A 110,677-nucleotide genomic window follows, 5' to 3' on the forward strand; every position below is an offset into this window, starting at 1 on the left:
CGCGGATCGGTCACGTCCGGCGGCCGCGTCCGGCCGGGGTGCGGTGTTCGCTTTCGAGCTGCCGGGCGAGTTGGCGGCCCTTATCGCGGACATCGCACGTGACCAGGGTGTTTCTACCTTCATGCTGATGCATGCCGCACTGGCCGCGCTGCTGTCGCGGCTGTCGGGCAGCGACGATATCGTGATCGGCACGCCGGTCGCGGGCCGGGGCGAGCGCGCGCTCGACGACGTGATCGGCATGTTCGTCAATACCTTGGCGCTGCGCACCCGCATCGATGCCTCCGCGCCGTTCACGGCATTGCTCGCCCATGTGCGCGAGCGGGACCTGGCTGCCTTCGAACATGCCGAGCTGCCGTTCGAGCAGGTGGTCGAGGCGCTCAATCCACCGCGTTCACAGGCTCGGCACCCACTGTTCCAGGTGCTGCTCGCTTTCGACAATGCCGAGGCAATAGCCTTCCGGCTCCCAGACCTCTCGGTCGATACCAGTACCGTGGACACCGGAGTGACCAAGCTCGATCTGCAGCTCACGGTCACCGAGAACTCCGCTGGTGCCGGACACGAGGAAGGTTCGGCATCAGCGGGGATTCGAGCCGAGTTCACCTACGCCACGGATCTCTTCGACGAGCCGACCATCGCGGGATACGCGCGGCAACTGATCGGCTTCTTGCGCGCATGCGTCGCCGACCCCGATATCGCGGTGCTCGATCTGCCTTTGCTCGATGCCGATGAGCAGCGGCGGGTGATCGCGGCGGGGCAGGCCGCCGCCACCGAGGTGAACTCGGCGGATACGCTGCTCACCGCCTTCGAAGCGCAGGTGCGGCGCAGCCAGGACGCACCTGCGGTACTCGATGGTGAGCGCCTGCTCACATATGCGGAGTTCGCCGATGCGGTCAATCGGCTGGCGCGTCTGCTGATCGACGCGGGCGTCGGCCCGGAGCAGCTGGTCGTGCTCGGTATGCGGCGTTCGATCGATTTCGTCATCGCCGCCTATGCGGTGCTGACCGCGGGTGGCGCTTACGTGCCGGTGGATCCGGATCAGCCTGCGGCCCGGATCGCGCAGGTGATCGCCGCGGCGCGTCCGGTCTGCGTGCTGACCCGCTCCCGTGATCACCTGACCGAGGAACTGGCCGACCGGTGTGCTCGCGCGGCACGTCCGGAAACACCGATCATCGCGGTCGATCCGCCCGGCTTGGTGGAGTACTCCGCCGCCCCGGTGGTCGACGCGCATCGCCGTGCTCCGCTGCACGCGGCGGGCACCGCTTATGTCATCTTCACCTCCGGTTCCACTGGAACTCCTAAAGGTGTTGCAGTGCAACATAATTCAGTGGTCAATCAAATCGACTGGATTGCCGGCGAATACCGGATCGACGCGCGGGATGTGGTGCTTTTCAAGACTCCGGCGGCTTTCGACGTCTCGGTATGGGAGTTGTTCGCACCGCTGGCTCGAGGGGCGCGGATCGTTGTCGCCGAGCATGACGGACACCGTGATCCCGGCTACCTCGCGGCAACTATCGCCACGCACCGGGTCACCATGACCTCCTTCGTCCCTTCCATGCTCACTGTGTTCGCCGACGCGGTCACGCCGGAGGCCATCGCGTCGCTGCGCACCGTACTTGTCGCGGGAGAGGCGATGACCGGTGAGGCCGCTGCCGCGTTCGCCACGGTGAGCCCGGCGGTGCTGCACAATCTCTATGGTCCGACCGAATTCACTGTGCATGCCACGTACGCCCCGGTGGATCCGGCGACCAGTGGTCCGGCCCCGATCGGCCATCCGGTACAAGCAGGCCGGGCCATGGTGCTCGATACCAGGCTGCGGCCGGTACCGGACACCGTGGCCGGCGAGCTGTACTTATCCGGTGTCCAGGTGGCGCGTGGTTATCATGGCCGCGCCGAGCTGACTGCCGAGCGTTTTATCGCCGACCCCTTCGGGCAGGCGGGTGCCAGGATGTACCGGACCGGAGACCTGGTGCGTCGCCGCCGCGATGGTGCGCTCGAGTATCTGGGGCGCGGCGATTTCCAGGTAAAACTGCGCGGTCAGCGGATCGAGCTCGGCGAAATCGAAGCGGCGTTGCTCGCGATGGATGATGTGCGCGCGGCAGCGGTGCGGGTCTGTGCGCAGCCGGCGGGCCAGGCGCTGGTCGCCTATATCGTCGGCGATATCGCGCCCGATCGGATCGGTGCGGAGCTGGAGCAGCGGCTGCGCCTGGTGCTGCCGTCGTATATGGTGCCTTCGCTGTATGTCGAGTTGCCCGCGATGCCGTTGACCGCCTCGGGCAAGCTGGATCGTAAGGCGTTGCCGGATCCGGTGCCGGTCAGCACGGTGTTCCGGGAGCCGGGCACGGCAGCGGAGCGGACGGTCGCCGAGGTATTCGGGCAGGTGCTGCGGGCAGAGCGCGTCGGCCTCGATGACGACTTCTTCGCATTGGGTGGAAACTCGCTGGTAGCGACGCAGATCGTGGCGCGGCTGGCGGCCGCGCTCGATACCGATGTCCCGGTGCGTACGTTGTTCGAGTATCCGACCGTCGCGGCGCTCGCCGCGCGGCTCGGTGATGGTGGCCGGGCGCGGAGCAGGCTCCCCTTGGTCGCCGGGCCTCGTCCCGAACTGGTTCCCCTGTCGTACGCACAGCAGCGGATCTGGTTCCTCGCCCAGTTCGATACGGCATCGGTGGCGAATAATCTGGTCGCGGCGATCCGGTTACGAGGGATGCTGGAGCATACCGCTCTCGCGGACGCGGTCACCGACCTGATCACCCGGCACGAATCGCTGCGTACCACGTACCCGGCGGTGGCGGGTATCCCGTATCAGCGGGTGCTTCCGGTCGACGCGGCACGGATCGCATTACATACCGAAGCGGTCGACGCGGAACGGGTGACCGAACGGATTCGCGAACTGGTGGCCACCCCTTTCCTGGTCGATCGTGAGCCGCCGGTCCGGCTCACCTTGCTGCGGCTGGGCGACGACCAGCATGTTCTCGTCGTCGCACTGCACCACATCAGCGCCGACGGATGGTCTCTCGCGCCGCTGACCAGGGATCTGCTGCAGGCTTATGCCGCCCGTTGCACCGGTAGCGTCCCGGACTGGACACCGCTACCGGTGCAGTACGCCGATTACACGTTGTGGCAGCGCGCGGCGCTCGGATCCGAAGACGATCCGGAATCGGTGCTGGCCGAACAGATCCGGTATTGGCGCGATGAGCTGGCTGATCTGCCGGATGTGCTGGCGTTGCCCGCTGATCGTCAACGGCAGGCCGAGGCATCGGGACGCGGCGCACGTCACGAATTCACCATCGATGCGCAGACGCTGCAGCGGTTGCGGGAGATCGCACAGGAGGCGAACGCCTCGCTGTTCATGGTTTTACATGCCGCGTTCGCCACAGTGTTGGCCAAACTCTCCGGCCAGCAAGATATTTCGATCGGAACTCCGGTGGCAGGCCGGGGCGAATCGGCGCTGGACGACGTGGTCGGCATGTTCGTCAACACCGTGGTACTGCGTACCGATGTCAGGGCCGAGCTGTCGTTCATCGATCTGCTCGCGGCCGTGCGCGACCGTGACCTCGCCGCTTTCGCACACGCCGAGGCGCCGTTCGAGCGGCTGGTCGAGGTACTCAGCCCGGAGCGGTCGGCGGCGCGGCATCCGCTGTTCCAGGTGATGCTCGACTTCCAGAACACCACGCGGGTCGAACTCGCGCCGGCCGGATTGACCGCTACCTGGCTCGATATCGATACGCGGACAGCGAAATTCGATCTGCAGCTGTCCCTGGCCGAGGCGCGGGACACCGCAGGCCTCGCCGCGGTCTTCGAATACGCGACCGATCTGTTCGACTCGGCCACGATCGCGTCCTTCGCGCTGCGCCTGGGCCGGGTGCTCGACGCGGTGGTGGCCGACCCGCACGTTCCGGTCGGGGCGATCGATGTGCTGACCGCAGGGGAACACGCCCTGGTGCTGGATACCTGGAATGCCACCACATATCCGGTGGACGCGACCGCGACGCTGGCCGGGCTGTTCGCGGCGCAGGCGGCCCGTACGCCGGAGGCCATCGCGGTGACCTGCGCGGGCGAATCGCTCACCTACGCGGAGTTCGCGAGCCGGGTGCACCGGTTGGCCAGACTGCTGGTTTCGCTCGGGGTGCGGCCGGAAACGCCGGTGGCGGTGGGCATACCACGGTCGGTGGACCTGGTTGTCGCACTCTATGCGGTGCTCGCGGCAGGCGGCGCGTATGTGCCGCTCGACCCGGAGCATCCGGCCGAGCGTATCGCCCAGGTGCTGGATACCGCGCGCCCGGTCTGCGTGCTGACCCGTTCCTCGGACGCACTCGAGCTACCCGGCCGGGGCACGCCGCTGTGGCAGGTGCTCGAGGTCGATCGGTGCGATACCGGGGACTACTCGGATGCGCCGCTGACGGATGCCGATCGGCATAAGCCGTTGCGTCCGGCGAATACCGCGTATGTGATCTTCACGTCGGGTTCGACGGGTCGGCCGAAGGGTGTGGCGGTATCGCATGCGGCGATCGTGAACCGTCTTGTGTGGATGCACGCCGAGTACGGTTTGGCGGCTGATGATGTGGTGTTGCAGAAGACGCCTGCGACGTTCGATGTGTCGGTGTGGGAGTTCTTCTGGCCGTTGCAGGTGGGTGCGCGGTTGGTGGTGGCGAAGCCGGACGGTCATCGTGATCCTGCGTATCTGGCCGGGTTGATTGTCGCCGAGCGGGTGACCACGGTGCATTTCGTGCCGTCGATGTTGTCGGTGTTCGTGGCCGAGGAGCGGGCGGTGGAGTGCACCGGTTTGCGGCATGTGTTCGCTTCGGGTGAGGCGTTGCCCGCGGTGACCGCGCGGCGGTTGCGGGAGTTGACCGGGGCGCGGTTGCACAATTTGTATGGTCCGACCGAGGCCGCGGTGGATGTGACTTTCCATGAGGTGACCGACGAGGACGTGGTGTCGGTGCCGATCGGTGCGCCGGTGTTCAACACGCGGGTGTATGTGTTGGATGGGCGGTTGCGTCCGGTGCCAGTGGGGGTTGCGGGTGAGTTGTATTTGGCGGGTGCGCAGCTGGCGCGTGGCTATGTCGCGCGTCCGGATCTGACCGGGGACCGGTTTGTTGCTGATCCGTTCGGTGTGTCCGGTAGTCGGATGTATCGCACGGGTGACCTTGTCGCGTGGACGGTTGCCGGTGAGTTGGAGTATCTGGGTCGTACTGATTTCCAGGTGAAGGTGCGTGGTCTGCGTATCGAGTTGGGGGAGATCGAGTCGGCGCTCACGGCGCTGGAACCGATCGCCCAGGCGGTGGTCGTGGTGCGTTCGGATGCGCGGCTCGGCGACCAGTTGGTGGCCTATGTGATCGCGACCGCGGGCCATTCGGTGGATATCGACAACGTGCGCACGCGACTCGCCGCTGAGCTGCCCGCGTATATGGTGCCCGCGGCGTACCTCGTGCTCGAGGAGTTCCCGTTGAATGCCTCGGGCAAGCTGGATCGGAAGGCGTTGCCCGCACCGGTGTTCGAGGCGGCGGTGTTCCGTGCGCCGACCACGCCGGTGGAGGAGATCGTGGCGGGTGTCTTCGCCGAGGTGCTCGGTGTGGACCGGGTGGGTCTGGATGACGATTTCTTCGCCCTCGGTGGTAACTCGCTGGTCGCGACGCAGGTAGTGGCGCGGTTGGGTGAGGCGTTGGACACCCGGATCCCGGTACGGGCACTGTTCGATACGCCGACCGTCGCCGCGCTGGCCGCTTATGCGGAGACACACCGCGGCGCCGGTGGCCGCGCACCGTTGCACCCGCAGCCGCGCCCGGACCGGATTCCGTTGTCCCCGGCGCAGCAGCGCATCTGGTTCCTGAACCGGTTCCATGCCGATGCGCAGTACGGCCCCGCGGACGCGATCGACAACATCCCCATCGCCTTGCGGATGTCGGGTGACCTCGATATCGCGGCACTGACCGCAGCCCTCGCCGATGTGGCGGCTCGGCACGAAACCCTGCGCACGATATATCCGGACGGTCCCGACGGCCCGGAACAAGTGGTGCTGGCCGAGGCGTCCCCCGACCTCTCGGTCGAACGAGTGCCCGACACCGCGCTGGCCGACCGGCTGCGCGAGATCGCGGCTCCCGGTTTCGATCTGGCCGCGGAAACACCGCTTCGCGCCGTACTTTTCGAAATCACCGGGGAACCGCGGCCGCAGCATGTGCTCGCCCTGGTGCTGCACCATATCGCCGCGGACGGGTTCTCGCTCGGGCCGTTGGCCGAAGACCTGATGACCGCCTACACCGCCCGCAGGGCGGGGACGGCGCCCGCTTGGACGGCATTGCCGGTGCAGTACATCGACTACACGCTCTGGCAGGCAGGCCTCAGCGACGCCGAGCGGCAACTCGACTACTGGCGTCGCACACTCGACCGGCTTCCGGAACAACTGGAATTGCCTACCGACCGTCCGCGTCCACCGGTGTCGTCCTACCGTGGCGCGACCCATCGCCTGCGGATCGACTCCGACCTGCACAGCGAACTGCGTGAGCTGGCCCGCAAGCGGGAGACCACACTGTTCAGCACGGTACACGCGGCACTGGCTATCCTGCTGGCCCGGTTGTCCGGCAGCTCGGATATCGCGATCGGCACCCCGGTCGCAGGCCGCGGTGAGGCGGCGCTGGATCGGCTCATCGGTATGTTCGTCAACACCCTGGTGCTGCGCAGTGCCGTCGACTCCAGGAGCAGATTCGAGACCGTGCTCGACGCGGTGCGCGATCAGGACATCGATGCGCTCTCGCACGCCGATGTGCCGTTCGAACGGCTCGTCGAGGTACTCGCACCCGCTCGTGCGCGTAACCGGCATCCGCTGTTCCAGGTGGCGCTGACTTTCCAGAACTTCGCGCTACCCGATATCGAGCTGCCGGGACTGCGCGTATCGATGCATGATTTCGATTCGCCTGCCGCCGAATTCGATATCCAGTTCACCGTGTTGGAGTCGAACGACAAAGACGGTCGCGCGGACGGTATGCAGATCGAGATCCGCTACGCCACCGATTTGTTCGACGCGGCGACCATCGCGGTCCTCGGCAGGCGGTTCACCCAGGTCCTCGCCGCCATTGCCGCGGACCCCACCGTGGTTGTCGGCGATATCCAGTTGCTCAGCGCCGAGGAGCAGCGGCGAGCGCTGTACGAATGGGCGGTCAGCAGTCCCGGTGTCGTGGAGGTCACCGGTAGCCTGGCCGATCGGTTCACCAGGGTCGCCGCGCTCGATCCGGGCGCGGTAGCGGTCCGCGACGGGGTGCGGTCGCTGACCTACGCCGAACTCGCCGACTGGTCCAACCGGCTGGCGCGGCGGCTGATCGCCGCAGGCGTCGGGCCGGAAACACTGGTGGCCGTCGCGTTGCCTCGGTCGGTGGAGCTGGTGGTCGCCCTGCTCGCGGTGCTGGAGGCAGGTGGCGGGTATCTACCGATCGATCCGGCCTATCCGGCCGACCGCATCGAGTACGTCCTCGACGATGCCCGCCCGATCTGCGCGGTCGCAGGCACCGCAACCGATTTGCCGCCCGGCTGGTTCACCGGACCGGTACTGGATGTCGATGCGAGCGAGCTCGCCGCGTACAGCGCGGCGCCGGTCACCGACGCGGACCGGCGCGCGCCATTGCACTGCGCGCATACCGCGTACGTCATCTACACCTCCGGATCGACCGGAAGGCCCAAAGGCGTGGTGGTGCCGCACCGCAATGTGCTGCGGCTGTTGGACAACACCCACCGGCACTTCGCCTTCGGCCCCGCGGATGTGTGGACGCTGTTCCACTCCTATGCCTTCGATTTCTCGGTATGGGAGCTGTGGGGTGCGCTGCTGACCGGTGGCACGCTCGTGGTGGTCGACTACTACACCGCCCGCTCACCACAGCAGTTCCTGGAACTGCTGCGCACCGAACGGGTCACCGTGCTCAATCAGACACCGTCGGCGTTCTACCAGCTCGTCGCCGCCGACGCGGCCGAGCCCGAGCCCGCTGAGCTCGCCCTGCGCACCGTGATCTTCGGTGGCGAAGCGCTGGAGCCGCAACGGTTGACCGGGTGGTTCGCGCGCTACCGGGACACTCCGCGGCTGGTGAACATGTATGGCATCACCGAGACCACGGTGCATGTCTCCTACCGGGAAATCGATGCGGAAACCGGTTCCGCCAGTGTGATCGGCGCGGCGCTGCCAGGGTTGACCGTTCGCCTGCTCGACGACCGATTGCGGCCCGTTCCGGTCGGGGTCCCCGGCGAGATCTACGTCTCCGGCGGTCAGTTGGCGCGCGGTTACCTGCGGCGGCCCGAGCTGACCGCGGGCCGGTTCGTCGCCGATCCCTACGCAAGCGATGGCTCCCGCGCCTACCGCTCCGGTGATCTGGCCCGCTGGACTGCCGATGGCGATTTGGAATATCTCGGCCGGGCCGACCAGCAGGTGAACCTGCGCGGGTTCCGGATCGAACTGGGCGAGATCGAGGCCGCGCTGCTCGCGGTATCCGCGGTGGTGCGTGAGGTGGCCGTCGTGGTCCGCACCGATCTGGTGGACGAACCGCGCATTGTCGGATACGTGGTGGCAGGTGAGGACGCGCTCGATACCACCGCGCTGCGCCAGGCGGTCGGCCATCGGCTGCCCGAACATATGGTGCCCGCCGCCATCGTGGTGGTGGACCACATCCCGTTGACGGTCAACGGGAAACTCGACCGGGCCGCACTGCCTGCCCCGCTGTTCGAATCGACCGCCTATCGGGCGCCGAGCACGGCGAGCGAGCGCGTGGTGGCCGAGGTGTTCGCCGAGGTGCTCGGATCGGAGCGTCGGGTAGGCGCCGACGACGATTTCTTCGCGCTCGGCGGAAGTTCTCTGCTGGCCGCGAAGGCGGTCACCAGGATCGGCGCGGCGCTCGGCCGGACGGTCGGCGTGCGCGCGCTGTTCGAGGCGCCGCGGGTCGCCGATCTCGCCGCGGCGGTCGGCGCGGTCCCGATGGGGGATACGCGCCCGGCGTTGGTGGCAGGGCCGCGTCCGGAGCGGATTCCGCTTTCGCCCGCGCAGCAGCGGATGTGGTTCTTGAACCAGTACGACCGCTCCTCCTCCGCGTACAACATTCCCGTCGCCCTGCGGCTGTCCGGTGTTTTGGATGTGCCCGCATTGCAGGCGGCGATCGGTGATGTGGTCGCAAGGCACGAAGCGCTGCGCACCCGTTACCCGCAGCTCGACGGCGCCCCGGTACAACTGATCGAGCCTGCCGCGCGGGTGACTCCGGCACTGGAACCGATCGATGTTCCCGAAGCGCAGCTGCCGGAGCGGATCAGGCAGCTGGCCGAGACCAGCTTCGATGTCACCGTCGCGGTGCCGGTGCGGATGTGGCTGCTGCGGGTGGATCGAACCGAGCCACAATCGGATCCCGCGCACGGGGAGTTCGTGCTCGCCGCGGTGCTGCACCATATCGCCGCCGATGGTTCGTCGATCGTGCCGTTCGTCCGCGATCTGATGATCGCCTACGCCGCCCGATGCGATGGTGCCGCGCCTGCTTGGGCGCCGCTCGTGGTGCAGTACGCCGATTACGCACTGTGGCAACGAGATCTGCTCGGCGCCGAGGACGATATCGAATCGGTGGCGGCCGGTGAGATCGCGTTCTGGACCGAGACGCTGGCCGGGCTGCCCGATCAGCTCGCGCTGCCTACCGATCATCCGCGCCAGGCCACCCAGAGCCTGCGCGGCGCGAAAGTGCCCTCGGCGATCGACGCGCGACTGCACGCGGAGCTCGTCGCATTGGGCCGCGGCCACGGTGCCACGCTGTTCATGGTGGTGCACGCGGCGTTCGCGGCGCTGCTCGCTCGCTGGTCCGGTACCGGTGATATCGCGGTCGGCACACCGGTGGCAGGTCGTGGCGCCGCCGAACTCGACGATGTGATCGGCATGTTCGTCAACACTCTGGTACTGCGCGTCGGGGTGGACGGTGCCGAGTCCTTCGCCGAGCTGCTGACCCACGCGCGTGCGGCCGATCTCGCGGCGCTGGAGCACACCACGGTGCCGTTCGAACGGCTGGTGGAAGTGCTCAACCCGGTGCGGTCGACCGCACGGCACCCGCTGTTCCAGATCGGCTACTCGTTCCAGAACCACGAGCGCGGACAGCTGCGGCTACCGGGGCTAGAGGTGCGGGAGATCGAATTCGACAGCGGAGTAGCACAATTCGATATGCACCTGTTCGCCGTCGACCACTACACCGACGATGGCGAACCCGACGGCATCGATCTGACCCTCGGCTATGCCACCGATCTGTTCGAGCAGCCGACCGCGCTCCGTTTCGTCACCCAGCTGCGCCAGGTACTCGAAACGGTGGTGGCCCGGCCGGAGCTGCCGGTCGGTGATATCGATCTGCTCGGCGCCGATCGGTCGTTGGTACTCGCCGACTGGAACCGGACGCGGCACCCGCTGCCGCGAACGACCATGGCGGATCTATTCAGCGCACAGTGCGCGCGCAGCCCGCATGTCATCGCACTGGTGGACGCGATAAGCGGAATCGAGCTCAGCTACGCCGAGTTCGACGCACAGGTGAACCGGTTGGCGCATAGGCTCATCACGGCAGGCGTCGGTCCGGAGACAACCGTGGTGCTGGCGATGCGCCGCTCGCTGGAACTGGTCGTCGCGATGTACGCCGTGGTACGGGCGGGCGGCGCGTATGTGCCGATCGATCCAGATCATCCGGCCGAACGGATCGGCCACATCATGGCGGTCGCCGCACCCGAGGTCGTACTGACCACCTCGCGTGACGGGCTGCCGATCGACACCGAGTGCACCGTGCTGGAGGTCGATCGGCTCGACCGGACCGAGTTCGATACGACGCCGATCACGGACGCGCAGCGGATTCGCCCGCTGCGGCCGGAGCATCCGGCCTACGTGATCTTCACCTCCGGTTCCACCGGCCTGCCCAAGGGGGTCGCGGTCCCGCATGCGGCGGTGATGAACCAGCTTGCCTGGCTCGCCGATGAGTTCACGCTCGGCGCCGATGACCGGGTGCTGCTGAAGACCCCGGCGACCTTCGATCTGTCGGTGTGGGAGTTCTGGTCCCCGCTGGTCACCGGCGGCAGGCTGATCGTCACCGCACCCGGCGCCGAACGCGATCCGGACCAGCTGCGTCTGCTGCTGCGGCAACACCGTGTGACGGTGCTGCACGCGGTGCCTTCGTTGATCGGCATGTTGCTCGCGGTCGAGCCCGAGCTGCCACTGCCGGAATCGTTGCGGCATGTGCTTGCCATCGGCGAGGCCCTGCCCCCTGCCACCGCTGCGGACTTCCTGCGCAGGCATCAGGGCACGACCGTGCTGCACAACCTGTACGGCCCCACCGAGGCGGCGGTATCGATCACCTCGTTCGAGGTCAGCGCGCAGCAGGAGCATGTTGTTCCGATCGGTGCGCCCGCCTGGAACAGCCGGGTCTACGTATTGGACGCGCGGCTGCGGCCGGTGCCGATCGGGGTGCCCGGCGAGCTGTACCTGGCCGGTGCCCAGCTCGCGCGCGGCTATCAGCGCCGCTACGCGCTGACCGCGGATCGGTTCGTGGCCGACCCGTTCGCGACCGGTGATGCTGCCGTGGGCGAGCGGATGTACCGGACCGGCGATATCGTGCGCTGGCGGCAGGACGGGACGCTGGAATATCTGGAACGCGCTGACTTCCAGGTGCAGATCGGCGGATTCCGGATCGAGCTCGGCGAGGTGGAGGCCGCATTGCGGCAGCAGCCCGGTGTCACCGCGGCGGTCGCGGTGGCCAGGGCGGATGAGCGGGCCGGAGCCAGGCTCATCGCGTATGCCGCCGTGCCGGAGGCGGATACGGACACTCATGCCGAACTGGCGGTAGCGCTGCGTACGGCGCTGGCGGCGCGGCTGCCCGGCTATATGACCCCCGCCGTGGTAGTCGTGCTGGCGGCGCTGCCGCTCACCGCCAATGGCAAGATCGACCGCGCCGCGCTCCCCGAACCGGTCTTCACCGAAGCGAGTTTCCACGCACCGGCCAGTGAGCTGGAGCGTCTGGTCGCGGCTGCTTTCGCCGAGGTCATCGGCCTGGATTCGGCGGGAACAGCCGCCGTCGGCACCGCCGACGACTTCTTCGCCAGAGGCGGCAATTCGCTGATGGCCACCAGGCTGGCCGCCCGGCTCGGCGCGGCACTCGGCGGACACGTCCCGGTGGCCACGGTGTTCGAGGCGCCGACGGTGGGCGCGCTTGCCGAACGGCTCGCGCATATCGATCACGATGCGGCCCGGCCCGCCTTGGTCCGGCGCACGGACGAGGGGCCGGTGCCGCTCGCACCTGCCCAACAGCGTATGTGGGTGGTCAACCGGCTCGCGCCGGACTCATCGGCTTATCACGTCCCTGTGGGTCTGCGGCTGCGCGGCGCACTGGATGTCGCGGTGTTGACTCTGGCTGTCCTGGATGTGCTGGACCGGCACGAAACATTGCGCACCAGATACCCGGATACCGAGCAGGGGCCGGTCCAAGAGGTGGTGGCCGCGCCAGAGGTGGACCTGACGCCGATCGCGGTGCCGCACGACGAACTCGACACCAGGATCGCCGCATTCGTTTCCCCCGGCTTCGATCTCACCGCCGCGCCACCGGTGCGTGCCGCGCTGTTCGCGACCGCGGCCGATGACTACGTCCTCGTCGTGGTGCTGCACCATATCGTCGCGGACGGGTACTCGGTCGCTCCGTTGACCAGAGACCTGGTGCGCGCCTATCTCGATCGGGCGGCAGGACACGCACCGGAGTGGACCCCGCTGCCGATCGGATATCGGGATTACAGCGTGTGGCATTCGGAACTGCTCGGCGCCGCCGCCGATCCGGATAGTGTGCTCGCCCGTCAGCTCGCCTTCTGGCAGCGTGAACTGGCCGGTGCGCCGGAACTGCTCGCCCTGCCAACCGATCGCCAGCGCCCGGCCCGCAGGGACGGCCGCGGCGCTACCGTCGTGGTCGAGGTCGACGGTGCGCGCGTCGATCGGCTCGACCGGCTCGCCCGTACCCACGGCGGCACCCTGTTCACCCTGGTGCACAGCGCGCTCGCGGTACTGCTCGCGAAACTGTCCGGCACCGGGGACATCACGGTCGGCGCCCCGGTCGCCGGGCGTGGTGTCCGCGAACTGGACGAGCTGGTCGGCATGTTCGTCAATACGGTGGCATTGCGGACCGAGGTCGATCCGCGTGCGAGCTTCGCGGAACTGCTGCGGCAGGCCACACAGCGCGATCTGGCCGCGCTCTCCCATGCCGATGTGCCGTTCGAGCAGGTGGTCGAGGCATTGGCGGTGCCACGCTCCGGCTCCTACGCACCGCTGTTCCAGGTGCTGCTCACCTTCCAGAACATGCCGGGCGGCTCGGTCGAACTGCCAGGGCTCGCGGTCGAACCGCTCGACCTCACCCTGACCGAGGCGAAGTTCGACCTACAGCTCACGGTGCTCGAACGTTTCGGCGCCGACGGTGCTCGTACCGGTCTGGATCTGCATATCGGTTATGCGACAGACATTTTCGACGAGACGTCCGCACACGAATTCGGCGACCGATTGGTGCGGGTGCTGGATACGGTGACCGCCGATCCTGAGGTGGCGGTCCGCGCCATCGACATCAGGTCCGCCACCGAACGTAGCCCGAAGCCAACCGCGACGGTGGCCGACCTGCCCGCACTGGTGGCGCGGGCAGCGGCTAGCGCACCCGAGGCCAACGCTTTCGAACACGGTGATCGGGTGGTCTGTTTCGGTGAGCTGCACACCAAGCTCACCGCGGTGACCAAAGCCATGGGCGCGGCCGCCACCCCGGAAACCCTGATCAATGTTTCGCTCGCCGGACTGGTGCCTGGCATTCTCGCTGCCCTCGGCGGTAGCGGCCTGGCAGCTCTCCTCCAGACCCTGCTCGCCACCGCGCAAGCGGTACTCGCCGATTCGGAGTCGGCGCTCGATTCGGAAGGAAACCGTTGATGACCCACGCAGATTCGGTTGCGTCCAGCTCGATCGGCGCGCAGTCCACCCTGGGGGATCGCGCCGCGCCGCGGCGCGGCTACGGTATCGATGATCTGCCCGTCCTCGTCGCGGCCGTCGCCGAACGGGAACCGCTGCGGGTGGCCCTGCGCCACGGCGAGATCACCGTCGGCTACGCGGAGCTCGCGGAAGAGCTCGCGATGCTCTCCGAAGCCATGGGCGACGGACTCACCGCGGACGCGCTGATCTCGGTGGTGATCTCCGGCAGGCTCCCCGAACTGCTGGAAACCGATGCAGGCGCGCTCGGTACGGTCCTCGACGCACTGCTCGACGACGCGCTGACCGCGGCGCATGACGTCCTGACCGGCGCAGTGGCGCCGACCGAGACACTGGTGAGCCTGTTCGAGGAACAGGTCGAGCGCACCCCGGACGCGGTCGCGCTGGAATACGCGGGCGAAACCCTGACCTATGCCGAGTTCGACGGCCGGGTCAACGCGCTGGCCGCGCACCTGATCGACTGCGGCGTCGGGCCGGACACCTTGGTCGGTTTGGCCGTTCGACGGTCTTTCGACCTGCTGGTCGGCATGTACGCCATCCTCAAGGCTGGTGGTGCGTATCTGCCGATCGATCCCGATCACCCGGCCGACCGCATCGCCTATGTGCTCGAGGTCGCCGAACCGGTGCTCGTGCTCACCACCACGTCGGATGAGCCCGAGCTCGGCACCGAGATCCCGACCCTGCGGATTGACCGGTTCGCCGGTCTGCCGACGCCGGACGCCCCCGCGTTCACCCGCTCGGCCGACGAGATCGCCTACGTGATCTTCACCTCCGGCTCGACCGGCCGACCCAAAGGGGTGGCGGTATCGCACCGGTCGATCGTGGCGAATCTGCGCTGGCGGCAACGGCTGTACCGGTTGCAGGCCGATGACGTGGTATTGCAGAAGACCCCGTTCACCTTCGATGTATCGGTGTGGGAGTTCTTCTGGCCGTTGCAGATCGGGGCACGGTTGGTCATCGCGGCACCGGAAGGGCACCGGGACCCGGCCTATCTGACCGGGGTGATCGACGAATGTGGCGTTACTGTGGCACATTTCGTGCCGTCCATGCTCGCGGTATTCGCCGCTGAGGCGCAGGCCGCGGCAGTGGATTCGCTGCGGCTGGTCTTCGCCTCCGGCGAAGCGTTGCCCGCCGCGACAGCGGCGGCCTTCCGCGACCTCAGCGGCGCGACGCTGCACAATCTGTACGGGCCGACCGAGGCCGCGGTCGATGTGACCGCGCACGAGGTGACCGGTGCTGATGCCACCCAGGTTCCGATCGGTATCGCCGCCGACGATACCGAGCTGCTTGTCCTCGACGACAGCTTGCGGCCGGTGGCGCGTGGTGTGGTCGGCGAGCTGTATCTGGCCGGTGTGCAGCTGGCCCGCGGCTATATCGCCAGGCCGGGTCTGACCGCGGAGCGATTCGTAGCCAATCCGGAGGGACCGGCGGGGGAGCGGATGTACCGCACCGGCGATCTGGTGCGCTGGGCGCCAGGCACCGATGGTATGCCGGACGAACTGGAATACCTCGGCCGCACCGATTTCCAGGTGAAGCTGCGTGGGCTGCGGATCGAGCTGGGCGAAGTAGAGGCCGCGCTGCTGCGGCATCAAGGGGTACGGCAGGCCGCGGTGGTGCTGTACCGGCACACCAGCGGAGATCATCTGGTCGGTTATGTGGTCGGCGAGGTGGCCGACACTGCCGATGTGCTCGACTCCGTTCAGCGCGAGCTGCCCGAATACATGGTGCCAACAGTGCTGGTTCCGCTGGACGAGATGCCGGTGAACGCCAACGGCAAGCTGGACCGCCGGGCGCTGCCCGAGCCGGAATTCGGTGCGGGCGCGACGGTATACCGCGCACCGGAAACCGAGGCGGAGCAGACGGTCGCCGCGATCTTCGCCGAACTGCTCGGCGCGGCGCGGGTGGGGGCCGACGACAATTTCTTCGCCCTCGGCGGTAATTCCCTGCTGGCGACTCGCGCTATCGCCAGGGTCGCTGCGGCTCTCGGCGTCGCGTTGGACGTACGCGACTTCTTCGATCGGCCGACCGTGGCCGCGGTGGCCAGGCACGCCACCTCGTCGGCCCCGACTACACCGCGGCCCGCGCTGGTCGCAGGCCCGCGCCCGGAGCATGTTCCGCTCTCGCCCGCGCAGCGGCGGATGTGGTTCCTCAATCGGTTCGGCGCCGATCCCGAGACGGATCGCGATCTGGGGACCGCGGCCGTGGACAATATTCCGGTAGCGCTGCGCGTACGTGGGCCGCTGGAGATCTCCGCGTTGTCTGCCGCGATCACCGATCTGGTGGCCAGGCACGAGGTACTGCGCACGGTGTATCCGCATACGCTGGCCGGGCCCGCGCAACTGGTGCGGCGGGTACACGCGGTATTCGACCTGACGCCGACGGAGGTGCCGCCGCAGCGGCTCGCCGAGGCGATCGGCCGCGTGGCCGGGCAGGGATTCGACGTCGCCGAGGAGATCCCGGTGCGGGTGCGGCTGCTGCGGTGCGGGCCGCAGGACCACACCCTGGTGCTCGTCGTCCACCACATCGCCGCCGACGGGGTTTCGCTCGGCCCATTGATGCGCGATCTGGCCACCGCCTACGCCGCACGGCATGACGGTAAGGCACCGGAGTGGACGCCGCTGCCAGTGCAGTACGCCGACTACGCGCTATGGCAGCAGCAGGTGCTCGGAGTGGAATCCGATGCCGATTCCCTTGCCGCGCGGCAACTCGCTTTCTGGCGTGCCGAATTGGCTGGGCTGCCTGCCCAACTCGAGCTGCCCGCCGACCGCCCGCGTCCGGCCGCCGCCTCGTATCGTGGCGCGACCTTCGAGTTCGCTGTCGACGCGGCCTTGCGTACCGACCTGGAAGCTCTCGCGGCCCGCTGCCGCGTCACCCCGTTCATGGTGTGGCATACGGCGTTGGCGACCTTGCTCGCCCGGTTATCCGGCACCGCCGATATCGCGATCGGCACACCGATCGCCGGCCGTGGCGAGGCCGCGCTCGACGATCTGGTCGGCATGTTCGTCAACACCCTGGTGCTGCGCGCACATGTGGATGGTGCCCGCGGCTTCGCCGAGCTGCTCGCCAAGACCGCCGACCGTGATCTGCGTGCCTTCGCGCACGCCGATATCCCGTTCGAACAGCTGGTGGAGGCGCTGAATCCGGTGCGCTCCTCGGCGCGGCATCCGCTGTTCCAGGTCGCGTTGTTCATGCAGAATATCGGGCCGGTCGCACTGACCATGCCCGGTCTGGAGACCGAGCTGGTCGACTTCGATCCCGGTTTCGCGAAGTTCGATCTCCAGCTCACCGTCTCGGATACCGCATCCGGGTATCGTGCCGAATTCACCTACGCCACCGATCTGTTCGATGCCGCGACCGTGCGGGAATTCGCGGCCAAGTTCATCCGGTTGCTGAGCGCGGCTGTACGGACACCGGACGCGCCGGTCGGCGATATCCCCCTGCTCGACGCCGGGGAGCTGGATTATGTCCTCTCCAGCTGGAATGCCAGCGGCCACAAGGTGGCTGACCGGTTCCTGCACGAGGGCTTCGACGCACAGGTGCGTCGCACTCCGGATGCCATCGCCCTGCGCACCGATACCGAGCAGTGGAGTTACACCGAATTGTCCGACCGGGCCAACCGGCTGGCCCGCATGCTCATCGAATGTGGTGTCGGCCCGGAGGCACTGGTGGTGCTGGCCATGCCGCGTACCGTCGAGCTGGTCGTGGCCATGTACGCCGTGGCGCGAGCGGGCGGCGCGTATGTTCCGGTCGACCCGGCGCACCCGGCCGAGCGGATCGGGCACATCCTCGATACCGCTCGTCCGCACGCGATCCTCACCACGACGACGGCCGGGTTCGACGCGGCGGCCACTACGTCCGAAGCACCCCCTGCCACCGTGTACTACCTGGACGAGCTCGATCTCTCGGGATACTCAGCAGGCAAGGTCGGTGACGGGGAACGCCGTGCCGTACTGCATCCGCAGCATCCGGCCTATGTGATCTTCACGTCCGGGTCGACCGGGAAGCCGAAAGGCGTCGCGGTCAGCCACCAGGCCATCGCCAATCAGTTGGCCTGGATGCACGCCGAATACGGCATCCGCGCCGGCGATATCTACTTGCAGAAAACCGCGAGCACCTTCGATGTGTCGCTGTGGGGCTACTTCCTGCCGCTGCGCGCGGGCGCGACGCTGTTGCTGGCCGCGCCGGACGGACATCGCGATCCGCGCTACCTCGCCGAGACCATCGCTCGCCACGGTGTCACGCTCACCGACTTCGTTCCGTCGATGCTCGCGGTATTCGCCGCGCACGCGGAGCCAGGCGAACTCGACACGCTGCGTGCGGTATTCGTCATCGGCGAGGCGTTGCCACCGGAGACGGTGGCGGCATTCGGTCGTGTATCCGCCGCGGGGCTGCACAACCTGTACGGTCCGACCGAGGCGGCGGTGTCCATCACTTACCGCGAGGTCACCGAGGCGGACGCACCGCTGGTGCCGATCGGTGAGCCGGAATGGAATTCGCAGGCTTATGTGCTGGACGCACGCTTGCAGCCGGTGCCGATCGGGGTGCCTGGCGAACTGTATCTGGCGGGCGCGCAACTGGCCCGTGGCTACCACGGCCGCGTCGATCTCACCGCCGACCGTTTTGTCGCAGGCCCGTTCGGTGAACCGGGCGCGCGCATGTACCGTACCGGCGATCTGGTGCGCTGGAGCTCCGACGGTGAGCTGATCTACCTGGGCCGCACCGACTTCCAAGTGAAGTTCCGCGGGCAGCGGATCGAACTCGCCGAGATCGAGACCGCGCTGCTGGCCTCGCCAGAGGTGAGCCAGGCGGCTGCCCGGTTGATCAGCGGCCCCACCGGTGATTTCCTGGCCGGTTATGTAATCGCCGCGCCGGGTGCGAGCCTCGATCCCGAGGCGCTGAAAGCCGGACTCGCCCACCGTCTGCCCGCCTATATGGTGCCTGCGGCCGTACTGGAGCTGGACGAATTCCCGCTGAATACCAGCGGCAAACTCGATCGTGCCGCACTACCGGTTCCGGTAGTCGCGGTCGAGCGGTTCCGCGCACCGGTGACCGCGCCGCAACGGCTGGTCGCCTCGGTATTCGCGGAGGTGCTGCAGCTCGAACGAGTCGGTGTGGACGACGATTTCTTCGCCCTCGGCGGCAGTTCACTCGACGCCACCCAGGTCACCGCACGTACCGGCGAAGCTATCGGGGTGCGGATTCCGGTGCGCACGCTGTTCGACGCGACCACAGTGCTGGATTTCGCCGCCGCGATCACCCGGCTGAGCGCCGATAGCGCACCCCGGCGTGCGCTGGTCCGTCAAGAGCGCCCCGAACGGGTGCCGCTCTCGCCTGCCCAGCAGCGCCTGTGGTTCCTCAACCGGATCGAGAGCCAGGACGGCACCGACAGCGTCTACAACCTCCCGATCGTGCTTCGGCTGAGCGGGCAGCTCGACGTCCCGGCGCTGGAACACGCTGTGCTCGATGTTCTGACCAGGCACGAGACCTTGCGCACGGTCTACCCCGATACCGAAAGTGGTCCCTATCAGTCCGTGCTGGATACCGTCGATATCGGCCGCGCGTTGCGACCGGTGCCGGTCGCTTCCGCCGCGGTGGCGGATGCCGTGGCCGGGATCGTCCGTACCGGGTTCGATGTGACCACCGAGCCGCCTGTCCGGATCGCGCTGCTGGCCATCGACCAAGCGGATACGCGGCCCGACGGCACCGGCGAGGAATACGTATTGGTGTTCGTTGTGCACCATATCGCCGCCGACGCTTTGTCGATGGTCCCGCTGAGCACCGATCTGATTCAGGCCTACGCCGCTCGGCGGGCCGGTACGCGACCGGATTGGGTCGAGCTGCCGGTGCAGTACGCGGACTACAGCCTGTGGCATCGGGAGGTGCTCGGCGCCGAGGACACTCCAGGCGATCTTGCCTACCAGCAGCTGCGCTTCTGGCGCGCGGTGCTCGACGGCGCACCGCCACAGCTGCCGCTGCCGACCGATCGCCCGAGGCCCGCTGTGGCATCGCAGCACGGTGCCGCTGTGGATTTCGTACTGGAGCCCGAGGTGGTGGCCGGGCTGCGCGATGTGGCGCACCGCGGTGGCGCGACCCTGTTCATGACACTGCACGCGGCATTCGCCGCGACCTTGGCCCGGCTGAGCGGTAGCACCGATATCGTGATCGGCACCCCGGTCGGCGGGCGCGGCGAGCGGGCACTGGACGCGCTTGTCGGCATGTTCGTCAACACGCTGGCACTGCGCACGCAGGTCAGCGGTGCCGCGCCGTTCGCAGCGCTGCTCGCCGAGGTGCGCGACAGCGATCTGGCCGCGTTCGCCAATGCCGACTTGCCGTTCGAGCGCTTGGTCGATGTGATGACGGTGGATCGTTCCTCCGGCGCGCATCCACTGTTCCAGGTGATGTTCAGCTTCGCGACCGCGACGCCCACATTGGGTAGTGCGGAGCTGCGGGTGCCGGGGCTGACGGTGCGTCCGGTCGAAATCGCCGATACCGGAGCGAAATTCGATCTCCACCTGGTCATCGAGGAGGAGACCGGGTCGGCGGGATTGTCCGGCAGCCTGCGGTATGCGACCGATCTGTTCGACGCGCGGACCGTCGAGTCGTACCTCGCCCGCTTCCGGCGGATCCTCGCCGCTGTCGCCATCGACCCGGATATGCCGATCGGCGATATCGAGCTGCTCTCGGACACCGAACGCGCACGGGTGTTGCGCGAGTGGAACGCCACCGGCCACCAGGTCGAGGAATCGGACACGCTCGCCACACTGTTCACCGCACAAGCGGCAAGGACACCCGATGCGCCCGCGATCACCTTCGAGGTGTCGAGTAGCTCCGTGACGCTCGCCCACCCGTCGCCCGACCACCACCCCTCATCGAGTAGCTCCGCGACCATTACTTATGGGGAGTTCGCCGGTCGGGTCAATCGGTTGGCCCGCTGGCTCGTCGACCAGGGAGTCGGTCCGGAGACGCTGGTGGCGCTGGGGATCCGGCGTTCGCTCGACTTGGTGGTCGGTATGTACGCGATCACGGTCGCGGGCGGCGGCTATGTACCACTGGACCCGGATCACCCCACCGAGCGCACCGCGCACATCCTCGACACCGCCGAACCGGTATTCGTGCTCACCGCAGGGGCCGAGCTGAACTGCGGCATCACCGAGATACGGATCGATCGGCTCGAGCTGTCCGGCTATTCGGACGCTCCGCTCACCGATGCCGACCGGCGAGCGCCGCTGCGCCGGGCACATACCGCGTACGTACTGTTCACCTCCGGTTCGACCGGTAGGCCGAAGGGCGTGGTGATGAGCCATGGCGGCATCGTGAACCGGCTGCGCTGGATGCAGTCGGAGTATGTCGCGCTCGGCTCGCACGATGTGCTGTTGCAGAAGACTCCTGCCACTTTCGATGTGTCGGTGCCGGAATTCTTCTGGCCGTTGCAGGTGGGGGCCAGGATGGTGCTGGCGCGGCCGGACGGGCATCGTGATCCGGCTTATCTGGCCGAGCTCATCCGCCGTGAGGGCGTTACCGCCGCGCATTTCGTACCGTCCATGCTCGCTCTTTTCGTGGCCGATCCGGTCGAGGTGCCGTCGCTGCGTGAGGTGTTCTGCTCCGGCGAGGCCTTGCCCGCGGGTACGGCCCAGCGGATGCGTGAACTCACCGGGGCGCGGGTGCACAATGGCTACGGTCCGACCGAAACCGCGGTAGAGGTGAGCTTCCACGAGGTATCCGATACCGATGTCGAGACCATGTCGATGGGTAAGCCGATCTGGAATACCAGGGCTTATGTGCTCGACGCACGGTTACGGCCGGTGCCGGTCGGGGTGCCGGGTGAGCTGTATCTCGCCGGCGTCCAGCTGGCGCGCGGCTATCTGGATCGCGCCGATCTGACCGGTGACCGATTCGTCGCCGACCCGTTCGGTCCGGCGGGGGAACGGATGTACCGCACCGGCGATCTGGTGGTGTGGAACCAGGCAGGGGAGCTGGAATTCCTCGGCCGCACCGATTTCCAGGTGAAGCTGCGCGGCCTGCGCATCGAACTCGGTGAGATCGAGTCGGTCCTGCTCGCGACGCCGGATATCGCCCAGGCGGCTGTCCTGGTGCGGGACGATCGGGGTACCGGACAGCAGCTGGTCGCTTATCTGGTTGCCGAACAGCCGGTCGATATCGCCGTTGTGCGGGACGCGGTGGCCGAGCGACTGCCGAGTTATATGGTGCCGCAGGCCTTCGTGCTGCTGGAGCGGTTCCCGGTGAACGCATCAGGGAAGCTGGACCGCGCGGCGCTGCCCGAGCCCGCGCCGACGGCTACAGAATTCCATGCGCCGAGCGGACCGGCGGAAACACTTGTCGCGCAGACGTTCACAGTGTTGCTCGGGGTGGACGAGGTCGGCGCGGACGACGATTTCTTCGCCCTCGGCGGCAATTCGCTCAGCGCGACCCAGCTCGCCGCACGACTCGGCAAGGCCACCGGCGCCGAGGTGGCGGTACGTACGATCTTCGACGCGCCGACGGTGCGCGCGTTGGCTCGCCGGATCACCACAGCGCGGCCGGAGGAAAGCGAATCCGTCGCCGTGCCGCCACTCACACCGCAGCAGCGCGGTGCGGCTATCCCATTGTCGATCGCCCAGCAGCGCATGTGGTTCCTGAACCGGTTCGACAATGCCGGTGGCGGATACAACATCCCATTCGCTTTGCGGCTGACCGGGGCGCTCGACGTGCCTGCCCTGGCGGCGGCTGTCGCCGATGTGCTCGCCCGGCACGAGACCCTGCGCACGATCTATCCCGAACACGACGGCGTGGCGGCACAGGTGGTGCTCCCGGCCGAGGCGACGCTGGTCGACCTGGCGGCGCAGCCGGTAACCGCGGCTGCGGTACCGGAACTCGTCGCCGCTGCGGCGCAGACCGGTTTCGATGTGACCACCGAGGTCCCGCTGCTGGTGCGGCTGCTGCGCGTGCAGGCAGAGGCCACCGAGGAGACCGCTGCGGAACAGGTGCATATCCTGCTGTTCGTCGTGCACCACATCGCGGCCGACGGCTGGTCTTTCGCGCCGTTGACCCGCGATCTGGCCAATGCCTATATCGCGCGCTGCGCGGGTGCCGCTCCGGAGTGGCAGCCGCTGCGGGTGCAGTACGCCGATTTCGCGATCTGGCAGCGGGCCGCGCTCGGTTCCGCCGACGATCCGGCCGCGCTGCTCTCCCGCCAGCTGGCTTACTGGACCGACCGGCTGGCCGGGGTGCCAGAGGTGCTGACTCTGCCGTCGGACCGGCCCCGCCCCGCGGTCGCCACCAACCGGGGCGGCGCGCTCACCGGACGCCTCGACGCCGCCATGCACCAGCAGATCCAGGATCTCGCCGCGGCGCATCGGGTGACCCCGTTCATGGTGTTGCATGCCGCGTTGGCCGTACTGTTGAGCCGCTACGGTGCCGACGCCGATGTGGTGATCGGCGCACCGGTCGCCGGACGCGGCGAGGAGGCGCTGGACGACCTGGTCGGCATGTTCGTCAACACGCTGGTGCTGCGCACCGAGGTCCGTCCGGACGCGACTCTGGCCGAACTGCTCGCCACCGTGCGCGCCGCCGATCTGGCGGCTTACGATCATGCCGCGGTGCCGTTCGAGCAGCTGGTCGAGGTGGTGAACCCGGTCCGCTCCCAGGCGCACGCCCCGCTGTACCAGGTCGCGCTGACCCTGCAGAACCACGCCGCGCCGGAATTCCGGCTGGATCAGCTGGCCATCGCCGCACTGGAAGTCGGTCCGGCGCCGATCCAGCTGGATCTGGACTGGACGCTGACCGAGCGCTACACCACCGAGGGCGCCCCTGACGGCATCGACGTCCACCTGCATTACGCGCTCGATCTGTTCGACGAACCGACCGTCGCCGGTTTCCTGGCCACGTTCGAGCGGGTGCTGCGCACCGTGCTGCACGACACCAGCACCCTGGTCGGTGATGTCGAACTGATGTCGGTGGCCGAACGCGATCTGATCCTTGTCGACCGCAACGCCACCGCGCGCACCTTGCCCGGTGAGACACTGGACGATCTGCTCACCACCAGGGTCGCGGCCACGCCCGGCGAGATCTGCGTGCGCTATGAAGGCGCCGAACTCACCTACGCGGAGTTCGCCGCTCGGGTGAACCGGCTGGCCCGCGTGCTCATCGCGGCGGGCGTCGGTCCTGAGGCCATTGTCGGCCTTGTCGCATTGCGCAGTATCGACATGCTCGTGGCGATGTACGCGATCGTGCGCGCGGGCGGGGCCTATCTGCCGATCGACCCGGCGCATCCGGCCGATCGAGTGGCGCAGGTGCTGGAGACCGCGGCCCCGCGACTGGTGCTTACCGTCGGTGGTGCGACGCTGTCCGGCCAGGACGGGGTGCGCGTACTCGACCTCGCCGAACTCGATCTCGACGGCATCGCCGATGGGCCGGTGTCCGATGCCGAGCGGATCGGCGCGCTGCGCCAGGACAACACGGCCTATGTGCTGTTCACATCCGGTTCCACCGGACGTCCGAAGGGTGTCGCGGTCACCCACCGCGCGATCATGAATCAGCTGCGCTGGCTGGAATTCCGTTACCAGGTCACCGCGGCCGATCGCATCCTGCAGCGCGCGCCGCTGACCTTCGACGTATCGGTCTGGGAGTGTTTCCTGCCGATCGCGGTCGGTGCGCCGCTGGTGATCGCGAGGCCGGGCGGGCATCTGGATCTCGCGTACTTCGCGGATCTGCTGCGCGAGCACCGGATCACCATCGCCGAGTACGTACCGTCGGTGCTGGCCGCTCTGATCGGTGAGGGGATGGGCGACGCGCTCGGCTCGTTCCGGCATTTGCACTGCGGTGGTGAGGCGCTCACCCCGGATCTGCTCGCGGCGCTGCACGGCAGTTTCGACGGGGCGGTGCACAATGCCTACGGTCCGACCGAGGCGGCGATTTCGGCGATCTACCACGAGTTCACCGCGGCCGATGTCGAATCGGGCCGGGACGTCGCTATCGGCAGACCGTGCTGGAACACCAGGGCCTATGTACTGGACGCACGGCTGCGCCCGGTGCCGGTCGGGGTCATCGGCGAGTTGTATCTGGCGGGCGAGCAGTTGGCCCGCGGTTATCACGCCCGTGCCGGGCTCACCGCCGAACGGTTCGTCGCCGATCCGCTCGGGGGGCAGGGCCAGGTGATGTACCGCACCGGCGACCTGGTGCGCTGGAATCGCGATGGCGATCTGGTGTACTTGGGCCGCAACGATTTCCAGATCAAACTGCGGGGCCAGCGGATCGAGCTCGGCGAGATCGAGGCCGTACTCGCCGCCGCGACCGGAGTGACCAATGCCGCGGTGCTCGTTGCCGCCGACAGCGCGGGCTACGAATCCCTGATCGGCTATGTCACCGGCGCGGGCCTGTCCGCCGAGGCGGTACTCACCGAAGTGCGTGCGCACCTGCCTGCCTATATGGTGCCCGCCCAGGTGGTTGTGCTCGACGAGATGCCATTGACCACGGTCGGCAAACTGGACCGCTCGGCGCTGCCCGCTGTCGAATTCACCGGCACCGAGGTGCGGTTCCGCCCACCGAGGGAAGGAACAGAGGCGGTACTGGCCACGTTGGTCGCCGATCTGGTCGGTGCGGCGCGGATCGGCGCGGACGACGACTTCTTCGCCCGTGGCGGTAATTCGCTGCTGGCCATGCGGCTGATCGCCAGGGCGAATGCCGCTTTCGGCTGTGCGCTGACCGTGCGCGATGTGTTCGAGGCGCCGACCGTGGCCGAGCTCGCGGTGCTGGTCACGCGATCGACACGGCCAAATGCGGCCGCCGGGCCGGTGCTCGCGCCGCGTGAGCGGCCCGCCCGTATTCCGCTGTCCATGGCGCAGAACAGGATGTGGCTGCTGCATCAGCTCGATCCGGATTCGGCTGTGTACCACATCCCCATCACCATCCGGCTCACCGGCGCCCTCGATCACGTGGCGTTGGGTGCGGCGGTGCGCGATGTGATCGGCAGGCACGAATCGCTGCGCACCGTCTTCCCCGCCGACGCCGAGGGGCCGGTCCAGGTGGTGCTCGCCGACGCGGAGGTGCCAGAGCTGCCGCTGCATCCGGTCGAGGTGACCGAGCCGCAAGTGCATGACGCGGTGCTCGAGGTGGCCGCGGAAGCCTTCGACCTGCGTACCCGGATTCCGGTGCGGGCAGTCCTGCTGCGCACCGCGCCCGATGACCATGTGCTCGTCGTTGTGGTCCACCACATCGCCGCCGACGGTGTGTCCACCGCACCGCTGGCCCGCGATCTGATGACGGCCTACACCGCGCGGATCGCCGGGCAGGCGCCAGGATGGCAACCGCTGCCGGTGCAGTACCCGGATTTCACGCTGTGGCAGCACGAGGCACTCGGTTCGGCGGCCGATCCGGATTCCGTGCTGTCGAGCCAGATCGGCTATTGGCGAGACGAACTCACCGGACTGGCTCCGGTGCTGGAGCTGCCGACGGACCGTCCGCGTCCACCGGTGGCCTCCGGTCGCGGCGCCACTGTCGAGTTCGCGATTCCCGCCGAGCTGACCGGAGCGCTCGCCGAACTCGGGCACCGGCACGGTGTTTCGACCTTCATGGTGCTGCACGCCGCCTTCGCCACGCTGCTCGCCCGGCTGGCGGGCACCGACGATATCGCCGTCGGCACCCCGGTCGCGGGCCGTGGCGAGGAAGCGCTGGACGAGTTGGTCGGCATGTTCGTCAACACCCTGGTGTTGCGTACTCCGGTCGCGGCGGGCACATCCTTCGCTGAGCTGCTCGGCCGAGTGCGTGAGGTGGATGTGCGTGCCTTCGCGCACGCCGATCTGCCCTTCGAACGGTTGGTCGAAGAGCTGAACCCGGTGCGTTCGCAGGCCCATTCGCCGATCGTGCAGACCCTGCTGACCTTCGAGCACCGTGATGACACCGTGCTGCGCCTACCTGGCCTAACGGTCTCGGCCTACCCGCTGGACAACCGGGTCGCGCAGTTCGATCTGGCGGTGGAACTCGCCGAATACCAGGCCGAGGAGAACGGCACCGCGATGCGCGGTGTGCTGCGGTACGCGACCGACCTGTTCGACCGCGGCACGATCGAATCGTTCGGGGCTCGTTTCGTTCGCGTGCTGCGGACCGTGGTGGCCGACGCTTCGGTCCGCGTCGGCGATATCGAGTTGCTCGACGCCGCGGAGCGCGCACTGGTACTCGACCGCTGGAACGACACCGATACGCCGGTGGATTCCACGGCCACTCTGCTTTCCCTGTTCGAGACGCAGGTGGCGAGGACACCGCATGCGCAGGCGGTGACCATCGAGGTGCTCGGCCAGGATCATCCGTCCGCCGAGCACAACTACGCGACACTGACGTATGCCGAATTCGCGGGCCGGGCCAGGCAGCTGGCACGCTGGCTGGTCGAGCAGGGGGTCGGTCCGGATACGCCGGTGGCGCTCGGTATGCGGCGCTCGCTGGATCTGGTGCTCGGTATCTACGCGGTGACCCTCGCTGGCGGTGCGTACGTTCCGCTCGATCCCGATCATCCGGTCGATCGGCTGGACTATGTGCTGACCACGGCTCGGCCGGTGTGCGTGCTCACCTCGGGTCTCGACCTGGAGACAGGCGCGGTGCGGCAGGTCAGGATAGATCGACTGGAGCTGACCGGATATTCCACCGAGCCGTTGACCGCGCTCGACCGGCTCGGTATGCCGCAGCCAGGCCACACCGCGTACGTGATCTTCACCTCGGGCTCGACCGGTCGTCCCAAGGGGGTGGCGGTCTCGCACGCGGCGATCGTGAACCGTCTGAGCTGGATGCAATCGATGTATCCCTTGGCCGAGGACGACGCGGTGTTGCAGAAAACACCCGCCACCTTCGACGTATCGGTCTGGGAGTTCTTCTGGCCCTTGGCCTTCGGTGCGCGCTTGGTGGTGGCGCGGCCGGACGGTCACCGCGATCCCGCCTATCTGGCGCGGGTGATCGGCGAACAGCGCGTTACCACGGTGCACTTCGTCCCCGCCATGCTCGGGGCGTTCCTGGCCGAGGCGCGCGCCGCGGAGTGCACCACGCTGCGCACGGTCTTCGCCTCCGGCGAGGCATTGCCCGCGGTGGCCGCGCAACGGGCGCGCGAGCTGATCGGTGCGCGGGTGCACAATCTGTACGGGCCGACCGAGGCCGCTGTCGACGTCACCTATCACGAGGTGACCGACGCCGATCTGGTTTCGGTGCCGATCGGGCGGCCGGTGGCCAACACCAGGGTGCTGGTGCTGGACGCGCGGATGCGGCCGGTGCCGGTCGGTGTGCCGGGTGAGTTGTATCTGGCGGGTATCCAGCTGGCTCAGGGATATGTGACGCGGCCGGAGCTGACCGCGGAGCGGTTCGTGGCCGACCCGTTCGGACCGGCAGGGTCGCGGATGTACCGCACCGGGGACCTGGTGGTATGGCGCCCCGATGGTGAGCTGGCATACCTCGGCCGCACCGATTTCCAGGTGAAGCTGCGTGGTCTGCGTATCGAGCTCGGAGAAATCGAGTCGGCGCTCACCGCGCTGGATGCCATTGCCCAGGCGGTGGTGTCGGTGCGCGCGGACGAGCGGCTCGGTGACCAGCTCGTCGCCTATCTGATCGCAGCGCAGGGGCATTCGATCGATATCGAGGAGGTGCGCGCGGCAGTGCGCGCCGAGCTGCCCGCGTATATGGTGCCCGCGGCGTGGGTGGTGCTGGAGGAATTCCCGGTCAACGCTTCCGGCAAGCTGGACCGCAAGGCCCTGCCCGCGCCGGTGTTCGAGACCGCGGAATATCGTGCTCCGGTCACCCGCGCCGAGGTGGCTGCCGCGCAGATCATCGCGCAGCTGCTCGGTATCGAGCGGGTCGGTGCCGACGACGACTTCTTCGCCCTCGGTGGTAATTCGCTGATCGCGACCAGGGTCGCGGCCCGGCTCGGGGCCGAGCTGGATGCCGAGATTCCGGTCCGCCTGCTCTTCGAGGCGCCGACGGTGGCCGCGCTGGCCGCCAGGGCCGAACGGCTCATCGGCACCGGTGGTAAGCCCACCCTGGTGGCCCGACCACGTCCCGAGCGGATCCCGCTCTCACCCGCGCAGCAGCGACTGTGGTTCCTCAATCGCTTCGATCCCGCCGAGACCGTGTACAACATCGCGGTAGTAGTACGGCTCACCGGCGCCCTCGACCTGGACACGCTCGCCGCGGCTCTCGGTGCTGTGGTCGGCAGGCACGAAACCCTGCGGACGGTGTATCCGGATCTCGACGGCACCGGCTACCAGCGCATTCTCCCGCCTGCTCCGGTGCAGGAAATCCAGCGGCTGGAGGGGGCGCACGCGGTCGCCGAGTTCATCGCGACCCCATTCGATCTGACCACCGAGGTACCGCTGCGCGTCGGCCTGGTCACCGGCTCCGATCAGGACCACCTGCTCGCCCTTGTGGTGCATCACATCGCGGCCGATGGCTTCTCCATGGGACCGTTGGCCCGTGATCTCGCCGCCGCGTACGCGGCGCACGCGACCGGCACTACACCGGTCTGGTCCGAGCTCGCGGTGCAGTACGCCGACTACGCGCTCTGGCAGCGTGAGGTGCTCGGCGCCGAGGCTGACCCGGATTCGGTGGCCGCGCGCCAGCTGCGGTACTGGCGTGAGACATTGCGCGCCTTGCCCGCTCAGCTGGATCTACCCGCCGACAGGCCGCGCCCCGCGGTCGCCTCACACGCGGCGGCGAGCCTGACCATGGCACTGCCGGACGAGGTCAGCGCTGGCATCGCGGAGGTGGCCGCGCGCTATGCGGCCACCCCGTTCATGGTGGTGCACGCCGCGTTGGCCACGATGCTCGCCCGGCTGTCCGGTACCTCCGATATCGCCATCGGCGCACCGGTCGCGGGCCGTGGCGACGCGGCGCTGGATGATCTGGTCGGTATGTTCGTCAACACCCTGGTGCTGCGCACCGAGGTGCCGGGCACCGATACCTTCGCCGCGATACTGCGCCGGGTGCGCGCGGACGATCTGGATGCCTTCGCACACGCCGACGTCCCGTTCGAGCGATTGGTCGAGGCGCTCGACCCACCGCGCTCCCAGGCGCGACACCCGCTGTTCCAGATCGCGCTGTTCTATCAGAACCTCGCGCCGATCACCGCGGAGATGGCGGGCATCACCGTCACCGAGCAGGAGTACGACTATGCGACAACTCCGTTCGATCTCCAGCTGACCGTCAGCGGCGACGAGCTGCATTTCACCTACGCCACCGATCTGTTCGACACCACCACGGTCGAGACCTTCGGCACCAGGCTGACCCGCTTGCTCGCCGCCGTTACCACTGATCCGGATCAGGTGGTCGGCGATATCGATCTGTTCGGCACCGATGAGCTGCACCGCGTAGTCGTGGAGTGGAACAATTCCACGCACACCGCGTTCGTCGCCGAAATGCTGCTCGACGAATTCGAGGCGCAGGCTGTCGCGACCCCCGATGAGCCCGCGCTGGTGTTCGTCCCCGATACCGCATCGGGCCTGCAGGATCAGCGCATCGTGAGCTACGGCGAACTGGATCAGCGCGCCAATCAGCTGGCCCGCCATCTGATCGCAGCGGGTATCGGCCCGGAATCGCTTGTCGCGCTGGCGATTCGGCGTTCACCCGAGCTGGTGGTCGCGATGTACGCTGTGCTCAAGGCTGGTGCCGCGTACGTACCGATCGATCCGGATCATCCGGCGCAGCGCATCGCGCATATCCTCGATTCCGCCCGACCGGCCGCCCTGCTCACCACCACGACCGATCGGATCGATGCGGGTGATACCCCCGTGACCGTCCTGGTCGACCGAGCGGTGCTGGACGGTTACTCCGCCGAGCCGATCGTGGCCGAGGAGCGCATCGCGCCGATCCATCCACAGCATCCGGCCTATGTGATCTTCACCAGCGGATCCACCGGTAAACCCAAGGGTGTGAGCGTTTCGCATGCCGCGATCGTCAATCAGATGACCTGGATGCAGTCGCAATACCAGCTCACCGCCGAGGACGTCTATCTGCAGAAGACCGCGACCACCTTCGATGTATCGCTGTGGGGTTACTTCCTTCCGCTGCGGATCGGCGCGACCCTGGTGCTCGCCGCACCGGACGGTCACCGCGACCCCGGTTATCTCACCGAGGTGATCGCCGGGAAACAGGTGACAGTCACCGATTTCGTGCCCTCGATGCTCAGTGTCTTCGCCGGACATGTCGCCGCCGCCGAGCAGCGGGCGCGGCTCGACTCGTTGCGCATGGTGTTCGTGATCGGTGAAGCACTACCCGCCGAAGCCGTACGGGCCTTCGGTGCGGTGAGCGCCGCCCGGTTACACAACCTGTACGGGCCGACCGAGGCGGCGGTGAGTATCACCTATCGCGATGTCACCGGCGAATATGAGCGCACCGTCTTGCCGATCGGCATTCCGGAGTGGAACAGCCGGGTCTACGTCTTGGATTCGCGGTTGCGTCCGACCCTGCCAGGGGTGGCCGGTGAGCTCTATCTCGCGGGTATTCAGCTGGCCCGCGGCTACCACGGCAGACCGGATCTGACCGCGGACCGCTTCGTGGCCAACCCGTTCGGTGCGCCAGGCGAGCGGATGTACCGCACCGGCGACCTGGTGCGCTGGGAATGCGGCGGCGACACCGCCGAGCTGGTGTATCTGGGCCGGACCGACTTCCAGGTGAAGTTCCGCGGCCAGCGCATCGAACTCGGCGAGATCGAGGCCGCGCTCGCCGCGGCGCCCGGTGTGGCGCAAGCCGCCGCACGGGTGGTCACCACCGCTACCGGCGACGATCACCTGGTCGGTTACCTCACCGCCGTACCTGGCGGCACGGTATCCGATGCCGAGGTGCTGCGCTCCGCCGCGGCCACGCTGCCGTCGTACATGCTCCCCTCGGCACTGGTCACCATGGCCGAGTTCCCGCTCAACGCCTCCGGCAAGCTGGACCGTAAGGCACTGCCGGACCCCGTATTCGATCGGGTGGCCTACCGTGCCCCGGTGACCCCCGCCGAGCGGCTGGTGGCCGAAGCCTTCGAGATGGTTCTCGGGGCGGGGCCGGTCGGCACCGAGGACCATTTCTTCACTCTCGGCGGTAATTCGCTCAGCGCCACCAGAGTGCTGGCCCGGCTCGGTGATCGGCTCGGCCGCCGGGTTCCGGTGCGGTTGTTGTTCGAGGCGCCCACCGTGCGTGCGCTCGCCGCGATGCTCACCACGGAGGCCACCGCGACCGAGCAGGTGCTGCCATTGGTCGCTGGGGTACGGCCGGAACGGATTCCGCTGGCGCCGGTGCAGCGCGGTATGTGGTTCCTCAACCGGCTCGACCCGGCTTCGCCCGCGCACAATATCCCGGTCGCGCTGCGGATCGCGGGTGTGATCGACACGGCGGCCCTCGGCGCCGCGTTCGACGATGTTGTCGCCCGGCACGAGACATTGCGCACGATATACCCGGTCGACGCGGCTGGGATCGGTCATCAGGTGATCCTGCCTCCGGCAGCCGCTGGGGTGCGTTTGGCGGTGGAGGAACTCGACGGTCGTCCGGTGGCCGACCGGATCGCCGAATTCCTCGGCGCGGGTTTCGATGTCACCGCCGAAGTCCCGGTGCGCGCGATACTGCTGCGCGAACACGACACCAGTCATGTCCTGGTCGCGGTCGTGCACCACATCGCGGCGGATGGCTACTCGATGGGCCCGCTGCTGCGGGATCTGCTGGCGGCCTATCTCGCGCGCACGCTCGGCACCGAGCCACAGTGGCCCGCGCTCCAGGCGCAATACGCCGATTACGCGCTGTGGCAGACCGCGGAGCTGGAGACCGCGAGCGCACCGCAGCTCGCGTACTGGACCGAAACGCTGCGTGACCTGCCCGACGACCTCGAACTGCCCACCGACCGTCCGCGTCCTGCCGTCGCGAGCAAACGCGGCGCGAGCGTACGGGCCAGGATCGGTAGTCAGGTCGCGCTCCGGGTGCGTGAGCTCGCGGCGCGGCACGATGCGACGCCGTTCATGGTGGTGCACGCGGCGCTCACGGTGTTGCTGGCGCGGCTGACCGGCTCCGATGACATCCCGATCGGTACGCCGGTGGCCGGGCGCGGTGCGGCGGCGCTGGATGAGCTGGTCGGTATGTTCGTCAACACCGTGGTATTGCGTACCCGGCCGGACCAGGACCGCTCTTTCCTCGACCTGCTGGAGCAGACCAGGACGGCCGACCTCGCCGCGTTCGGGCACGCGAGCGTGCCGTTCGATCGGGTGGCCGATGAACTCGGTGTCGAACGTTCGCAAGCCAGGCATCCCCTGTTCACAGTGGCGCTGAGCTACCTGAACACCGGTGCGGGCACCATCAGCGTGCCCGGTCTCGCGCTCACCCCGGTCGAATTCGACGAGCCGGTGGCCCGGTTCGATCTGCAATTCACCGTTGCGGCCGAACCGGACGCCGATGGTCACCTCGCGATCGAACTGGATTACGCCACCGATCTGTTCGACGCGGACACCGCCGCGGCGTTGTTGCGCCGCTTCAGCAGACTGCTCGGCTCCCTCACCGCGGCGCCCGAATCGCCGATCGCGGCGGCCGATCTGCTGTCGCCTGCCGAACGCGCCGAGGTACTCGGCCGCAGGGGCGGTACCCCGGTGCCGCAGTACACGCTGGCCGAGTCGATGGCCACGGCGGTGGCCTTCGATCCCGGTGCGGTCGCGCTCATCGAGGGAGAACGGCAGCTGAGCTACCAGGAGCTGGACGAACAGTCGTCCCGGTTGGCGCGCATGCTCATCGGCTACGGCCTCGGCGCAGAAGATGTCGTGGCGGTGGCGGTGCCACGGTCGATCGAATCCATGGTCGCGGTCTGGGCGGTGGCCAAGACCGGCGCCGTGTTCGTTCCGGTCGATCCGACCTACCCGGCCGAGCGCATCACACATATGCTCTCGGACTCCGGCGCTGCGCTCGGCGTGACCATCGCCGCCTGCCGGGACGCGCTGCCCGGTGCGGTCGACTGGCTGGTGCTGGACGCGTCGGCATGCGTCGAACGGATGCGCAGGCACAGCGCGGCAGCGCTGAGCGCCGCCGAACTGATCCGACCGGTACGGGTGGAGAATCCGGCATGGATGATCTACACCTCCGGCTCGACCGGAACCCCGAAGGGAGTTCTCGCCACCCACGGTGGCCTCGCCGGAGTGGCTCGCGCCCAGCGGGATCGGTACCAGGTCACCGCGGATGCTCGTGTCCTGCATGTGGCCTCACCCAGTTTCGATGCCTCCATGTTGGAACTGCTGCTCGCTCTGTCCGCTGGCGCGGCGCTGGTGATCGCACCGGCTGGTGTCTACGGCGGCGCCGAGCTCACCGCGCTCATCCGCGATCAGCGGGTGACGCATTCGTTCCTCACCCCCTCGGTGCTGTCGACGCTCGATCCGGCCGAACTGGGCGGGCTGCGTCAGCTCACCGTCGGCGGCGAGTCCTATGGCCAGGACACCGTGCGGCGCTGGGCGAGCGGGCGCTCGTTCTACAACACCTACGGTCCGACCGAGACCACCATCATCACCACGATCAGCGCGGCGCTGCGGCCGGAGGATCCGCTAGAGCTGGGTACGCCGATCCACGGTATGTCGGCGGTGGTGCTCGATAGCAGGCTGCGGCCGGTGCCGGTCGGTGTCACCGGCGAGCTGTACCTGCGTGGCCCAGGTCTGGCCAGGGGATACCATGCGCGAGCCGGGCTTTCGGCTTCCCGCTTCGTCGCCGATCCCTATGGTCCTGCGGGCGGGCGGCTGTACCGGACCGGCGATCTGGTGCGCTGGACCCGCTCCGGCGCCATGCGGTACGTGGGGCGCTCCGATCATCAGGTGAAGGTGCGTGGGCTGCGCATCGAGCTCGGTGAGATCGATGCCGTGCTCGCGGCGCACGAGGCGGTGGATACCGCGGTCACCGTGGGCCATACCGATTCCTCCGGCACGGTCTCCCTGGTCGCCTATGTCGTCGCGGCGGCGGGCCGGACGATCGACACCGCCGATCTGCTCGCCCATGCCGCCCGCTCGCTCGCGGCGTATATGGTGCCGAGCAGTGTGCTTGTCCTCGACGAGCTGCCCCTGACGCCGGTCGGGAAACTGGATCGCAAGGCGTTGCCGCGGCCCGAGCTGAGTGCCGCGCCATTCCGCGCACCACGCACCCCGGTCGAACAGGCGGTGGCGCAGACCATCGCCGAGGTGCTCGGCCTCGACGGGGCGGTGGGCTTGGACGACGACTTCTTCGCCCGCGGCGGCAACTCACTGACCGCGACCCAGCTGTCCGCCAGGCTCGCGGACCGGCTCGGCGTCGGCGTCGGCGTCCGGCTGGTGTTCGAGCACCCCTCGGTCGCCGCCTTGGCCCAAGCCCTGGCGACCGCATCCGGGGAAGGTGCGCGTCCCGCGCTCAGCAGGCGGACGGGCACCGGTCCGGCGCCACTCTCCCTCGCCCAGCAGCGCATGTGGTTCCTCAACCGGCTCGATCGGCAGTCCACCGCCTACAACATCCCGCTGGCGGTGCGGCTGACCGGCGAACTGGACGTGGCCGCGCTCAACGCCGCGATCGGGGATGTCGTCACCCGCCACGATGTCTTGCGCACGGTGTACCCGCAGCACGAGACCGGTCCGGTGCAGGTGGTGCTGCCCGCCGAGACGAACACACCGGTCCTGGTGCCCATCACGGTTCCCGTCGATGATCTCGGCGCGGCGGTCGCAGACTTCGTCGGCGGCGGTTTCGATGTCACCGAGACCATCCCGGTGCGCGCCAGGCTGTTCGCCCCGGTCGACGACCACGCCGATGCCGAGCGGGCGACCAGGACTACCGAACATGTGCTCGTGGTGGTCGTGCACCATATCGCCGCGGACGGCTCATCGTTGGTGCCGCTGGCCCGCGATGTCATGGTCGCCTACGCCGCGCGCAAACAGCACACCGCGCCGGATTGGGCGCCGCTGCCGGTGCAGTACACCGACTTCAGCCTGTGGCAGCGCGAACTACTCGGCGCCGAGGACGATCCGGATTCGCTGTTGTCGCGCCAGATCCAGTTCTGGACCGAGGCGTTGGCGGATCTGCCGGCACAGCTGACCGTGCCGACCGATCGCCCGCGCCCGGCCATCGTCTCCACCAGGGGCAAGCATGTCGATTTCACGATCGATGCGGCGGTCCAAACCCAGCTGATCGAACTCGGCCGGGCATCGGGGGCGACCCTGTTCATGGTGATGCATGCCGCGTTCGCGTTGTTGCTGGCCCGCTTGTCCGGTACAGGGGATGTCGCGGTCGGCACCCCGGTCGCCGGGCGCGGAGCCCCCGAACTCGACGAAGTGGTCGGCATGTTCGTCAACACCCTGGTGCTACGCGCACAGGTCGATGCGGGCGACGGATTCGCCGATCTGCTCGGACAGGTCCGCAATACCGACGTCGCGGCCTTCGCCCATGCCGATGTGCCCTTCGAGCGGTTGGTCGAGGTGCTCAACCCGGAGCGTTCCACCGCGCGGCATCCGTTGTTCCAGATCGGCTTCTCCTTCCACAATCAGGCGGAGGCCGATTTCGTACTGGACGGCTTGACCGCCACCGCCGCCGATTTCGAGTCCGAGATCTCCCAGTTCGACTTGCACCTGGTCATCACCGACCGCTACGGCGCGGACGGGACCCCCGCGGGCATGGCCGCCTCGATCACCTACGCCACAGCCCTGTTCGACGAGGCCACCGTCGCGGGCTTCGCCACTCGTCTGCAGCGGTTGCTGCTCGCGGTCTGCGCGGCTCCCGAGCGGCCGGTCGGCGATCTCAGCTGGCTGGATCCGGCGGAGACCGAGCGCATGGTGGTCACCTGGAACCGGGCCGAGCGCAGCTTCGCCCCGGCCACACTGCTGTCGGCCTTCGAGGCGCAGGTCGCCAGGACACCGGAGGCGATCATGATCGTCGACGGTACAAGGACGGTGACGTACCGGGAGTTCGGTGCGCGAGTCAACCGCCTGGCCCGGGTACTCATCGGGCGCGGTATCGGCCCGGAGACCAGGGTGGCGCTGGCTATGGCGCGTAGCGTCGATCTGCTCGTCGCGATGTACGCGGTAGTGACAGCGGGTGGCGCCTACGTACCGCTGGATCCGGCGCATCCGCGGGAGCGCACCGCGAGCGTACTGGCCGCGGCGCGCCCGCAGCTGGTACTCACATCGGCGCGCGCGCCGATGTTGTCGATGTCGGCGGAACACGGTGTGGTGCTTGATATTTCAACTGTCGCCGACACTCGCGCCGATCGTCCGATCCGAGACGAGGAGCGGATCGCACCGCTGTCGCAGGCGAATACCGCGTACATCATCTTCACCTCCGGATCGACCGGCATCCCCAAAGGCGTGGCGGTGCCGCACGCCGCGATCGCGCATCAGCTGGACTGGATGCAAGCGGAATACACGCTCGGCTCCGATGACGCGATCACACTGATGACCTCCGCTGCCTTCGACTTGTCGGTGTGGGAGTACTGGTTGGCACCACGTACCGGAGCCAGGATCGTGCTCGCGCCCCAGGACGCGCAGCGCGATCCGGAGGGGCTGCTCGATCTGGTGCGCCGAGCGTCGGTGACCACACTGACTCTGGTGCCGTCGCTGCTGGCGATGTTGGCCGAAGCGTCAGGTGCGCGACCGCTGCCGACCTCGTTGCGCAGGGTGCTGGTCATCGGCGAGGCGTTGCCCGCCGCGACAGTACGGCGAATCGAGGCGCTCACCTCGGCTCGGATCGACAACCTCTACGGGCCGACCGAGGCCGCGGTATCGGTGACCCGGTTCCGGACCAGTGCGGGCAGTAAGCACACGGTGACGCCGATCGGCACACCGGAATCCGGCAACCAGGTCTACGTACTCGACGACCGGCTGCACCCCGTTCCCACCGGAGTGACCGGTGAGCTGTATCTGGGCGGTGCGCAGCTGGCCCGCGGCTATCACGGCCGCGTCGACCTCACCGCGGAGCGGTTCATCGCGAATCCGTTCGGTGCCACTGGCACGCGCCTGTACCGGACCGGCGATATGGTGCGCTGGGGTGTCGACGGCAACCTCGAATACGTCGAGCGACGCGACTTCCAGGTGAAGGTGCGTGGTTACCGCATCGAACTCGCCGAGATCGAGCACGCGTTGCGCGCCCGTCCCGAAGTGGCCGAGGCAATCGTCATCGCGTACGACACCGGCGGCGACAACGCGGTACTCGCAGGTTATTTCACCGCGGCGCGGCGACTCGATCCGGGCGAACTGCGTACCGCACTGGCGGATACCTTGCCGAGCTATATGGTTCCCGCGGTACTGCGGCAACTGGAATCGCTGCCGCTCACCGCGAACGGCAAGGTCGATCGGGCCGCGCTGCCACGACCCGATCTCGGCGTAACCGAATTCCGCGCCCCCGATACCGAGCTGGAACATCAGGTGTGCGCGGTCTTCGCCGAGGTGCTCAACACTGAGCGGATCGGTTTGGACGACAACTTCTTCGAACGCGGCGGTAATTCGTTGCTGGCCACCCGGCTGGCAAACGGACTGAGTACCGCGCTCGGCGAACAGATCCCGGTGCTCTGGCTGTTCACCGCGCCGACACCGGCCCGCTTACTCGCCCACCTGGAGCAACACCGGTCCGGCCGCGGCCGGGTCGATGCGGCCGCCGCGTTCGATGTGATGCTGCCGCTGCGTACCGGTGGTACACGCGAGCCATTGTTCTGCATCCATCCTGCCAGTGGCGTGGCTTGGTCGTTCGCGGGTCTCGCGGCCCACCTCGACCCCGATCGGGATGTGTACGGCATCCAATCGCCGGTATTGAATGCCGAGGTGGCCCTGCCCGAGTCCATCGACGCCTGGGCACGTCGGTATGTCCAGGAGATTCGCGCTGTGCAGCCGGAGGGTCCGTATCACCTGCTCGGGTGGTCACTCGGTGGCGTGCTCGCCCACGCTGTCGCCGTACAACTGCAAGAGCAGGGACAGCGGGTAGCGGTACTGGCGATGATGGACAGCAGGCGTCGTATCACCGTGGACGAGGATGCGGTGGTCCCGGTCGCCGATCTGCTCGGTGGATTGCTCGGCGAAGCGGCCGACGATGATGATGCCGAGCTGGACCTGCCCCAGCTCGCGCGCCGGATCGCGGAGCTGCCGGAGCCGTTCGCCTCCTTCGGCGCCGATCGCCTCGATCGGGTCTTGGCCGCGGGGGCCGGATCACTGGAGTTGATCACGCGGTACCGTCCGCGCCCGTACAAGGGCAATCTCGTGTATTTCACCGCCACGCTCGACGATCCCACCGGCGCCACCGGCGCGGCGAGCTGGGCGGATGTGGTGGACGGCACCGTGCACAATCACGCGGTGCACGCCTCGCACTGGCGGATGACCTCGCAGGACGCGCTGGCCAGGATCGGTCATGTCCTCGCCGAGGCATTGTCCGATGCCGACCGGTCCTAGATCTCCCGGCCTGATTCTCCGGGACTCGATTCCCAGAACACTGACTCGACCAGGAAAGAGGAGCTCGAATGAACAACCCGTTCGATGACGATGACGCCCAGTTCTACGTTCTGATCAACGAGGAGGGCGAACATTCGCTGTGGCCGATCTTCGCCGCCGTTCCCGGTGGTTGGACCATCGCTCATGGCGCCGCCGATCGCGCGTCGTGTCTGCAGTATGTGCAGGATCATTGGGTGGATATGCGTCCGAAGTCGCTTATCGACGCCGTGCCGGACACGGTGAACTGATCACCCGCGTCCGATGCGTGCACTCTTCGTGTCGCACTGACTCGAAGCGATGGCCGGTGGTGCTGTTGTGCGGAGGAATGGTGTTGGGGTACATGCAGGCCCAGTAAGTGTCTGTCGATCTTCGGCGTAGCGGCCTGCCTTTACTGTCGAGATCCGGGTTCGTGTCGCGGGTGTGGATACGGTCGGTATGGGCTCGGCGAGTGCTGGTGCCCAACATGACCGTGTCCGGCACCGTGACTACGCCGGGCTGCCATTCTCGTTGTCTCGGCTGTGGTCCCGCCGGGTTGTGTGGCGACGGTCCGAGGGGATCTCGGCCGTGCCACACAGTTCAGCGGTCGTGGCCGCCGCTCAGATCGTGATCCCGAATGCGCCGGTGGCGCTGGTGGCGATCACGGTGGGGGTGGCGGTGCCGGTGATCGGCGCCGAAACCACCTGAGCGAGACCCGTGTTGGCGATGAACAGGGTGCTGCCGGAGGCGGTGATACCCGCAGGGCTCAACAGGCCGGTCACCAGGGGGGTCGGGGTGCCGCCGGTGACCGGTACCGTCACCACCTGAGCGGCCCCGCGCTCGCAGATATAGAGGAGGTTGCCGACCCGGACGAGACCTTCGGGATCGTCCAGGCCGGTCGCCAGCAGGGTCGGTGTGCCCCCGGCCTGCGGCACCGAATACACGTTGCCGGTGACTGCGATGCCGTCGGTGAAGAACAGCAGGCCGCCGTAGGTGTAGGGCAGCGCGTTGCTGGTGCCGTCCACGGAGGTGACGGTGACGCCGACGGTGCCGGTGCCGGGTGGGGCGATGGCGTTGATCTGGGTGTCGGAGACGATGGTGAACGTGGTTGCCGTCGCGCCGAACCGCACGGTCAACGGGCCTGCGCCGGTGAATCCGCTGCCGAAGATCTCCACGGTGTTGCCGCCGGATTCGGGACCGGAGATCGGGTTGAGCGCGGTGAGCACGGGTGTGGCCAGCAGGGCCGCCGCGAACGGCGCGAACCCCGATTGGGTCGCCGCTCCGTCGGTGATCCCGAAGACGCTGGTGGGGCTGGTGGCGATCGTGGTGGGGGTGGTGGTGCCGGTGATCGGCGCCGACACCACCTGATTGGTACCTTGGTTGGCGATGAACAGGGTGCTACCGGCGACGGTGATATCCGTGGTGAGCGACAGGCCGGTCACCAGGGGGGTCGGGGTGCCGCCAGTGGTCGGCACCGTCGACACCCGGGCGGCCGTGAAATCACAGATGTAGAGGAGGCTGCCGACCCGGACGAGACCTGTGGGAACAACCAGCCCGGTTGCCAGCAGGGTCGGTATGCCCCCGGTTTGCGGTACCGAATACACATTGGTGACGCCATCGGTGAAGAACAGTAGACCGGCGCCGCCGTAGGTGTAGGGCAGTGGGTTGCTGGTGCCATTGAGCAGTGCCTGGACGGTGACCTCGATGGTGCCGGTGCCGGGTGGGGCGATGGCGTCGATCTGGGTGTCGGAGACGATGGTGAAGGAGGCGGCCGTCGCGCCGAACCGCACGGTCAACGGCCCGGCCCCGGCGAACCCGCTGCCGAAGATCTGCACGGTGTCGAAGCCGGCCGGGGGACCGGAGCTGGGGTTGAGTGAGGTGAGCACGGGCGCCATCGGGGGCCTCCCAACGGGGAGAAGAGGATTGTCTTGCAATAGATGTCGAGGTGGTCTCGGCATCGCTGCATCCAGTAACCCACTGGTGGTGGTGGTTTCGCAACGAATCCCGGTAGCGGTTGCGCATCAATCCCGGTTCACTGTCCGTCTCGGATCCAGCTCTCGGAACGACTGGTCACTCGGGGTGACAGTGGTTGCTCGGCAGTGGGTATCGGGGCCCGGATGGTGTGCAGTCGGAATCCTGGTGCCGAGAGTTGGTGCACCGGAGCAGATCCGAGATCAGGGGTCCTGGTGTGGTGTTTTGCCGGAAGTCTCCTCGGATCAGGAATCGAGGGTGGCCATCAACATGGCGGCCGCTGCCCTCAGGTCCTGTTCCCATTGCTTCGGTGGGTTCAGCGGCATGAACCCGTCCATGGACATGTACATTGCGGCGAGGCCTTGGGAAACAGCGCGGATTCTCTGGGCGGGGATACGTGGATAGTAGCGCTGGAGAGTGTTTTCGATGGCGTCGAGGAACTGCTGGAAGCAGTCCACGAGCGGCTCGCGCATGCCTGGATTGGAATCCGCCGCGACGATCAAGGCTTGATATGCGAGGAAAAGATCTGCTTCGCTTGCTCCTTGGGATAGGAAGATCATGTCGATGAGGTCTGTCGGCGTGGTTGTGGAGGCGAGTTCGGCTTCGAGTTCGCGTGTTTCCCTGGTGAAGCGCTCTGTGACGTAGCGGGTCAGCGACGCGATCATCTGCTCGCGGTTGCCCAGATAATGCCGCAGCATGGGGCGTTTGACTCCCGCTTCATCGGCGATGCGCTCTTGAGTCGCGCCTTCCAGGCCGAATCGCGCTATACATCTGACGTACGCTGCGAGAATCTCTTCGGAACGCTGTGCTTGCATGCTCGGTCGCGGCATAACCGGTGTGCTTAGCAGGCTTCCTGTTTCCTGTCAATTGCTGTTCTGCGCCGAACCCATACAGCCGGTGAGTGTGCTGCCTATGGGTGAGCCGCGCTCATGAGCGGCGGTCGGCGAGGGTTACGAGTGGTCACCGCACGGGGCTGGTCCCGTGGGCGGTGTCGCGGCCCTGTCTGTGTCTCATGCTGTGCAGGCCTGTTCCGTTGTACTACCGCAGCAGCTCTAGGTTTATTGTCAATATTGACAATAAACCTTTGTGTGGCTACCGTGGTGTCAACGGGCGGCACGAATGCCACCCACGATCGACGGAGGGATGAATGCATGACGACGCATCCTGGTTCGCCGGACGCATCGGCGGCGCGGGGGCCTGGCTGTCGTAGTTCGCTGCCTATGTGGTGCCGGTCATATTCGCTGTAGCAATCTGGATAGGTGCCCAGTTTCCATGGCCCCGCTCTTCATGTGATGGGTCATACCCACATTGTGGAACGGTAGATTTTTCTCTTCACAGAAATCTATCGCTCTGAACGCACTCTTTCATTCTTTTTGCGTTTCGCTGTTTTCGATGCCGTGACGGTCGGTGTCGATATATTTCTTGTGCTCAGAAATTACGTATGAGCTGCGAGCGTACGCAAAATTATCTGTTATTCCCATTGTGAACGACTCGGGCTGCCGCTCGGGTCGAGTCGATGATAAAAGTAAGGATTGATCCATGGTGGATCGGATGTACCACGAATTGCCGGTTGCTGCCTACACGTCTCAGGAGTGGTTCGACCGCGAGCAGGATCGGATCTTCTCTCGTGTATGGCATTATGCGGGGTTCGCGGAGGAGGTCTCGAAGCCCGGTCAGTATCTGCCGGTGCAGGCCGGTAAGAGCAATATCCTGATCGTGATGGGGCGGGATCATCGCCTGCGTGCTTTCCACAATATCTGCCGTCATCGTGGTGCGCAGTTGCTTCGTACCACGGGAAAGGTGCAGCAGGCTATTACGTGTCCTTATCATGACTGGACTTATGATCTCGAGGGTTGTCTTCTCACGGTTCCGGATGCCGAGACGGAGTATCCGTCGGGTATCGATAAGTCGGGATTGGGTTTGAAGCCTGCGTCGGTCGGTATCTGGCGGGGGATGTTGTTCGTGCACCCGGAACCGCCGGATCAGGCGCCTGCACTGGAGGAATGGTTCGGTGCTGTCGATTCGCAGATAGGGTCGGCGCAGCCCACGGAAATGACCGAGATACCTTTTATGCGGAAATCCTATGAGGTGAAGGCCAACTGGAAAGTACTCGTCGAGAACTTCGTGGATGTATACCATCTGGCACATCTGCACTCCGCGACGCTCGACATGTTCGACCACGCGAAAGCGGAATACGGGTGGCACGGTCCACATTTTTTGATCCAGGAACCCATGAGCGCGATGCGCGGAGGCCGCCGTAGTAGCGGTGAGCCGGGCGACTCGAGCAGTCTTGCCGGATCGTCTCCATGTTTTTTCCCTGGTATCGCATTCGTGGTGTCCGATTACTTTTGGTCGACCTTCATCATGACTCCGCTCGCACCCGATATCTCGCACGTCGAAACCCGCACCAAGATTTCCCCCAAATCGGCCTGGAAATTTCTGCGGGAAGAACGGATGTCCCCTCTGGCCCTGCTCGGAGGGCGGAAGGCCAAGGTAAGCCGAGCGGAGGCGGCCGGTCGCAATGATCCGTTGGCGTCCGGCGACGTGATCCTCGAGGACATCTATGCGTGTGAACAGCAACAGAAGTCGTTCGCCAGTCCTTTCTTCGAGGTCGGTCCACCGGCTCGGGGGGAGAGCCCCGTGATCGAACACCAGCGCGTGGTACTCGACTACCTCCGATAGTCGAGTATCCATATCGCATAAGCATGGCCATTCGTATGAACTGTACGCGTGCGAATTTCGAAGTGCCCTGGTCGACGGTGATCATATGAGCACGTATCCAACGATATGCTCTCAGTGCAGAGCAGGAGGGGTCCTTCAGTGTTGCTGACGCCGCACAGATTGACAGTCGCCGCTGTGCGCCCGGTAATCGGCGGCGAGGCCGGGGCCATCGAATTCTATATTCCACCGCCCCTCCGCGAGGAGTTCACGTGGAAAGCCGGGCAGCATGTGTCGCTTTCGGTCTGTATCGATGGGCGTGAGTACCGGCGGAGCTATTCGATCACGAATCCTCCCGGTGAGACATTGGCCGTGGTCGTCAAACGCGTTCGGCGCGGCACGGTGTCGAACTATCTGGTCGACCACCTTCGGGTCGATGACAGTATCGACGTGCTCGGACCCTACGGCAGCTTCGTGCTCGAGCCCGCACCGCGCAGCAAGCGCACGCATTACTTCATCGGAGCCGGAAGCGGTGTGACACCGCTCTATGCCATGGCGCGGACAGTGCTGCGCGATGAACATTTTTCATCCGCGCACATGATCCTGGGAAATACCGATGGACGGAGGATTATTTTCGATAAAGAACTTCAGCGGTTGCGTAGCGACTATTCACGCCGCTGCACCGTACGTCATGTTCTGTCGTCTCCGCGTTTTCGTGATATAACAATCGCGTGGCGTAGTGGTCGAATAGATCTCGACGCTCTGAAAGCGCTGTTTTCCGAAACGCCACCAGCTGCTCAGGATGTGCACTACTGGATCTGTGGCCCGGATTCCATGAACTACGACATCGCCGATGCGCTCGGTGCTCTCGATGTCCCGAGTTCCCGAATCCACAGTGAGAGTTATGGACACACCACAGGGAGTACGACCGATGTGTCCAGTGTGGATTCCACCGGCGCTATTACGCTCGATGGCCGCCGCACCGATGTAGTAGTGGCAGCACAACAGACCTTTCTCGATGCCGCCCGAAAATCGGGTGTACAGCCGCCGTACAGCTGTGAATCGGGAGTCTGCGGAGCCTGTAAGGCGCACCTGCGCAGTGGGGAGATCCGTCATCGGCGCCAGATGGCGCTCGATGAGCGCGAGGTAGCAAATGGATACGTCCTCACATGCCAAGCCGTACCAGCCGCTACGACGTTCGACCTGACCTACGACATCTGAAACAGCCGGACGAACCGGCTTATACCCCTACGCATCCATATACCTCGGTAACAGACAGGGCCGATCTCGCATGACAGGACTCCACAGTGAATACCGGCTCCACCACGCATTCCTCGACCGCACAAGGTTTCACCTACGAACACCGTCACCTGAATATTTCCCGTTGTGGACGGTTCGGGGCGGGTCGAATCGATGACGAAAGTAAGGATTGATCCATGGTAGATCGGATGTACCACGAATTGCCGGTTGCTGCCTACACGTCTCAGGAGTGGTTCGACCGCGAGCAGGATCGGATCTTCTCTCGTGTATGGCATTATGCGGGGTTCGCGGAGGAGGTCTCGAAGCCTGGTCAGTATCTGCCGGTGCAGGCGGGTAAGAGCAATATCTTGATCGTGATGGGGCGTGATCATCGCCTGCGTGCTTTCCACAATATCTGCCGTCATCGTGGCGCTCAGTTGCTTCGTACCACGGGAAAGGTGCAGCAGGCTATTACGTGTCCTTATCATGACTGGACCTATGATCTCGAGGGTTGTCTTCTCACGGTTCCGGATGCCGAGACGGAGTATCCGTCGGGTATCGACAAGTCGGGATTGGGTTTGAAGCCTGCGTCGGTCGGTATCTGGCGGGGGATGTTGTTCGTGCACCCGGAACCGCCGGATCAGGCGCCTGCGCTGGAGGAATGGTTCGGTGCTGTGGATCCGCACGTGGGGCCTACACAGCCCGCGGAAATGACCGAGATCTCCATGCTGAAGAAATCCTTCGAGATCAAGGCCAACTGGAAAATTGTCGTCGAGAACTTCGTGGATGTATACCATCTGTCGCATCTGCACTCCGCGACGCTCGATATGTTCGACCACGCGAAAGCGGAATACGGGTGGCATGGTCCACATCATGCGTTTCGGGAACCCATGATCACGGCGCGCGGAGATCGTCATAGCAGTGGCGATCCCGGCGATTCGAGTGATCGATTCGCTTGGGCTCCCATGCTTTTCCCTGGTATCGGATTAGGGGTGACCGATTACACGTGGTCGACCTATATCATCACTCCACTCGCACCCGATCTCACGCGCGTCGAAACCCGCACCAAGATTGCCTCCGAGTCGACCTGGAAATTTCTGCGGGAAGAATTTCTGTCCCCTCGGGCCTGGCTCGGAGGGCGGAAGGCCAAGGTAAGCAGAGCGGAATCGGCCGGTCGCAAGGATCCATTGACGTCCGGCGATTTCAACATCGAAGACATCTATGCGTGTGAACAGCAACAGAAGTCGTTCGCCAGTCCTTTCTTCGAGGTCGGTCCACCGGCTCGGGGAGAGAGCCCCGTGATCGAACATCAGCGCGTGGTACTCGACTACCTCCGATAGCCGAGTATCCACATCGCACAAGCGCGACCAATTGACAGTCGCTGCTGCGCGCCCGGTAATCGGCGGTGAAGCTGAGGGGATGTAGTCCGTGCCACACAGTTCAGCGGTCGGGGCCGAGGTTCACGTCGTGATATCGAATACGCCGAGGGGGATGGTGGCGAGCACGGTGGGGGTCGCGGTGCCGGTGATCGGTGCCGACACCACCTGAAGGGTGCCCACATTGGTGATGAACAGGGTGTCACCGGAGGCGGTAATACCCTGAGGGCCGAGTAGGCCGGTCACCAGAGGGGTCGGTGTCCCGCCGGTGACTGGCACCGTCGACACCTGAGTGGTAAAGAACTCGCATATATAGAGAAGATCGCCGACTCGGACGAGACCTCCGGGACGGTTCAGGCCGGACCCGAGCAGGGTCGGTGCGCCACCGGTCTGCGGCACCGAATACACACTGCCGGAGATAGCGTTATCGGTGAAGAACAGCAGGCCGCCGTAGGTATAGGGCAGTGGATTGCTGGTGCCGTGCAGCAGGGCGGTGACCGTGACGTCGACGGTGCCGGTGCCTGGTGGGGCGATGGCGTTGATCTGGGTGTCGGAGACGATGGTGAACGTCGTTGCCGTCGCCCCGAATCGCACGGACAACGGACCGGCGCCGGTGAATCCGCTGCCGATGATCTGTACCGTGTTACCACCGGAGGTGGGGCCGAAGTTGGGGTCGAGCGAGGTGAGCACGGGTGCGGCCAGGAGGGCAGCTGCGAACGGTGCGATCACCGATTGTGTCGGCACCCCGTCGGTGATCCCGACGACACCGGTGGGGTTGGTGGTGATCACGGTGGGAGTTGTGGTGCCGGTGATCGGCGCCGACACCACCTGATCGGTGTCTCGGTTGGCGATGAACAGGGTGTCACCGGAGGCGGTGATATGCGCAGGGTTCGACAGTCCGGTCACCAGGGTGCTCGGTGTCCCGCCGGTGACCGGCACCGTTACCACCTGAGCGGACACGGCCTCACAGATGTAGAGGAGATTACCGACCCGGACGATACCCGTGGGGCCGCTCAGGCCAGATGCCAGCACGGTTGGTGCGCCACCGGTTCGCGGTACCGAATACACATTGCCAGGGACGGCGCCATCGGTGACGTACAGCAGGCCTGCGCCGTCGTAGGTGTAGGGCAGCGCATTGCTCGTGCCGTTCAGCAGGGCGGCGACGGTGACATCGACGGTGCCGGTGCCTGGTGGGGCGATGGCGTCGATCTGGGTGTCGGAGACGATGGTGAACGTGGTTGCCGTCGCCCCGAATCGCACGGACAGTGGGCCGGCTCCGGCGAATCCGCTGCCGGTGATCTGCACTGTGTTGCCGCCGGAGGTAGGGCCGAAGCTGGGGTCGAGTGAGGTGAGCACCGGTGCCATCGGGAGTCTCCGAACGGGAAAGGTTGTTCTGCAATCGATGTCGGTTTGTTCGCAACATCGCTGTATTCAGTAACTCACTGGCAGTGGTGTTTTCGCAACGAATCCTTAGTGGCTGTTTCGCAACAATTCCTGGTCCGGCGCAACAGCGCCGGCCAGCCGGTGTCCATCCTGGTTGTATCGGCTGTGGTTCCGCCGGAATCGTGTGGCACGGTTCGAGGGGATGTCGACCGTGCCACACAGTTCAGCGATAGGGGCCGCCGCTCAGGTCGTGATCCCGAATGTGTCGGTGGGGCTGGTGGCGATGACGGTGGGGGTGGCTGTGCCGGTGATCGGCGCCGATACCACCTGATCGGTGCCTCCATTGGTGATGAACAGGGTGCTAGCGGAGGCGGTAATGCCCTGCGGTCCCGATAGACCGGTCACCAAGGGGGTCGACGTGCCGCCGGTTGTCGGCACCGTCGATACCTGAGTGGCCAAGGGCTCGCAGATGTAGAGGAGGCCACCGACCCGGACGAGACCTCGGGGAGTGCCGAGGCCGGTCGCCAGTGGGGTCGGTGTGCCCCCGGTCTGCGGCACCGAATACACAGTGCCGGAGACGAGGGCATCGGTGAAGAACAGCAGGCCGCCGTAGGTGTAGGGCAGCGGATTGCTGGTGCCGTGCAGGAGGGCGGTGACGGTGACGTCGACGGTGCCGGTGCCTGGTGGGGCGATGGCGTTGATCTGGGTGTCGGAGATGATGGTGAAGGTGGTCGCTGTCGTGCCGAATGTCACGGTCAACGGACCTGCGCCGGTGAATCCGCTGCCGGTGATCTGTACCGTGTTGCCGCCGGAGGTGGGACCAGAGATGGGGTCGAGCGAGGTGAGCACCGGTGCGGCCAGGAATGCATTCACCAGCGGTGTGATCACCGATTGCATCGGTACCCCGTCCGTGATCCCGAATGCACCGGTGGGGCTGGTGGCGATGACGGTGGGGGTCGCGGTGCCGGTGATCGGCGCCGACATCACCTGACTGGTACCCCGGTTGGTGATGAACAGGGTGCTCCCGGAGACGGTGATGTCCGCAGGGCCGAGCAGACCGGTTACCAGGGGGGTCGGCGTGCCGCCGGTTGTCGGTACCGTCGACACCTGCCCGGCGCCGGACTCGCAGATGTAGAGGAGGTCACCTACCCGGACGAGACCTTGGGGACGGTCAAGGCCGGTCGCCAGCAGGGCTGGTGTACCCCCGGTTTGCGGTACCGAATACACGGTGCCGGAGATGAGACCATCGGTGAAGAACAGCAGGCCGCTGCCGTAGGTGTAGGGCAGCGGGTTGCTTGTGCCGTCCAGTAGAGCGGTGACGGTGACATCGACGGTGCCGGTGCCTGGTGGGGCGATGGCGTCGATTTGGGTGTCGGAGATGATGGTGAAGGTGGTTGCCGTCGCACCGAATGTCACGGATACCGGGCCGACGTCGGCGAATCCGCTGCCGAGGATCTGTACCGTGTTGCCGCCGGAGGCGGGGCCGAAACTGGGGTCGAGTGAGGTGAGTACAGGCGCCATCGGGGACTCCGAACGGGAAAGGTTGTTCTGCAACGGATATCGTTGTGGTTTTGACACCGCTGTATCCAGTAGCCCACTGGCGGTGGTGTTTTCGCAACGAATCCTTAGTGGCGGTTTCGCAACAATTCCTGGTCCGGCGCAACCGCGCCGGGCCCGGCGGTGTCCAACCTTGTTGTATCGGCTGTGGCTCTTCCGGAATTGTGTGGCGACGGTCCGAGGGGATGTCGGTTGTGCCACACAGTCCATCGGCAGGGGTTGCTGCTCAGGTCGTGATCCCGAATACTTCGGTGGGACTGTTGGCGATGACGGTGGGGGTGGCTGTGCCGGTGATCGGCGCCGATACCACCTGATTGGTGCCTCGGTCGGTGATGAACAAGGTGCCACCGGAGACGGTGATATCCGTAGGGGCCACCACGCCGGTCACCAGGGTGGTCGGTGTACCGCCGGTGATCGGCACCGTCACCACCTCATTGTCCCCGTTATCGCAGATGTAGAGGAGGTTGCCGACCCGGACCAGACCTCGGGGAGAACCCAGACCGGCTGCCAGTACGGTTGGTATGCCGCCGGTTTGCGGGACCGAATACACACTACCGATGTCATCGGTGAAGAACAGCAGGCCGGTGCCGCCGTAGGTGTAGGGCAGTGGGTTGCTGGTGCCGTTCAGCAGGGCGGTGACGGTGACATCGACGGTGCCGGTGCCTGGTGGGGCGATGGCGTTGATCTGGGTGTCGGAGATGATGGTGAAGGTGGTCGCTGTCGCACCGAATTGCACGGACAGTGGGCCTGCGCCGGTGAATCCGCTGCCGGTGATCTGTACTGTGTTGCCGCCGGAGGTGGGACCGAAGCTGGGGTCGAGCGAGGTGAGCACCGGTGCCGACAGGGCAGGTGCGATCGGTCCTACCACCTGTTGTATCGGTGATCCATCGGTGATCCCGAATACGGCGGTGGGGCTGGTGGCGATCACGGTGGGGGTGGCGGTGCCGGTGATCGGCGCCGTCACCACCTGATCGGTACCCGAGTTGGTGATGAACAGGGTGCCACCGGAGACGGTGATATCCGTAGGGAGCGACAGACCGGTCACCAGGGTGGTCGGTGTGCCACCGGTGATCGGCACCGTCACCACCTCATTGGCTCCGTTATCGCAGATGTAGAGGAGGTTGCCGACCCGGATGAGACCGGCGGCAGCGCTCAGGACGGAGGACAGCACGGTTGGTATGCCACCGGTTTGCGGCACCGAGTACACATTGTTGGCGATATCGGTGAAGAACAATAGGCCGGTGCCGCCGTAGGTGTAGGGCAGTGGGTTGCTTGGGCCATCCAACAGGGCGGTGACGGTGACATCGACGGTGCCGGTGCCTGGTGGGGCGATGGCGTTGATCTGGGTGTCGGAGATGATGGTGAAGGTGGTCGCTGTCGCCCCGAACGTCACGGACAACGGGCCGGCGCCGGCGAATCCACTGCCGAGGATCTGTACCGTGTTGCCGCCGGAGGTGGGGCCGGAACTGGGGTCGAGTGAGGTGAGTACGGGCGCCATCGGGAGCCTCCGAACGGGAGAGGTTGTTCTGCAACGGATATCGTTGTGGTTTTGACACCGCTGTATCCAGTAAGCCTCCAGTGGTGGTGATTTCGCAATAAATACCTGGTAGCGGTTGCACAACGAATCCCTGGCCGCCCCTTCATCTCGGCCCCGAATCTGCGACCGGCCGGTCTCGGGAGGGACAGTGGCTGTCCGGCAAGAGGTATCGGGGTTCGGATGCATTCGTCTCGACATGTGCAACCGTCTGTATCCAGCGCCTGCCGGGAAGCGTTTCAGGGCCTGCCCGTGAGATCGAATGAACCCATCGTTTCACCGAAAATCTATGTTGAGCAATGAGTTTCGTATTTCGATTCTTGGTTTCCCTTTCAGGGCGAGCGTTGGTCGATTTTATTGTGGTGGTTGATGCTTGGTGGAGGGTGATGTCGTGGCACCGCTGTATCCAGTAACCCGCCAGCGGTGGCGGTTCCACAACAAATCCCCGGTGGCGGTTCCGCAACGATCGCATTCCACTCGACGTGACAATGCCTGCCCGACAACGGGTATCGGAGCCTGGACGGGGTGCGATCAGATATCCGACGCCGAGAACGGTAAGACGGCCTCGCCATAGCGTGCGATGCGTTGTTCGATGTTCTGCGCGGTGCGACGCACCTGCTCACCCAGCATGCGGATGGCGGGGCCGTCGAGAGTGGCGAAGACGGTGGCCATCACCGTCATGGTCACTGTGCCGTCGGGGTTGTGGATCGGTGCGGATATCGTGGCGATGCTGTAGGCGGAGCCGTCGGCCAATTCGTCTTCCAGGACGTCGATGACGGAGAGCTCGGCGTAGGCGCGGGCCAGCTGGGTGGTGATCTCATCGACCTCGCCGTCGGCGCTGAGCGCGCGTAGTGCGGTATAGACGCGTACGTACTGCGGGGTGAGTCGTTCCACGATGAAGCCGCGGTGGCGGATCTCGGTGAGTACGGCTGTCATGCGCTGCTGGAACTGCCGGCTCGGCGTTCCGATTGCCTGCAGCCACTCGTGCTGCGCGTCGGCACTCGACCATGCGACATAATCGCGTCCGATCGGGGCTACGAACGGGGTGCGCATACCACGCTTGATTCTCGGACCGCGTTGGCATTCGCCGACGGTATCGATGACCACCAAGGTCGCGCCCTCCTGGCGGGCCAGCGAAACCTGGGTGTCGGCCGCGGTGGCCAGCTGCTGCAGATCGGCCCGATGTAGCCGGGTGCTGTCCGGCCTGGCCAGCCTGGTAATGGCGGGTCCCCAGGTGTAGCGGGCTGTCGCGGGGTCCCTGATCACCCACTCCCTGACTGTCAGCGTGGTCAGGATGGCGTGCCCCGTGGCCCGGCTGATGTCCAGACTGCGGCAGATCTCGGCCAGGGAGAACTGCTTGGCGGGCTCGCGGCCGAGCAGTTCCAGCACCGCGATCACTCGTTCGGTTGGCGCTGACAAGCCTTGACTCGAGGTCGGGGACGGGGCTACTTTCTGTGTCACATTATCGAACTATATGTCGATATTTCGACATGAGCAAGAAATCGGTGGAGGCACTGATGAGCGAGGCAATGACGGTGCACAGCAGGTACCGGCTGCTGGGGGATCGCATGACTGTCGAGATGATTGCGAGCTGCGCATGAGCACACTGACCAAATCCGGCCGCGACGTAACCCCGCCTGGCCTCGCGGAAGAGCGCCGGGTCTCCTCGCGGACTTGGCGAGCCTTCGGCATCTGGACGGCGGTCTTCTGGGGTACGACCGCGGTCTTCGCGGTGCTCTTCTATGTAGGGGCGGTCGACTTCACCACGAGCACCAAGGTCTCCCTCTACGCGATCAGTATCTGGCTCAACGGGCTGTTCATCCCGTTCCTACTGCCCGGCGCGAGGAAGCGGTCTCGTAGGGTGCTCATACACGAGGCCCTGGTGTTGTGGATTGTCTCCTATGTGGTGACGAATCTGCTCTGGGAGATCCCGTGGGTGATCTTCTCACCCTTTGTCTTCAACGATCTGAACACGTTGAGCGATATCGTCGCGCAGACCGGCTGGATGCGGGAGAACGTCCTGCACATGTACTGGTGGGATCTCGCCTCGTTCGGCTCGGTCGACCTCAGGACGGTCAACCACAATTCGACGTTCTTCGCGCTGGAGATTCTCGCCTTCCTCAATCTCGCCGAGTCCCTGATCTTCTGGCGCCTGAACAAGAAACGTTCTCCGATGCGCTATCTGGTTCCGGTGCTCGGTGCGGCCATGCCTGCCGCGGCAACCTTCATCTTCTCGTTCAGTGAGGTGTTCGCCGGCTTCGAGAACATGCCCGGCGGTGTTGCCGACACCCTGCTCGCGCTGGTATGGACGCAGTACCAGTACGTGGTCTTCCCGCTCCTGTTCGGGTACCTGGGTGCCAAACTTCTGCTAGAGGATTGGCGCCACAGCAAGGCAGTGGCGGCCGGGCTACCGGAGTCCGACCGGGCAACCGCGTAGCACGAAGATGGTTGCCTGCGCTGCTGTGGCTGCCGCGTCTTCCGGATTTGCGGCAACAGCAACGCAGGCAACCTTTACTGCGTCGTGGACGGGCGCGGGTTCGGTCGCGCGGTGACTGCCGGGCACCCGGCCGCGACACGCGCAACATGCACCGGAGTGGCGTTGATGCACCGCTCCGGCGGGCATGACCTCGGACAATCTCCGATGAGTCCGAATCCACTCCGAGCGCATGAAGGGGCCGCGCATGTCGTACAACACCGTGCTCACCCGGGATGGCTGCGAGCTGGCCTATCGCGATACCGGGGGACATGACATCCCTGTGGTGCTCCTGCACGGCTGGTCCCAATCCCAAGCCGTCTTCGATCGGCTGATCGACCAGCTGCGCCCCGGCCGCCGGATCATCAGCTACGACATGCGTAACCACGGCCGTTCCGGCCGCACCGACAACGGCGCCAGGATCAGCGCGCTCGCGGCAGACCTCGACCATCTGCTGCGCCACCTCGGCATCGACCACGCCCATCTGCTCGGGCACTCCATGGGCGCCTCGGTGCTCTGGTCCTATCTGGAACTGTTCGGCCCCGACCGGGTACGCAGCCTGACCCTCGTCGACCAGCCCATCGCTTGTATCGCCCAACCCTGGCTGCGGCAGGCCGAAGCCGAACAGGTAGGCGTCCTCTTCGACTTCCCCGGTGCGGGTGAGTTCGCCGCCTCCCTGCTCACCGATACCGCGCCGAGCACCCGCCGTGAGTTCCTCGCCGACATGCTCACCGACCACATCCACCCCGATGATTTCGAATGGCTCTACCAGCAGAACCTGCTGTTGCCGATGCCGTGGGGCGCCCGCCTGCTCATCGAACACCTTATGCAGGACTGGCGAGACCTCGTGCCTCGGATCACCATGCCCACCCTGCTCATCGGCGCCACGGCAGGCAATACCGCCTCCGGTTCACAAACCTGGCTCGCATCGCACATCCCCGATGCCGAACTGCGCATCATCGCCGAAAGCGACGGCGGAGCCCATTTCGCTTTCTATGAATCACCCCACCACTTCGCCACGATTCTCGGCGACTTTCTCGGCCGTGTGCCCACGTAGCCTGCTCCACCGCCGTTGTTCGCACGCGCGGTATCGGCTGGGTTGGAAGCCGTCGCAGGCCGTGACAGGCGCTCGGCGCGACACCGAGTACTCCGGGCGGGAAGGAGGCGGTGCGGTCCGCTGATCGCACCGCCGTCGCTCGTCCCGGTCGGCCTCACGCGAAGTCGGTCGCGATGATCTGTTCGATATTGCGTTCGGCGAGGGCTGTGATCGCCAGGAGGGGATTGACACCGATGTTCCCTGGTATCAAGGAGCCGTCCATCACGTAGAGGCCGGCGTATCCGTGCAGCCGGCCGTAATCATCGGTGGCCTGCCCGAGCGCGCAGCCACCCAAGGGGTGATAGACGAAGTCGTCGCCCCAGATCTTGTAGACACCGAACAGATCGGTGCGGTAGATCGTGCCTGCTTTGGAATTGATGGCGTCGAAGACCCGTTTGGCCGCTGTGATCGACGGCTGGGTGTAGGACGACTGCCAGGAGAGATCGACTTTCCCGGTGGACGAGTTATAGGTGAACTGGGCGCGATTGGGGTTGTCGGTGATTGCCAGATAGAGATTGACACCGTTCTCGGTACTTGTGGGGAACGGTGCGATTTCGGCGAACACAGGTCCTTCGGCATCGGCCCAGTTGTCGATGCCCATGCACGGAATCGTCGACTGTAACGCGCCGGTCAGATCCCATCCGGCCCTGGCGACCATCACATTGCCGTTATTGCCCCAGCCGGTGCCGACCGCGTCGGCCAGGTTCGGTAGTTCGCCCTGCGCCTTCATCGTGACCAGCAGCTTGCTGGTACCGACGCTACCCGCGGCGAAGATCACGGTCTCGGCGGTGACGGTTTTGTTCGCCAGGGTATTGCCGAGTGCATCGCTCTGGGTGATGGCCACGCTGTAGCCGTTCGCGGCGGGTGTCACACTGGTGACCTCGTGCAGTGGTGAGATGCTGAGCCTGCCGGTCGCCGCCGCTGCCGCGAGATATGTCTTGTCCAGGGAGCGCTTACCGTAGTTGTTGCCGTAGATCACCTCCCCGTTCAGCGCCGATCGGGGGACCTCCTCCGCCTGTTCGCGCCGCATATAATCGAAGTCGTAGACGTTGGGTACGAATGTGGTTGCGAAACCTGCTTTTTCGGCGGTTCTACGGCTGGCCCTTGCGTATTTATAGCATTTCGCGGATTCGAACCAGCCTTCGTCGACGTTGTTGACGCCGAGCGCGGCCTGTGCTCTGGGAAAATAGGTGGAGTACATCGTGGTGGCGTCGACCGACGGCAAGACTTGCTGGAAGTAATCCTGTTTCGGCAGTGGCGCCATGCCGCCGTTGACCAGCGAGCCGCCACCGACACCGCGGCCCTGATATATCCGTGTTGCCGCGAATTCCTCCGAGTCGAGCACGCCGGCGCTGCGCGGGCTGATGGACTTGTTGGCATTGACCCCGAGAAAGTGGCTTACCGGTTGATCGGTCTTGTTCCGGAACCAATACGAGCGCTGATCCGGCTTCAGCATGGTGCAGAATATCTTCCCGTCCGAACCAGCCGTGGTCCAACTCTGCCCCATCTCGATCATCGCCACCTGCTTACCGGCCTGACACAGCCGCAGTGCGGCGACCGATCCGCCGTAACCACTGCCGATGATCAGGATCGGCACATGGTCACCATCGCCGATCTCCGCGGCCATCGCTTTCGCGGTCCACAGTGCCGGGCCGAGCGCGATCGCGCCCCCCGCTATGGCGGTGCCCGCTAGAAAAGTGCGCCGCGTCATTCCTCGTCGAACGACGGTGTTTGTCGAGGGATGTCGGTTGTACATACTCAAAACCTTCCGATACGGAGGCGCGGAGGCCTCGAATCGGAAGGAATGTAACAGGTTCTAGTTTTGCTTCGAGGTGGAATCGATTGTGGATATGTATAATTCGCTCTCAGTAAATCGCCGGGTATTTTGGTCGGAAGCTCGAGTCGAATTCGATGCGGCAGATCGTTACCGCGAGGGGCGTCCGAAGAGCACCAGTTGCATCAACAGCTGCACCCGATCGGGTGCAGCCAGTGGTTTGTTGCCGAAAGCGCGGCCGAGATCGATGACTATCGCGAAGGCCGCGTGGACCAGGACACGTGACTCGGCGGGGGTGAGCTCGGGGCGTACCTCGCGTAGGAGCCGAGCCCACTCTTCGACGCTGAGCCGCTGGATATTGCGCAGCGCGGTGCGCTCATCGGCCGGAACATGTTGGAACTCGGTGTAATACACGAAGGTGAGGGCACGTTCGGCGAAGGAGCCGGTGACGTACTGCTCGATCAACGCGGTGAGCGCGGTTTCGGAGTCGGGCGCTGCCGCGACAGCTGGGCCGATCGCCCCGGAAACCCGTTCGGCGGCGCGACGGAACGCGGCGGCGAGAATATCGCTCTTGCCGCGATAGAACCGGTACACCGCGGAGGCGGCCGAAAGGCCTGCCGCGGTGGCGATGTCCTCCACACTCACATTCGGATATCCACGCTCATGGAACAGCTCTACCGCTTTGCGGAGTAGGAGTTCGTGTTTGAACGAGTCCGGGATCTCCACCGCGGGCACCGGCTCGACCGTATGTGCCGCGGGCAGCTCCGCGTCGGTGATCGACAAGCATGCCGAAAGTAGTATCTGGGAAAGGGATTTCACGGGAATAGCGGCATGATGGTCGGCAATGCTTGTGATGGTGCTCAGCAGCGCGGCCCGTAGTACGCGCAGGTCGTCAGCGGTCGTTTCCCGGCGCAGCCCGGCCAGCCTGCTGCCGAGGACGCTGAGGACCACGGACTGCTGTTCGGCGAGTGTGGCCTGGTCCTCGGGTTCGAGGTATCTGCCCTCCCAGCGCACCAGGGTCACTGTGGGACGGTTCTCGATGGTTACCGCGATCAGCGCCTCTAGCACCTGCCGGAGCCGCTGTTCGGCTGACTGCTCCGCATCTTGATCAGACCGCTCGACCGCTTCGGTCATCGCTCGGCCCACACGCAGCAGTTCCTCCTGGAACAGCGCGTATTTGCTCGGATAGTGCCGATACAGAGCCGCGGAGCTGATCCCGAGCTCGGAAGCGATATCGTCCATGCTCACGCCGTGGTATCCGAGCGCGCCGAATGCCGACGCCGATGCCGCCGCGATCTGGGCCCGGCGATTCTTCGGCCTGCGCCGGATCTCCCGAGATGCCGAGTCGCCGCTGCTCGCCTTCCGCGCCGTACGGCGATTGTCGACATTCATGACCGACATGGTATCGACCTGATCGGAGGATGGTCCTCGCCATATGGGGTGATACTGCTCCCACGGATGGTCCGGGAGGTTCGCCCGCTACCGCGGGTAAGCGGGAATCGCGGGGTCATTTCTTCCGCGCGCGATAGGCCGCGACAGCATTGCGGTTTCCGCATACGGTGCTGCAATAGCGGCGCGATCGGTTACGTGATAAATCGAAAACGATGCCGGAGCAGGTGCTGTCGGCGCAGATGGACAGCCTGCTCAGCTCATCGGAGCGGATCAGATCGATCAGCGCCATCGCGGTCTCGACGGCGATGCGGACGGGTAGCGGAGCCTCTGCGGATACGGCGTGAATGTGGTAGTCGAAGCCGCCGTGCCGGACCAGTTGCGGCATGGCCTGATATGTCGCCAAGGTCTCATTCACCAGCTGTGCTGTCGTATCGCGGTCGCTGGTGAGCATCCGGCGCAGCGGCATGCGCAGGGCGCGCACCGCCGCGAGCTCAGCGGCATCGCCGGAGTGCGCGCCGGTATAGAAGTGCTTGACGAAAAACTCGTCCAGCTGGGTGATCTCGGTCAGCGTATCCGGCGGTTCGGCCGAATTCACCAGTTCGACCGCGGCGATCATGGTCACTTCTGTGTCATGAGCGAAAGCCATTTTGACAGATTACCAACCCGGCCATACTGTCATGAGCAATGTTGACTATCACTCATGACAGTGCCGTGCGGCGGTGGCGAGCCGGACTGCTCTGCGCACTGGCGTCCGCATCCTCGTTCGGGTTATCCGGTCCGCTGGCCCGCGGTTTGATGAATGCGGGCTGGAGCTCGGTGGCTGTGGTCGCGGTGCGCGTGTTACTGGCCGCCGCGGTACTCGTGCCGATCGCAGTGGTGCAACTGCGTGGCGACTGGCAGTTACTGCGCCGCAACGCCACTCTGCTCACGATGTATGGGCTTATCGCCATCGCGGGCACACAGGTGGCGTTTTTCAACGCGGTCGCCCATATGCAGGTCGGGGTGGCCCTCATGATCGAACTCACCGCGCCGATCGCTGTGGTGGGCTGGCTGTGGTTGCGCCATCGCCAACCTCCCGCGGCGGCGACCGTCGCCGGCGCTGCGCTCGGGATCGGCGGCTTGGCCATGGTCATCGACATACGCACAGGTCAGACCACCAGCTGGGTCGGCATTGCGTGGGCCTTCGCCGCCATGGTCGGAGCGGCCTGCTACTTCGTGCTGTCCGCGCAGGGCAATGGCGTGCTGCCTGGCACCGTCCTCGCCGCGGGTGGGCTCCTTATCGGTGGATTCGCCCTGCTGGCGCTGGGGGTGATCGGCATCCTCCCGCTGCGCGCCACTACGAATCCGATCGTCTTCGACGACTTCACCGTCTCCTGGTGGGTTCCGCTCCTGTTACTCGGCACGGTCACCGCCGCCATCGCCTATGTCGCCGGTATCGCCGCTACCCGGCTGCTCGGCTCCCGACTGGCCTCCTTCGTCGCCCTCTTCGAAGTCTTGGCCGCACTGGTCTTCGCCTGGGCGCTGCTCGGTGAAGCGCCCCGCCCGATCCAACTGCTCGGCGGTGTGTTGATCGTCATCGGTGTCATCGTCGTCCGGCGCGGGGAGTGACCACCTCGGCTTTCGCGCTTACCCGCTGTTCATCAGCGATATCTCGCTCTGCTCCGGCCGGATACGGCTATGTACGAAAAACTCGATGAAATAGGTGATCTCGGTCAGCGTATCCGGTGGCATCGAGCCGCTTCCTGCCGATGCGGGTCATCGATATTGCTACTCATACATCGTCGACTTGGAAGCAGGTTACTCCGGGCGAAACCTCACTGATGTGCAGAACATCGCCCAGCGGCGCCGCTCGCTGTATGTCAATCTACCGATCAACGAGACAATCGCCGAGCGTGCGCGAGAAGTTCAGCAGTTGCTGGCGCGGAAGGGCCATCATCGAGCCGCGGGAATCGTGGATCTACTGACCGCGGCGGCCGCCGAGTTCCACGGCGCGGTGCTGGTGCATTACGGCGCGGACTTCGACCATATCGCCGAGGTGACCCGGCAGCCCCATGTCTGGGTTGCGCCGCGGGGCAGCCTCAGCTGAGCCGCGCCGAAACCACTGCGCCGGTAATGCGTGCGATCCGCGAAAGAAGTCCGGTGGCCCGTAAATGACTCGGTCACCGCACGTGGATCAGGAGAGCTGGGTATCTTCGCTGGAGAGAGCCGCACATAGGTTCTGTGATTGACTGCCCGCATGCGAATTGGTGACGTGAAAGCCTCTCTTATGGCCGGGTTTGCCAGGCAGCTTGCGCTCCCCACCGGTGCAACGGGCCGGGCAGTAACCAGGCTGCTCAATGTGACGAACCGGGCTCTGATGGACGGCACAGCAGCAGCGATCCATGCCAGCCCCGGTGATGCGGTCGCCGACATCGGTTTCGGTGGTGGTCATGGGCTGCGGTATTTACTCGAGGCCGTAGGTAACAACGGCACCGTCTACGGCATCGACCTGTCCGAAACGGTGATTGCGCAGGCCCGGAAGATGTTTCATGACCCGATCGCCAATGATCGGCTGAAGCTGCATCACGGGTCGATGGATGCCCTGCCCCTGCCTGATGCCGGCCTCGCCGGTGTAGTCACCGCGAACACGGTCTACTACATCGACGACGAAGCACTGGCGGCTTCGCTGAAAGAGGTTGCGCGCGTCCTCGCCCCAGGTGGCCGCCTGGCGATCGGCGCGGCCGATCCGGCCTATCATGCCGCGCTGCCGTTCCGCGACGGCATGATCAGCCGCTCGGAGCAGGAGATCACGAAGTTCCTCGAGGACGCCGGATTCACCGTCACCGATCACCGCCGCGTCGGCGAGAGCGAAAGGGCCTTTCACGTCTACGTGGGTACCCGCTAACCGCGACGAGATCCGAATCGTCACAACCGAAACGTGCCGCGCTGCCATCGAGCACACACTGTCACCTCAGGTTGCGTGTGGCGCTCGGTTCAGGGAGTGGTCGTGGTGTCGCACAAGGCCGCGCCGACGATTTCGACGATGATCTCGGAAACCGCCGCATCCCACTCGACGGCGGCCTCGAGATCCTCGGGAGATAGCGTCGGACCGCTCGTGACCGACACGACGACGGTCTTGCGGCCGTCGTCGGTCCCGGCCAATTCGGTGGTGTACCCAGGGACGCCGCCATCGTGACCGACGCTTGTGCAGCCGGGTGCGACTTCTCGATACAGCAGGCCGAGCCCATACTGTGCACTCCCCGAGGCGAACGAGCGTCGGTCGCGCATCTCGGCGAGTAATGGTGGGGGCAACAGCCTGTCTTCGAGTAGGGCAGTCAGGAAGATGTCGAGGTCCGCAGCGGAGGAGATGATTTCGCCGGCGGCGCCTGCCCAGGTCACTGGTAATTCGGTGACATCGGCGGATTTCGGGTCGCCGGTGCCGAGGTAATCGGCGTATCCGTGGGCGTGCGGGCCGGGGATCTTGCGGATGGTGCCCGGCACGAAGGTGCTCCACAATCCCAGTGGCACGATGATGCGGGTGTAGATCTGCACGGCATACGGCAAGCCGGTCAGCTTTTCTATCAACAGACCGGCCAGAATGTAGTTGGTGTTGGAATACGACCAACCCTCACCGGGCGCGAACCGCGCTGGTTTGCTCAGCGCGAACCCCACCAGCTCATCGGGATGAAAGGAGCGGTTGACTGCCTCCAGTGCTTCGGGACCGGTGATCGGCAGGATGCCGGGCTCGATCCCGTCCGGCCCGAATTCTCCGGTATAGTTGAACAGGCCGCTGGTGTGTTGCAGGATCATCCGCACTGTGATTCGCGGGTCCAGCCCGAACTGCGGCAGGTATGCGGCGACCGAATCCCCGAGCCCGACGCGACCCTCATCGACCAGTTGCAATACAACGGTAGCCACGAATGTCTTGGTGATACTCCCGATCCGGAATCGACCGTCCAGCGGCACTGGATCCGCTCGACCCACCTCGGCGACCCCCGCCGAGTGGGTCCACACCTGCTGCCCGTCTCGCACCCGGACCAGCACTCCAGCCGCACCGCCGGCGACCAGCTCGTCTATGGCTTGCCGCACCTCGGCGTAGTCCCCAGCGCGATCCGGGGAGGCCACCGCCACACTCGAACTCGCCGATCCGGTAGCCACCACCATTGCCGAGAGGGCCGCAATTCCCAACCGCCGCAACAGCATGTCGGATTCTCCCAGATCATCGATTCGGCTGTTCCCGGCCAACCATACTCGCTGGACCGAGCCTTTTCAGCCTGTCCACCGAGCTTTTTCATCCCGTCCGAGTGATGGTGTTCAAAGCTGTTGAATGACTCGAAGGCTCAGTTGTGTCCTGTCTGGGGGAGGGCGCTATACCAGTCGAGTAGGTCGGGGTCGTCGACGGCGCTGCGTTCGACGACGCGGGCCGCGTCGGCGCCCTGGAACAGTTTTTTGATCGGCACTTCCAGTTTCTTACCGGTGCGGGTGTGCGGGATGCCGGGGGCAGGGATGATCTCGTCGGGTACGTGGCGTGGTGAGACTTCGGTGCGGATGGTGTTGTTGATGCGTGCTTTCAGTTCGTCGGTGAGTTCGGTGCCGGGGGCCAGGACCACGAACAGCGGCATCCAGTAGCCGCCGTCGGGTTGTTCGGCGCCGATCACCAGGGCTTCGGCGATCTCCGGAAGCCGTTCGACGGATTGGTAGATGTCCGCGCTGCCCATCCGTATGCCGTGCCGGTTGAGGGTGGAGTCGGAGCGGCCGTGCACGATCACGCTGTGGTGGTCGGTGATGGTGATCCAGTCGCCGTGTCGCCAGATACCGGGGAACATATCGAAATAGGCGTCGTGATAACGCTTTCCGTCGTCGTCGTGCCAGAATCGCACCGGCATGGACGGCATCGGCGCGGTGATCACGAGTTCACCGACTTCGCCGCGCACCGGCTGTCCCGCCGGGTCGTAGGCGTCGAGTGCGACGCCGAGGTAGGGCGCGGACAGTTCGCCCGGCCATACCGGCACGGTGCGTACGCCGCCGATGAATGCCGAGACCACGTCGGTGCCGCCGCTGATCGAGCAGACCTGGACGTGTTCGCCGATGTGCTCACTCAGCCACAGCGCCGAGGAGGTGGGCAGGGTGGAACCGGTGATACCGACCGTGCGCAGCGCCGAAAGATCGTGTTCCGTGCTGGGCTCGGCGCCTGCTTTACTGCAGGCCAGGACGTAGCCGGGGCTGGTGCCGAGCACGGTGGCGCGTACTTCGGCGGCGAGGCGCCATAAGGCGTCGGGGGAGGGGTGGGTGGGGCTGCCGTCGTAGCAGACGATGGTTGCTCCGGCGAGCAGGCCCGCGATCTGGAAGTTCCACATCATCCAGCTCGGGCTGGTGTACCAGAAAAAGGTGTCGTCGGGGCCGATATCGGATTGCAGGGCAACGGCTTTGAGGTGTTCGAGCAGTACGCCGCCGTGGCCGTGCATGATGCCCTTGGGCAGCCCGGTGGTGCCGGAGGAGAACACGATCCACAGCGGATGGTCGAATTCGACGGGCTCGGTGGTGATCACTTGCGACTCCGCCTCGGCCATGGCGATCGCATCGTGCCACGGCAGCGCATCCGGTACGTCGAGCCCGAGCCGGGATACCGCGACCGTGGCCCGCAATGAAGGTATGCCCGCGCACAGCGTCGCGATATCGTCCCGCTTGTCGTAGGTCTTGCCGCCGAATCGGTAGCCGTCGGCGGTGATCAGCACGGTGGGCTCGAGCTGCCCGAGCCGATCCAGCGCCGCCTTCGGCGAGTAGTCCTGCCCGCAGGCGCTCCAGACCGCCCCGATGCTCGCGGTGGCCAGGAACGCGACGACGGCTTCGGGAACATTCGGCAGATACCCCGCCACCCGGTCGCCGCGGCGCACCCCGAGCTCACGCAGTGTGCGGGCGAAAGCCGCGGTATGGTCGATCAACTCGGCCCAGGACACCTCGCGGATCGGGCCGTTCTCGCTGAGCGCTCTGATCGCGGGCCGGTCGCTGCGGGCCTGGCGGATCACCTGGTCGACGTAGTTGAGCCTGGTGCCGGGGAACCACTGCGCGCCGGGCATATCGGTGCTCGTCAGCACATCACCCGCGATCTCGCCGAGTGCGAAGTAGTCCCACAGCGCATGCCAGAACCCGGCGAGATCGGTGACCGACCACTGCCACAGGTCGTGGTAATCAGCCGCGCGCACCCCGGTGCGTTCGGCGACGAATCGCGCGAAGTCGGTGATCCTGGCCTCGGCGATATCTCGTTCGGTCGGCACCCATTGTGGTTGCATCGCGGTTCTCCTGGCAGTGGACGGGGTGATCAGGCGCGGTCTGCGCGGCGGACGATCTGCTCGGCGTGCCGGAACACGGGACCATCGACCATCTTGCCCTCGAAGGTGAAGACCCCGCGGTGGTTCGGTGCTTCGGTCAGCAAACGCCGGGCCCAGGCGGCCTCCTGCTCCGTCGGGGTGTAGGCCGCGCGCAGCACCGGCACCTGGCTCGGATGGATCGCGACTTTGGCATCGAAGCCGACGGCGACCGCGTCCTCGGCTTCCGCGCGCAGCCCGTCCAGATCACGAATATCCAGATACACCGAATCCAGCGCGAACTTTCCGGATGCCTTCGCGGCCAGAAGTGCGGTGGACCGCACATGCCTGACCACCTCCCGGTAGCTGCCGTCGGCATGTCTGCTCGACGTGCCGCCCATCGCCGCCACCAGATCCTCGGCACCCCACATAACGCCGATGGTGTTGCGCGCCATCGCCGCCCTGCCGACCGCGAGTGCACCGAGCGGGGATTCGATCAGTGCGATCACCTCGTAGTCCGGCAGTGCCGTGATCTGTTCGGCCGATTCGCATTTCGGCAGCATGATCCGGCGATAGCGGGTCTGGGCCAGCGTCTCCAGGTCGAGAGTGTGCTCCTCGGTGCCTGCCACATTCACGCGCACCACCGTGGTCTGCGGGTCGAGCGGGGTATCCAGGAGCGCGGCCCGAGCCGCGGCCTTATCGTTCGCGGCGACCCCGTCCTCGAGATCGAGGATCACCACATCGGCTGCCGCCGCGGCCTTCGCATAACGCTCTGGGCGATCGGCCGGGCAGAACAGCCAGGCCGGGCCCGCCATCTGCCAGCTCATGACACGTCCTGCCGCGGGGCCTTACGGACCAGGGTCTTGCGGACCGCGGTGGCCACGATATCGCCGTGCTGGTTGCGCGCGGTATGCGCGAAGGTCACGATGCCTTCGCCGGGACGGCTCTTGGACTCGCGCTTATCGGTGACCACGGTCTCCGCGTACATGGTGTCCCCGTGGAACAGCGGTTTGGGGAAGGCGATCTCCGAGAAGCCGAGATTGGCCACGATGGTGCCCTGGGTCAACTGCGCCACCGACAGCCCGACCAGGGTGGACAGCGTGAACATCGAGTTCACCAGCCGCTGGTTGAACGGGGGCAGCTGCTCGCTGAACGCGGCATCCAAGTGCAGCGCCTGTGTGTTCATGGTCAGCGTGGTGAACAGGACATTGTCCGCTTCGGTGATGGTGCGGCCTGGCCGGTGTTCGTAGACCACCTCGGTGTCGAACTCCTCGAACCACAGGCCGCGCTGTACGACCGCGCGCCGGGTCACAGCCCTAGCTCCCGCCCGATCAGCATCAGCTGCACCTCCGTTGTGCCTTCGCCGATTTCCAGGATCTTGCTATCGCGATAATGCCTGGCGACCGCGTATTCGTTCATGAAGCCGTAGCCGCCGAAGATCTGGGTCGCGTCGCGGGCATTGTCCATGGCGGCCTCGCTGGCCACCAGCTTCGCGATGGACGCCTGCTTCTTGAACGGCTTGCCCGCCAGCATCAGCGCCGCGGCGTCATAGTAAGCGGTGCGGGCGGTGTGTGCCCGCGCTTCCATCCTTGCGATCTTGAAGGCGATGGCCTGGTTGCGTCCGATCGCCTGCCCGAACGCTTCGCGCTCCTTGGCATAGCGCACACTCTCGTCCACACAACCCTGCGCGGCGCCGACCGAGAGCGCGGCGATGGCGATACGGCCCTCATCGAGGATCCGCAGGAAGTTCGCGTAGCCGCGCCCGCGCTCGCCGAGCAGGTTCTCCTCCGGCACCCTGACGTCGGTGAAGCTGAGCGGATGGGTGTCGGAGGCGTTCCAACCCACCTTGTTGTACGCGGGCTCGGCGATGAAACCGGGGGTGTCGGCAGGGACAAGGATGGTCGAGATCTCCTTCTTGCCGCCGCTCTGCCCGGTCACTGCGGTCACCGTGACGAGCGCGGTGATATCGGTGCCGGAATTGGTGATGAACTGCTTACTGCCGTTGATGATCCACTCGCCGCCGTCGGCGACCGCGGTGGTCCTGGTGCCGCCGGCGTCACTGCCCGCACCCGGCTCGGTGAGCCCGAAGGCGGCGAGATTGCGACCGCTGGTCAGTCGCGGCAGCCATTCCTGCTTCTGTTTGTCGTTGCCGAATCGGTAGATCGGCATCGCGCCGAGCGAGACACCAGCCTCCAGCGTGATCGCCACGCTCTGGTCGACCTTGCCCAGCTCTTCGAGCGCGAGGCACAACGCGAAGTAGTCACCGCCCATACCGCCGTACTCCTCGGGGAACGGCAGGCCGAACAGCCCCATATCGGCCATTCCCTCGACCACCTTGTACGGGAAGGTGTGGTTCGCATCGTGCTCGGCGGCCACCGGTGCGACCACCGACTGCGCGAAGTCGCGCACCGTCAGCGCGAGATCGCGGTACTCCTCCGGCAGCGTGCCGGTGGACAGGAAGTCGGTCATGCTGTGTCCTTTCTCGCCTGAGCGGGCCCTTGTGTGGTGATGCTGCGCTGCCGTCTCCGGGCCTGACCGCTCATGCTGTGTGGCTTTCAGCATGAGCGGGGCTCTGTGTGGTGATGCTGCGCTGCCGTCTCCGGGCCTGACCGCTCATGTTGGGCACTTCTTCTTATTCGGTCGGCTCGGCGTGGTTCAGCGGGTTCGGTGTGGCGACGACACGCGCGAGCACTTGATCGAGGCGCACTTGGGCGCCGGGCTCGACCAGCAGTTCGACGGTTCCGGCGATAGGGGCGGTGAGCGAGTGTTCCATCTTCATCGCCTCCACGATGACCACAGGGTCACCCGCGGCGACGGTACTGCCCGCGGTGACCGGCACGGTGATCACCGACCCAGGCATAGGGCTGCGGATTTCGGCATCACCGATATGGTCGTCGGCGCCGCGCACATTGACCTCGGCGACTTCGCGCAGTGTGGCGATGCCGGAGGCCCCGGCCACCCAGAGCAGGCCGTCGTGTTCGGCGACCCGGTAGGTGTGCCGCAGGCCCGCTGTGGTGATGGTGAGCACCCCGGACTCGGCATTACCGGCGAATGTCGCGGTGAGCGTGTGGGTTTCGCCGTCACCGATTCGGACCAGTCCGTCGGTGGGGGTGCCGGAGAGATAGACGTGTTCGATGCGGTCGCCGCCCGCGAGCCGGATCGCTGTCGGCGCGTGGGCACCGATTCGCCACCCGGACGGGACCGACCACGGCTCGGCAGGCGGCGCGGGCCAACGGCGCAGCCAGTGGCAGACCGCGGCAGCGATGAACTCGGCATCGCCGACCGGAGTGGGCTGGAAGTCGGCCACCCGTCGGTCCAGCAGGGCGGTATCCAGCCGTCCTTCGGCCACGTCCGGGTCGGCCAGCAGAAAACGCAGGAATTCGATATTGCTGGTCACACCGAGCAGCACGGTCTCGGCCAGCGCCTGATCGAGTTTCGCAAGCGCGGCGGTGCGATCGGTGGCGTGCGCGATGACCTTGGACAGCATCGGGTCGTAGTCGCTGCCGACGCGCGTGCCGATCCGCAGCCCCGAATCGACCCGCACTCCTCGGCCTTCCGGTTCGTCGAGATCGAGCACCGTGCCACCGGTGGGCAGGAACCCACGCGCCGGGTCTTCGGCGTACACCCTGGCCTCGATCGCGTGCCCGGCCATCCGGATATCGTCCTGGGTCACCGCGAGCTTCTGTCCTGCCGCGACCCGGACCTGGCATTCCACCAGGTCGACACCGGTGATCAGCTCGGTCACCGGATGTTCGACCTGCAGGCGGGTGTTCATCTCCATGAAAAAAAACTCATCGGGCCGGTCGGCGGAGACGATGAACTCCACGGTGCCCGCGCCGACGTAATCCACGCTGCGCGCGGTATTGCAGGCCGCGGCGCCGATCCTGGCTCTGGTCGCCGCGTCGAGCAGCGGTGAGGGCGCCTCCTCGATCACCTTCTGGTGGCGGCGCTGCAGGCTGCATTCGCGCTCGCCAAGATGCAGCACATTGCCGAACTGGTCGGCGAGAATCTGCACCTCGATATGCCTTGGCCTGGTGACGAAGCGTTCCAGGAACAGTGTGTCGTCGCCGAACGCGGCGGCGGCCTCCCGCCGTGCGCTGCGCAGCGCCTCTGGCAGCTCGGCCGGATCGTCCACCCTGCGCATACCTTTGCCTCCGCCACCTGCGGATGGCTTGACCAGCACCGGATACCCGACCTCGGTGGCCGCGGTGATCAGCTCGTCATCGGTAAGGCCTGGCGTGGCGATGCCGGGCACCACCGGGACGCCGAACGCGGCGACGGTGTTCTTCGCGGTGATCTTGTCGCCCATCACCTCGATCGCGCGGGCGGGCGGGCCGAGGAAGACGATGCCCGCTTCGGCCAGCGCGGCGGCGAACGCGGCGTTCTCCGAGAGGAAGCCGTAGCCGGGGTGCACGGCCTGCGCGCCGGTGCGCACGGCGGCGGCCACCACCGCGTCGATGGCCAGGTAGCTCTCCCTGGCCGGGGCCGGGCCGAGGCGTACCGCGGTATCGGCCTCGTGCACGTGTCGTGCGTCGGCATCGGCATCGCTGTAGACGGCCACCGAACGAATACCCATGGCGCGCAAGGTGCGGATCACCCGCACCGCGATCTCGCCGCGATTGGCGATGAGCACGGTGTCGAATGCGACAGGAACAGAGGTGTTGAGCATCGCGATCACATCCGGAAGACGCCGTAGGAGACGGGTTCGAGCGGCGCCTGCGCGCACACAGAGAGGGCAAGTCCGAGCACGGTTCTGGTATCGGCGGGATCGATGATGCCGTCGTCCCAGAGGCGCGCGCTCGAGTAGTAGGGGTTGCCCTGGGATTCGTACTGCTCCCGGATCGGGGCCTTGAATGCCTCCTCGTCCGCGGCGGACCAGGGCTGTCCATTGCTGTCGAGCTGATCACCGCGCACCGTCGCCAGCACCGATGCGGCCTGCTCGCCGCCCATTACCGAGACCCGCGCGTTCGGCCACATCCAGAGGAACCGCGGCGAATACGCCCGCCCGCACATCGAGTAATTGCCCGCGCCATAGGAGCCACCGATCACGACGGTGAGCTTCGGCACCCGAGCGCAGGCCACCGCGGTGACCATCTTCGCGCCGTGCTTGGCTATACCGCCTGCCTCGTAGTCGCGCCCGACCATGAAGCCGGTGATGTTCTGTAGGAACAGCAGCGGGATGCTGCGCTTATCGCACAGCTCGATGAAATGCGCGCCCTTCATGGCGGATTCGCTGAACAGCACGCCATTGTTGGCGACGATGCCCACCGGATGCCCATGGATGTGCGCGAAGCCGGTGACCAGCGTCTTACCGTATTCGGCCTTGAACTCGTGGAAGCCGCTCTCATCATCGCCCGTGCCGTCGACCAGACGGTGGATCACCTCGCGCACGTCATAGGGGGTGCGCAGATCGGCGGGGACTACATCGTAGAGCTCTGCTTCCGGTGCGGCGGGCGCGATGGTCTGCCGCACTTCCCATGGGGTTGCGGTGCGCGGTCCGAGCGTGGCCACGATCCGGCGCACGATACGCAGTGCGTCCTGGTCGTCCTCGGCCAGGTGGTCGGTGACGCCCGAGGTGCGCGAGTGCAGTTCCCCGCCGCCGAGTTCTTCTGCCGTGACCACTTCGCCGGTCGCGGCCTTCACCAACGGCGGCCCGCCGAGGAAGATGGTGCCCTGATCGCGTACGATCACGGCCTCATCGCTCATCGCAGGCACATAGGCGCCACCGGCGGTGCAGGAGCCGAGCACCGCGGCGATCTGCGGAATCCCCTTGGCGCTCATGGTGGCCTGGTTGTAGAAGATGCGCCCGAAGTGCTCCCGGTCCGGGAACACCTCGTCCTGGCGTGGCAGGTACGCGCCGCCGGAGTCGACCAGATACAGGCACGGCAACTGGTTCTGCAGCGCGATCTCCTGCGCGCGCAGGTGCTTCTTCACCGTCATCGGGTAGTAGGTGCCGCCCTTGACCGTGGCGTCATTGGCCACGATCACGCATTCGCGCCCGGATACCCGGCCGATCCCGGTGATGATCCCGGCGCCGGGGGATTCCTCGCCGTACATCCCGGTCGCGGCCAGCGGAGACAGCTCGAGGAACGGGCTACCCGGGTCGAGCAGGTGATCCACCCGCTGCCGCGGCAGCAGCTTGCCCCGCGCGACGTGCCGCTCACGCGCCTTCGCCGGCCCGCCGAGCGCCGTGGTGGCCAGCCGGGCACGCAGATCGTCGACCAGCGCCGTATGCGCGGCGCGGTTGCCGACAGCCTCTTCGGTAACGGTCATCACGCCATCCTGCCATCCAGTTAGTCACCGATAACTGGAATTCAGGTTAATCTTGACTAACCGAGATGTCCAGGTCGGCGGAGAGGAACACGTATGACCAGTGTGGACTCCGCCGCGCCCACTCGTCGTGAACAGTTGAAGGCACAACGAAGAGCACAGTTGCTCGAAGCCGGAGCCCGGCTCATCGCCGACCGTGGTTTCCTCGGCATGCGCCTGGACGACCTCGGCGCCGCCGTCGGCATCAGCGGGCCCGCGGTCTATCGGCACTTCCCGAACAAAGAGGCGCTGCTGATCGAACTGCTCGTAGGGGTGAGTCAGCGCTTGCTCGACGGCGGCACCGCCGTGGTGGCGGCGACGAGCTCGGCCGAGCAGGCGCTGGCCGGGCTGGTCGACCACCACTTGGATTTCGCGCTCGGTGAGCCGGAGCTGATCCGCATCCAGGACCGCGACCTGGACAATGTGCCCGCTGCCGCGCGCAGGGAGATCCGCCGCACCCAGCGCCGGTACGTGGAGATCTGGGTGGCCGTGCTGCGCGAGCTGCATCCTGAGCTTCCCGAGGAGACGGCACGGGTGCAGGCACATGCCGCATTCGGCCTGATCAACTCGACCCCGCACAGTGCGAGTACCGCGACTGCGGTCCGGGCCAGGCCCGTGCTGCGCCGCATGGCGCTGGCGGCCCTCGGTTCGAGCTGATTCACGCTGTGGCGGCGCCCTTCCAGAGGGCACTGATCGGTAGGCAGGACAATCCTTCGCCGAAAGGGAGTTGCTGGTCGCCGCAGTAGAGGACGAAGCCGGCGCGGAATCGGTCACCGAGGCGGTCTTGCAGAATGCGCAGCGTTCGGAAGTCATCGGTGCGAACGGTTTCGGCCGCTTTGACTTCGATGGCGACGATCCGGCCCGCGTTGTCTTCGAGGATGGCGTCGACTTCGCGGCCGTCGCGGTCGCGGTAGTGGTACAGCCGGGCCATGGTCTGGCTCCAGGTGAGTTGGCGGGCGAGTTCGCTGAGGACGAATGTTTCGATGAGGCTGCCGATCGTCGTGTGAGTGGTAACACCGGTGAGCAGGTGGGCGGCGATGCCGGAATCGTTGACGATGAGCTTGGGTGTGGCGATTGCCCTGGATGTCGCGTTGGACGACCAGGCTGGAATGAGCCGGATGAGGTAGATGACCTCTAGTAAGCCGATGTATTCACGGACTGTCGTCACCGGTACACCCAAATCGGAGGACACGCGCCGATAGTTGAGCAACCCTCCGCTCTGCGCGGCCAAGGTCGCGATGAGGCGGCGCATATCGGAACTACGACGAATGTCGGCGACCTGGTGAACGTCGCGACTCATGATGTCGTCGAGATAGGACTTGAAGAACTGGGCGCGGCGCCGGGGCGAATGTCGACTGATCGCTTCGGGGTACCCGCCACGTGCGGCGAGGGATATGTAGTCCTTGCGTCGCAGTTCCGCTCGCTCGGTCCGTAAGCGGCTACCTTCGGTGAAGGCGGCGTCGACGAAATCATCGGGCGAGTTGTTGATCTCGCCTTGGGACAACGGGAACAGCTCGATGGTTTCGGAGCGCCCTGGCAAGGAGTCGGGCAGTTCGCTCAGGCCGAGCAGCCGTGCTGAACCGGTCAGCAAGAATCGGCCAGGACGGGGATCCCGGTCGACCGTGTTCTTGATGGCAAGCCACAGTTCGGGGACGCGTTGGACTTCGTCGATCAACATGGTGCCCGGCGCATCGAGGAAGGCGACCGGGTCCGCTGCGGCCGCCGATCGAGTCCTCGGGTCGTCCAGATAGCATTTGACAGCATCCACGCGGTTGACCAGGCAGTGCTCGGCTAATGTACTTTTGCCTGTTTGACGTGCGCCGTTGATGATGACGACCCGAGTATCGGCGAGGGCCTCCTCGATCAGGTCGGCGGCGCGGCGAGGCAGGTAGTCGACAGCTTGTCGCATGAAGAAATGATACGGAATTCCGACGATCTGCCGACAGTTCTGTCGACGATCTGCCGAGGGTTGCGTCGACGATCTGCCGAGGGTTGTTCCGATGATCTGCCGTCCATGGTCCGGTGGAGAATTGTGCGCGGACCCGGCGGCGGGTGCTCACGCCTGGCCGCAGCCCCCGCCTGAGGCCAGCACCGCGGTGGCATCCTCGATGACGGTGTCGAGCTGGTCGCGGGTGCGCACCAGATCGCTGATGGTCTGGTCGATCCGATCCCTTTCGGACACCAGTCGTTGCACCAGTTCCGGCGTCGCGTGGCCGTTGCTCACGCAGGGCAGGATGGTCAGGATGGTCTTACTGGACAGTCCGGCGGCGTAGAGCCGCTGGATCAGTTCGACCCGGCCGATCGCGCTGTCCGGGTAATGGCGTTGTCCGCTGGGGCTGCGGGTCGCCGCGAGCAGGTCGTGCTCCTCGTAGTACCGCAACGCTCGCACGCTGACCCCGGTCTTCGTGGCGAGTTCGCCTATCCGCATGCCGCCTCCTATGAGCTGTATCACTGCTACTTGCCTCTAACGTTAGCGTTAGCTTTTAGCGTAGCCGTATCGGATCGAAACCTCGACAGATACGAAGGAAATAACCGTGACCAGCTTGTTCGACAGCTACCAGCTCGGCGGCCTGCGTTTGCCCAACCGGATCGTCATGGCCCCGATGACCAGGGCCAGGGCCACCATGGACGGATTGGCGACCGCATCGATGGCGACCTATTACGCCCAGCGGGCCACGGCGGGGCTGATTGTCACCGAGGGGATCTACCCCAGTTTGCAGGGCCAGTCCAATCCGGGTGGACCGGGTCTGGCTTCCGACGCGCAGGCCGAGGCGTGGCGCCCGGTGACCGACGCCGTGCACGCCAACGGTGGCCGGATCGTCGCCCAGCTCATGCACTCGGGGCGGGTCGGCCATGAAGAGGTGGCCGGTTATCTGCCGGTCGCGCCCTCGGCCGTCGCCCTGCCGACTCCGGTGTTCACCCCTACCGGTCCGAAGCAGGCACCCGTGCCGCGCGCTTTGACTCTTGCCGAGATCCCCGGTGAAGTGCAGTCCTATGTGGATGCCGCGCGGCGTGCGATCGACGCCGGATTCGACGGTGTCGAGTTGCACGGCGCCAATGGCTATCTGATCCAGCAGTTCCTGTCCTCCAGCGCCAACCAGCGCACCGACGCCTACGGCGGCACGATCGAAGGCCGGATCCGGTTCGCCGTCGAGGCCGCCGCGGCCACCGCCGACGCCATCGGCGCCGACCGGGTGGGAATTCGGCTCTCCCCTGGTGGCACGGTGCAGGGCATCGTCGAAGACGAGATGCCCGAGCTGTACGGCGCACTGTTCGCCGAACTGGCACGCCTGGACTTGTCCTACGTCGACGTGCTCGCCACGGCCGAGCCGGAGCTGCTGATCGCGCTGCGTAAGGCGTGGCCGAACACGTTCATCCTCAATCCCGGTGGGCAGATCAGCCCGTCGCCGTCCACTCTGGCCGATGGTGAGCGCTGGCTCGCCGAGGGCGCGGATCTGATCGGTTATGGCCGCGCGTACCTGGGCAATCCCGATCTGGTTGAACGCTTCCGGACCGGTGCGCCGCTGCGGGAGGTCGGCCACGAGACCTGGTATCAGGGTGGCGACACCGGCTACATCGACTACCCGAGCCACCAGTACTGACCAGCAGGCCATCCTGACGGATGGGCCAGGACAGATGGGCGAGGTCATCTGTCCACCGCGGCTGGTACGGGGGCCGGATGGGTGCGTAATGCACGCACCCATCCGGCCCGCGGTTAGGGTGAGCCGATGGCGGCACTTTCCGATCCTGCTATCCGCGCATTCCTGACCCAGGGCACCAGAACAGCCAAGGTGGCGTTCGTGGCCGCCGACGGAAGGCCGGTGGTCACACCGATCTGGTTCGTCCTCGACGGCGATGAACTGGTTTTCAATACCGATGCGTCGAGCGCCAAGGGCAAGGCGTTCGCCAGGGACGGACGCATCGCGGTATGTGTCGATCTGGAGGAGCCGCCCTATGGGTTCGTCCAGGTGCAAGGCACCGTGACACTCTCGGCGGATCCGGATGAGCTGCTGCGGGTGGCCACCGAGATCGGCGGGCGTTATATGGGACGAGACCGGGCCGAGGAGTTCGGCAAGCGCAATGGCGTGCCAGGCGAGCTGGTGGTCCGGCTGCGGCCGACGAAGGTGCTCGCCCACTTCGATGTGACCGGCTGAGCGACGCGGGCGGGGGCGGTGGACATACACTCGCGCGCATGACCGTGCACTTCATCGGGGCAGGGCCGGGTGCGGCCGATCTACTGACGGTGCGGGCGGTCGAGTTGTTGCGGGCGGCGCCGGTCTGCCTCTATCCGGGGACCTATCTGGATCCGGGCGTGCCCGCCTACTGCGCGCCCGATGCCGAGCTGATCGACACCCAGCACCTCGACCTCGATCAGATCACCGATCATCTGGTTCGTGCCACAGCGGCGGGTAAGGACGTGGCCCGGCTGTGTTCGGGGGACCCTTCACTGTATTCGGCGCTCACCGAACAGACCCGCAGGCTGGACGCGCACGGTATCCCCTGGGATGTCACGCCGGGCGTTCCGGCTTATGCCGCCGCCGCGGCGCTGCTCGGTGCGGAGCTGACCGTGCCGGAGCTGGTGCAGTCGGTCGTGCTGACCCGCACCAGAGCCCGCTCGACCGCGATGCCGGAGCCGGAGGCATTGCCGAACTTCGCGGCCACCGGTGCGACGCTCGCTCTGCACTTGGCCATCACCAGGGTCCGCTCGCTGGCCGCAGAGCTGACCACCGATTACGGACCCGATTGCCCGGTCGCGGTGGTCTACCGCGCCAGCCAGCCAGGGCAACTGGTCCTGCGTGGCACCCTGGCCGATATCGCCGACCAGGTCGAGGCGGCCGGACTACGGCAGGCCGCGGTGATCCTGGTCGGTCGTGCGCTCGCGCCGGCACTCTCCTGCGCTCAGTCCCATCTCTACGATCCAGCGCGAGCACGCCAGGTGGCCGAACCGTAGCTGCGAGGACTGGGCCTGCTGCGCGGCGCACCTCCAGCGCATCAACGGCAACAGCGTCGACACTGCCTGTAGTGATGCTGATCAGCTATAGACGTCGGTTGGTCGCGTGCGGAAGGCGACGGTAGATTGATCCGGTGATTCGCAATGACAGCCCGGAGGGAACCGGTCGGTGGGGCCGGGGTGCGGTCGCGCCCATGTAACAAGATCGGTCTGTTGGACAGATAGTTCAACGAACATTTTTGCCTGATTGATGATGAGAACTGAATCCGGAGCCGCAGACGCCGCACTCGAGTGAACGGAGTGGGCGTCTTCTCCGGATGGTCGGGGAGCGCTGCGTGGTGTTCCGGAAGTGAGGTTACGGTTGAACCGGCTGGATTTCGGCGGAAACGGCGAAACTGGTGGCGAACGGGCACACGCTGGTTCCGGGGCGGGGCCCGATCTGTCCGGAGCTTTTCCGCTGTCTCCCGCTCAGCTGGGCATCTGGTACGCGCAGCATGTCGACCCGCAGGTGCCGATCAATATCGCGCAGTACGTCGACCTGCGCGGTGAACTCGACCGCAAGGCGCTGAACCGGGCCAGTATCGATACCGCGAGTGAACTCGGCTCCGGCTTCCTGCGCATCGTCGAGATCGACGGCGAGCCGCTGCAGTATGTCGACTACACGCTGCGCGACACCGACGGGCTCCACTATGTAGACCTGCGGGACGAGGACGACCCGGAGGCGGCGGCGCTGGCGTGGATGCGCGCCGATTACAGCCGCCCGCTGGACCTGGTCCGCGACCGCCTGGTGCGGATCGTGGCCCTCCAGCTGCGCGAGGACCACTGGTACTGCTACATGCGGTCGCACCACATCGCGGTGGACGGTTTCGGCGCGATGAACACCCTGACCCGGATCGCCGAGCTGTACACCGCGTACGTCACCGGCACCGAGCCTGCCCCGAGCAAGGCCGCCGACCTGCGCACGCTGTTCGAGCAGGAGATGGCCTATCGCGATACCACGCGTTTCGCCACCGATAAGGCGTATTGGGCCGAGCGGGTCGCGGGACTGGAGGAGGGCACCAGTCTGCCCGGCCGGACCGCGCCGCCCGCGCCGGTCAACGGAATCTCGAGTGCCGCGCTGTCCGATGCGCAGCATGCCCTGCTCGAAGCCGCGGTGGCCCGCCACGATTCTTCGCCTGCCGGGTTGTTGCTCGCCGGTTTCGCCGGTTATCTGGCGCAATGGACCGGTGCCGAGGATGTGATCCTTAGCCTGCCGGTAAGCGCGCGTACTACCGCCGCGATGCGGCGCTCGGCCGGTGTCTCGTCCAATATCGTGCCGCTGCGCCTGCGTATCGGGCACGACACCACCGTCGCCGGGCTGTTGCGGCAGGTGGCCGTCGAGGTATCGGGCGCGTTGCGGCATCAGCGCTACCGGCATGAGGACATCCGCCGCGATTCGGCCGGCGACGGCGTGGTGACCACGGAGTTCTTCGGTCCGTGGGTCAACATCATGCTGTTCCAGAACGAGGTGGCGCTCGGCTCGGTTATCGGGCAGATCCACCTGCTGTCCACCGGCAGTATCGAGGATTTGGGCGTCAACCTCTACCAGTCGGTCGCGGGCTCCCGGACCCATATCGACTTCGAGACCAATCCCAACCTCTACACAGAGGACGAGGCACGTAGACACCACGGCCGTTTCCTCGAGTTCTTCGATCGCTTCCTCGCCGCCGACGCGGACGAGTCGGTATGGGGACTGCACCTCACCACCGCCGATGAGCGCGAGCGGACCCTGCGGGAGTGGAACGACTCCGCGCGGGAGGTCGAGGAGACCACGCTCGCGGCGCTGCTGGACGCGCGTCCGCCGGTGCCATCGGACACCATCGCGCTCGATTTCGAGGGTGCGAGGCTGACCTACGCGGAATTCGACGCGCGGGTCAACCGGCTGGCCCGCGCGCTGATCGCCGATGGGGTCGGTCCGGAATCCCTTGTCGCTCTCGGTATGCGCCGGTCGCTGGAACTGGTGATCGGCATGCACGCGGTGCTGAAGGCAGGCGGTGCGTATGTGCCGATCGATCCGGATCATCCGGCCGAACGCACCGCCTACATCCTCGACAGCGCCGCACCGGTCTGCGTGCTGACGCTGTCCACCGACGAACTGGAGCTCCCCGGGTCGGTGCGCCGGATGGCGATCGATCTGCTCGATGTATCGGCATACTCCGCGGACCCGGTCACCGATGCCGACCGGCACGCGCCGCTGCGCCGAGACAACACCGCGTACGTCATCTACACCTCGGGCTCGACCGGCCGCCCGAAGGGTGTGGCGGTCACCCACCATGCGATCGTCAATCAGCAGCTGTGGATGCTGGACCAGTACCAGCTGACTGCCGAAGACGTCTACCTGCAGAAAACCGCGACGACCTTCGATGTGTCGCTGTGGGGTTACTTCCTGCCGCTGCTTGTGGGTGCGAAGCTGGTCATCGCCGCACCGGACGGGCACCGCGACCCGCTCTATGTGGCGGACATGATCGAACGGCACGAGGTCACCGTGACCGACTTCGTCCCGTCCATGCTCACGGTGTTCCTCGCGCATGCCACCGCGGCGCAATGCGCCACACTACGTGCGGTCTTCGTGATCGGCGAAGCGCTGCCGCCGGAGACCGCCGCGAGTTTTCGCGCGCTTACTGATGCGGGACTGCACAATTTGTACGGTCCCACCGAGGCCGCCGTCTCGGTGACCGCCTGGACGGCGACCGCCGCCGATACGGTGACCGTGCCGATCGGTGCCCCGGAGTGGAACGTTCAGGTCTACGTGCTGGATTCGCGGCTGCGCCCGGCCGCGATCGGCGCGCCGGGTGAGCTGTACCTCGGCGGACGCCAGCTCGCTCGCGGTTACCTCGGCCGCCCTGATCTGACCTCGGACCGCTTCGTCGCCAATCCGTTGGCCGACGATGCGGGAGCGCGGATGTACCGCACCGGTGACCTGGTGCGCTGGACCGCTGCGGGAACCCTGGAATACCTCGGCCGCACCGACTTCCAGGTGAAGTTCCGTGGTCAGCGTATCGAGCTCGGTGAGATCGAGACCGATCTGCTCGCGCACCCGGCGGTCAGTCAGGCCGCGGTGCTCGTTGTGGACACGGCCACCGGTCAGCAGCTGGTCGCCTACGTCGTCGCGGCTCCAGGCCGGACGGTCCAGCCGGTGGAGCTGACCGGATTCGTCGCCGAGAAGCTGCCGAGCTATATGGTGCCTGCGTCGATCATGGTCCTGGACGCCTTCCCGCTCAATACCAGCGGAAAACTGGATCGCAAGGCGCTCCCGGAACCAGTGTTCAGTGCTGATGCGGGTGGCTACCGCGCACCGCGCACCCAGGCCGAGCAGATCGTGGCAGGCATCTTCGCCGATGTGCTCAGCCAGGACCGGATCGGCATCGACGACAACTTCTTCGACCTGGGTGGTAACTCGCTGGTCGCGACCCAGGTGATAGCGCGCATCAGCGCGGCCTTCGGCACTCAGCTCGGGGTGCGCGCGCTGTTCGAGGCCCCGACTGTCGCTGGTATCGCGGCCAAGGCGCGCAGCGCGGCCCCCACCGATACGTCACGTCCGCCGCTGGTGGCCCAGCAGCTGCCCGAACGGGTGCCGTTGTCGCTGGCGCAGCAGCGCATGTGGTTCATCAACCAGTTCGATCCGACCGTGCCGACCTATAACCTGCCGTTCGTGGTGCGGTTGCGCGGCCGGGTGGATGTGGTGGCGCTGCAGTCGGCATTGCTCGATGTGGTCGAGCGCCAGCAATCGCTGCGCACGATATTCCCCGAATCCGGTGACGGCGGCTACCAGCAGGTGCTTCCGGCCGACCGGATCGATCTCGGCATCACGGTGCAGCCGATCGATCCGGCCGAATTGCACGATGCGCTGACCGAATTCGCCGCACGTGGCTTCGATGTGGCACGGGAGCTGCCGATCCGGGCGCGGGTGTTCACCGTCAGCGATGGGCACGGCGACGAAGAGGCCGACTACGCGGTCGCGGTCGTGGTGCATCACATCGCGGCCGACGGTTTTTCGTTCGGTCCACTGGCGCGGGATGTGGCCACCGCCTACCTGGCCCGTGCCGCGGGGCAGGCGCCGAGCTGGGCGCCACTGCCGGTGCAATACCAGGATTTCAGTGTCTGGCAGCGTGAGCTGCTCGGTGCCGAGTCCGATCCGGAGTCCATGGCGGCGCGGGAGATCGCCTACTGGCGGCAGACGCTGGCCGGCCTACCGGATCAGCTAGAGGTGCCGACGGACCGGCCGCGCCCGCCGGTGCAGAGCTTCCGTGGCGCACGGGTGAGTTTCGATATCGATGCCGAGCTGCATCAGCGGCTCACCGAGTTGGCCAGGGCGCAGGGCATCAGCCTGTTCATGGTGCTGCACGCCTCGCTGGCTGTGCTGCTGGCCCGGCTGTCGGGGACCAGCGATATCGCGATCGGCACCCCGATCGCGGGCCGAGGCGAGCAGGCGCTCGACGATCTGATCGGTATGTTCGTCAACACCCTTGTGCTGCGTTCCGAGGTGGACGGCAGTGAATCGTTCGCCGAGTTCCTCGGCCGCACCAGGGAAACCGATCTCGCCGCATTCGCGTACGCGGATGTGCCGTTCGAGCGGTTGGTCGAGGCGCTCAACCCGACCCGTTCGCAAGCACGACACCCGTTGTTCCAGGTGATGTTGTCATTCCAGGAGATGTCGCATGCGACCCTGGAACTGCCAGGGCTCTCGGTCACCGCCGATGAGCTGGAGGTGGACATCGCCAAGTTCGACTTGCAGTGGACGGTCACCGAAGAGCGTGGCGCGCAGGGCGAACCGGCGGGGATGACCGCGGTGATCTCCTTTGCCACCGATCTGTTCGATGCCTCGACGGTCGCGGAGTTCGGCCGCCGGTACGTACGCGTGCTCGACGCTGCCACGCGCACACCGCAGAGTGCCGTGCGTGACCTGGAGATTCTCGACGAGGCCGAGCGTGCCCAGGTGTTGACCGAGTGGAACCACACCGGTCATGTCGTTCCGGCGAGCACCGTGCTCGAGTTGTTCGCCGAACAGGTGCGTACCAGGCCGCACGACCTCGCTGTCGTATTCGACGGTGGTACGCGCGAATCCGGCCGGGTGGTCGAGCTGACCTATGCCGAGTTCGCCGCGCGGGTGCATCGTTTGGCGCGCACGCTGATCGATGCGGGTGTCGGTCCGGAATCGCTGGTCGCGATCGGTATCCGTCGTTCGGTGGACATGCTGGTGGCGATCTATGCCACCATGAGCGCGGGTGGCGGTTATGTGCCGATCGATCCGGACCATCCGGCCGAGCGCACCGAGTATGTGCTCGACAGCTCGGCGCCGGTATGCATATTGACCACCACCGGTGACAATGTCACCGCGCCCGGCATTCCCGTGCTCATGGTGGATACCGTGGATTCGAGCGGGTACAGCGCCGAACCGATCACCGACGCCGAGCGTCGTGCCCCGCTGCGGCAAGCGAATACCGCGTATGTGCTCTACACTTCCGGTTCCACCGGCCGCCCCAAGGGCGTCGCGGTCAGCCATGCCGCGCTGGTCAATCAGATCGCCTGGATCACCGCCGAATACCGGATCGGCCCTGCCGATGTGGTCCTGCAGAAGACGCCGGTGACCTTCGACGTATCGGCGTGGGAGTTGTTCGGCACCTTGGCTGTCGGCGCCCGTATGGTGATCGCGGCTCCTGACGGTCACCGCGATCCGATGTATCTGTCCGAGATCATCGGACGCAACCAGGTCACCATGACCTCTTTCGTGCCGTCGATGCTCTCGGTATTCGCCGGTGCCGCTTCGACGGCCGAATGTGCCTCGCTGCGTGCGGTTCTTGTCGCCGGTGAGGCATTGCCCGCCGCGACCGTCACCGCGTTCCGGCAGTTCTCCACTGCCATGGTGCACAACCTGTACGGTCCGACGGAATTCACCGTGCATGCCACCGCATGGCAGCTCAATGAGGTCGCGCCGGCCTCGGTGCCGATCGGTCGCCCGGTGTGGAACGCACAGGCCTATGTGCTGGACGAGGGACTCCAGCCGGTGCCTGCCGGCGTTCCTGGTGAACTGTACCTGGGTGGTGTGCAGACCGCTCGTGGCTATCATGGCCGCCCCGATCTGACCGCTGAACGCTTCGTCGCCGATCCGTTCGGCGCACCGGGTTCCCGCCTGTATCGCACCGGTGACCTGGTGCGCTGGGTCCGGCCACGAGACAGGGAGGTCGGCACCGCAGGCGTGCTGGAGTACATCGGCCGCACCGATTTCCAGGTGAAGTTCCGCGGACAGCGCATCGAGCTCGGTGAGATCGAGTCGGCCCTGCTGGAACATCCGGCTGTCACCCAGGCCGTGGTACTGGTCGTGGAAACGGTCGCGGGCGATCAACTGGTCGCCTATCTGGTCACCGCGGGGGGCCCGGTCGATCTCGACCAGGTCAAGAACACCCTGCACCGCACTTTGCCCGCGTATATGGTGCCCTCGGCGATGGTGGTGCTGGACGCGTTCCCGCTCAATGCCTCCGGCAAGCTGGACCGCAAGGCATTGCCCGCCCCGGTGTTCGAAGTGCGTGAATTCCGCGCCCCGACCACGCCGATCGAGGAGATCATCGCGCAGATCTTCGGTGAGGTGCTCGGCGTCTCTCGGATCGGCGTCGATGACGATTTCTTCGAACTGGGTGGCAACTCGCTGATCGCCACACAGGTCGTTTCCCGCCTCGGTATCGCACTGGATACCAGGGTGCCGGTGCGCATGCTGTTCGAAGCGTCCACAGTCGAGGCGCTGGCCGCGCGGGTGGAGTCGCATGCGGGGGACGGGGCCCGCAAAGCGCTGGTTGCCAGGCAGCGTCCGGAGCATGTGCCGCTGTCGTTGGCCCAGCAGCGCATGTGGTTCCTCAACCGGTTCGATACCAGCTCCGCGGTCAACAACATCCCGGTGGCCATCCGGTTGTCCGGCGATCTGGACATCGCCGCGTTGCAGGTCGCGGTCATCGATGTGATCGATCGGCACGAGTCGCTGCGGACGGTCTTCCCGGAGACCACCAGTGGTCCGGTGCAGGTGGTGCTCGACGCCGCGCAGATCGTGCCCGATTTGACTCCGGTGCCGGTGACCGAGCACACCCTGCTCGATCACCTGGTCGAGCTCGCTTCGATGGCCTTCGATGTGACCAGCGAAGTGCCTTTGCACGCAAGGCTTTTCGAGATCGGTGAGACCGAGTATGTGCTGTGCATGGTGGTGCATCACATCTCCGCCGACGGGTGGTCGATGGGCCCGTTGGCACGCGATGTCATGGTGGCCTACGCTGCCCGCACCTCATGGGAAGCGCCGTCCTGGTCGGCGCTGCCGGTGCAATACGCCGATTACGCGCTGTGGCAGCGCGAGGTGCTCGGCGCGGAAGACGACCCGACTTCGTTGATCGCCACCCAGATCCAGTATTGGACGCGCGAACTCGCCGATCTGCCGGACGAATTGGTGCTGCCGTCTGATCGGCCGCGCCCCGCCGTCCCGTCCTACCGTGGCGGTACCTACCCGTTCGTGATCTCCGGCGAGACCCAGCGCGCCTTGGTCGAACTGGGGCGCAGGCACAATGCCTCGTTGTTCATGGTGTTGCACAGCGCGCTCGCGGTATTGCTCGCCAGGGTCAGCGCGACCAGTGACATCGCCATCGGTACACCGGTCGCGGGCCGTGGCGAGGCCGCCTTGGACGATATGATCGGTATGTTCGTCAACACTCTGGTGTTGCGCACCGAGGTGGATGGCGGAGTGCGCTTCGCCGATCTGCTCGCCCAGGCACGGGAGACCGATCTGCAGGCGTTCGCCCACGCGGACGTGCCGTTCGAGCGGCTGGTCGAAGTGCTCAACCCGGCTCGTTCACAGGCGCGGCACCCGCTGTTCCAAGTGATGCTGACCTTCCAGAACACCAGGCAGGCCAGCCTGGAACTGCCAGGTCTCTCGGTCAACGGCATCGACTACGACGCCAGGCTGGCCAAGTTCGATCTGCAGCTGACCCTTTCGGAAACGCAGGACGAGCTGGGTGAGTCGGCGGGCATGTCGGCCGAGTTCTCCTATGCTGCCGACCTGTTCGACGAACCAACCGTCGCCGCGTTCGCCCGGCGCCTCGATCGCATCCTCGCGGCTGTGACCGCCGATCCGGAAGTACCGATCGGTGATATCGACCTGCTCGCGCCAGAGGAGCGTGCGCAGGTACTCATCGATTGGAACCACACCGCGCATCCCGTGCCCGCGGAGACGCTGGTCTCGTTGTTCGCCGCGCAAGTGGCCGCGACCCCTGAGGCGATCGCGCTGGATTTCGACGATGAGCGATTGACCTACCGCCAGCTGAGCGAACGCGCCAACCGCATCGCCAGACAGTTGATCGGCGCGGGTGTCGGGCCGGGATCGCTGGTGGCGCTGGCGCTTCGGCGTTCGACCGAATTGGTTATCGGGATGTACGCGGTGGTGCAGACCGGTGCCGCCTATCTGCCACTGGACCCGGATCAGCCTGCAGAACGGATCGATTACATCCTGGAGACCGCCAGGCCACGTATGGTCCTGTACCGCTCGGCGGACGGGTTCGGCCTGGATCCGCGGCCCTCGGTGACCGCGGTGCCGATCGAAGGCATCGAAGGGGTGCCAGGCTTCGCCGCGACCAGTGGCGCGCCGATCACCGATGCGGAGCGCACACAACCGCTGCGTCCGGAGCACACCGCGTATGTGATCTTCACATCGGGCTCGACCGGACGCCCGAAGGGTGTTGCGGTCAGCCACGCCGCGATCGTCAACCGGCTGTTGTGGATGCAGCACGAGTACCCGCTCGGCCCCGATGATGTGGTGTTGCAGAAGACTCCCGCCACGTTCGACGTGTCGGTGTGGGAGTTCTTCTGGCCGTTGCAGACCGGAGCCAGGCTGGTCGTCGCCCGGCCGGACGGTCATCGCGATCCGGTGTATCTGGCCCAGATCATCGCCGAGAAGTACATTACGACAGTACATTTCGTGCCTTCGATGCTTTCGGTTTTCGTCTCCGCGCTCGGCGGTGAGAACGGCGAAGGGCTGTCCGCGCGGTACCTGCGCCAGGTGTTCACCTCGGGAGAGGCGTTGCCCGCCCCGACCGCGGCCAGGTTGCGCGAGCTGACCGGTGCGCGGCTGCACAATCTGTACGGGCCGACCGAGGCCGCGGTCGACGTGACATATCACGAGGTGACCGCTGCCGATACGGTCTCGGTGCCGATCGGCCGCCCGGTGTGGAATACCAGGGTCTTCGTGCTCGACAGTCGCCTGCACCCGGTCGCGCCGGGGATCGCGGGTGAGCTCTATCTGGCGGGCGACCAGCTGGCGCTCGGCTATCTGGGGCGCCAGGACCTGACCGCGGATCGTTTCGTCGCCAACCCCTACGGTGCGCCGGGTACCCGGATGTACCGCACCGGTGACCTGGTGGCCTGGACCACAACGGCGAGCGTCGAATCCGGCGAATCCGGAGAACTCCTGTATCTGGGTCGTACCGATTTCCAGGTGAAGTTGCGCGGTCTGCGCATCGAGCTCGGTGAGATCGAGACCGCGCTCCTGGCACAGCCAGGAGTCGCGCAGTCGGTCGTCGTGCTGCGCTCCGACGCGCACGCAGGCGATCAATTGGTTGGTTATCTGGTCGCCGAACCGGAGGCCGCGGTCGATACCGGTGCGGTGAAGGATGCCCTGGCCACGGTGCTCCCCGGCTATATGATCCCGGCCGCGCTGGTGGTGCTCGAGGCCCTCCCGGTCAATGCTTCGGGCAAGCTGGATCGCAAGGCACTGCCCGCACCGGTGTTCGAGGTCAAGGTGTTTCGCGCGCCGTCGACGCCGATCGAGGAGATCGTGGCGGATGTCTTCGCCGATCTGCTCGGAGTGGCGCGTATCGGGGTGGACGACGATTTCTTCGAGTTGGGTGGCAACTCGTTGGTGGCCACTCAGGTGGTCGCGCGCCTTAACGCCGCGTTGCGCACCGGGATCGGTGTGCGCGTACTGTTCGAGGCGCCCACCGTGGCCGCACTGGCCGCTCGGATCGAATCACATACGGGAACTGTCACGCGCCGAGCGCTTATCGCGCAGGAGCGGCCACAGTATCCACCGTTATCGCTGGCGCAGCAGCGCATGTGGTTCCTCAACCGCTTCGATATCGCAGGCGCTGCGCCCGGTTCGGGCGCGGCGTCGGCGACCTACAACATCCCGGCAGCGGTTCGCCTGGCCGGCGCACTCGACCTGGCGGCGCTGCGCGATGCCATCGCCGATGTGATCGCGCGGCACGAATCGCTGCGCACCGTCTACCCCTCCCATGAGGGCGTGGCCTACCAGCGCGTGCTGCCCGCGACGAAGGCTGTTCCCGACTTCGTGGTGGTCGAGGTCGTCGAGGGGCAATTACTTTCCGCCATCGGCGAATTCGTTGGTCGAGGTTTCGACGTGACGAGCGAGCTTCCGGTGCGGCTGCGCGCCTATCGGCTCGCTCCGGACGATTATGTGCTGACCGTGGTGGTCCACCACATCGCCGCCGACGGCTTCTCGATGCGGCCACTGGTGCGCGATCTGATGGCCGCCTACGTGGCGCGTACCTCATCCGCCGAGCCAGGCTGGCCGCCACTGCAGGTGCAGTACGCGGACTTCGCGCTGTGGCAGCGGGCCACGCTCGGCTCCGAGGACGATCCGACCTCGCTGATTTCCGAGCAGCTCGGCTACTGGAGTACCGAGCTCGCCGGATTGCCCGATGAGCTGCGCCTGCCCGGCAGGCCACGGCCCATCGAGGCCTCGTATCGGGCGGGCACGCACCGTTTCCGGGTGCCAGGTGCGCTGATCGAGGAGCTGAACCGGGTCGCGCACGCGCACGGCACCACATTGTTCATGGTGGTGCACACCGCGTTCGCCGCACTGCTCGCGCGGTTGAGCGGCACCGATGACATCGCCATCGGCACGCCGGTGGCAGGCCGCGGTGAACAGGCGCTCGACGATCTGGTCGGTATGTTCGTCAATACTCTGGTGCTGCGTGCCCAGGTTGACCCCGCCGCATCGTTCACCGACCTGCTCGCCCAGGTCCGCGAGCGCGATCTGCAAGCGTTCGCGCATGCGGACGTGCCATTCGAGCGGTTGGTCGAGGTGCTGAACCCGGCTCGCTCCCAGGCGCGCCACCCGCTGTTCCAGGTGATGCTGTCGTTCCAGAATCTCGGCCGCACCACGCTGGAACTGCCCGGCCTCACCGTCTCCGAACTGGGCATCGACCAGCCGACAGCGAAGTTCGACCTTCAGCTCACGCTCAGCGAGGTGCCCGGCGCCGAGTCGGCGATGGATGCCGAACTCGTCTACGCCACCGACCTTTTCGACACGGTGTTCGCCGCGACCACGGCCGAGCGCTTCCTGCGTGTCTTGCGCGGTGCCGCCGCTGATCCTTCGATCGCTGTCGGTGATATCGCTCTGCTGGACGGCGCGGAGCGATCGCTGGTGCTGGAGCGGTGGAACGAGACCGCTTTCCCGGTGGATGCCGCCCTCACCGCGCCTATGGGCGATGCCGCGGCGACCCTGGTGTCGTTGTTCGAGGCACAGGTCGCGCGCACGCCGGATTCCGCGGCGGTGAGCTTCGAGGGGACAAGTCTGTCTTATGCCGAGTTCGCCCGCCGGGTGCATCGCCTGGCGCGCTGGCTCAAGCGCAATGGGGTGGGCCCGGAGTCGTATGTGGCTCTCGGGATGCGCCGCTCACTCGATCTGATGATCGGCATCTACGCGGTGAACGCCGCCGGTGGCGCCTATGTACCGCTGGATCCGGACCATCCGGTCGAGCGCATCGACCACATCCTGGAAACCGCGCGTCCGGTATGGCTGCTGACCGCGGGATCCGATCTGGAGACCACGGTCTCCCGACAGGTACGTATCGATCAGCTGGACTTGTCGGAGTTCTCCGATGAGCCGCTGACGGATGTGGATCGGCATAAGCCGTTGCGTCCGGCGAATACCGCGTATGTGATCTTCACGTCGGGTTCGACGGGTCGTCCGAAGGGTGTGGCGGTCTCGCATGCGGCGATCGTGAATCGTTTGGTGTGGATGCACGCCGAGTACGGTTTGGCGGCTGATGATGTGGTGTTGCAGAAGACGCCTGCGACGTTCGATGTGTCGGTGTGGGAGTTCTTCTGGCCGTTGCAGGTGGGTGCGCGGTTGGTGGTGGCGAAGCCGGATGGGCATCGCGATCCCGCGTATCTGGCTGAGCTGATTGTCGCCGAGCAGGTCACCACGGTGCATTTCGTGCCGTCGATGTTGTCGGTGTTCGTGGCCGAGGAGCGGGCGGTCGAGTGCACCGGTCTGCGTAACGTTTTCGCTTCGGGTGAGGCGTTGCCTCCGGTGACCGCGCGGCGGTTGCGGGAGTTGACCGGGGCGCGGTTGCATAATTTGTATGGTCCGACCGAGGCCGCGGTGGATGTGACTTTCCATGAGGTGACCGAGGCGGATGTGGTGTCGGTGCCGATCGGTGCGCCGGTGTTCAACACGCGGGTGTATGTGTTGGATGCGCGGTTGCGTCCGGTGCCGGTGGGTGTCGCGGGTGAGTTGTACTTGGCGGGTGCGCAGTTGGCGCATGGTTATGTGGGTCGGCCGGATCTGACGACAGACCGGTTTGTGGCCGATCCGTTCGGTGCTTCTGGTAGCCGGATGTATCGCACTGGTGATCTGGTGGCGTGGACGGCTACGGGTGAGTTGGAGTATCTGGGTCGTACCGATTTCCAGGTGAAGGTGCGTGGTCTGCGTATCGAGTTGGGGGAGATCGAGTCGGCGTTGACGGCGTTGGAGTCGGTGGCGCAGGCGGTGGTCGTGGTGCGTTCGGACGCGCGGCTCGGTGATCAGTTGGTGGCCTATCTGGTGGCGGATCCGGATCGGGTGGTGGATACCGAGGCGGTGCGGGTCGCGGTGGGGTCGCGGTTGCCCGCGTATATGGTGCCCGCGGCGTACCTCGTGCTCGAGGAGTTCCCGTTGAATGCCTCGGGCAAGCTGGATCGGAAGGCGTTGCCCGCGCCGGTGTTCGAGGCGGCGGTGTTCCGTGCGCCGACCACGCCGGTGGAGGAGATCGTGGCGGGTGTCTTCGCCGAGGTGCTCGGTGTGGACCGGGTGGGTCTGGATGACGATTTCTTCGCCCTCGGTGGTAACTCGCTGGTCGCGACGCAGGTAGTGGCGCGGTTGGGTGAGGCGTTGGACACCCGGGTCCCGCTACGCACGCTGTTCCAGTCCTCCACTGTGTTGACACTGGCCGCGGCGATGGAGGCAATCGCAGGACAGGGCGGCCGGGCGCCGCTGGTCGCGCGCGAACGGCCCGAGCTGGTGCCGTTGTCCCCGGCACAGCAGCGCATGTGGTTCCTGAACCGGTTCGACAACCGGACCGCGGTGAACAACATCCCGGTCGCGGTGCGGCTCACCGGTGCGCTCGATGTGGCCGCGCTCGGCGCGGCCCTCGGTGACGTGCTCGCGCGGCATGAGGCATTGCGCACGGTATACCCCGAGGTGGAGGGCATCGGATACCAGCGCGTCCTACCGGTTTCCGAGATCGGCTTCGACCTGGTCGCCACACCGGTCGCGGCGGCGGAGCTGACCACGCGGATTATCGAATCGGCGAGCGCCGGTTTCGATGTGACCGGCGAGATCCCGTTCCGGGTGAACCTGCTGGCCCTGTCGACGACCGACCACGTTCTGGTGCTGGTCATGCACCACATCAGTGCGGACGGATTCTCGCTGCGTCCGCTGCTGCGCGATGTGGTGCTCGCCTACACCGAGCGCGCCCGTGGCGTGGTGCCGGCCGCGGCTCCGCTCCAGGTGCAATACGCCGACTACGCGCTGTGGCAGCGTGAGGTTCTCGGCGCCGAGGACGACCCGGACTCCGTCGCCGCGCAGCAGATCGCCTACTGGACCGAGCAGCTACGCGATCTGCCCGATCAGATCGAACTGCCCGCCGACCGGCCGAGGCCGGAGATCGCCACCAATGCCGGTGGCACCCATACCGTCGCGATCGGTGCCGAGCTGCACGACGCGCTGGCCGAATTGGCCCGCGCCCGTGGGGTGACGCTGTTCATGCTCGTGCACGCCGCGCTCGCGGCGTGGGCGGGCCGCTTGTCGGGCAGCACCGATATCGCGATCGGCACTCCGATCGCAGGCCGCGGCGAACGCGCGCTCGACGATGTGGTCGGTATGTTCGTCAACACCCTGGTGTTGCGCAGCGAGGTCGATCCCGGCGCAGGCTTCGGGGAATTGCTCGACCAGGTGCGCCGTACCGATCTGGCCGCTTTCGCGCATACCGATGTGCCGTTCGAGCGGCTGGTCGACGTGCTCAGCCCGGCGCGGTCGCAGGCCCACCATCCGCTGTTCCAGATCGCGCTGACCTTCGAAGCCGCCTCGGCCGCAGGCCTGGGCGCGGTCGCGCTGCCCGGGCTCGAGGTCGAGGTGCTCGACGTCGATCCTGGCACCGCGAAATTCGATGTGCAGCTCACGGTCGGTGAGTCCACCGAGGGCGGGCTCACGTTGTCGTGGAACTACGCCACCGAACTGTTCGATCCGGAGACGGTGGCCGCCTTCGCCGACCGTTTCGTGCGTATCCTGCGCGGTGTCGTCGAGGATCCGCAGATCCCGGTCGGTGATATCGATCTGCTCGGGGAGAGCGAACGGCTCGACGTAGCGCAGCGCTGGGTGTCTTCCGGCGCGGACAGCACCGAGCAGGGAGTACACACCGGCGGGTTCGCCGATCCGGATATCACGCTGGTCGGATTGTTCGACGCGGTCGTCGCCGCACATCCGGACCGGATCGCGGCCCGCTTCGGAGTGGAGACACTGACCTACGCCGAGCTGGATCGCCGGGCCAATGTGCTGGCGCGCAGGCTGATCGCCGACGGTGCCGGGCCGGAGACCCTGGTCGCGGTGATCCTGCCGCGGTCGCTGGACCTGGTGGTGGCGCTACTGGCCGTGGTGAAGACCGGTGCGGGTTATGTACCGGTCGACCCGACCTATCCAGCCGAGCGCATCGCCTATGTGCTCGCCGACTCCCGGCCGACCAGCGTGGTGCTCGATTCCACTGTGCGGGTCTCGGTGCCGGAGCAGCTGCCCGCGGTCGTGCTGGACGGGTTCGCGGTGGAGACCGGCAATGTCGAGGACGCCGATGACGCTCCGATCACCGACGCCGACCGGAACGCCGCGCTGAGCCCGGACAATGTCGCGTATGTGATCTACACCTCCGGTTCGACCGGGCGCCCGAAGGGCGTCGCGGTGGCGCACCGGAATGTGGTGCGGCTGTTCGCGAACACCGACCGTGACTTCGGTTTCGGCCCCGATGATGTGTGGACGCTGTTCCACAGCTACGCCTTCGACTTCTCGGTGTGGGAACTGTGGGGTCCGCTGTTGTTCGGCGGCACTCTCGTTGTGGTCGACTACTACACCTCGCGTTCCCCGGAGCAGTTCCTGGAATTGCTGCGGGCAGAAGGCGTCACGGTGCTCAACCAGACCCCGTCCGCGTTCTACCAACTGGCGGAAGCCGACCGGAACGCGGCACCAGGTGCCGCACCGCTGGCATTGCGTTATGTGGTGTTCGGTGGCGAGGCACTGGAACTGCGCAGGCTGTCGGACTGGGTGGCGCGGCACGGCGATGGCAATGCGGCGGCGCGGACCGCCGGTTCGGCGGCTGCTGCCGGACCGCTGCTGGTCAATATGTACGGCATCACCGAGACCACGGTGCACGTGTCCTACCGCGCGCTGGACGCCGCGACCATCGCCGCCGCGTCCGGCAGTGTGGTCGGCCGGGCCATCGCCGGGCTCAGGGTGTATGTGCTCGACAGCAGGCTGCGCCCGGTTCCGGTCGGTGTCGCGGGCGAAATGTATGTGGCGGGAACGCAATTGGCCCGCGGTTACCTCGGCCGTGCCGATCTGTCGGCCACCCGCTTCGTCGCGGATCCGATGGGCGATGTGCCGGGCGGGCGGCTGTATCGCTCCGGCGATCTGGCCCGCTGGAACCGGTTCGGCGAGCTGGAGTACCTGGGTCGCGCCGACGACCAGGTGAAAGTGCGCGGCTTCCGGATCGAACTCGGCGAGATCGAATCGGCGATCCTCGCCCAGCCCGGCATCGCCCAGGCCGCGGTGATCGTCCGCGAGGATCAGCCGGGTGACCAGCGGATCGTCGCCTATGTGGTTGCCGAACCGGATGCCGAGCCCGCGCTCGACGCGGTCCGTAACGGCGCTGCCGAGCAGTTGCCGTCCTATATGGTGCCATCGGCTCTGGTCCGGCTGGAATGGATTCCGTTGACCGTCAACGGAAAACTGGACCGCAGGGCGCTGCCTGCCCCGGCGGCGCAGGCACGCGCCTTCCGCGCACCGATCACCCCGGTACAGGAAACTGTGGCCGCGGTATTCGCCGATGTACTCGGCCTGGACCGGGTCGGTGTCGACGATGATTTCTTCGATCTCGGTGGCAACTCGCTGATCGCGACCAGAGTGGCCGCCCGTCTCGGCGCCGCGCTCGGCACAACCGTCGCGGTGCGCACGCTGTTCGAGGCGTCCACCGTGGCAGCCCTTGCCGCACGGGTGGAATCGCATGCCGATGGCGCGGCGCGGGCCCGCCTGGTTGCCCGCGAGCGTACCGCCGACGATCTGGTGCCGCTGTCGTTCGCGCAGCAGCGCATGTGGTTCCTGAACAAGTACGACACCACCTCGGCGGCCTATAACCTGCCGATGGCCATCCGGCTCACCGGTGCGCTCGATATCGAGGCATTACGGCTCGCGGTCGGTGATCTGGTGCGCAGGCACGAGTCGCTGCGGACCCGCTATCCCGAGCACGGTGGCACCCCGGTCCAGCTGATCGTGCCCGCCGAGGACCTCGCGCTGGATCTGCGACCGGTCGAGGTGGACCCGGCTGAGCTGAGCGCGGCGATCACCGCGTTCGTCGCCACCGGATTCGATGTGGCCGAACAGGTTCCGTTGCGTACCCGGTTGTACGCGGCAGCACCGGATGAGCATGTGCTCGTCGTCGTGGTGCACCACATCGCGGCCGACGGTTTCTCCATGGGGCCGCTGACCCGCGATGTGATGACCGCTTACACCGCGCGCACCACCGGTAGCGCCCCCGGCTGGGCGCCGCTGGCGGTGCAGTACGCCGACTTCGCGGTGTGGCAGCGCGAAGTGCTCGGCTCTGAACAGGATTCCGGCTCGCTGCTGGCCGAACAGGTCGGATACTGGCGGCGCGCGCTCAACGGTGTTCCCGATGAGCTCGCCCTGCCTGCCGATCGTCCTCGTCCGGCGGTTGCCTCCTACCGAGGCGCGACCCTGCATCGTGAGTTGTCCGGTGAGCTGATCGGTGCGCTGGAGGAGATCGCCCGGCAGCGGGGCGCCTCGCTGTTCATGGTGTTGCACGGTGCGCTGGCCGTGCTGCTGGCGCGGCTGTCCGGCAGCGACGACGTGACGGTCGGCACGCCGGTCGCCGGTCGCGGCGAAGCGGCACTCGACGACCTGGTCGGTATGTTCGTCAACACCCTGGTGTTGCGCACCGGGATCGACCAGGGCGAATCATTCGTCGATCTGCTCGACCGGGTGCGCCGCACCGACCTGGACGCCTACGGCAATGCCGATGTGCCGTTCGAGCGGCTGGTGGAACTGCTCGCGCCAGAGCGTTCGCAGGCACGCAACCCGCTGTTCCAGGTGATGCTGGCGTTCCAGAACCTGGAGCGTTCCGTCCTCGAACTACCGGGGCTTTCGGTGTCCGCACTGGATACCGAAGAGAATGTGGCGCGTTTCGATCTGCAGTTCACTCTCGCAGAGCGGGCGGAAAACGGCTCCGGCGCGATGACTTTGGCACTCACCTACGCCACCGAGCTGTTCGATGAGCAGACGGCGGCGCAGATCGCGCGGCGCTGGGAATGTGTGCTCGAGGCCATCGCGGCCGATCCGGCGAGCACCGTCGGTGCGATCGACATACTCGATGCCACCGAACGGGCCGAGTTGATCACGCGGACCGGGACGGCGGCGACCCAGGCGCGGACGTTGCCGGATCTGCTCGCCGAGGCCGCGGCGATCGACCCGCAGGCACCGGCGGTGGTGTTCCAGGGGAGCAGTCTGTCCTACGGCGAGCTGGACGCGCGGTCCAACCGCCTGGCCAGGCTGCTGCTCGAGCGCGGTATCGGCACCGAGGATCTGGTGGCCGTCGCCGTGCCACGGTCGGACCTGTCGTACTTCGCCGAATGGGCGGTGGCCAAGACCGGCGGCGCGTTCGTGCCGATCGACCCGACCTACCCGGCCGACCGCATCGCGCATATGGTCACCGACTCGGGCTCGCCGATCGGTCTCACCGTGGCCTCGGTGCGTGCCGAGTTGCCGGATGCGGTCGAGTGGCTGGTACTCGACGAGCTGGAGCTCACCGCATTCGACAGCGCCGCGGTCACCGATGCCGACCGGATGCGTCCGGTGCGCCCGGAGCATCCGGCCTATGTGATCTACACCTCCGGTTCCACCGGTGTGCCCAAGGGCGTCGTGGTCACCCACGCGGGTCTTGCCAACTTCCGCGATGAGCAGAACACCCGCTACCACGTCGATTCCGATACGCGCGCACTGCACTTCGCCTCGCCGAGCTTCGACGCCTCGATCCTGGAGTTCTTGCTCGCGATCGGCCGCGGCGGCACCTTGGTGGTCTGCCCGCCAGGGGTATACGGCGGTGCGGAACTGGCCGAGCTGATCCGCGCCGAGCGGGTCACCCACGCCTTCCTCACCCCGTCGGTGCTCGCCTCGCTGGATTCGGCGGCGCTGGCAGATATGCGGGTGATCGTGGCGGGTGGTGAGGCCGTGCCCGCCGATCTGGTCACCAAGTGGGGTGGCGCGCCGGACGGTTCGGGCCGTCGCTTCCACAACGGTTACGGCCCGACCGAGACCACGATCATGACCAATATCAGCGATGCGCTGGTGCCTGGTGATCGGGTAACCATCGGTGGTCCGATCCGCGGTATGCAGTCGCTGATCCTGGACGCCCAGCTGCGGCCGGTTCCGGTGGGTGTCGCGGGTGAGCTGTATCTGTCGGGCATCCAGCTGGCGCGTGGCTATCACGCGCGGCCGGGGTTGTCGGCGGAGCGGTTCGTGGCCAACCCGTACGTTCCCGGTGCGCGGATGTACCGCACCGGCGATGTGGTGCGCTGGACCAGCGACGGTGCGGTCGACTATGTGGGCCGCTCCGACTTCCAGGTGAAGGTGCGCGGGTTCCGGATCGAACTCGGCGAGATCGACGCCGCGCTCACCGCGCACGAAACCGTCGACTTCGCCGTGACCATGGGCCACACCGGTGCCACGGCAGCGGTATCCCTGGTGTCGTATGTGGTTGCCGCGCAAGGGCATACGATCGATGTGCCGACGCTCACCGCGCATGTCGAAGAGCTGCTGCCCGGCTATATGGTGCCGTCGGCGATCATGGTGATCGACCACGTTCCACTCACCCCGGTTGGCAAGCTCGACCGTAAGGCGCTGCCGGAGCCGGTCTTCGCGACCGAGGTGGTCTTCCGCGCCCCGCGCACTCCGGTCGAGCAGACCATCGCCGAGGTGTTCGCCGAGGTACTCGGCATAGAGCGGGTCGGTGTGGATGATTCGTTCTTCGCGCTCGGTGGCGACAGCATCGTCTCCATTCAGTTGGTCTCGCGGGCCAAGGCCCGTGGTGTGGTGTTCACCCCGCGACAGGTCTTCGAACAGCGCACCGTGGCTGGTCTGGCCGCGGTCGCCGAGACCACCGAGACGGCCGCGGTATCGGCGGCGACGCTCGCCGAGCTGCCCGGCGGCGGAATCGGCACCATGCCGTTGACGCCGGTGGTCCGGTTCATGGCCGAGCGGCGCGGCTCCTTCGGCCGGTTCAACCAGATGCTGGCGCTGGAGTTGCCGGTCGGCATCGACCGCGCGGGCATCGCCGCGACGGTCGGCGCGGTCATCGATCGGCACGATATGTTGCGGGCGAGCCTGCGCCGTGCGGACGACGACTGGGTTGTGGAAACCGCCGCGCCGGGCACGGTCGAAGCAGACGCGCTGATCGACCACACCGGATTCGATGCGAGCGTTACCGATGCGGAGCTGGTCGAGATCGCCTCGGCCGCCGTCGATGCGGCGCTGGACCGGCTCGATCCCACCGCAGGCGTGGTCATCCGGTTCGTCTGGCTGGAGCCCGATTCCGCCGAGCGCTCCGGCAGGCTGGTCGTTGTCGCGCATCACCTGGTGGTGGACGGTGTCTCCTGGCGCATCCTGGTGCCGGACTTCGTCGCAGCGTGGGGACAGCGCACCGCGGGGCAGTCACCCGAGTTGGTCGCCCCGGCCACCTCGATGCGTACCTGGGCGCACGCACTGCAGCGCGAGGCGAACAGCCCGGCGCGGATGGCCGAATTGGACTACTGGCGTTCGGTGGCCGGTACGCCCGATCCGCTGCTGACCGAACGTCCGATGGATCCGGCACTGGATACCTCAGGGGTTATCGAGAAATATCAGGTCGAGGTATCTGCCGAGGTCACCAAGGCTCTGCTCACCACAGTTCCCGCGCTGTTCCACGGCGGCGTGAACGATGGTCTGCTCACCGCGCTGGCACTGGCTACCGCGATGTGGCGGGCGCGAAGGGCAGGCATCCGTGGCGATGAGCCGGTGCTGATCCGTTTGGAAGGCCACGGCCGGGAAGAGGACGTGGTACCCGGTGCCGATCTGTCGCGTACGGTCGGCTGGTTCACCGCGATCTACCCGGTCCGCTTCGAGCTGTCCGGTATCGACCTCGATGCGGCGTTCACCGGCGGTGCCGCGCTCGGCGCCGCGGTCAAGGCGGTCAAGGAGCAATTGCTCTCGGTACCGGACAAGGGGCTCGGCTATGGTCTGCTGCGCTATCTGAACCCCGAGACCGGGTCCGAGCTGCCCGCCGAACTCCCCGGCCAGGTGAGCTTCAACTACCTCGGCCGGATCTCCGAGGGTGATGTACCGGAGTCGCTGCGCGGTTTCGGCTGGATCCCGGCGCCGGAGCTGGGTGCGCTCGGTGGCGCCTACGACGCGGATATGCCCGCGATGGCGCCGCTGGATGTGAATGCGATCGTGGTCGGCGACACCTTGACCGCCACCATCGGCTACCCGTCGACCCTGCTGAGCGCCGCCGAGGTGCGCGAGTTCGCCGAACTGTGGACCGCGGCCCTTGAAGCGGTCGCCCGCCATGCCGATTCCAGTGGCGCGGGCGGGCACACCCCGTCGGACTTCCCGTTGTTGCGTACGACAGGGATAACGCAGCGGGATATCGACGGCTGGGAGCGGCGCTTCCCGGCGCTGGCCGATGCCTGGTCGCTTTCGGCGTTGCAGTCCGGTCTGCTGTTCCATGCCCGCCTCGCCGCGAGTTCGGTGGACGTGTACACCGCGCAGGCGGTGCTGACCCTGACCGGACGGGTGGATGCCGCCCGGTTGCGTTCGGCGGCACAGGCCTTGGTGGATCGCTATGAGAACCTGCGCACCGCGTTCGTCACCGACCATGACGGCAATCCGGTGCAGATCGTGCTGGACAGCGTTCGGGTGGCCTGGGCCGAACACGACCGGATCGCCGAAGGCGACGGCGCCGATCTGATCGAGGCCGACCGCATGCGCCGCTTCGACCTCGCCGAGCCGCCGCTGATCCGCTTCACCTTGATCCAGGTCGCGGACGCTTCCGCGGCGGAAGGAGCCCGCTGGCAGTTCGTGGTGTCCAATCACCACATCCTGCTCGACGGCTGGTCCATGCCGCTGCTCATGCGGGATCTGCTGATGCTCTACGCCGCACACGCGGACGGTTCCGTATTGCCCGCGGTCCGTTCCTATCGGCACTTCCTGGAATGGACCGGGCAGCAGGATCACCAGGCCTCGCTGGCCGCGTGGGCGGATGCGCTGCGCGGCGTCGGCGAGCCGACCCTGTTGGCCCGTCCGGATGCAGGCCGGGAGATCACCGCCTTGTCCGGTGAGTACTTCTTCGAACTGGACGAGACGGCCACCGCGCGGTTGACCACGCTGGCAGGCTCGCTCGGCGTCACGCCGAATACCGTGCTGCAGACTGCGTGGGGCATTCTCCTCGGCCGGATGACCAGCCGCGACGATGTGCTGTTCGGCACCACCGTATCCGGACGTCCCGCACAGCTGTCCGGTGTGGAGTCGATGGTCGGTCTGTTCATCAACACCGTGCCGGTGCGGGTGCGCTTCGATCCGGCGGAATCGGCGCGCGATCTGCTGCGCAGGACCCAGGGCGAACAGGCGGATCTGCTCGATCACCACTATGTCGGGCTGGCCGATATCCAGTCCGCCGCCGGTGCCGGGGCCCTGTTCGACACTCTCGTGGTGTTCGAGTCCTACCCGGTCGACGCGGCGGGCCTGCAGGCGCAAGCCGCGGATATCGACGGTATGGCGGTGACGGGGCTGGACGCGGCCGACGCCACGCATTACCCCTTGACCCTGATCGCGCAGCTGGACTCGCGGCTCCGGGTACGCGCGGGCTATCTGCGCGATCTGTTCGACGAGCAGGCCGTGCGGCGTATCGCGGATCGACTGATCCGGGTACTCACCGCGATCATCGATGAGCCGGATACCGCCGTCGGTGCTGTCGAACTGCTCGATGCCGCGGAGCGCGAGCTGGTGCTCTCCGTCTGGAACGACACCGCGTACCCGATCGAACCGGCGGTAACGCCGGGAGACGCTACGCACTCCACCGGGATGACTCTGGTCTCGATGCACTACGACCAGGTCGAACGTACGCCTGAGGCGCCTGCGGTGACCTTCGAGGGGACAAGTCTGTCCTATGCCGAGTTCTCCTGGCGGGTGAATCAGCTGGCCCGCTGGCTGATCGCGCGTGGTGTCGGCGCGGAAACCTATGTGGCGCTGGGCATGCGGCGCTCGATCGATCTTGTAGTCGGCATGTATGCCGTCGTCGCAGCAGGCGGTGCCTATGTGCCGCTTGATCCGGATCATCCGGCCGAGCGCACGGAATACATTCTCGCCACCGCTGATCCGGTGTGCGTGCTGACCTCCGGGGCAGATCTGGATATCGATACCGCGCAGGTGCGAATCGACCTGCTCGATCTGAGCGGGCTCTCGGAAGCACCCATCACGGATGCCGATCGGCGTGCGCCGTTGCGTCCGGTGAATACCGCGTATGTGATTTTCACGTCGGGTTCGACGGGTCGGCCGAAGGGTGTGGCGGTATCGCATGCGGCGATCGTGAATCGTCTTGTGTGGATGCAGGCGGAGTACGGTTTGGCGGCTGATGATGTGGTGTTGCAGAAGACGCCTGCGACGTTCGATGTGTCGGTGTGGGAGTTCTTCTGGCCGTTGCAGGTGGGTGCGCGGTTGGTGGTGGCGAAGCCGGATGGGCATCGCGATCCCGCGTATCTGGCTGAGCTGATTGTCGCCGAGCAGGTCACCACGGTGCATTTCGTGCCGTCGATGTTGTCGGTGTTCGTGGCCGAGGAGCGGGCGGTGGAGTGCACCGGTTTGCGGCATGTGTTCGCTTCGGGTGAGGCGTTGCCCGCGGTGACCGCGCGGCGGTTGCGGGAGTTGACCGGGGCGCGGTTGCATAATTTGTATGGTCCGACCGAGGCCGCGGTGGATGTGACTTTCCATGAGGTGACCGACGAGGACGTGGTGTCGGTGCCGATCGGTGCGCCGGTGTTCAACACGCGGGTGTATGTGTTGGATGGGCGGTTGCGTCCGGTGCCGGTGGGTGTTGCGGGTGAGTTGTATTTGGCGGGTGCGCAGTTGGCGCATGGTTATGTGGGTCGTCCGGATCTGACGACAGAGCGTTTCGTTGCTGATCCGTTCGGTGTGTCCGGTAGTCGGATGTATCGCACGGGTGATTTGGTGGCGTGGACGGTTGCGGGTGAGTTGGAGTATCTGGGTCGTACCGATTTCCAGGTGAAGGTGCGTGGTCTGCGTATCGAGCTGGGGGAGATCGAGTCGGCGTTGACGGCGTTGGAGTCGGTGGCGCAGGCGGTGGTCGTGGTGCGTTCGGACGCGCGTGCCGGTGATCAGTTGGTGGCCTATGTGGTGACGGAGCCGGACACGGCGGTGGATACCGAGGCGGTTCGTGCGGAGCTGGCGCGGCGGTTGCCCGCGTACATGGTGCCGTCGACATATGTGGTGTTGGCGGAGTTCCCGTTGAACGCTTCGGGCAAGCTGGACCGTAAGGCGTTGCCCGCGCCGGTGTTCGAGGCCACGGTGTTCCGTGCGCCGACCACGCCGGTGGAGGAGATCGTGGCGGGTACCTTCGCCGAGGTGCTCGGCGTGGACCGGGTGGGTCTGGATGACGATTTCTTCGCCCTCGGCGGCAACTCGCTCAGCGCTACCCAGGTCGCGGCCCGGCTGTCGGCCGCACTGGATACCGACCTCGGCGTCCGCGAGCTGTTCGAGGCTTCCACCGTGGTCGCGCTCGCGGCCCGCGCGGAGACCAGGATAGGTGCGGGGGCACGGGCGCCGCTGACGCCGCAGCAGCGGCCGGAGCTGGTCCCGCTGTCACTGGCTCAGCAGCGTATGTGGTTCCTCAACCGCTTCGATCCCGGCTCGGCGGTGGACAACATCCCGGCCGCGGTGCGGCTGTCCGGACTGCTCGACCGGCAGGCGCTGCAGATCGCGGTCGCCGATGTATTGGCCAGGCACGAATCGCTGCGCACGTACTACCCGGAACGGGACGGCGTCGCGCATCAGCAGATCGTGCCAACCGCCAAGGTCATCCCGGACCTCACACCGATCGAGGTCACCGAAGCCGATCTGCCCGAGCGGCTGTCCCAGGTGGTGCTGACCGCATTCGATGTGACCGCCGAGGTGCCCTTCCGCGCCAGGTTGTTCGAGATCAGCCCCACCGAGCATGTGCTGGCCCTTGTGGTACACCACATCTCCGCCGACGGCTTCTCCATGGGACCGCTGACCCGCGATGTGATGATCGCGTACGGCGCTCGCGTCGACGGCGGCGAGCCGACCTGGCGTCCGCTGGAAGTCCAGTACGCGGACTTCGCGCTGTGGCAGCGCCAGGTACTCGGCGCCGAAGGAGACCCGAATTCGGTGATCTCCGAGCAGATCTCGTTCTGGTCGCAGACATTGCGCGGACTGCCGGAACAGTTGGATCTGCCCGCGGATCGGCCGCGCCCAGCGGTCGCTTCCGGTCGCGGCGCCACACACACCTTCGAGATCGACGCCGAAACGCACAGCAGGCTCACCGAACTGGCCCGTACCAAGGGCGCGACGCTGTTCATGGTCACGCACACCGCCTTGGCAGTGTTGCTGGCCAGGCTGTCGGGCACCGACGACATCGCCATCGGAACCCCGGTCGCCGGGCGCGGTGAGCGCGCGCTCGACGACCTGATCGGTATGTTCGTCAACACCTTGGTGCTGCGGACCCCGGTCGAGAGCGGCGCCACCTTCACCGAGCTGCTTCGGTCGGCGCGCGCTATCGATATCGCGGCGTTCGGCCATGCGGACCTGCCGTTCGAGCGGTTGGTGGAGATCCTGAACCCGGCGCGGTCGCAGGCGCGGCATCCGCTGTTCCAGGTGATGTTGTCGTTCCAGAACATCGGACACAACCGGCTCGAGCTCCCAGGCCTGACGGTCAGCGGAGTCGATCTGCCGATCGATGTCGCCAAGTTCGACCTGCAACTGGTGCTTTCCGAACGTGACACCGCCACTGCCGCAGCGGCCGATGGCACAGGTGCTGCCCCGGCCGGTATCACCGCTGAGCTGATCTACGCCACCGACTTGTTCGATTCCGGCACCATGGTGGAGTTCGGGCGGCGGTTCCAGCGGTTGCTGACGATGATCGCCGCCACACCGGATCGGCCGGTCGGTGATCTCGCCTTGCTCGACGAGCGCGAGACCGATCTGGCGCTGCGCGGCTGGAACGACACTGCCCGTGCACTGGGGCCGGTGCACACCCTGGTCGAGGAGTTCGCCGGACAGGCAGAGGCAACGCCGGACGCGGTCGCGGTGGTCGACCCGGCCACCGAGGTGGCATTGACCTATGCCGAATTCGCTTCCCGAGTGCGGCGCTTGGCGCGCCGGTTGATCGAGGCGGGTGTCGGTCCGGAGACACTGGTCGCATTGGGTATACGGCGTTCGGTGGACCTGGTTGTCGCGGCGTACGCGGTGCATGCGGCGGGTGGCGGCTATGTGCCGTTGGATGTGGACCAGCCGCTGGAGCGGGTGCGGTATGTGCTGGATTCGGCTGATCCGGTATGCGTATTGACCACTGCCGCCGATGCGTTCGACGGTGCGGGCCACACCACGCTGTGTCTCGATGAGCTGGAGCTGTCCGGGTATTCGGACGCACCGGTCACCGATGCCGAGCGGATCACGCCATTGCGTCCGCAGCACCCGGCGTATGTGATCTTCACATCCGGTTCTACCGGCCGCCCGAAGGGCGTCGCGGTGCCGCATGCCGCGGTGGTCAACCAGATCCGGTGGATCACCGGGGAGTACGGCATCGGCGCGGATGATGTGGTGCTGTTCAAGACGCCTGCCACGTTCGATGTGTCGGTGTGGGAGCTGTTCGGCCCGCTGAGTACCGGTGGCCGGATCGTGGTTGCCGCCGCGGACGGACATCGGGACCCGCGATACCTGGCTGAGGTGATCGCGGCACAGCAGGTCACCATGACCTCGTTCGTGCCGTCGATGCTGACCGTCTTCGCGCGCGGTATCGACCCCGCAGCAGCCGAAGCGCTTGCCTCGCTGCGGATCTTGTTCGTCGCCGGTGAAGCGTTCACCGCCGATGCGGTCGTCGCGATCCGGCGGGTGAGTACCGCCGCGCTGTACAACTTGTACGGTCCTACCGAGTTCACTGTGCACGCGACGCACGGTCCGGTGGCCGAACAGGTGGACGGCGCGGTGCCGATCGGTGCGCCGGTGTGGAACGCGCAAGCGTATGTGCTGGATTCGCGGCTGCATCCGGTGCCGCCGGAGGTCGCGGGTGAGTTGTACCTCGCGGGCGATCAGCTGGCTCGCGGTTATATCGGCCGGGCCGAGCTGACCGCGGATCGGTTCGTGGCAGACCCGTTCGGCGCGCCGGGTGCGCGGATGTATCGCACTGGTGACTTGGTCTCCCGCGACGCTACCGGTGCCCTGGTATACCTGGGCCGTACCGATTTCCAGGTGAAGCTGCGTGGTTTGCGCATCGAGCTCGGCGAGGTCGAAGCCGCGCTCACCGCGCACGAATCCGTCGCGCAAGCGGTGGCGTTGGTGCGTTCGGATGAGCACACCGGTGATCAGCTGGTCGGATATGTGGTGCCCGCGCCGGGCGCGACGGTCGATACCGAGCAGCTGCGCGCGTATCTGTCGACCCGGCTGCCGTCTTATATGGTGCCCGCCGCGCTCGTGCTGCTCGATGTGCTGCCGCTCAATGCGAACGGCAAGCTCGACCGCAGGGCGCTGCCTGCACCTGTGTGGTCGGCGCGGGCCTTCCGTGCGCCGTCCACCCCGATCGAGGAGATCGTGGCAGGCACTTTCGCCGATGTGCTCGGTGCCGATCGGGTCGGCCTCGACGACGATTTCTTCGATCTCGGTGGCAACTCGCTGATCGCCACCCAGGTGGTAGCGCGGCTCGGTGCGGCACTGAATACCACGGTTCCGGTCCGGATGCTGTTCGAAGCACCGGTCGTGGCCGCGCTGGCCACCTTGGTCGAATCGCATGCCGGAACCGGCAGGCGCCGCGAGCTCGTCGCTGGTCCGCGCCCGTCTCGGATTCCGCTGTCGTTGGCGCAGCAGCGCATGTGGTTCCTCAACCGGTTCGACAATCAGACCGCGGTGAACAACATCCCGCTCGCGGTCCGGCTCACCGGCACCTTGGATACCGAGGCATTGCGCCGAGCCGTCGCCGATGTGGTCGACCGGCACGAGGTGCTGCGCACCGTCTACCCGGAGACTGCCGACGGGCACGGCGTGCAGGTTGTATTGCCCGCCGGCCAGGGACACCTCGATCTCGTCCCGAGCGAGGTGTCCGAGGACGAACTCCGGGATCGGATCAGCGAGCTGGTGCTCACCGGTTTCGATGTCACCGCCGAGGTACCGGTGCGGGCCGAACTGTTCCGCATCACGGATCCGCGGACAGACGTGCAGCCGGATACCCATGTGCTGGTGTTCGTGGTGCACCACATCGCAGGCGACGGTTGGTCGATGCGGCCGCTGGCGCGTGAGGTGATGGTGGCCTATTCGGCGCGTTCGCGCGGTGTGGAGCCGGGCTGGGCTCCGCTGCCGGTGCAGTACGCCGATTACGCGCTCTGGCAGCGTGAAACGCTCGGCGCGGAGGACGATCCGGACTCGCTGATCGCCGAGCAGGTCGCGTTCTGGTCGGACGCGCTGGCCGGGCTGCCGGATCAGCTCGATCTGCCGTCGGACCGCCCCCGTCCCGCTGTGGCGTCCAATCGCGGTGACGTGTACGAATTCTCGCTCGACGCCCAACTGGTACGTGAGCTGAACACCCTGGCCCGCACCAACGGAGCCAGCCTGTTCATGGTGGTGCACGCGGCCTTCGCCACATTGCTGGCCAGGTTGTCGGGCAATGCCGATATCGCCATCGGTACCGCGGTCGCCGGTCGTGGCGCGGCAGTGCTCGATGACGCCATCGGCATGTTCGTCAACACGCTGGTATTGCGCAGCACGATCGACCCGGCCATGTCGTTCGCAGAGGTAGTCGAGCACACCAAGGACGCCGATCTGGCGGCGTTCGGGCATGCGGACCTGCCGTTCGAGCGGTTGGTGGAGATCCTGAACCCGGCGCGGTCGCAGGCGCGGCATCCGCTGTTCCAGGTGATGCTGTCGTTGCAGAACGTCGAGCAGGCCGTATTCGAGTTGCCGGGGCTAGAGGTAGCCGGGGTGCCACTGGATGTGGTCACCGCCAAGTTCGACCTGCACCTCAACCTCGCGAACCGGTTCACCACCGATGGCGCCGCCGACGGCATGACCGCCGAATTCGTGTACGCGGCCGATATGTTCGATGCCGATACCATCGCGGGCATCGCACGCCGTTTAGTGCGGTTGCTGACCGAGGTCACCGCGGATTCGTCGGTGGCAGTCGGAGATATCGAACTGCTCGATACCACCGAGCGCACTGCCCTCGTGGAGCGGTGGAATGCCACCGCGCATCCGGTCGATCCGGCCGCCACATTGGCCTCGATGTTCGGTGCGCAGGTCGGGCGCACGCCTGAGACGATCGCGCTGACATTCGAGGGGACGAGTCTGTCCTATGCGGAGTTCGCCGCACGGGTGAATCGTCTCGCGCGCCACCTGATCTCGCTGGGCGTCGGCCCGGACACGATGGTCGGGCTCGGTATGCGCCGTTCGATCGATCTGGTGGTCGGTATGTACGCCGTCACCGTCGCCGGTGGCGCGTATGTGCCGCTTGATCCGGATCATCCGGCCGAGCGCACGACGTATGTGCTGGATACGGCCCGACCGGTGTGTGTGCTGACCACATCGGATGATGGCTTCGACGGACGCGCGGCGCGAGTGATCGAGATCGATCGGGTGTCGTTGGCCGACTATTCCGATGATCCGGTCACGGATGTGGATCGGCGTGCGCCGTTGCGTCCGGTGAATACCGCGTATGTGATCTTCACGTCGGGTTCGACGGGTCGGCCGAAGGGTGTGGCGGTATCGCATGCGGCGATCGTGAATCGTCTTGTGTGGATGCAGCACGAGTACGGCTTGGGTAGTGCTGATGTGGTGTTGCAGAAGACGCCTGCGACGTTCGATGTGTCGGTGTGGGAGTTCTTCTGGCCGTTGCAGGTGGGTGCGCGGTTGGTGGTGGCGAAGCCGGACGGTCATCGCGATCCGGGATATCTGGCCGGGTTGATTGTCGCCGAGCGGGTGACCACGGTGCATTTCGTGCCGTCGATGTTGTCGGTGTTCGTGGCCGAGGAGCGGGCGGTGGAGTGCACCGGTTTGCGGCATGTGTTCGCTTCGGGTGAGGCGTTGCCCGCGGTGACCGCGCGGCGGTTGCGGGAGTTGACCGGGGCGCGGTTGCACAATTTGTATGGTCCGACCGAGGCCGCGGTGGATGTGACTTTCCATGAGGTGACCGACGAGGACACGGTGTCGGTGCCGATCGGTGCGCCGGTGTTCAACACGCGGGTGTATGTGTTGGATGCGCGGTTGCATCCGGTGCCGGTGGGTATCGCGGGTGAGTTGTATCTGGCCGGTGCGCAGCTGGCGCGTGGCTATGTCGCGCGTCCGGATCTGACCGGGGACCGGTTTGTTGCTGATCCGTTCGGTGTGTCCGGTAGCCGGATGTATCGCACCGGTGACCTCGTCGCGTGGACGGCTGCGGGTGAGTTGGAGTATCTGGGTCGTACCGATTTCCAGGTGAAGGTGCGTGGTCTGCGTATCGAGCTGGGGGAGATCGAGTCGGCGCTCACGGCGCTGGAACCGATCGCCCAGGCGGTGGTCGTGGTGCGTTCGGACGAGCGGCTCGGCGACCAGTTGGTGGCCTATGTGATCGCGACCGCGGGCCATGCGGTGGATATCGACAACGTGCGCACGCAACTCGCCGCTGAGCTGCCCGCGTACATGGTGCCAGCGGCGTTCGTGGTACTCGCGGAGTTCCCGTTGAACGCATCGGGCAAGCTGGACCGTAAGGCGCTGCCCGCACCGGTGTTCGAGGCCACGGTGTTCCGTGCGCCTACCACCCCGATCGAGGAGATCGTGGCGGGCACCTTCGCCGATGTGCTCGGCGTCGGCCGGGTGGGTCTGGACGACGACTTCTTCACCCTCGGCGGTAACTCACTGCTGGCCACCCAGGTGACCGCGCGGCTGAGTGCGGCCCTCGACACCAGGCTCGCGGTACGCGACCTGTTCGAAGCCTCCACGGTGGCGGCGCTGGCCACCAGAGCCGAACGCAACGCCGGATCCGGCCGGAACCGGCCCAGCTTGACGGCGGAGAAGCGCCCGGAACGCATCCCGCTGTCACCGGCCCAGCAGCGGTACTGGTTCCTCAACCAGTTCGACACGGCCACCTCCGCGGTGGACAACATCCCGCTGGCGGTCCGGCTGGCAGGCACGCTCGATGTGGCCGCACTGGAACAGGCCATCGGTGACGTATTCGCCCGCCACGAGGTGCTGCGCACCGTCTACCCGCGTTCGGCGGATGGCCCGCACCAGGTGATCCAGCCTGCGGCACGGTCAGCGGTGGCGCTCACGCCGATCGATGTCGCCGAGGAGGACCTGCTCGGCACTATCGTCGATTTCGCGTTGACCACCTTCGACGTCACTGTCGAGGTGCCGTTGGCCGTGGCGCTGTTCCGGGTCGAGACGGGAACGGGCAGCACCGATCATGTGCTCGCGTTCACCGTGCACCACGTCGCCGCCGACGGTTCGTCGATGGGTCCGCTGGCCAGGGACGTGATGGCCGCCTACGCGGCCCGTGTGCAGGGCGAAGCGCCGCAATGGCAGCCGCTTCCGGTGCAGTACGCCGATTACGCGCTGTGGCAGCGGGCGGTGCTCGGGGCAGAGGACGATCCGGAATCTCCTGCCGCGCAGCAGGTGGCGTACTGGAAGACGGCCTTGGCCGAGCTGCCCGATCAGCTCGAGCTGCCCACCGACCGGCCGCGTCCGCCCGCGCAATCGTTCCAGGGCAAGGCGATTCGCTTCGATATCGACCCGCGGCGGCACGCGGGCCTGCACGAGCTGGCGCGGGCACATAACGCCTCGCTGTTCATGGTGGTGCATGCGGCGCTGGCGGTATTGCTGGCCCGATTGTCCGGTACCGGCGATATCGCGGTCGGCACCCCGATCGCAGGCCGGGGCGAACGTGAACTCGACGATCTGATCGGCATGTTCGTCAACACCTTGGTATTCCGCACCGAGGTCGAGCCCGCCGCCCGCTTCGCCGATCTGCTCAGTGATGTCAGAGAACGCGACCTAGAGGCATTCGGCAATGCCGATGTGCCGTTCGAGCGCTTGGTCGAGGTGCTCAACCCGGCACGCTCGACCGCACGCAACCCGCTGTTCCAGGTGGGGCTGTCGTTCCAGAACCTGGCCGAGACCACCTTCGAGCTGCCAGGGCTCACGGTGAGCACAGTCGACTTCGACTCGCAGCTGGCCAAAACCGATCTGCATGTCACGCTGTACGACCGGTACGCGGAAGACGGTACGCCCGCCGAGATCGTCACCGAGTTCGGCTATGCCACCGACCTGTTCGACGAGGCCACCGTACAAGGCTTCGCCGACCGGTTCCTGCGCGTGCTCGACGCCGTCCTTGCCGACGTCACCGTGCGGGCAGGCGATATCGATCTTCTCGCACCGGAGGAGAGCGAGCGTATCCTCACGGAGTGGAACGACACCACTCATGAGGTCGACAGCACCGCGACCCTGGTGTCTCTGCTCGATGCCACGGTGTCCGCTACGCCTGCGGCGGTGGCACTGTTCGCCGATGATCCGGCAGGCCCGCAGGAGCTGACCTACGCCCAGCTCGATGCCAGGGTCAACCGGCTGGCCAGGTACCTGATCGACCGTGGTGTCAGCCCGGAGGATCGGGTCGCGCTGGCGATGCGCCGCTGCACCGAGCTCGTCATCGCGATGTACGCGGTCGCCAAAGCCGGTGCGGCGTATGTACCGATCGATCCCGATCAGCCCGCTGAGCGGACCGACTACATCCTGACCACCGCCGCGCCGGTCTGTGTGCTCACTACCGGGCGGGACGGCATCCGCACCTCAGTGGCCGATACCGTGCGGATCGACACGCTCGATCTCACCGCGTACTCGGATACTCCGGTGACCGCGGCCGAGCGCAACGGCGCACTGGTCCCGGCGAACACCGCGTATGTGATCTTCACGTCCGGCTCGACCGGACAGCCGAAGGGTGTCGCGGTTCCGCATGCCGCGATTGCCAACCAATTGCAGTGGAAGGTGAACGCTTTCGGCCTCGGCGCCGACGACGTGGTGTTGCTGAAGACCGCTGCGACCTTCGATCTGTCGGTGTGGGAATTCTGGTCGGCCGCGGTATCCGGTGGTCGTCTGGTGATCTCGGCTGCCGACGGACACCGTGACCCGGCGTATCTGAACGAGTTGATGCACACCGCAGGCGTCACCACGCTGCATGTGGTGCCGTCCATGCTGGAAGCATTGCTGACCGAGTCCGACGGCCGCCTGGCGGCTTCGTTGCGGCGGGTCCTTGCCATCGGCGAGGCGTTGCCCGCCGCGACCGCCAAGCGGTTGCGCCGGGACAACTCCATCGAGCTGCACAACCTCTACGGCCCGACCGAGGCGGCGGTGTCGATTACCAGCCACCTGGTCACCGACGCCGACGCGGCGGCAGTGTCGATCGGCGCGCCGGAGTGGAACAGCCGGATCTACGTGCTCGACGCTCGCCTGCGGCCGGTGCCGGTCGGTGTCCCCGGTGAGCTGTATCTGGCCGGCGTGCAGCTGGCGCGCGGGTACTTCGGCCGCCCCGAGCTGACCGCCGACCGGTTCGTCGCCGATCCGTTCGGTGACCAGGGTGCGCGCATGTACCGCACCGGCGACCTGGTGGCCTGGAATGCTGCCGGAGAACTGGACTACCGGGGGCGCACCGACTTCCAGGTGAAGATCCGTGGCTTCCGGATCGAGCTGGGTGAGATCGAAGCCGCACTGTTACGACAGGATTCGGTGAGTGCGACCGCGGTTGTCGCACACCATGATCCGAGTATCGGCGATCGGCTCGTCGCCTACGTGGTACTGCGGGCACCGGGCGAGATCGACCAGCGCGCGCTGCAATCCGCACTGTCGGCCGAACTGCCCTCGTACATGGTGCCTTCGGTGCTGATCCAGCTGGATGCGTTGCCGCTCAACGCGAACGGCAAGCTGGATCGCAAGCAGCTGCCGCAGCCTACCTTCGAGAAGACGGTTTTCCGTGCACCGGTCACACCGATCGAACAGATCGTCGCCAACACGTTCGCCGAGGTACTTCGGCTCGATGACCGTGCGGGTATCGAGTCCAAACGGCTCGGTCTCGACGACGACTTCTTCGCCTGGGGCGGTAACTCGCTGCTGGCCACGCAGGTCGCAGCCCGGCTCGGTGAGGCGCTCAATACTCGGGTGCCGGTGCGCCTGCTGTTCGAGGCAGCTACCGTCGCCGCGCTCGCGGTGCGAGTAGAGCAGCACGCCGATATGGGTGGTCGGCGCGCGCTGACCGCAGGCCCGCGTCCGGAGCGAATTCCGTTGTCGCTGGCGCAGCAGCGGATGTGGTTCCTCAACCGGTTCGACACCCAGTCGGCGGCGTACAACGTGCCGATCGCGGTGCGGTTGTCCGGTGCGTTGGATGTCCCCGCACTGCGTGCCGCGATCGCGGACCTGGTGAGCAGGCATGAGATCCTGCGCACCATCTATCCGCAGACCGATTCGGGTCCGGTGCAGGTCATCCTGCCGACCGCGCAGGCGCTGCCCCGGCTGGAAGTGCGGGTGGTCACCGCGGCGGATATCGAACCCGCGGTACTCGAGCTGACCTCGACGATCTTCGATGTCACCACCGAGGTGCCGGTGAAGGTCGCCTTGTTCCAGATCGCCGGAGACGGTGCGGAGACCGCGCCGGACGCTCCAGCGGACTATGTCCTGGCCATGGTCGTGCACCACATCTCAGGTGACGGTTCCTCGGTCGGCCCGCTGACCAGGGACCTGATGATCGCCTACGCCGCTCGGTCGGCGGGGGAAGCGCCGAACTGGGCGCCGCTCGAAGTGCAGTACGCGGACTACAGCATCTGGCAGCGCGAACTGCTCGGCAGCGAGGACGATCCGGAATCGCTGGCCGCCAAGCAGGTCGCCTACTGGCAGCAGGCCCTGGCCGACCTGCCCGATCAGCTCGATCTCCCCGCGGACCGGCCGCGGCCCGCGGTGCAATCGTTCGCGGGCGGCAAGGTCGAACTGCGGGTGGACGCGCAGACCCATCAGGCGTTGCTGGATTTGGCGCGCGCTGAGGGCGCGACGCTGTTCATGGTGGTGCACACCGCACTCGCGGTGCTGCTTGCCCGACTGTCCGGCACCAGCGATATCGCCATCGGCACACCGATGGCAGGCCGCGGTGAGCGTGAACTGGACGATCTGATCGGCATGTTCGTCAACACCGTGGTGTTCCGCACCAGGGTCGATGCGGGGGAGTCGTTCACCGATCTACTCGCCAGGCAGCGCGAGACGGACATCCAGGCGTTCGCCCATGCCGATGTGCCGTTCGAGCGTTTGGTGGAGGTGCTCAACCCGGTACGTTCGACCGCGCGGCACCCGCTGTTCCAGGTGGGCCTGTCCTTCCAGAACCTCGCGCAGACTGCGTTGGAGCTGCCTGGCTTGAGCGTGTCCGGATTGGATATCGATACCGAGCTGTCGCAGTTCGACCTGCACCTGATCGCGACCGACCGTTAT

34 protein-coding genes and 1 pseudogene (1 of these 35 cut by a window edge) are annotated in these 110,677 nt (G+C 66.3%); 17 read left to right on the forward strand and 18 right to left on the reverse strand.

What is annotated here, in order from left to right:
* The 3 genes from ACL02S_RS07635 to ACL02S_RS07645 all read left to right on the forward strand — a co-directional run.
* Positions 1 to 13,924, forward strand: the 3' portion of a protein-coding gene (locus ACL02S_RS07635; protein ID WP_412801581.1) for a non-ribosomal peptide synthase/polyketide synthase. 3,932 nt of this gene lie to the left of the window's left edge; only the last 13,924 of its 17,856 coding nucleotides appear in the window; its start codon lies off the left edge, out of view; the stop codon is at positions 13,922 to 13,924.
* Positions 13,924 to 39,336 (forward strand): non-ribosomal peptide synthase/polyketide synthase, encoded by a 25,413-nt coding sequence (locus tag ACL02S_RS07640; protein ID WP_412801582.1) that lies wholly within the window; start codon positions 13,924 to 13,926, stop codon positions 39,334 to 39,336. The genes ACL02S_RS07635 and ACL02S_RS07640 overlap by 1 nt, the downstream gene beginning before the upstream one ends.
* 68 nt (positions 39,337 to 39,404) lie before the next feature.
* A complete protein-coding gene (locus ACL02S_RS07645; RefSeq protein ID WP_412801583.1) occupies positions 39,405 to 39,623 on the forward strand; it encodes an MbtH family protein in 219 nt (72 codons plus the stop codon).
* Positions 39,624 to 39,971: 348 nt separating this feature from the next.
* Here ACL02S_RS07645 and ACL02S_RS07650 read toward each other — a convergent pair whose 3' ends face one another.
* A complete protein-coding gene (locus tag ACL02S_RS07650; protein ID WP_412801584.1) occupies positions 39,972 to 41,246 on the reverse strand; it encodes an IPT/TIG domain-containing protein in 1,275 nt (424 codons plus the stop codon).
* A 321-nt stretch (positions 41,247 to 41,567) separates the two neighbouring features.
* Positions 41,568 to 42,137, reverse strand: coding sequence for a TetR/AcrR family transcriptional regulator (locus ACL02S_RS07655; protein WP_412801585.1), 570 nt, complete (start codon positions 42,135 to 42,137; stop codon positions 41,568 to 41,570).
* Between the two features lie 724 nt (positions 42,138 to 42,861).
* On the opposite strand from ACL02S_RS07655, the gene ACL02S_RS07660 reads away from it, so the two are divergent.
* The 4 genes and pseudogenes from ACL02S_RS07660 (at position 42,862) to ACL02S_RS07675 (ending at position 46,559) form a co-directional block, all read left to right on the forward strand.
* A complete protein-coding gene (locus tag ACL02S_RS07660) occupies positions 42,862 to 44,004 on the forward strand; it encodes an aromatic ring-hydroxylating oxygenase subunit alpha (RefSeq protein WP_412801586.1) in 1,143 nt (380 codons plus the stop codon).
* Between the two features lie 105 nt (positions 44,005 to 44,109).
* A pseudogene (locus tag ACL02S_RS07665) lies at positions 44,110 to 44,442 on the forward strand (FAD-binding oxidoreductase); the annotation flags it as partial.
* Positions 44,443 to 44,454: 12 nt separating this feature from the next.
* Positions 44,455 to 45,201 carry a 2Fe-2S iron-sulfur cluster-binding protein gene (locus ACL02S_RS07670; protein ID WP_412801651.1) on the forward strand — a complete coding sequence of 249 codons (747 nt, stop codon included), beginning with the start codon at positions 44,455 to 44,457 and terminating at the stop codon, positions 45,199 to 45,201.
* A 215-nt stretch (positions 45,202 to 45,416) separates the two neighbouring features.
* Complete coding sequence (locus ACL02S_RS07675) at positions 45,417 to 46,559, forward strand: aromatic ring-hydroxylating oxygenase subunit alpha (protein WP_412801587.1); 1,143 nt, start codon at positions 45,417 to 45,419, stop codon at positions 46,557 to 46,559.
* Positions 46,560 to 46,679: 120 nt separating this feature from the next.
* Here ACL02S_RS07675 and ACL02S_RS07680 read toward each other — a convergent pair whose 3' ends face one another.
* The 4 genes from ACL02S_RS07680 to ACL02S_RS07695 form a co-directional block, all read right to left on the reverse strand.
* The gene (locus tag ACL02S_RS07680; protein WP_412801588.1) at positions 46,680 to 47,960 is read right to left on the reverse strand and encodes an IPT/TIG domain-containing protein; all 1,281 of its coding nucleotides are present in this window, start codon (positions 47,958 to 47,960) and stop codon (positions 46,680 to 46,682) included.
* 261 nt (positions 47,961 to 48,221) lie between these two features.
* Positions 48,222 to 49,499, reverse strand: coding sequence for an IPT/TIG domain-containing protein (locus tag ACL02S_RS07685; protein ID WP_412801589.1), 1,278 nt, complete (start codon positions 49,497 to 49,499; stop codon positions 48,222 to 48,224).
* 262 nt (positions 49,500 to 49,761) lie between these two features.
* The gene (locus ACL02S_RS07690) at positions 49,762 to 51,033 is read right to left on the reverse strand and encodes an IPT/TIG domain-containing protein (protein ID WP_412801590.1); all 1,272 of its coding nucleotides are present in this window, start codon (positions 51,031 to 51,033) and stop codon (positions 49,762 to 49,764) included.
* 567 nt (positions 51,034 to 51,600) lie between these two features.
* A complete protein-coding gene (locus ACL02S_RS07695) occupies positions 51,601 to 52,530 on the reverse strand; it encodes a helix-turn-helix domain-containing protein (protein ID WP_412801591.1) in 930 nt (309 codons plus the stop codon).
* A 136-nt stretch (positions 52,531 to 52,666) separates the two neighbouring features.
* Between ACL02S_RS07695 and ACL02S_RS07700 the strand changes: the two genes are divergently transcribed.
* Together ACL02S_RS07700 and ACL02S_RS07705 are read left to right on the forward strand one after the other, a co-directional pair.
* Positions 52,667 to 53,506 (forward strand): hypothetical protein, encoded by an 840-nt coding sequence (locus tag ACL02S_RS07700; protein ID WP_412801592.1) that lies wholly within the window; start codon positions 52,667 to 52,669, stop codon positions 53,504 to 53,506.
* A 244-nt stretch (positions 53,507 to 53,750) separates the two neighbouring features.
* Positions 53,751 to 54,599, forward strand: a complete 849-nt coding sequence (locus tag ACL02S_RS07705) for an alpha/beta fold hydrolase (RefSeq protein ID WP_412801593.1) — start codon at positions 53,751 to 53,753, stop codon at positions 54,597 to 54,599.
* A gap of 154 nt (positions 54,600 to 54,753) precedes the next feature.
* On the opposite strand, the gene ACL02S_RS07710 is transcribed toward ACL02S_RS07705, so the two are convergent.
* From ACL02S_RS07710 to ACL02S_RS07720, 3 genes are all read right to left on the reverse strand, one after another.
* Positions 54,754 to 56,349, reverse strand: a complete 1,596-nt coding sequence (locus ACL02S_RS07710) for a GMC oxidoreductase (RefSeq protein WP_412801594.1) — start codon at positions 56,347 to 56,349, stop codon at positions 54,754 to 54,756.
* Between the two features lie 213 nt (positions 56,350 to 56,562).
* A complete protein-coding gene (locus ACL02S_RS07715; RefSeq protein WP_412801595.1) occupies positions 56,563 to 57,804 on the reverse strand; it encodes a TetR/AcrR family transcriptional regulator in 1,242 nt (413 codons plus the stop codon).
* A 115-nt stretch (positions 57,805 to 57,919) separates the two neighbouring features.
* The gene (locus tag ACL02S_RS07720; protein ID WP_412801596.1) at positions 57,920 to 58,450 is read right to left on the reverse strand and encodes a CGNR zinc finger domain-containing protein; all 531 of its coding nucleotides are present in this window, start codon (positions 58,448 to 58,450) and stop codon (positions 57,920 to 57,922) included.
* A 38-nt stretch (positions 58,451 to 58,488) separates the two neighbouring features.
* On the opposite strand from ACL02S_RS07720, the gene ACL02S_RS07725 reads away from it, so the two are divergent.
* From ACL02S_RS07725 to ACL02S_RS07735, 3 genes are all read left to right on the forward strand, one after another.
* Positions 58,489 to 59,412, forward strand: a complete 924-nt coding sequence (locus tag ACL02S_RS07725) for an EamA family transporter (protein WP_412801597.1) — start codon at positions 58,489 to 58,491, stop codon at positions 59,410 to 59,412.
* Between the two features lie 94 nt (positions 59,413 to 59,506).
* Entirely contained in the window at positions 59,507 to 59,890 is a 384-nt protein-coding gene (locus ACL02S_RS07730) for a PIN domain-containing protein (protein WP_412801598.1), read from the forward strand.
* Between the two features lie 150 nt (positions 59,891 to 60,040).
* Positions 60,041 to 60,688 carry a class I SAM-dependent methyltransferase gene (locus tag ACL02S_RS07735; protein ID WP_412801599.1) on the forward strand — a complete coding sequence of 216 codons (648 nt, stop codon included), beginning with the start codon at positions 60,041 to 60,043 and terminating at the stop codon, positions 60,686 to 60,688.
* A gap of 89 nt (positions 60,689 to 60,777) precedes the next feature.
* Here the strand turns inward: ACL02S_RS07735 and ACL02S_RS07740 are convergent, their stop codons facing one another.
* The 7 genes from ACL02S_RS07740 to ACL02S_RS07770 form a co-directional block, all read right to left on the reverse strand.
* The gene (locus ACL02S_RS07740) at positions 60,778 to 61,986 is read right to left on the reverse strand and encodes a serine hydrolase domain-containing protein (RefSeq protein WP_412801600.1); all 1,209 of its coding nucleotides are present in this window, start codon (positions 61,984 to 61,986) and stop codon (positions 60,778 to 60,780) included.
* 137 nt (positions 61,987 to 62,123) lie between these two features.
* On the reverse strand, positions 62,124 to 64,073 hold the full coding sequence (locus tag ACL02S_RS07745; protein WP_412801601.1) for an acetoacetate--CoA ligase: 1,950 nt from the start codon (positions 64,071 to 64,073) through the stop codon (positions 62,124 to 62,126).
* A 29-nt stretch (positions 64,074 to 64,102) separates the two neighbouring features.
* Positions 64,103 to 64,915: an HpcH/HpaI aldolase/citrate lyase family protein gene (locus ACL02S_RS07750; protein WP_412801602.1), complete on the reverse strand. Its 813-nt coding sequence runs from the start codon at positions 64,913 to 64,915 to the stop codon at positions 64,103 to 64,105.
* Positions 64,912 to 65,400 carry a MaoC family dehydratase gene (locus tag ACL02S_RS07755; RefSeq protein WP_412801603.1) on the reverse strand — a complete coding sequence of 163 codons (489 nt, stop codon included), beginning with the start codon at positions 65,398 to 65,400 and terminating at the stop codon, positions 64,912 to 64,914. The genes ACL02S_RS07750 and ACL02S_RS07755 overlap by 4 nt, the downstream gene beginning before the upstream one ends.
* Positions 65,397 to 66,557 carry an acyl-CoA dehydrogenase family protein gene (locus ACL02S_RS07760; RefSeq protein WP_412801604.1) on the reverse strand — a complete coding sequence of 387 codons (1,161 nt, stop codon included), beginning with the start codon at positions 66,555 to 66,557 and terminating at the stop codon, positions 65,397 to 65,399. The genes ACL02S_RS07755 and ACL02S_RS07760 overlap by 4 nt, the downstream gene beginning before the upstream one ends.
* A gap of 163 nt (positions 66,558 to 66,720) precedes the next feature.
* Entirely contained in the window at positions 66,721 to 68,757 is a 2,037-nt protein-coding gene (locus ACL02S_RS07765; RefSeq protein WP_412801605.1) for an acetyl/propionyl/methylcrotonyl-CoA carboxylase subunit alpha, read from the reverse strand.
* A gap of 5 nt (positions 68,758 to 68,762) precedes the next feature.
* Positions 68,763 to 70,361, reverse strand: a complete 1,599-nt coding sequence (locus tag ACL02S_RS07770) for a carboxyl transferase domain-containing protein (protein ID WP_412801606.1) — start codon at positions 70,359 to 70,361, stop codon at positions 68,763 to 68,765.
* Between the two features lie 93 nt (positions 70,362 to 70,454).
* Between ACL02S_RS07770 and ACL02S_RS07775 the strand changes: the two genes are divergently transcribed.
* Complete coding sequence (locus ACL02S_RS07775) at positions 70,455 to 71,054, forward strand: SACE_7040 family transcriptional regulator (RefSeq protein WP_412801607.1); 600 nt, start codon at positions 70,455 to 70,457, stop codon at positions 71,052 to 71,054.
* 1 nt (position 71,055) lies between these two features.
* Here ACL02S_RS07775 and ACL02S_RS07780 read toward each other — a convergent pair whose 3' ends face one another.
* Positions 71,056 to 72,306, reverse strand: coding sequence for an ATP-binding protein (locus ACL02S_RS07780; protein ID WP_412801608.1), 1,251 nt, complete (start codon positions 72,304 to 72,306; stop codon positions 71,056 to 71,058).
* Positions 72,307 to 72,453: 147 nt separating this feature from the next.
* Positions 72,454 to 72,825 carry a MerR family transcriptional regulator gene (locus tag ACL02S_RS07785; RefSeq protein ID WP_412801609.1) on the reverse strand — a complete coding sequence of 124 codons (372 nt, stop codon included), beginning with the start codon at positions 72,823 to 72,825 and terminating at the stop codon, positions 72,454 to 72,456.
* 106 nt (positions 72,826 to 72,931) lie between these two features.
* Between ACL02S_RS07785 and ACL02S_RS07790 the strand changes: the two genes are divergently transcribed.
* The 4 genes from ACL02S_RS07790 to ACL02S_RS07805 all read left to right on the forward strand — a co-directional run.
* The gene (locus ACL02S_RS07790; RefSeq protein ID WP_412801610.1) at positions 72,932 to 73,999 is read left to right on the forward strand and encodes an alkene reductase; all 1,068 of its coding nucleotides are present in this window, start codon (positions 72,932 to 72,934) and stop codon (positions 73,997 to 73,999) included.
* A 126-nt stretch (positions 74,000 to 74,125) separates the two neighbouring features.
* Entirely contained in the window at positions 74,126 to 74,551 is a 426-nt protein-coding gene (locus tag ACL02S_RS07795; protein ID WP_412801611.1) for a PPOX class F420-dependent oxidoreductase, read from the forward strand.
* Between the two features lie 38 nt (positions 74,552 to 74,589).
* Entirely contained in the window at positions 74,590 to 75,348 is a 759-nt protein-coding gene (gene cobM, locus ACL02S_RS07800; RefSeq protein ID WP_412801612.1) for a precorrin-4 C(11)-methyltransferase, read from the forward strand.
* 361 nt (positions 75,349 to 75,709) lie between these two features.
* Positions 75,710 to 110,677: non-ribosomal peptide synthase/polyketide synthase (locus tag ACL02S_RS07805; protein WP_503129050.1), on the forward strand; the 34,968-nt coding region annotated here is incomplete at its 3' end.

The sequence above is a fragment of the Nocardia spongicola genome, from assembly GCF_047200775.1.
Classification (GTDB): Bacteria; Actinomycetota; Actinomycetes; order Mycobacteriales; family Mycobacteriaceae; genus Nocardia.

Coding starts and splice junctions, on each gene's coding strand:
- ACL02S_RS07640 (WP_412801582.1), top strand. CDS start 13,924: ATGACCCACGCAGATTCGGTTGCGTCCAGCTCGATCGGCGCGCAGTCC.
- ACL02S_RS07785 (WP_412801609.1), bottom strand. CDS start 72,825: ATGCGGATAGGCGAACTCGCCACGAAGACCGGGGTCAGCGTGCGAGCG.
- ACL02S_RS07765 (WP_412801605.1), bottom strand. CDS start 68,757: ATGCTCAACACCTCTGTTCCTGTCGCATTCGACACCGTGCTCATCGCC.
- ACL02S_RS07705 (WP_412801593.1), top strand. CDS start 53,751: ATGTCGTACAACACCGTGCTCACCCGGGATGGCTGCGAGCTGGCCTAT.
- cobM (WP_412801612.1), top strand. CDS start 74,590: ATGACCGTGCACTTCATCGGGGCAGGGCCGGGTGCGGCCGATCTACTG.
- ACL02S_RS07750 (WP_412801602.1), bottom strand. CDS start 64,915: ATGAGCTGGCAGATGGCGGGCCCGGCCTGGCTGTTCTGCCCGGCCGAT.
- ACL02S_RS07645 (WP_412801583.1), top strand. CDS start 39,405: ATGAACAACCCGTTCGATGACGATGACGCCCAGTTCTACGTTCTGATC.
- ACL02S_RS07780 (WP_412801608.1), bottom strand. CDS start 72,306: ATGCGACAAGCTGTCGACTACCTGCCTCGCCGCGCCGCCGACCTGATC.
- ACL02S_RS07655 (WP_412801585.1), bottom strand. CDS start 42,137: ATGCAAGCACAGCGTTCCGAAGAGATTCTCGCAGCGTACGTCAGATGT.
- ACL02S_RS07720 (WP_412801596.1), bottom strand. CDS start 58,450: ATGGCTTTCGCTCATGACACAGAAGTGACCATGATCGCCGCGGTCGAA.
- ACL02S_RS07675 (WP_412801587.1), top strand. CDS start 45,417: ATGGTAGATCGGATGTACCACGAATTGCCGGTTGCTGCCTACACGTCT.
- ACL02S_RS07760 (WP_412801604.1), bottom strand. CDS start 66,557: ATGACCGACTTCCTGTCCACCGGCACGCTGCCGGAGGAGTACCGCGAT.
- ACL02S_RS07650 (WP_412801584.1), bottom strand. CDS start 41,246: ATGGCGCCCGTGCTCACCTCACTCAACCCCAGCTCCGGTCCCCCGGCC.
- ACL02S_RS07660 (WP_412801586.1), top strand. CDS start 42,862: ATGGTGGATCGGATGTACCACGAATTGCCGGTTGCTGCCTACACGTCT.
- ACL02S_RS07795 (WP_412801611.1), top strand. CDS start 74,126: ATGGCGGCACTTTCCGATCCTGCTATCCGCGCATTCCTGACCCAGGGC.
- ACL02S_RS07740 (WP_412801600.1), bottom strand. CDS start 61,986: ATGCTGTTGCGGCGGTTGGGAATTGCGGCCCTCTCGGCAATGGTGGTG.
- ACL02S_RS07745 (WP_412801601.1), bottom strand. CDS start 64,073: ATGCAACCACAATGGGTGCCGACCGAACGAGATATCGCCGAGGCCAGG.
- ACL02S_RS07775 (WP_412801607.1), top strand. CDS start 70,455: ATGACCAGTGTGGACTCCGCCGCGCCCACTCGTCGTGAACAGTTGAAG.
- ACL02S_RS07710 (WP_412801594.1), bottom strand. CDS start 56,349: ATGACGCGGCGCACTTTTCTAGCGGGCACCGCCATAGCGGGGGGCGCG.
- ACL02S_RS07700 (WP_412801592.1), top strand. CDS start 52,667: ATGAGCACACTGACCAAATCCGGCCGCGACGTAACCCCGCCTGGCCTC.
- ACL02S_RS07690 (WP_412801590.1), bottom strand. CDS start 51,033: ATGGCGCCCGTACTCACCTCACTCGACCCCAGTTCCGGCCCCACCTCC.
- ACL02S_RS07770 (WP_412801606.1), bottom strand. CDS start 70,361: ATGACCGTTACCGAAGAGGCTGTCGGCAACCGCGCCGCGCATACGGCG.
- ACL02S_RS07680 (WP_412801588.1), bottom strand. CDS start 47,960: ATGGCACCGGTGCTCACCTCACTCGACCCCAGCTTCGGCCCTACCTCC.
- ACL02S_RS07725 (WP_412801597.1), top strand. CDS start 58,489: ATGTTGACTATCACTCATGACAGTGCCGTGCGGCGGTGGCGAGCCGGA.
- ACL02S_RS07735 (WP_412801599.1), top strand. CDS start 60,041: ATGCGAATTGGTGACGTGAAAGCCTCTCTTATGGCCGGGTTTGCCAGG.
- ACL02S_RS07685 (WP_412801589.1), bottom strand. CDS start 49,499: ATGGCGCCTGTACTCACCTCACTCGACCCCAGTTTCGGCCCCGCCTCC.
- ACL02S_RS07715 (WP_412801595.1), bottom strand. CDS start 57,804: ATGAATGTCGACAATCGCCGTACGGCGCGGAAGGCGAGCAGCGGCGAC.